The sequence below is a fragment of the Mycobacterium sp. SM1 genome (assembly GCF_018361265.1).
In the GTDB taxonomy this organism is placed as follows: domain Bacteria; phylum Actinomycetota; class Actinomycetes; order Mycobacteriales; family Mycobacteriaceae; genus Mycobacterium.
The window spans coordinates 1,032,382-1,147,724 of sequence record NZ_JAFLNH010000001.1 but is presented as its reverse complement, the minus strand read 5'-3'; the positions used below and the strand labels follow the sequence as shown (position 1 = coordinate 1,147,724).

Below are 115,343 nucleotides of genomic sequence, written 5' to 3'. Positions count from 1 at the left end.
GAAATCATGGTCGCCGGCCTCAACAATCCAGGGCAGCCAGCTCTGACATTGGGCGCAGCGGGGCTTTCCCGACCCGGCGACCGGGACTCTGTTGCGCCGCCCACAGTTCGGGCATTGCACGATGGGTGTTTGCATGGTTGCTGCCTTTCTCACGAGGCCAACGCTGGGTCCGAATAGCGCACCGCCGGTTCGCCAGTGACACAGGGGCGTTGCGTCCAGTTCGGCAATCGCCCATTGAAGCGGCGGTGTTCGGCATGCGCGGCGGTGCCCCTGAACTCACGGCGATGTCCTCTTGCGCGACGCGGACTCGAGTTCTTCGATGCGGTCTAGTAAGTCGAGCACCAGCCCGATTGCCGCGTAGTTCAATCCCAGCCCGACCCGCAATCGCTGAATCCGGCCGGCGAGGGCCACCGCCGAGGGGTCGAACCACAGCTCCCCGCGGGTATCGGGATGGCAGGGCAGCAGCCCCAACGCGACGAATTTATGCACCGTGTCCGGGTGCAGCCCGCAGCGTTGCGCAAAGGTCTCGATATGCAAGCGGGGCGGGCGGGCCAGCGGGTAGCGCCCGCCGGAAACCGGTTCGCTCAACGTGCCCTCCTCGGATCGAAGCGGGATTCGGCGGCCAGTTGTTCGAATAACTCCCGTTCCCGTGGGGTCGGTTTCGCCGGCACCATGATTTTGATCTCGGCGTATAGGTCACCCGGTGACCCACGCGGGTTGGGCATTCCTTCCCCCCGCAATCGCAGTCGCCGGCCGGTCGATGAGCCCGGCGGCACCTTGACCTTTGCCTCCCCGGCGGGGGTGTGCACCGCGACGGTTGCGCCCAAGACCGCCTCCCACGGCGAGATCAGCAAATCGGTGCTGATGTCACGCCCTTCAAGCCGGAATCGGGGGTGCGGCGCGATGTGCACAACCAGGTACAAGTCGCCCGGAGGGGCGTTGCGGCTGCCGCGGGCGCCTTCACCGGGCAGCCTTATCCGCTGGCCCTCGGTTATGCCAGGGGGAATGGTCACGGTGTACGCCCGGCCATCCAATCTGATTCGGCGGCTACCGCCGCGGTAGGCCTCCTCGAGAGTCAGCTCCAGCTCGGCCTCTTGATCGGCGCCGGGGACCGGGCCGAACCCGCCGACACCCCCGAAAATACCGCTCAGCAGGTCATCGATGTCGATGCCCGCGCCGCGAAAGCCGCCCCCGCCCGCGCTGGCGCGCTCGTCGTAGTCCTCCGGAACCCGGCGAAAGTCTTCGCCGAACCGGTCATAGCGTTCGCGGGTCTTCGGATCCGACAGCACGTGGTAGGCCTCGTTGACCTCTTTGAACCGTTCCTCGGCGCCGGGATCCTTGTTGATATCCGGGTGATGTTTGCGGGCCAGCCTGCGATATGCCTGCTGGATCTGCTCGGCGGTTGCGTCCCGGGACACCCCGAGCGTCTGGTAGTAGTCACGCGCCATGGGGTGTGCCCCCCGGGCGACCGGCGGCGCTGTGCGGGCACCCGGGTGGGGTGGGTACGGCCACCCCTCGACGAGGGTTTGCCATGATGCTCAGCCCCAACCGAATTCGGCGTCAACGACACCGTCGTCTCCCGGGCGCTCGATCGGGAGACCCCGGTGGCGCTGTCCCTCGCCGCCACCGGCGGGCGAAGACTCTAGCCCGTAGAGCACCTGCTGCAGGTCCGAGGTCAACGACCGGACCCTGACCACAGGCGTGTGCTCCTCGATGGCGTTTCGGGCGTCGGCTATCAGCATTTCGGCGCGCACCCGGTCATGCGTCGCCACCGAGTCACCCAGCCGAGCCAGGCACCGCTCGACTTGGTAGGCGACCGAATCGAGTTCGTTGCACGCCTCCACCTCGCGGCGGTGCTGCTCGTCTTCGCGGCGGTGCTGCTCGGCTTCGGCGATCATGCGCTCGACTTCACCCTGGTCGAGGCCGGGGCGTTCACTAACGGTGATGTGCTGCTCGACGCCGGTATCCCTGTCGCGGGCGGTGACGTCGAGGATGCCGTTGGCGTCGACATCGAAGGTGACCTCGATCTGCGGTTCACCGCGCGGGGCAGGGCGGATGCCGTGCACGGTGAATCGTCCGAGAACCCGATTGTCTCTGGCCATTTCGCGCTCACCCTCCAGCACCACGACGTCGACGGCGGGCTGATTGTCTTCAGCGGTGGTGAAAACCTCGCTGCGGCGGGCCGGGATGGTGGTGTTGCGCTCGATCACCTTGGTCATCACCCCGCCACGGGTTTCCACTCCCAGCGACAGCGCCGTGACATCCAGCAGCACCACCCTGGAGAGCTCACCCATCAGCACCCCGGCCTGCGCCGCGGCACCCAGCGCCACCACCTCCTCGGGGTTCACGCCCATGGTGGGACCCATACCCGCGGTGAGGCGGCGCACCAGCGCCTGCACCGCCGGGATGCGCGTCGCCCCCCCGACCAGGATGACCTCGTCGATGTCCATGGCGGTCACCTTCGCATCGGCCATCACCTGCCTGACCGGACCCAGGCAGCGCTCCACCAAATCCAAGGTCAGGTTTTCAAACGTCGAGCGCATAATCGGCCTCGCCAAATGTTTGGGCCCGCCTGCATCGGCGGCGATAAACGGGACGTCGATGCGGGTTTGGGCGACCGAGGACAGTTCGACCTTGGCCTGTTCGGCCGCCTCGACCAACCGCCGCAGCGCCTGGGCGTCCTCGCGCAAGTCGATGCCGTTTTCCTGCCGGAACTCGTCGGCGAGGTAATCCACCAAGAGACGGTCGAAATCATCGCCACCCAGATGTGAATCACCGGCAGTGGCACGTACCTCCACCACGCCGTCACCCACCTCCAACAAGCTCACATCAAAGGTGCCACCGCCGAAGTCGAACACCAGAACCGTCTCGTGGCCCTTCTTGTCCAAGCCATAGGCCAGCGCCGCGGCGGTGGGCTCGTTGATGATGCCGAGCAGCTGCAGGCCCGCGATCCTGGCGGCATCCTTGGTGGCATTGCGCTGCGCGTCATCAAAATATGCCGGAACGCTAATGACCGCTTGGCGCACCCGCTCACCGAGAAACTTGCCGGCGTCGTCGGCGAGCTTGCGCAGCACCTGTGCGCTGATTTGCTCGGGAGTGACGCTCTCGCCACGCACGTCGAAACGGGTTTCGCCGTGGGGGCCCGGCACCACATCGAAGCCGACCGCCATGGCCTCGGTGGATACCTCGGCGAAGCGGCGACCGATGAAGCGCTTCGCCGAATAGATGGTGCCCTTGGGATTCACGATCGCCTGCCGACGGGCCGGCTGCCCCACCAGCCGCTCACCGAATTCGGTGAAGGCCACCACTGACGGGGTGATTCGGGAACCCTCGGCGTTAGGGATCACCACCGGCCGGCCACTGCGCCAAGCCGCGATCACCGCGTTGGTGGTCCCCAGATCGATACCGACCGCGGTCGCCATCACATACTCCCTCCCGGGTTTTTCCCGGGTCCTTTCCAGATCCTTTTCAAGTCCCTTGCGGACAGCCATTCGCGTCCTTGTCAGTCCGGCGGCAGGAGGTCTTTGCCGGCCGGAGCACGACGATCATTCCTAACACGTCACACGTCATGTGTGCTGCTCTCTTCCGTCCCGGAGCTGAGACATGCCAAGAATCAACCGTTACGGCCCACGCAAATAGGGGCCAAAGACCCATCAGCGCAGGACCATCGCCCCTCGAGTCAGACGCGCATGAACCCGGTCGCCTTCGGGCCGGCCCCGGTAGTGGCCTGCATCGGCTTTTCCGGTCGACGAGCGGGCCAGCCAAAACAGCGGAAGGACCGGCGCTCCCGCGCGCCACGGGGCCCGAGGGAAAAGCGAACGAAGCGTCGCCCGGGCACAGCACGCTTTTTGGGTGTCGACATCCCGCTGCGGGGGCCTCCACCGCCGGATACTCCGGCAGTGCTATGCCGATCATCCGTCACGTAGCCTGAGTCGGTGGACACGCGCGCTCGGGTGCTGATCACCGCCGCAGAGCTGGCCGGCGTTATCCAGGCTCGCGACCCGGTGACCATACTCGATGTGCGGTGGCGGTTCGATGAGCCGGATCAGTACGCGGCCTACCTGCAGGGCCACGTTCCGGGCGCCGTGTATGTGTCACTTGAGGACGAACTCAGCGATCACACGATCGCCGGCCGTGGCCGTCACCCACTGCCGTCGGGGCGCAGCCTCGAGGCGGCCGCACGCCGGTGGGGGGTCCGTCACGACACGCTGGTTGTGGCGTACGACGACTGGAACCGTGCTGGTTCAGCGCGGGCGTGGTGGGTGTTAACCGCAGCCGGGCTCGACAACGTTCGCATTCTCGACGGCGGCCTCGCTGCGTGGCGGTCGGCCGGAGCCCCCTTGGACACCGGGCCGGTAACCCCGCAGCCCGGGAATGTCACTGTGCTGCAACGTAATTTGTACTCGGGATGCCTGTTAACAGTGACCGCGCAGCAGTGCGTCGACGAAGGGTTGACGCTGATCGATACGCGCGTGCCCGAACGCTTCCGCGGCGACGTTGAGCCGGTCGATCCGGTCGCAGGCCACATCCCCGGTGCCAAGAGCATTCCAAGCACCGCTGTGTTGGCCAGCGACGGCACGTTCCTCGACGAGGGCGCGCTCCGCCGGCTATTGGGGGGCCACAATATCGGACCCGCCGACTACGTCGGTGTCTACTGTGGCTCGGGCATTACGGCGACGGTCATGATTGCCGCGCTCGCTGCGGTGGGTTGGATGGCGCCGCTGTTTCCCGGATCATGGTCGGAGTGGATTTCGGATCCGGCCCGCCCCGTCGCGTGCGGTCTCGAACCCGAATAAGAATAAGCTGCCGACCGGCCATCGCCGGTTAGAGCTACCGCTGGTCGTTCACAGGTACGGGCCGGTCTCGGAAGTCCCGGCTTGGCCGAACTGCGCTGCCGCGGGAGGCAGCGCGCCCTGGCGCATCTGCTCGAGCTGTGTGCGGGCGGCCATCTGCTGGGCGAACAGCGCCGCCTGGATTCCATGGAAGAGCCCTTCCAGCCAGCCGACCAATTGGGCCTGGGCGATGCGCAATTCGGCATCCGAGGGTGCGGTATCTTCGCTGAACGGCAAGGTGAGTTGGTCCAGCTCCGCACGCAGTTCCGGCGCCAGGCCGTCCTCGAGTTCTCGGATACTGATGGCGTGGATCTCGCGCAGCCGGGTACGGGTGGCCTCGTCCAGTGGCGCGGCCCGCACCTCCTCGAGCAGCTGCCTGATCATGGTGCCGATCCGTATCACCTTGGCGGGTTGCTCGACCAGGTTGGTCAGCGACCTTTCCTCCTGGGATCCGGTCTCCACCGCGCCCGCCGCCGACCCGGGATCAACGCCGATGCGTTCGACCTTGTCAGCGCCATTTTCGGCAGTCAATCCAGTCACCATCCCTCGTGCATCCGCTGGCAACCACCGTGGCGTGGTCCAGGCCGTTGGTAGCTGCGGGCCGCACCGTCATGTTGATCGCCGTTCACGACTTCGACTTCCTGGTAACACTAGTTCATCCGGCAGCACCAACCACTGCCGCTGACTGTGTTTGGTGTGCTGGTCAGGCCGAAGCCGTCGCCGTCGAGCATCGAGCCCACATCTACCGTCGCCGTCGAGCATCGAGCCCACATCTACCGTCGCCGGTAACGCCGCCCTGAGTTAAGGATGGCGGCGGTGTCAGTCCAGCCTGTGGGGGAGGTATCGCGGAAGCGGTTGCCGTGCTCAAATCGCATCTGAGTAAATAGAAGTGAGCACACGCCCACCACGCCGAGCGCATAACGCTTGAGATCGGGCCGGTTTTGAATGCCCCCGAACATGGGGTCGATGTTATGAAGGGCCTGGGCAATGCCTTGAGCGAAGACGCGACCACGGCCGGCATAGCGCGAGACAATGCGTGCGCAATCCAAGCTTTTCGCCAAGGCCTTCGACAGGCGAAACCGCCACGCGTAGGTGCTGTCGTCGAGTTTCTTCTGGAAAGCTTTCGAGCGTGGACGACGGAGGTGCAGCGGCCCGACAATGGCTAGGCGAGCAGTGTGCCCAGTACGAGTTCGACCTCGCCGGTGTCTTTCGGCTGAATGGCCACCTCTCGTGGCCGATCGCCGCCGACGACGCGGCCAGCCTGGCGCAGACCCTCGCCGATGGCGGCCACATACTGCCGTTACCGCAGGAGCCCGCCGCGCTTGCCAATGTCCTCGAGGTCAGCCTCGTTGACTTCCTGCTGGAGCGGGCCAAAGCGACCAAGGGCGTGATCGTGCTGCGCGGCAGCGAGCGCGGCTACCCCGACCTCGAACTGTCCGGCCCGCGCTTCGGCGGCGGCTTCCATGCCGTTGACGTCAAGGTGGCCAAGCGCAGGGTCACCAAGACCGGGCGGCCGACGAACCTTACGCAGAGCCGCATCACGCTCTACACCGGAAATACCTATTTCCGGTATCCCCAGCTGCACTGGCCCGGCACCTTTCGGCCCTTCGACGAGTACACGTCACACCTAGACCTCATCGGCATCTACACGCTCAATTACACCAGCCTCGCCCGCATCGAGGATCTGGAGCTGATCGTCCACGAGGCCTGGAGGATCGCGAGCAAGCAACGCTCGTCGACGACCCGCGAGTACATCGGCGCAGTCCAGCACATCGACGCGCTGCGCGAAGGACGGGGCGAGTTCGACTCGCCTGAGGCCTTCTACGCGTACTGGCGGAAGTACAACTTTAGGATCGGCCGCGTCGTCCAGCAGCAGCTCGACAAGCTGCTAAAGGGGTAGGCCGGTCCAGCGCGCCTGGCTCCGACGTCATACCGGCCGTGTAATGCTGACAGCGTGGCGGGCGGCAAGGGTTTAGTGGCAATCTCTCTGTTCTCCGGCGCCGGGGGGTTGGATCTTGGCGCGGAGGCCGCTGGCGTAGACGTGCGTGCCGCCGTCGAGTGGGACCGCGACTCGGCTCTCACGATGGAGAAGAACTTTCCTAAGCTGGCCTCGCCAATCATCCAGAAAGACATCCTTGACACCTCGACAGCAGAAATCCTGCGCGCCGCCGGTCTGCGGAAGGGCCAGCGACCGGACCTGCTCATCGGGGGACCGCCATGCACGCCCTTCTCTAAAAGCGGCTTCTGGCTGGAGTACAAACGGTCGGGTCTGGACCCGGGCGCCTCGCTGCTGCAGGAGTACACGCGTGTGCTGCGTGAGGCGCGACCGAAGGCATTCATCCTGGAGAACGTCTACGCGCTGACGTTCACGAACAAGGCCAGCCGCCCAGCCCTCGAACGCCTGCTCCGCGAGATCGATGAGGCTGGTTATGACTGTGTGGCAAAGGTTCTCAACGCGGCAGACTACGGGGTACCGCAGCTGCGGCCTCGCTTGTTCATCATCGGCGCGCCCAAGGGCAAGCGGCAGCCCAAGCATCCCGACGCCACCCATGGCGGTTCGTGGGAGCGCCGATCCACGGGGAACATCGAGCGGCCGCACGTCACCGCGGGCGAGGCCCTGAGCGGACTGGTCACGGACTCTGAGCCGGGTGAGGAAGTTGGTGGTCGGTATGGCGCGCTGTTGCCCGACATACCCCCGGGCCGCAATTACCTGCACTACACCGAGGAGCTAGGGCACCCGAACCCAATCTTCAAGTGGCGCAGCCGGTACTGGTCATTCCTGCTCAAGCTCGACCCCGGCAAGCCGTCGCCCACTATCCAAGCCCAGCCCGGGCCGAACGTTGGTCCGTTTCACTGGGAGAATCGGCGGCTTCGCGTCGCTGAGATCAAGCGGCTGTTCACCTTCCCCGATGAGTTCGAGCTGGTTGGTTCGCGCCAGAGCGTACAGTCCCAGCTCGGCAACTCCGTGCCGCCGCTGCTCGCCCGCCGGGTGGTGGAGCAGGTCATTCAGGCACTGCGTTAGATAGGAGTGGTGACAGCCGAAGCGAGTGCCGCCGTCCGGAAGGTGATGCAGGGAAACCGGAGTCGGGACACGAAGCCCGAGTTGCTGCTCCGGTCGGAACTCCACAGCCGAGGGCTGCGCTACCGCGTTGCGGCGCGTCCGCTGCCCACCCTGCGTTGGACCGCAGACGTCGTCTTCACGCGCGCCAAAGTCGCGGTGTTCATCGACGGATGCTTTTGGCACCGCTGCCCTCACCACTACCGCCAGCCCAGCAGTAACGTCAATTACTGGATCGCGAAGGTGAACCGCAATGTCGAACGAGACCAAAGGGTGGACTCGCTACTGCACGACGCTGGCTGGACGGTGGTGCGCGTCTGGGAGCACGACGACCCACTGGCCGTTGCCGACTTCGTCGAGCGGCTTGTCGGACGGCGACAAAGTCCTGGGGCAGGCGATCCAGGGGCGGCGGATCACAACCAGATAACGTCAGGCCACAGGATCAAAGTCTAAAGCGCATCTGAGGTGTGAACACTCAAGTGCCCCCGGCAGGATTCGAACCTGCGACACCGGCTTTAGGAGAGCCGTGCTCTATCCCCTGAGCTACGAGGGCGGGGCGTTTTCGAGTACCTGACTCAACCTAGCGCAGCGGCGCGACCAGCGGGGTTTTGCCAGTGTTCCGGGTGTGCTGATACCCTGCGGAGCGAGCCGACACGAAATGCAGCCGTCGGGGTCATGGGGTCCGGATGCCATGCGGGGGTTCAGCCGCCAGACCAAGTGCGCTTCCTCGCGAGCCGCGAGGACGCCTTCGACGCGGCGCAGCTGCATAGGTGGCAACTCTCGCACAGGCGACAAGGTAATTCCCGATCAAGCATCGAACGGAAAGCGTTGGACGGACAAAACCGTGGCACGTGATCTTTTGAGCTGTGACTGCTGAGCTGCTCCCGCTCGACGGTGTGACCGTGGTCGCTCTCGAGCAGGCGGTGGCGGCGCCGCTGGCCACCCGGCACCTGGGCGACCTCGGCGCGCGGGTAATCAAGATCGAGAGAGTCGGCGAGGGCGACTTCGCACGCCATTATGACCACGCCGTGCGCGGGCTCGCCTCGCATTTTGTCTGGCTGAACCGGGGGAAGGAATCGGTGGCGCTAGACCTGAAGTCGGCCGAAGGAAAAGCCTTAGCCCACCGACTCGTCAGCCGGGCCGATGTGTTCGTCCAAAACGCCGCTCCCGGCGCCGCCGAACGGCTGGGGCTCGGCGCTGACGACCTGATTGCCGCCAACCCACGGCTGGTGGTTGTCGGTATCAGCGGGTACGGCACCGGCGGCCCCCTGCGTGACCGCAAGGCCTATGACATGCTCGTGCAGGCCGAGGCGGGCCTTATTTCGGTGACAGGCACCCCGGAAACCCCCACCAAGACCGGGATCCCCTGTGCCGACATCGCAGCCGGCCTGTATGCAAGCCAGGCCGTGTTGGCGGCTCTTTTCCGCCGGGAACGCACCGGACGAGGCGCGGTGGTCGACATTTCGATGTTCGATGCCACGGTGGAATGGCTGGGTCACCCCATGTACATCTGGCTATACGAGGGCCGTCAAATTCCCCGGATGGGCCTTAGCCATGCCGCAATCGCGCCATACAACGCCTATCCGACCGCGGACGGGCAGATACTCATCGGCGTTCAGAACGATCGCGGCTGGCAAGCTTTGGTCCGCGACGTGTTCGACCGGCCCGCCCTGGCCGATTGTCCGGATTTTGGCACCAACCTCCAGCGGGTCGCGCACCGCGCGGAGTGTGACCGGGTGGTTGCCGAAGAAACGCGCCGCTTCAGTACCGCGGAACTTGACGCCCGCCTCGCCGCTGCCGGCGTGCCCGCTGCGCAGATCACCGACATGGCCGGCCTCGCCGCGCACCAGCAGTTGGCCGCACGAGGGCGCTGGCGGCAGGTGGACACACCCGCTGGTCCGGTGGACGCGGTCTTGCCGCCCGTTTCGTTTCGCGATGTCGAGCCCGTGATGGGACCCGTACCCGCGCTTGGCGCCCACACCGAAGCGGTGCTCACCGAGTTGGGTGTCGACCGCGCCAGCATCGATCGTTTGATCGCAGACGGCGTCGCCGGGGTCCCGGCCGAGGTCGGTGTCCCCGATAGCTGAGTAAGGCCTCTGGTGCAACCGGACTGTGACGCCGGTCCCGGCGGGGCGTCGCCACGATCTCTGCCGCATCTTCGACGACTGTCAAGATCAGCGTCGCCGGGTGAGAATTCACCCGGCGGATGCCGCCTGATGCTCGCCGGCTGCCTGCCTCGCAGCCGAGCCGGCGACGTGAAGACAGGAAAACCACTGCCGGTGCGGTCGGGTGCTTTTTAGCATGGAGGTCAGGCTGTGCTCGGCGAACCTCGTACGGGGCCGTACGGTGCCGATGGGTTGGGATGGCGGCGGAAATGGGGACGAACAGATGCGCCGACTAGTGGCCGTAGTCGCCGTTGGCGGTCTCTGCATGCTCAGCGGGGCATGTAGCACCGCCAGCAGCTCCAGTCACAAAAGTCACAAAACGACGACCACCACGTCGACCACCACCAAAAAAACCGCGCCTCCCGTCGCCGAGGGCGCATTGAAGGGGTTTCTGCTCACACCCGAGCAGATCAACACCGCCATGGGGACAACCGACATGACGGTCACGAAAAGCCGCGTCGCGATGCCCGACGACAGCGCGACGATGGCGCCCAGGGAGTGCCTGGCCATCGACGGCGCGGCACAGGCCCAGGTCTACGCCGGCAGCAACTTCATGGCCGTGCGTGATCAGACCCTTCAGGAGGGCGATAACTTCACTCACTTCGCCGAGCAGGCGGTGGTGTTGTTTCCCTCCGCCAAACAAGCCGACAGCTTCTTCAAGGCCTCGGCACAAAAGTGGCAGGCCTGTCACGAGTACACCCACATCCAGTCCAAAACCCAGTGGACCGTGGGGGCGATAGCAAACACCAACGGCATGCTGAGCACCATTGCAACGCTGCAGAACGCCCCGGGCGAGGGTTGGGCCTGTGGGCGGGCGCTGGCAGTCAGAAACAACGTCATTATCGACGTCAACACGTGCAGCGCAGACCCGAAGAACTCGGCCGTGGATATCGCTAACCAGATCGCCGCCAAAGTGCCCGCGTAACTAAATAGGCGTGACGGCGGCCGGGCCGTTGGGCTACATGGTGACTATGTCGATTCCGGCTGGAGGCGGCTTGCGACGAATGCGGCCGCTTGGTTTGTCATCTCGGGAACATACAACAGGTGGGGGACAATGCTGCCGCCCTCGGAGCAGATCATGTCACCGGGAACGCACAAGTCGATGGTCTTAGGGCGGTAGAGCGGGCTGATTGCCGGGAGTCGGCCGCCCGCCAGCGACTTCGCGTAGATGCTCTGCGGATTGCCGAAGAGGGCCACCGCGGCGACGTGATTGGCTACCTGAGGCGGCATCGAATCGGTGGCCAGATCGATCACACCGGCACCCTGAGAGTAGCCACCGAGCACCACCTTGGTGGTGGGGCACTTCGCGGCCATGCTTTCAACGTACGTGCTGACATCGTTGGCACCGGCCGTCGCACTGTTGACGTAATCGCTGCTAGCGGGGTAGTTGACGGGGTAGACGCCAACGGACCGCCCGGGAACTTGCAAACGAAGCGCGTCGACGAATGCTTGGCCGACCCGCCCGACACCAGGGGGTTCGCCGGTGCCGCGGGCGAACACGACTTCGCTGTCCGGACACGGATCAGCCGCGGCGGAAGGATGGTCGCCGGGCGCGACCGGTAGCGCGCACGCCATCAGCGCCGCGACACCCAGGAGGCGAGCCAGATTACGGGCCAGAATGCGGGCACCCATCTTTTGATGCTGACACATCGTTTCGGCACTTGGCGGACGGGCTCAGGGTGGGGGCCAGCCGACGGTTGCGGCTATCCGATGCCGCCGCTGCGCACCGCCGCTCTCCCGCCGGGCGCCCCAAGACGCCGGTCCCGTTCTCGCCCAGGATGACACGGCCTATAGTGACGGTTATGCGCCGATTTCGTTTCAGCACGGTTTTCTATGCAGGCGCGGCAGTGCTCACCCTTGGGATGGCTGCGATAGCCTTACCCGCGACAGCCGCGGCCGACCCCAACGATTCCACCGACGACTTCCCCATTCCCCGGAGGATGATCGAGACCACCTGCACCGCCGAGCAAATATTGGCTGCTGCGCGAGACTTCGCCCCGGTGTACTTCGAGCGGTACATGATCGACTACAACAATCACCCGAACGTTCAGCAGGCCACCCAAGACAAGGCGCACTGGTTTTTCTCGCTGTCACCGGCAGAGCGCCGCGACTATTCCGGACATTTCTATGCACCCGTCGCCGATCCGTTGTGGCTGGCCTGGCCCAACCACATGAAGATTTTCTTCAACAACAAGGGTGTCGTCGCCAAAGAAACCGACAATTGTGCCCGCTACCCCGCGGGTGACATGTCGGTGTGGGGCTGGACCTGATTCGCCGTTCGCTTGAGCCACAACTTTGCGGCGGGCGCCTGCGCAGAGCGTTGACGAAGCCCCGGTACCGGATGCGCCTGGTGGGTGAGCTGGTTAGTCGTCGAGCGCGACTCCGCGGCGAGCGCGGCCTCGACGGCGCTGCGTCGACGCCTTGCCGGCCGGACGGCGGTTGCGCAAACCGCCCCGGGGAGCTTTGGTGGCGACGGCATTGTCGGCAGCCGGCAGTTCTTCCGCTGTCGGCTCGGGGTCACCGGACGACTCGGGCTCGTGAGGGTAGGCACCGACCGCCACCGCCTCCTCACCCGGCTTAGGAGTCTGGCCTTCTTGGGCTTCCGTCGTCTCGGCTTCTGCCGTTTCGGGTGCTTCGGCGGCCCCGCCGACCGCCGCTTCGGCTGCCCGCTCTTTTTGGTGCGCCTCGCCGTCCCCCTTGCGGCGAAGACGGCGAAGACGCCGGAGTATAGACTCCTTCGTCGGTTTGACCCCTTTCGGCGGTGGCGGTGGCAACTCGGCAACAAACGAGAGGTAGAACGCGAAAATCCCGAGCACCGCGACCGCGGCGGCGGCTCCGTAGATCCCGAACAACCACGGTCCGGCGGCGTTGAGGCTAAGCCAGATCTCGCTGATCGCGGTGCCAACGATGAGCACCCCGGCCAGCACATGGGCCGCGATCGATCCGATCCGCAACCACAGTGCTAGCTGCGGGGAGCCGAACTCGGGTTTGCGGGTACGCACCAGGGTGAACGCCACCGGCAACGCGCCCAGTCCGATCAGCGCGCCGGTTACCATCCGAAGCGCCGTGCCCAGCGCGTGTGTCGTGTCGCCCATCAGCTCAGGCCAGCGCGGCAACACGAAAAAGATGTAGAGAACGCCGGCGGCGACCCAAAACAACGCGTGCCACAGCATGGCGATGGTGCGCCCCATAACCCTCCTCATGCTGGTGGGCTCACGTTGGCCTAAAGGCCGACCACCACATCTGGTCGCACCTCGGACCGAGCGCGGAGGATGCGGGATTTGAACCCGCGAGGGCTATTAACCCAACCCGCGTTCCAGGCGAGCGCCATAGGCCACTAGGCGAATCCTCCGTCGGCCATGGTAGCCGAGCCCCATCTGGCCGGCGCCAATTACTCCTGGCAGCGGTACTACACTCGCCATGGACCCCGTGCGGCGTCCATCCTGTGAACTCCCCCAGGGCCGGAAGGCAGCAAGGGTCAACGGGCTCTGGCGGGTGCGCGGGGTCCCCCAAAGTCGGCAGCCCCAGGGTGGCCGGACCCAGTACCCCGCCATTGGCGCCAGGCGTTCACCGGTGAAAGGGCCCGAGGTGTCGTTCGATTCCCTCAGCCGTGAAGAGCTAGCCGCTCTGCACGCGCGCCACCAGCAGCAGTATGCGGAGCTGCAGGCCAGGAGGCTGGCCTTGGACCTCACCCGGGGTAAACCCTCGCCCGAGCAGCTCGACCTGTCCAATGCGCTGCTGAGCCTGCCCGGAGACGACTACCGCGACGAGGAGGGCACCGACACCCGCAACTACGGGGGCGTGCACGGCCTGCCCGGGCTGCGGGCCATATTCGGCGAGCTGCTTTCCATCCCGGTGCCCAACCTGGTCGCGGGCAACAACTCCAGCCTGGAGATGATGCACGACATCGTGGTTTTTTCGATGTTGCACGGCGGGGTGGACTCGCCACGGCCATGGAAGGACGAACCCAGCGTCAAGTTTTTGTGTCCCGTCCCGGGTTATGACCGGCACTTCGCCATCACCGAGTCGATGGGCATCGAGATGATCCCGATCCCGATGCGCGGGGACGGCCCCGACGTTGACCTGATAGAAGAGCTGGTCGCGGTCGATCCCGCCATCAAGGGCATGTGGGCGGTACCGGTGTTCGCCAACCCCACCGGCGTCACCTACTCCTGGGAGACAGTACGCCGGCTGGTCCAAATGCGAACCGCAGCAAGCGATTTTCGGTTGTTCTGGGACAACGCGTATGCACTGCACACGCTGACGATGGAGTTCGCCCCGCAGATCGACGTGCTCGGATTGGCCGCCAAGGCCGGCAACCCCAACCGGCCTTACATCTTCGCGTCGACGTCGAAAATCACCTTCGCCGGCGCCGGGGTCAGCTTCTTCGGCGGATCGCTGGGCAATATCGCCTGGTATCTGCAGTACAGGGGTAAAAAAACGATCGGTCCGGACAAGGTCAACCAGCTGCGGCATCTGAGGTTTTTCGGTGACGCCGACGGTGTGCGCCTGCACATGCTGCGCCACCAACAACTGCTGGCGCCAAAGTTCGCGCTGGTGGCCGAAATCCTGGGCACCCGATTGCGCGACTCCAAGATCGCTACCTGGACGGAACCCAAGGGTGGCTATTTCGTCAGCCTCGACGTGCTGCCCGGCACCGCGCGGCGCACCGTCGCTCTGGCGAAGGATGCCGGTATCGCGGTCACCGAGGCGGGTGCGACGTTTCCGTACCGGCACGACCCGGAGGACAAGAACATCCGCATCGCGCCGACATTCCCGTCGATACCGGACCTGCGCACCGCGATCGACGGGCTGGCGACCTGTGCACTGCTGGCCGCAACCGAGGCACTTCTGGCCCGGCCCGCGCGCGTCGCCGGGGGTTGGTGATGGCCCGGCTCCTCGGCGGGCCCTCCGGGCTCCGCATCGTCGCCGGGGGTTGGTGATGGCCCGGCTCCTCAGCGGGCCCTCCGGGCTCCGCATCGTCGCCGGGGGTTGGTGATGGCCCGGCTCCTCAGCGGGCCCTCCGGGCTCCGCATCGTCGCCGGGCGTAGGTAGCCTGCTGACCGTGGCCCTTTACCGCAAGTACCGACCGGCAACCTTCGCCGAGGTGGTGGGGCAGGAGCACGTCACCGAGCCGCTGTCCACTGCCATAGCGGCTGGCCGGATCAACCACGCTTACCTGTTCTCCGGTCCGCGCGGCTGTGGAAAGACGTCGTCGGCGCGCATCCTGGCCCGGTCGTTGAACTGTGCGCAGGGACCGACGCCCACGCCGTGCGGGGTTTGTGAATCCTGTGTGGCGCTGGCACCCAACGGACCCGGCAACATTGACGTCGTCGAGCTCGATGCGGCCAGCCATGGTGGCGTGGACGACACCCGCGAGCTCCGGGATCGCGCGTTCTACGCGCCCGCGCAATCGCGCTACCGCGTCTTCATCATCGATGAAGCGCACATGGTGACCACTGCGGGATATAACGCCCTGCTCACCATCGTGGAGGAACCGCCCGAACACCTCATCTTCGTGTTCGCCACCACCGAACCAGAGAAGGTGCTGCCGACCATCCGCTCACGCACCCACCACTACCCATTCCGGCTGCTGCCGCCGCGCACCATGCGGGCACTGGTCGAGCGGATCTGTCGCCAAGAAGGTGTCAGTGTCGATGATGCGGTGTATCCGCTTTTGATCCGCGCCGGCGGTGGTTCACCGCGCGACACACTCTCGGTGCTAGACCAGCTGATCGGCGGTTCTGAAGCAGGCCCGGAGGGTATTCGGGTGACTTATCAGCGGGCGCTGGGGCTGCTGGGTGCCACCGACATCGCGCTGATCGATCAGGCCGTCGACGCGCTCGCCGCCGGCGACGCCGCGGCGTTGTTCGGGGCGGTCGAATCGGTGGTCGAGGCCGGTCACGACCCGCGCCGCTTTGCCGCCGATCTGCTGGAGCGCTTCCGCGATCTCCTTGTGCTGCAGGCAGTTCCCGATGCCGCGACCCGTGGTGTGGTGGACGCGCCCGAAGACGTGCTGGAGCGGATGCGCGACCAGGCCACCCGCGTCGGCCCGGCTACGCTGACCCGCTACGCCGAGGTGGTGCAGGCCGGGCTGGGTGAGATGCGTGGCGCGACGGCGCCCCGGCTGCTGCTCGAAGTGATCTGCGCGCGCCTGCTGCTGCCGTCGGCCAGCGACACCGAGTCGGCGCTGCTGCAACGCGTGGAGCGGATCGAAACGCGGCTAGAGATGTCGATTCCGGCTAACGAGGCTTTGGATCGGTCGACCCCGAGCGGTCCGGCGCGCACAACGCCACCCCAAGCCGCGCCCGTACCGACGCTCGAACCGCACACGCCGGTGACCGCACCGCCACGCGGCCAGACGCTGGGTGCCGCCGCAGTCCCCGGTGAACCCGATGCGGCCGCAGTGCGGACCATGTGGCCGGCGGTGCGCGATAGGGTGCGACAACGGAGCCGCACCACCGAGGTGATGCTGGCCGGCGCCACAGTGCGTGCCGTGGAGAACAACACACTGGTACTGACCCATGAATCGGCGCCATTGGCCAGGCGACTGAGCGAACAACGCAACGCCGACGTCATCGCCGAGGCACTGAAAGATGTGCTCGGCGTGGATTGGCGGGTGCGGTGCGAGACAGGCATGCCAGCAACCGCCGAGGCGCCCGGCGCGGACGTCAACCCCGCTGAGCGTGCCGCCGAGGAGGAGCGCATGCTGGCCGAGGCGGGGCGTGACGCCGTCGCGGAAACGCGGCGCGACCCCGAGGAAGTGGCGCTCGAATTACTGCAGAACCATCTCGGCGCCCGGCGCATCGACAATGGCTAGCCGCCGGGTGAAGTCCCGGTGGTGGCGCGACGCTTAGGGCTGCCACCACGGCCGCAGCGGCAGCTCATCATAACCCCGCTTGTCGACGTTGCTTGCCAGCACGTGATGTAGCTGAATCGTGTTCCGCTCGAAGCCTACTCGGGAAGCCGCCATGTAGAGGCCCCACACCTTGGCGGTGGGCAGGCCGACTTCGGCGACCGCCTCGTCCCAGTTCCTGACAAGGTTGTGACACCAGTCGCGCAGCGTCATCGCGTAGTGGTGGCGGAAGTTCTCCTCATGCAGCACCTCAAAGCCCGCTTCTTGGATTTCGGTGATGATGCGCCCTGCCCCGGTCAACTCCCCATCGGGGAAGACATAGCGGTCGGTGAAGCTGCCGGCCCGGAATGCCGACCTGTTGTCGGGGCGGGTGATGCAGTGATTGAGCAGCAGGCCCCCGGGGCGCAGCTTCCGCTTGAGGAAGCCGAAGTAGGACGGGTAGTTCTTGACCCCGATGTGTTCGGTCAAGCCGATCGATGAGACCGCGTCGAACCCGGTCTCGGGAACATCGCGGTAATCGCAGTGGCGTACCTCGGCCAGCTCTGAGAGTCCTTCGTCACAGATCGCCTTTTGCGCCCAGGCGGCCTGCTCTGCGGACAGGGTGGCACCGGTGGCGCGCACACCGCGGCGGGCCGCGTAGCGGACCATGCCGCCCCAGCCGCAGCCGACGTCGAGCAACCGGTTGCCGGGTTTTAGGCGCAGCTTCTCAAAAATCAGCCGGTGCTTGTTTTCCTGGGCCTCCTCCAGCGTGGCGTCCGGGTGCGGGTAGACCGCGCAGGTGTAGGTCATCGACGGGCCGAGCACCATCTCGTAGAAGGCGTTGGAGACGTCGTAATGATGGTGGATGGCTTCGGCGTCGCGGGTTTTGCTGTGCCGCAAGCCCTCGGCGATCCGCCGCCACCGCGGTAGCGCCTCCTGGGGAGGCGGCGCGATCGGCACCAGGTGCTCGAAGCCGACCGAGCGGATGACGGCGGCCAGCACTCGCGGCGACGGCCGCTTGAACTCCAGCCTTTCGGCCAGTGTTTTCAGCAGTTCGTACGGGTCACCGGGGTGCACACCGCGCGGGTCCAGGTCGCCGGCGATGTAGGCGCGGGCCAGCCCGAGCTCGCCGGGCGCGGTGACCAGGTAGGTCAGGCCGCGCGGGCTGCGCAGGTCCAGGCCCAGCACCGCGTCGTCGGGCCCCGTGGAGCTGCCGTCATACGCGGCGAGCTTCAGCGGTTGCGGTCCGCCTCGGGTGAAGAGCGCCAAAATCTCCGCCAGGCTGAGCTTGCCGGCGGTGGTGCGGGTGGGTTCCTTGGTCGTCGTCATCGTCGTTGCACCGCCTTTGCGTAGAGATCGAGCAGACGCGCATCCGGGTCGTAGGTTTTCTTCACGGTTTTGTAGGTTTCTCCGCCGTAGAGTTCGTCAAACTCCTCGCGGGTGTAGTAGGAGTCGGAGTACAGCGACTTGTGGCCGTCGAGCTCGCCGACTTTGGCCTCGATCAACCGGTTCGTCGCGCCCTCGGTCGCGCCCGCCGGAACCGACGACCAGAACCCGATATTGACGTAGGTGCGGTCGGGCCGGATCGGGTACAGCGGCCAGCCGTCACGATCGCGCAGCCGCAGCGGGCACAGCCAGATCGGTGTGATGGGCACGGTTTTTAAGAACCATTCCAGAAACTCGGTGCACCGCTCGATCGGCACCTCGATGTCTTGCACCACGCGCTCGCGCGGCGGGCGGCCCCGGCGTTTCTCGATGCGATTGGCAATCCCAAGGCGCCGGTCTAAGGCCATCAGCTTCCAGTAGACGCTGCTGCGCCGGTAACGGCGCGGCCACAAACGGCGCACCCGCGGGTTCTGGGCGCCGAACGAACGCGAGCACCAAAACCAGTCGGTGTCCCAGCGCCAGAAGTAGTCGTGAATCGTCAACCGGTCTTCTTTGACCCCGGCGTCATGCCGAATCGAACGGTAGTAGATGTTTTGCCCGGTGTAGTCGCTGACCGGGCCGGGGGTGGTGGTCCGCACACCGACGCACAGATAGCTTTCGCCGGCGCTGAACACCACACCATCGAGATAATCCACGGGAACGCCGTCGAAACCCTTTGTGTCGACGATCCGGTCCATCGCCGCGGCCATCTCGGCCAACGAGTGAAACCGCACGTGCCGCAGCGCCACGAACGGCGTGACGGGCTCCAGCTCGATACGCAGTCTCGTCGAATAACCTAGTGTGCCATACGAATTCGGGAAAGCGCGGTATAGGTCGGCGTGTTGGCGGGGCGATACCGTGAGCAGTTCGCCGGCACCGGTGAGAATGTCCATCTCCAGCACGGATTCGTGCGGCAGACCGTTGCGAAACGACGCGGACTCGATACCCAAACCGGTGACCGCACCGCCCAGGGTGATGGTCTTCAGCTGCGGCACCACCAGCGGCGAGAGGCCATAGGGCAGGGTTGCGGCCACCAGGTTCTCGTAGGTGCACATTCCGGCCACATCGGCCGTTCGGGCCTCCGGATCGATGGAAATGACGCTGGTCAGACCGGAGGTGTCCAGACCCGGGGCGGTGCGTTTCGCCCGGGCGCGAAACAGGTTTGACGTGGGCTTGGCAAGCCGGACGGACGCCGTTGCGGGGATGGCTCGATAGCTCGCCAACAACCGCTCGACGCCCGCCGCGTACGCCGCTGATCCGACCGCTGCATCGGGCATCACATATACCCTAGTGCCCAGGGGCGGCTCGTGCACGACGCCGACACCCAGCGTGCCGCTACCGCGACGGAGGACAGGGGAGTCTTGCCATATGGGACAGATCAGCGCAGCCAGCACCGTGGTGATCAACGCTGAGCCGGCAACCGTCCTTGACGCCCTCGCCGACTATCAGACCGTCCGCCCGAAAATCCTGTCCCGGCACTTCAGCGAGTATCAGGTGGTGCAGGGCGGCAAGGGTCCGGGCACGGTTGCCAAATGGAAACTGCACGCCACCAAATCACGTGTCCGTGACGTACAAGCCAGCGTCGACGTCGCCGGGCACACCGTGATCGAAAAGGACGCGAACTCCTCCCTGGTCACCAACTGGACGGTGGCTCCGGCCGGAGCCGGGTGCAGTGTCACCGTGAAGACGTCGTGGACCGGCGCGGGCGGTGTCAAGGGTTTCTTCGAAAAGACCTTTGCGCCGCTGGGACTGAAGAAGATCCAGGCCGAGGTGTTGGCCAACCTGAAGAAGGAGCTCGAAAGCTAGCTCAGCGGGCCTGCGGTTGCGTACCCAGGAAGCCCACAATGCCACGAACCACGGCGTCGGCGTATTTCTGCCGGCCCGTGGGGGTCTCCATCAGTGCCGAGTCGGCAGGGTTTTTCATGTTGCCCAACTCCACCAAGATCGCCGGATACTGCGCCAGGTTGAGTCCGGCCAGGTCAGATCGCCCGTACAGGCCGTTTTGACCGATGTAGTTGGCCGGCGGAATACCCGAGGCGGCCAGCTGGTCGCGCATAATCCGCGCGAACTGCACCGACGGGCCGGCCTGGACCTGGTTGAGCGGGGGGGCCGAGTAGTTGACGTGGAAACCGCGTCCGGTCGGCGGGCCGCCGTCGGCGTGGATGGACACGATCGCGTTGGGGTGCACCGCGTTGGCCATGGCCGCGCGCTCATCGACGCACGGGCCCACTGACGTGTCGTCACCGCGTGACATGGCGGTTCGTGCCCCCAGCGCGTTCAGCTCGGAGCGGATCAGCAGTGTCGTGTCCCAGGCGAACGTGTGCTCCGGATAGCCGCTGCTGGTCGAGGTCCCGCTGGCCTGACAGTCCTTGGTGCCGCCGCGGCCGTTGGGCACCTGGCGGGTGATGGAGGCGTCGTTAGCGCCGTTGTGCCCGGGGTCGAGGAACACGATCATGCCGGCGATCGTTGCGGGCATCGCGGTTGCTGCGGGGATGCTCAGCATCGAGGCACCGAGGAGTACACCGGCGGCCATTGCGACGCCGACACGTGGGCAAACGAGCGCGTGCACTGCGCTACCCTAGCGTGACGCCGGCTACGCTAGATGTCTCGAACCGCGTGAGAACCGCAGGTGACACCAAGTCGAGACCACACTGCAAGGGAACCGTCATGCAACCCGGAGGCCAACCCGATATGGCGGCGTTGCTCACCCAGGCGCAGCAGCTGCAGCAACGGCTGGTCGAAGCCCAGGAGCAGCTGGCCCGCACCGAGGTACACGGTCAAGCCGGCGGGGGCCTGGTGCAGGTCACGGCGAAGGGCAACGGTGAGGTGGTAGCGGTGCAGATCGACCCTAAAGTCGTGGACCCCGAGGACATCGAAACCTTGCAGGACTTGATCGTGGGTGCACTGGCCGACGCGTCCAAACAGGTCACCAGCATGGCGCAGGCCCGGCTGGCACCGCTGGCCGGTGGGATGGGCAGCGCGCTAGGCATCCCGGAGTCCTGAGTTGTTCGAAGGACCGGTCCAGGACCTGATCGACGAGCTCGGCAAGCTGCCGGGTATCGGGCCGAAAAGCGCGCAGCGCATCGCTTTTCACTTGTTATCTGTCGAGCCGCCGGAGATCGACCGGCTGACTGCGGTGCTGGCGAAGGTTCGTGACGGAGTACGGTTCTGCGCGGTGTGTGGCAACGTCTCCGACGCCGAGCGCTGCCGCATCTGCGCCGACCCGCGCCGTGATGGCTCGCAGGTGTGCGTTGTGGAGGAGCCGAAAGACATTCAGGCCATCGAGCGCACCCGCGAATTCCGCGGTCGCTATCACGTGCTCGGCGGTGCGCTGGACCCGCTGTCCGGGGTCGGCCCCGAGCAGCTGCGCATCCGCGAGCTGCTCAACCGGATCGGCGAGCCGGCCGACGGTGCGGAGATCACCGAGGTCATCATCGCCACCGACCCCAATACCGAGGGTGAGGCGACCGCTACTTACCTGCTGCGGGTGCTGCGCGATATTCCGGGGCTGACCGTGACGCGGCTGGCATCCGGACTACCGATGGGTGGCGACTTGGAGTTTGCCGACGAGTTGACGCTAGGCCGCGCGCTCACCGGCCGGCGCGCCATGGTTTAGGCGCCTGCGCCCGCAACCGCTCGCGGCGCAGCAATTCCACCTCCGCGAGCTCCAGCGGCGCCAGCTTGCCAACCACTCGGGTCAGCAGCAGGTCGGCCAGCTCGGGATTGCGGGCCAGGCACGGGCCGTGCATGTAGCTGGCGATGACGCTGCCCTGCACCACGCCGTCGAAGCCATCGCCCAGCCGGTTGCCCGTGCCCTTGCGCACCACGCCCAGCGGCGACGCCCCGGCACCCAGGACCGTCCCGCCGCGGTGGTTTTCGAAACCGGTCAACGGCTGGGTCAAGCCGGCCAGCACGGGCTCGCTGACCAACTCGCCGATGGTGCGTTTCGCCTGCGGTGACGTGGTCACGTCGAGCAGGCCCACCCCCGCGACCCGCTCCCCCGCCGAGGTCTCATACCACTGCCCGAGCACCTGGATCGCCGCGCAAATGGCCAGCACCGGCACATCCCGGGCGGCGGCGCGCTGCAGCCCGGGATGCCTGATGAGGTGCTGGGTGGCCAGTCGCTGCGCATAGTCCTCGGCACCGCCCAGCGTGTAGAGATCCAGCGACTCGGGAACCGGGTCGGCCAGCGTGATCTCGATGATCTCCGCGGCAATGCCCCGCAAAAGCAGTCGCTGCTGCAGGACCACCGCGTTGCCACCATCGCCGTAGGTGCCCATCACGTCCGGCAGCACCAGCCCGATCCGCACCGCCGAGTCGGTCACGCGGGTCATTTGAGCCGCGCCAAGCGCCGTTGGAGCTGCAGAAACGCGGTGTAGTTGGCGACGACCTCCACCCGCCCGGGCGGGCATGACGCGATGGCCGCCACCGGGTCGTGCACCAGGGTGTGCCGCACGCGGGCGTATTCAAGCCGTACCGCCAGGTCGGTGCCCCGTTCGCCGGCGGCTACCACCGGGGGGTGCTCGCGCCGCTTATCCTCGTCGGCTTCGCCTCGGGAGGCGCCAGCGCCTCGTGGCCCGCCGGGCTGATCGGCCAGCCGTTCGAAGCTCACGTCCCACAGCCACGACAGGTCCTCGCCGTCGGCAACTCGCCCGTTCACGGCGATCACCACCCCGTCCGCGTGCGTGTCCACCATCGACAGCGCCTCCTGCCATCCCGCGGGATTTTTGGCCAGCAGCAGCCTGATGACGTGCTCACCGAGGCGCCAAGTCCGGTAGCGTCCGGCGACTTCGTCGACCCTTGACACGGCCGTCACCGCGCTCGCCGGATCCACCCCCAGCGTGACGGCGGCGGCTACCGCCTGGGCGGCGTTGCCGCGATTCACCGAGCCGGGCAGCGCCAGCCGCATCGGCAGCGCCAGCCCGTTGGGCCCATAAAGCGTGTCGTCGTCGAACCACCAGTGCGGGTTGGGCCGCTTGAAATCCGCTCCCGTGGAATACCACTGGCCGTGCTCACGAACGATGACCTGGCCGCTGCGCGGGCAGCTGACCGAGTCGCGTGACCACGCGCCGCCCGCCGCCACCCACACCACCTGCGAGCTGTCGTAGGCCGCCGACGTCATCAACACGTCGTCGCAGTTGGCGACGACGACGGTCCTCGGGTGCCGGGCGAGACCGGCCCGCAGGGTGCGTTCGATGACGGCGATCTCGCCGACGCGGTCCAGCTGGTCGCGCGACAGGTTGAGCAGGACGACGAGGGCGGCTTCCATCGCATCCAAGACGTGCGGCACGTGCATCTCGTCGACTTCCAGCACCGCCAGCTTGGCGTCGCGATCCGCGGCCAGGGCGGCCACCAGGCCGGCGTCCATGTTGGCGCCCTCGGCGTTGGTCGCCACCACGCCCAACGTCCGCAGGGCGGCGGCGGTCATCCGGGTGGTGGTCGACTTGCCATTGGTGCCGGTGACGATGACGGTGCGCCGCCCGGCACCGAGCTGGCGCAGAACCGAGCGGTCCAGTGCGATGGCGACCAGACCACCGATCATCGCTCCGGCGCCGCGCCCGGTGACCCGCGACGCCCATCGCGCGCCCGCCCCTGCGGCGAGGGCGAGACGTGCCCGGGTGGTGATCACCGGCGCAGTCTAAAGCGCGCCGAACACCTGGCTGCGGCAGAGGCGGCGTCGCAGCAGGGCGATTTGGCCGAGGTAGTGGGCCGAAGCGTGCGACACGTCTTACGTTCACGACACGGGTCAGCGTGACCCGGCGACGTCGGTGCGGCGTGCCATCCTCAATTCATGCGGATGCTCCGGTGGAAGGCCCGGGGATGAGCTGGGGTCGGCCGGCCACCGATCCCAGCGGGGGCTGGGCCGTCGTCGACGTCGAGACGTCGGGTTTCCGGCCCGGTCAGGCGCGGATCATCAGCCTGGCCGCGCTCGGCCTGGACGCCGGCGGGCGACTGGAGCGATCCGTCGTCAGCCTGCTCAACCCCGGGGTTGACCCCGGCCCGACCCATGTGCACGGGCTGACCGCCGCGATGCTCGACAACCAGCCACGGTTCGCCGAGATCGTCGATCAGGTGGTCGAATTGCTGCGCGGCCGCACCCTAGTCGCGCACAACGCCGCGTTCGACTACGCGTTCCTGGCCGCCGAGGCCGAGATGGCGGGTGCGGAGTTGCCGGTCGACACCGTCATGTGCACCGTCGAACTGGCCCGCCGGTTGGACCTCGGTGTTGACAATTTGCGGTTGCAGACGATCGCCGCGTATTGGGGCGTAGCGCAGCAGCGACCGCATGACGCGCTCGACGACGCGCTGGTGCTGAGCCGGGTTCTTCCCGCGGCGCTGAGGCGGGCTCGTGAGCGTGGTGTGTGGCTGCCCGTGCGTCCGGTCACCCGTCATTACTGGCCCAATGGCCGGGTCACCCACGAGGAGCTGCGACCACTGAAGATGCTGGCGTCACGGATGCCGTGCCCCTATCTCAACCCGGGCCGGTATGTCCGGGGTAAGCCGCTGATCCAAGGGATGCGAGTGGCGCTGACAGCGCAGGTGACACGGACGCAAGAGGAGCTCATCGAGCGCATCCTGCATGCTGGGTTGGCCTATGCCGATACCGTCGACCCGGACACCTCGCTGGTGATCTGCAACGAGCCCTGTCCCGAGTGTGGCAACGGTCATCTGGCCCGTCAGCTGGGCGTGCCGGTGGTCTCCGATGGGTATTTCATGGCGCACGCCGAGGACGTCGTCGCCGGCACGTGCACACCGCAGATCGCCGACGCGAGGGCCGCAGGGGGACAGGCAGGGGGACAGTACGCATTGTTCTGACCACGGTTCGGCGAAAGCGGCGGCCTTCGACAACCGAACTCAGTGCGGTTCAGCCCCGGCAGGCGCGGTTCACCGCCGAGACCACCGCACGCAGCGACGCGGTGGTGATCGAGGACGCGATGCCCACACCCCACACCGGCTGGCTGCCCGGACTCCCTGGGTGCGGACCCGCTGCGCCCGGCTGCGCCGCGCTGGCGATCCGCACCACGGAAGCCTCGACATAGGCCGCAGCCTGCGCCTCCTCACCGACGGACATCGCATGTTCGGAGTAGTCCAGGATGTGGACGTGGAAGCCGATGTGGCTCAGCGCGTCAACGAACGCGGCCAGCGGGCCGTTGCCGGTGCCGCTGATCTCGGTCTCCACGCCGTCAACCTTCACCACGGCTTCGATACGGTCCGTGCCCCCGTCGACCTGCGACGCGATAACCCGCTGCTTCATCCACTGCAGCGGGCGAACCGGTGCCAGGTACTCCTCGGCGAAGGCCTCCCATATCTCTTTCGGCGAGACTTCACCGCCCTCACCGTCGGCGATCTTCTGGATAACGCGGCTGAACTCGATCTGCAACCGCCGTGGCAGCGCCAGGCCGTGGTCGGTCTTCATGATGTAGGCCACCCCACCCTTGCCCGACTGGGAGTTGACCCGGATCACTGCTTCGTAGGTGCGCCCAACATCGCGCGGATCGATCGGCAGATAGGGCACCTGCCACAGCATGTCATCGACATCGGAGCCGGCCTCATCCGCGGCGCTCTTCATCGCGTCCAGCCCCTTGTTGATGGCGTCCTGATGGCTGCCGGAGAACGCGGTGTAGACCAGGTCACCGCCGTAGGGGTGTCTTTCGTGCACCGGCAGTTGATTGCAGTACTCCACGGTGCGCCGGATCTCATCGATGTTGGAGAAGTCGATTTGCGGATCGATGCCACGGGAGAACAGGTTGAGCCCCAGCGTCACCAGGCAGACGTTGCCGGTGCGCTCCCCGTTGCCGAACAGGCAGCCCTCGATTCGGTCGGCACCCGCCTGGTAGCCCAATTCGGCTGCAGCGACGGCGGTTCCGCGGTCGTTGTGCGGATGTAGGGAAAGGATGGCGGACTCACGCCATTTCAAATTGCGGCTCATCCATTCGATGGAGTCGGCGTAGACGTTGGGGGTCGCCATCTCGACGGTGGCGGGCAGGTTGAAGATAATCGGATTGTCCGGAGTCGGGCCGATAACGTCACCGACGGCGTCGCACACCTGCTTCGCGTACTGCAGCTCGGTGCCGGTGTAGGACTCCGGGGAGTACTCGAATCGCCACTGCGTGCCGGGATATTTGGCCGCTTCTTCGAGGCATTTACGGGCGCCCTGCACCGCGATCTCCTGCACGGCGGCGCGGTCGGCTCGAAACACCACACGCCGCTGCAGGATTGACGTCGAGTTGTAGAAATGCACGATCGCTTTCGGCGCGCCACGACATGCCTGGAAGGTACGCTCGATCAGCTCCGGACGGCACTGGGTGAGCACCTGGATGGTGACGTCCTCGGGTATCGCGTCTTGCTCGATGATCTCGCGGACGAAGTCGAAATCGGTCTGGCTCGCCGACGGGAAGCCGACCTCGATCTCCTTGTAACCCATACGCACCAGCAGGTCGAACATGCGGCGCTTGCGCGCGGGGCTCATCGGGTCGATCAGGGCCTGGTTACCGTCGCGCAGATCCACCGCGCACCACAACGGCGCTTTGTCGATGACGCGGTCGGGCCAGGTGCGGTCGGGCAGGCTGATCGGTTCGACCTCCTCGGCATAACTGCGGTAGCGGTGGATCGGCATACTTGAACCGCGCTGGGTGTTCCAGGCGGGCTGGCCGGGATAAGGCGCCCCCACAGGCTTGGTGATGGTGCGAACCGATGTAAACGTGTCCGCGTCGGCGGCAGAAGTCGGGGAAAAGCTTGTCACAGTGAATTGCTCCAGGGATACGGGAAAGGGACCTCAGACCGGCGCATCGCCAACACCCGCGACGGGAAGCCGGTCCGGATCAGACCCCGCCGCGGCGTCCAAGAAGGAGCACCCGCTGCACAGTGTGTACTCTACCGCGGCGGGTCCCGCTACCGAAACGCCGGTCCGGCCCGGGGGTGCCGGTGCCACCGGCGGCGTTCACCGGCGCGCCGGGTGCCGCGCCTGGCCCGCGTTGTCGCTGGACGGGCCCACGTATCCTGTTGTGGACCTACACCCAGCGATGCTGGTGAATCCGAGAGGGTGACAGTGGCGCTCGTCGTGCAGAAGTACGGTGGTTCGTCGGTGGCCGACGCCGAGCGAATCCGCCGCGTGGCCGAGCGCATCGTAGAGACCAAGAAGCAGGGCAACGACGTGGTGGTGGTGGTGTCGGCCATGGGTGACACCACCGACGCCCTGCTGCAGCTGGCCCAGCGGGTGTGTCCGGTACCGCCTCCCCGCGAACTGGACATGCTGCTGACCGCCGGTGAGCGCATCTCCAACGCGCTGGTGGCTATGGCCATCGAGTCGCTCGGCGCTCAGGCGCGCTCGTTCACCGGTTCGCAGGCCGGTGTCATCACCACCAGCACCCACGGCAACGCGAAAATCATCGACGTCACCCCGAGCCGGCTTCGATCCGCCCTCGACGAGGGCCAGATCGTGCTGGTCGCGGGTTTCCAGGGGGTCAGCCAGGATACCCGGGACATCACCACCCTGGGCCGCGGCGGTTCGGACACCACGGCGGTCGCGCTGGCCGCCGCGCTGGGCGCCGACGTCTGCGAGATCTATACCGATGTGGACGGTATTTTCAGCGCCGATCCCAGGATCGTGCCCAACGCCCGCCGGCTGGACACCGTCACCTTCGAAGAGATGCTGGAGATGGCGGCCTGCGGCGCGAAAGTGTTGATGCTGCGTTGCGTGGAATATGCCCGCCGCTACAACATCCCGGTGCACGTTCGCTCGTCGTATTCGGACAAGCCCGGCACCCTGGTTGCCGGATCGATCGAGGACAAACCCATGGAAGACCCTATCTTGACCGGAGTGGCCCACGACCGCAGCGAGGCCAAGGTGACCGTGGTCGGACTGCCCGACCTTCCGGGCTATGCGGCCAAGGTGTTTCGCGCGGTCGCCGATGCCGACGTGAACATCGACATGGTGCTGCAAAACGTGTCCAAGGCCGAAAACGGCAAGACCGATATCACCTTCACCTGCTCACGCAGCAGCGGGCCCACCGCGGTGGCCAAGCTGAACTCGCTCAAGAATGAGATCGGCTTCACCGAGGTGCTCTACGACGACCACATCGGCAAGGTCTCGCTGATCGGGGCGGGCATGCGCAGCCATCCCGGCGTCACCGCCACGTTCTGCGAAGCGCTTGCGGCCATCGGGGTCAACATCGACCTGATTTCCACCTCGGAGATTCGGATCTCGGTGCTGATCAAGGACACCGAACTGGACAAGGCGGTGCGCGCGCTGCACGAGGCGTTCGGCCTTGGCGGCACCGAGCAGGCGACCGTGTATGCCGGGACGGGACGGTAATGGTCGCGCTCGGGATCGTCGGCGCCACCGGTCAGGTAGGCCAGGTGATGCGCACCCTGCTTGAGGCGCGCGACTTTCCCGCCACGACCGTGCGGTTTTTCGCCTCCGCTCGCTCACGGGGCCGCAAGCTTGCCTTCCGCGGCCAGGAGATCGAGGTTGAGGACGCCGCCACCGCCGACCCGAGCGGGCTAGACATCGCTTTGTTCTCCGCCGGGGCGGCGGTGTCGCGGGTGCAGGCGCCGCGCTTCGCCGCCGCCGGGGTGACGGTGATCGACAACTCCTCGGCATGGCGGAAGGATCCCGATGTCCCGCTGGTGGTCTCCGAGGTGAACTTCGACAGGGACGTGCGGCACGCCCGCGCCCTCCCGAAAGGCATCATCGCCAACCCCAACTGCACCACGATGGCCGCGATGCCGGTGCTCAAGGTGCTGCACGATGAGGCCCGCCTGGTGCGCATGGTGGCCGCCACCTATCAAGCGGTCTCCGGCAGCGGTGTGGCCGGGGTGGCCGAACTGGCCGAGCAGAGCCGCGCGGTTATCGACCACGCCGAGCAGCTGGTACACGACGGCAGCGCCGTGCAGTTTCCGGAGCCGAGCACCTACGCCGCGCCGATCGCGTTCAACGTGGTTCCATTGGCCGGCGCCCTGGTCGATGACGGCTCCGGCGAGACCATCGAGGACCAGAAGCTGCGTGACGAAAGCCGCAAGATCCTCGCCATTCCGGATCTGCTGGTCAGCGCGACCTGCGTGCGGGTTCCGGTGTTCACCGGCCACTCGCTGTCGATCAACGCCGAGTTCGCCCGGCCGCTTTCCCCCCGACGAGCCCGCGAACTTCTCGACAGCGCCCCCGGTGTGAAGGTGGTCGAGGTGCCGACGCCGTTGGCTGCCGCCGGTGTCGACGAGTCGCTGGTCGGGCGGATCCGACAGGATCCCGGCGTGCCCGACGGGCGCGGTCTGGCGCTATTTGTCTGCAGTGACAACCTGCGCAAAGGGGCGGCACTCAATACCATCCAGATCGCCGAGCTGCTGCTCGCCGACTTGTGACCCGCGGGTGAGCTCGGCCCACGCCCGCCGGGTCACACGGTCATCGCTGATGGCCGCGTCGATGGCGTGTTTCCTTGTACCCCAAGGAGTATGGGCGGCAAATGCCGATCCTCCCGCACCCAGGCCCGAGCCGATCTTGCAGCCGTTGGCGCCCGGTGAGGTATTGCGCATCGGCCCGGCAGCCGGCACCGGAACCCCCACCCGTGACTATGGCATCGGCGCCACCGACCTGTGCGCCTTCATGGAATTCCCCGCCGGAGTGTTGCAAATCTGCGGCGACAGCTTCCCGGGGCAGGGGGTTGGCTTCGGCCGGGGATACGCACCGATCGCGCTGCGTGTCGAGACCGGCTCCGTCGACAACCCGGCTGGGGTGCGCTACTTCGGCGTCATGGGCGTCGATAAGCCTCTGCTGGCCGACCCCACGCCACCGGGCGCATCTCAGCTGCCCGCCGGTGTGGTGCAAATCAACCGCCAGAGCTACCTGCTGGTGACCACCGCCGTCAACCTGGTGCCGCAGAATTCGCGGCTGGTGAAAGCCAACCCCGCGGAGGGTAATTGGCCGACAGTTCCCGGATCCATCCGGGAGGCGTCCTACCAGGATGGCCGGCAGACGCAGATCAGCGGATATTACGACCCGATCCCGACCGCCGACTCTCCGAGCGGCTGGGTGTACATCGTGGCCGACAGCTTTGAGCGCACCCAGCCCGTGGTGCTGTACCGCGCCACGCCGGAGGCGTTCACCGACCGCTCCCGCTGGCAGGGCTGGGCGTCCGACGGCGGCTGGAACAAGCCGCCCACGCCGTTGTGGGGTGACAAGGTCGGGGAGATGAGCTTCAAGCAGATCGACGGCAAGGCGGTGCTGTCGTATTTCAACGCCAGCACCGGCGACATGGAAATCCGAGTGGCCGATGACCCGACGGCGCTGGGCACCGCGCCGGTGACCACGGTGGTGCGGCACGACGAGTGGCCTGAACCCGCCGACAGCCTGCCGCCACCCTACGACAACCGGCTCGCGCAGCCCTATGGCGGCTACATCTCGCCGGGCTCGACACTCGACGAAGTGCGGGTATTTGTCAGCCAGTGGAACAACACCGATCCGCGCGCCCGTGCGCCCTACCGGGTCATCCAGTTTGCCGTCAACCCGTATAAGCCCGAGCAAAGCTAGGCGAGCTTGCCCATAGCAATTGCCTCATAGCAATTGCATAGCCAGCACATAGTCACCGCTATGGTTTGCCGGACAGTGTGTGAGACATGACCGAAACACCAGAACCCATCACCGGGCGAACCCCGCCCGTCACTACTGCACCGCACCAACCCAATCGGCTCTACCAGGCTGCGGCCTGGGTGGCGATCGTCGCCGGCACCGTGTTCGTCGTCGCGGTCGTGTTCTTTAGCGGCTTCGTCCTGGGCAGGCACGCTGGGCCACACCACTTCCTTCCCCGTCACCAGCACCACAACGCCGTGTTTCACCCGCGCCATGCGCACCGGGGGCCAGGGCCGGTGACACCGGGAGGCCCGGCCCGTGGGCCGGGCGGCCAGATTCCCGGCCCCGGCCAGCCGCCGGCCTCCATCGCACCGTCGGCCCCTTAACCCGAACGTCAGGCAATCGGATGCGGCCCGGCGCTCTCCAGAGGGCGCCGGGCCGCGCCCGTCCGACGGCGTGTCGGGAGTGGGCGCCGTGACGGCAATTCTGCTCGACACACACCTCCTGCTAGGGCTGGTCGCAGCGCCCGAGCGCATCCCGTCGTCTGTTCGCGACCAACTGGCCGACCACAACAACGACCTGCTCGTCTCCGCGGCCTCAGCCTGGGAAATCGCCATCAAGACCGGATCGGCCGGCTTGGTTGCATGGCGATAGTATTCGATATATCGTTACATATCGGAATGATGTGCCGTCTCCTGTGGGAAAGCGACCTACGACCATGAGCCAACCACCAGCACCGAGCGGATGGCAGCGCGGACGCACCAAGACAGAACAGCAGACAGGGAAAGCGGAGGCGCTGACCGATCCTCTTACCCGCGGCGAGCCAGCAAGCAGCGGTGACGACGTACCGGTCGAGCTTGAGGCGATGGCCGAGCCCCCTCGTGCGCAACAACAAGCACGGCCGCAAGCCAGCGCGGAGCTTTATGAAGAGCTTCATGAAGACGTAGATGAAGACGTAGATATTTCTGATATTTCTGATATTTCTGACGTTTATGCCGGTTATGCGGGCGATGGTCCGGTCGAGTGGGAATCCGATGACCGCGAGGAGCCCGATGATGTTGAGGAACCGGACTACGACGAGGAGCCCGACTACGACGAGGAGTCCGAATTCAAGCCCGGCTATGACGAAGAGCCCGATTTCGGCCCTGGCTTCGGCCCCTTCGACCGCGATGCAGGGCCCGGCCACCATCCCGGCCCGGGCCGCGGCCTCGAACCTAAGCTCGCCCCAGGCCCCAAACATGGTCCTGGCCGCCATCCAGGACCGCCCCACGAACACGGTCCCGGCTTCAAGAAACTCCCCGGAAAGAAGGCTCCCGGAAAGAAGGCTCCCGGAAAGAAGGCTCCCGGAAAGAAGGCTCCCGGAAAGAAGGCCCTTGGCAAGAAGGTGCCAGGGCCGAAGGGGCACGTTGGCCACCCTCCGCGACCACCGCATGAGGCCGGCTCTGGGCATCCCCCGCCACCGCCGCACGAGCACGGACCTGAGCGTGCCGGGGAAGCGGGTTTCGACCTCAGGCGCGGCCCCGGTTTTGGTTTCAGCTTCGGCTTGGGCGGCACTGGCGCTCGCCAGCGCAGCTTCGGCTCCAGCCGCCGTGGCCGTCGCGGCGATGTTCGCGCGGCCATCTTGACTCTGCTCGCCGAGCGCCCCATGCATGGTTATGAGATGATCCAGGAGATTACCCAACGCAGTCAGGACCTGTGGCGGCCCAGCCCGGGCTCGGTTTACCCGACGCTGCAGCTATTGGATGACGAAGGACTAATCACCGGCTCCGACAGTGAGGGCAGCAAAAAGCTTTTTGAGTTGACCGATGAAGGTCGTGCCGCCGCTGAGAAGATCAGGAGGCCCCCGTGGGAGGAAATCACCGAGGGCGTCGACTCAGGTCAGGTCGACCTGCGCACGGCGCTGGGTCAATTGTTCGGGGCGGTGGCGCAATCCGCGGATGGGGCCAGTCCGCAACAGCAGCAGCGCATTCTGGCCATTCTCAAGAACGCCCGCCGCGAGATCTACACGTTGCTCGCTGAATCCGAATAGCTGTGGTGACGAGCACCCCGAACGCCGCGAAGAGCGAGGCAATCTTCCGGGGGCTGTCAACTGTTGCGGCGTGGGTGGTCGGTAGTTGTCGGTGGTGTGCTGTAGGAACAGGGGTGTGAATCTGGCGGTGTGGGCTGAGCGCAACGGTGTTGCGCGGGTGGCCGCGTATCGCTGGTTCCACGCCGGGCTGTTGCCGGTGCCCGCCCGGCGAGTGGGTCGGCTGATTGTGGTGGATGAGCCGATCGGCGCGGCTGGCCGAAGATCACGCACGACCGTGTACGCGCGCGTCTCCTGGGCTGATCAGAAGGCTGATTTGGATCGGCTGGTGGCGCGGGTGACCGCGTGGGCCACGGCAAAACAGATCCCGGTCGACACGGTGGTGACCGGGGTTGGTTTTGCGCTCAACGGGCACCGCCGGAAGTTTCTCGCCGTACTGGGTGACCCGACGGTGAGTCGGATCGTGGTGGAGCGCCGGGATCGGTTCTGCCGGTTCGGCTCGGAGTACGTGCAGGCGGCGCTGGGCGCCCAGGGCCGTGAGCTGGTGGTGGTCGATTCCGCTGCAGTCGATGACGACCTGGTGGGCGATATGAGCGAGATCCTCACCAGTATGTGCGCTCGGTTGTATGGCAAACGCGCTGCGCAAACGGGGCCAAGCGCGCGCTTGCGGCCGCGGCGTCCGACGAGGTGGGGGTGGCCTGAGATGCCGCGTTTCGAGGTGCCCGACGGCTGGTGTGTGCAGGCGTTCTGTTTCACGCTGGACCCGACCGGGGACCAGGCCCGCGCGCTGGCGCGCCATTTCGGGGCCCGCCGCAAGGCCTACAACTGGGCCGTCGCCACGCTGAAAGCCGATATCCGGGCGTGGCACGCCACCGGTGTCAAGACCGCGAGGCCATCGCTGCGGGTGTTGCGGAAACGCTGGAATCAGGTCAAAGACGAGGTGTGCGTCAACAGCCAGACCGGCGCGGTGTGGTGGCCCGAATGCTCGAAAGAGGCCTACGCGGGCGGGATCGCCGCCGCGGTGGACGCCTACTGGAACTGGCAGAGCTCCCGATCGGGCAAACGCGAGGGCAAGCCGATGGGCTTCCCCCGGTTGAAGAAGAAAAGACGCGCCGCCGAGCGGGTGACGTTCACCACCGAGGCGATGCGCGTCGAACCGGATCGCCGGCATGTCGCCTTGCCGGTGATCGGCACCGCCCGCACTCATGAGAGCACCCGCCGCATCGAGCGACTCATCGCCAAGGGCCGCGCGCGGGTGCTGGCGATCAGCGCGCGGCGCGACGGCGCCCGACTCGACGCGAGCGTGCGGGTGCTGGTGCAGCGGCCGATTCAGCCCGGCGTGGCGCTGCCCGAGTCGCGGGTCGGTGTCGACGTCGGGGTGCGCCGGCTGGCGAGCGTGGCCAGCGCCGGCGGCGGCGTGATCGAACAGGTGGCTAACCCGCGCCCGCTGGGCGCGGCGCTGCGCGAATTACGGCGGGTGTCGCGGGCCCGTTCACGCTGTGTGAAAGGCTCCCGCCAATATCGTGAGCGCACCACGCAGATGTCTCGGCTGTATCGCCGGGCCAACGATGTCCGCACCCATCAGCTGCACGCTCTGACAACACGATTGGCCAAAACCCACGGCCGGGTCGTGGTGGAAGGATTAGACGCCGCCGGGATGCTGCGGCAAAAGGGCCTGCCGTGGGCTCGCGCCAGACGGCGCGGACTCTCCGATGCCGCCCTGGGCACCCCGCGGCGGCACCTGGCCTACAAAACGGGCTGGTACGGGTCACGGCTGGTGGTCGCTGACCGCTGGTTCCCGTCGTCGAAAAAATGCCATGCCTGCGGGCATGTCCAGGACATCGGATGGGACGAAAAGTGGCAATGTGCCACGTGTTGGCGGTCCATCAGCGCGATGACAACGCCGCGATCAACCTCGCGCGCTACGAAGAAACCATTAGCGTCGTCGGCCCAGTTGGGGCCGCCGTCAAGCGTGGAGCCGACCGTAAGACCCGGCCTGGCCGGGCAGGTGGCCGTGAAGCGCGGAAGGGACGCGGCCGCAAGGCCGCCGAACAACCCCGAGACGGGGTGCAAGTCGCGTGACCGCTAAAGATCACTCACTTGCAACGGCTTCTTATTCGGTCCACAAAATCAGGTTCCATGGCGGAAACCGTTTGAGCGGTCCCGCACATGGACCATGATTCAAGGCATGAGTGAAACACCTGAAACCCCGACCCAACAGAAGCCGACTTCTGCCGCCCCGCAGGTACCGCCAGCGGGTGGCCCACCAGGGGCCGCGGCGCCATGGCAGCCGGCACGGCCGAGCGGGCTTTACAAAGTTGCGGCGTGGGTCGCAATTGTCGCCGGTGTTGTCTTCATCGTCACGGTGATCTTTTTTAGCGGCTTTACGCTCGGTAGGCACTCCCACGGGTACTGGTATCAGCATCCTCGCCACGGCATGTTTATGCCCGGCGGCCCATCGGGCGGATCCCCGATGGGCCCAATGGGCCCGGGACAGTGGCTGTTCGTCTTTCCCGGCGGACCGGCGGGTCCCATGGGCCCGGGTATGGGCCCGGGCATGGGGCCGGGAGGTCCGGGTATGGGCCCGGGCATGGGGCCGGGAGGTCCTGGTATGGGGCCGGGTATGGGCCCGGGAGGGGCTGGAACCACCAGTCCGTCGACTCCCGCACCACGTCCCTGATCCTGAATTTCTGGATGGGCCGGTGACTTGACCGGCGCGTAAATGCTCGTAACTGCCGGTGTCCGGCCGGCACGCGCGACACGGGTGGCCCGGCGCTCGACACCTCGATAGCAACGGTTCACCGACCGGCTCCCACACCGGGCTGATCCGGCTGGTTACGCTGGAAAGCACGGACTGGCGGTTCCAGCTTCTGTTTGGTCGCCGGGGTTGGCATGATCAACCCATGAGCATCGAAGTCGTTTACACGGCAGAATCCACGGCGACCGGCGGCGGCCGCGACGGTCATGTCAGGTCAGCGGACGGCCGCATCGACTTTGACACGACACCGCCGAAAGCGATGGGCGGCAGCGGCGAGGGCATCAACCCCGAGCAGCTCTTCTCGGCCGGATACGCGGCCTGCTTCCTTGGCGCGTTGCGGCTGGTCGCCCGAAACGCCAACGTCAAGCTTGACGACGCGACCTCCGTCACCGTGCGGGTGGGTTTCGGCAAGGATTCCGAGGGCGGATTCGGATTGACCGGAAACATCGTCGGCTACCTGCCCGGCCTGCAGCAGAGCGTCGCCGACGATCTGATGCGCCAGGCCCACCAGGTGTGCCCGTATTCCAAGGCCACCAATGGGAACGTGGACGCAACGATCTCCGCGCAGGTCTAGTGGTGGTCGCCCCGGGTTTTCGCGCCGTGGCCGCTGCCGCCGTGGCGGCGGGGTGGCTGACGGGCTTGGCGGCGGGGCCGGTGGTGTCCGCGGCGGCCGGCCTATCGGAGCCGGGTGTGGTGAACTACGCGGTGCTGGGCAAGGGGTCGGTGGGCAACATCGTTGGCGCCCCAATGCGGTGGGAATCGGTGTCGACCGAGCCGTACCAGGCGTATTGGGTCGATGATCCGGTCTGCAATAACTGGGCCGATATCGGGCTGCCCGAGGTGTACAACGACCCGGACCTGGCGTCGTTCAACAGCGCGGTCACGCAGACGTCGGCGACCGACCAGGCACACTACGTCAAGCAGGCTGTCGGGGTCTTTGCCACCATTGACGCGGCGAACCGGGCCTTCCATCGGGTGGTTGACCGGACCATCGGCTGCTCCGGGCAGACGACGGCGATGCATCTGGACAACGGCACCACCCAGGTGTGGTCCTTTGAGGGCGGGCCGGCGACCGCCACCGACGAGGCGTGGACCAAACAGGAAGCCGGTACCGACCGTCGCTGCTTTACCCAAACCCGGCTGCGGGAAAATGTGCTGTTACAGGCCAAAGTTTGCCAGTCGGGCAACGGCGGTCCGGCGGTCAACGCGCTGGCCGGAGCCATGCAGAACACCCTCGGCCAGTAATGCGGCGCCGAGTTGAGAATCCGCTGTGCGGCACGTCCCGACGTTCTCGGCAGGTGTCGGTGCCCGCTGACAGAGGGACCGGGTGGGTATTGTGCGGCTAACCGCGCAACAGTGCAGCACGCACGCGGCGCGGACTCGAAGGGATCAAGGACATGGCGTTGGTGCCGCAGCTGGATAGCGCCCGCGTGGGGGCGAACGAGTTGGCCGGCTCGCAGGCCGCCGCGGACTACATCGCCGAGACGTGTTTGGCCGATGCCCCGCTTGGACGGGTCGGTTTGGAGGTGGAAGCCCACTGTTATGACCCGGACGATCCGCATCGCCGGCCGGGCTGGGACGAAATAACCGACGTTCTTGGGGGGCTTCCGGTGCTGCCGGGCGGCAGCGCGGTCAGCGTTGAGCCCGGCGGCGCCGTGGAGCTATCCGGTCCGCCCGTCGCGGGGGTTGCGGCGGCGATCGACAACATGACCCGCGATCAGGCGGTGCTGCGGACGGCTTTCAGCGAGGCCGGCCTGGGACTGGTGCTGTTGGGCAGCGACCCGCTGCGACCGCCGCAGCGGGTCAACCCCGGCGCACGCTACCGCGCCATGGAGCAGTTTTTCGCTGCCACCGGCACCGGGGCGGCCGGCGCGGCGATGATGACGTCGACCGCGTCGATCCAAGTGAATCTCGATGCCGGTCCGCAGGCCGGGTGGGCGGCCCGGGTACGGCTGGCGCACGCACTGGGGCCGATGATGATCGCCGTAACCGCCAACTCACCGCTGCTCAACGGGCGGTACTCCGGTTGGCTGTCAACCCGCCAACGGGTGTGGGGGGAGCTGGACTCCGCGCGCTGCGGACCCGTCCTGAGCGTCGGCGAAGAAGATCCCGCAACCGACTGGGCGCGCTACGCGCTCAAGGCGCCCGTGATGCTGGTGCGCAACCCCTCGGGTGGTGTCGCCGTGCCGGTGACGGCGTATGTGCCGTTCGCTGACTGGGCCGATGGGCGGGTCCCGCTGGGCGGGCGCCGGCCCACTGCAGCCGATTTGGACTATCACTTGACCACCCTGTTCCCGCCGGTGCGTCCGCGAGGCTGGCTGGAGATCCGTTACCTCGACGCCGTTCCCGATGCCCTGTGGCCGGCGGTGGTGTGCATGCTGGTGGTGTTGCTTGACGACCCGGCAGCCGCCGGCGTCGCCGCCGAGGCGGTCGAACCGGTCGCGACCGCCTGGGATACGGCGGCGCGCATCGGCCTGCGTGACCCGCGGCTGTATGAGGCGGCCAACCGATGCGTGGCGACCGCTGCCGAGCGGGCACCGGCAGAACTCAGCGAGACGATGCAACGGTTGATCTGCGCCGTCGAGCGGGGCCGCTGCCCGGCCGACGACTTCTCCGAGCGAGTGCTCAACCACGGCGTCGCGCCCGTGGTCGCACAATTGGCGCGGGGGCGCCCATGAGCCTGCGGGAAGGGCTGGCCCGTGATCTGACACGGGCTCGCGAGCGGACGCTGCGGCTGGTCGATTTCGATGACGCTGAACTGCGCCGGCAATATGACCCGCTGATGAGCCCGCTGGTGTGGGATCTTGCGCACATCGGTCAGCAGGAAGAACTGTGGCTGTTGCGCGGCGGCGACCTCAACCGGCCCGGGATGTTGCCGCCGGGGATCGACGGCCTCTACGACGCATTTGCCCACCCACGGGCCAGCCGCGCGAACCTCCCGCTGTTGCCCCCGGGCCAGGCCCGAGCGTACTGCCGGACGGTGCGAGCCGCCGCCCTGGACGCCCTGGATGCCCTGCCCGAGGACAGCGCGGCCGGGGATGCGGGCTTTGCGTTCGGGATGGTGATCAGCCACGAGCACCAGCACGACGAGACCATGCTGCAGGCGTTAAACCTGCGTCCAGGGGCACCGCTGCTCCAGTCGACGGCCACGCTGCCGGCTGGACGTCCCGGGCTGGCCGGGACGTCGGTGCTGGTATCGGGGGGGCTGTTCGTGCTCGGCGTCGACGCCGGGAGCGAGCCGTTCTCGCTGGACAACGAACGCCCCGCTCACGTGGTTCACGTGCCGAGCTTCCGGATCGGCCGGGTGCCGGTCACCAATAGCGAATGGCAGCACTTCATCGACGACGGCGGCTACCACCAGCCGCGGTGGTGGTCGGAGCGCGGGTGGGAGCACCGTCGGCGGGCCGGTTTGACCGCGCCGCAGTTCTGGAACGACGACGGCACCCGCACCAGGTTCGGCTGCGTGGAGGAGATTCCCCCCGACGAACCGGTCCAGCATGTCAGCTATTTCGAGGCCGAGGCCTACGCCGCCTGGGCGGGCGCCCGGCTACCCACCGAAATCGAATGGGAGAAGGCGTGTGCCTGGGATCCCGCCACCAACATCCGCCGCCGCTACCCGTGGGGATCGGAGGAACCTTCCGCACAACGCGCCAACCTCGGTGGCGCAGCGCTGCGCCCCGCACCCGTCGGCGCCTACCCGGCCGGTGCCTCCGCGTACGGAGCCGAGCAGATGTTAGGTGACGTCTGGGAATGGACCAGCTCACCGCTGCGACCCTGGCCGGGATTCGTCCCGATGATCTACCAGCGTTATTCGCAACCATTCTTCGGCGGCGACTACCGGGTGCTGCGCGGCGGCTCGTGGGCGGTGGAACCGGGCATCCTGCGGCCCAGCTTTCGCAACTGGGATCACCCGTATCGCCGGCAGATCTTCTGCGGAGTCCGGTTGGCGTGGGACGTCCCCGATGCCGGGGACACCGGCTGATGTGTCGGCATTTGGGGTGGCTTGGCCGGGAGGTCAGCATCTCCTCGCTGGTCTTGGATCCGCCACAGGGTCTGCTGGTGCAGTCCTATGCGCCGCGCCGGCAAAAGCACGGCATGCTCAACGCCGACGGGTGGGGAGTGGGGTTTTTCGACGGGAGCACGCCGCGGCGCTGGCGCAGCACCGCACCGCTGTGGGGTGACGCGTCGTTCGCCTCGGTTGCACCCGCGTTGCGCAGCCGGTGCGTGGTCGCGTCGGTGCGCTCGGCGAGCGCAGGGATGCCGATCGAGCCCAGCGCCACCGCGCCGTTCACCGACGGTGTTTGGCTACTGGCACACAACGGAATCGTCGACCGGGCAGTGCTGCGGACTACGACGATGCCCGAATCTATATGCGACAGTGCGCTATTAGCGGCTCTGATCTTCTCACGCGGTCTGGACGAGCTAGCGGAAACCATTCGGCAAGTCGGGGCTGCTGATCGAAATTCTCGGTTAAACATATTGGCAGCAAATGGTTCTCGGATGCTGGCAACCACGTGGGGAGACACGCTGTCGATTCTGCGTCGCGACGACGGCGTGGTGCTTGCCAGCGAGCCCTACGATGATGACGCCGAATGGGAGGACGTGCCGGACCGTTGCCTCGTCGAGGTCACCACGCAACGCGTCACGGTGACCACGTTGGACGGGAGAGGATCCCGATGACGCTGTCGCTGTCGAATCATCTGGGCGCCGACTCGGCGTATCGCGCACTGTGCCGCGACGTGTCCGAAGGTCTGCTTAAAACACCGAAGTCGCTCCCGCCCAAATGGTTTTACGATTCCGTCGGCAGCGAGCTGTTCAACCAGATAACTCGGTTGCCGGAGTATTACCCGACACGCACGGAGGCCGAAATCCTGCGTGCCCGTTCAGCGGAAGTCGCCGCCATCAGCGGAGCCGACACCCTGGTCGAGCTGGGCAGCGGCACGTCGGAGAAAACCCGCATACTGCTGAACGCGCTGCTCGAGTGTGGATCGCTGCGGCGCTTTGTGCCGTTCGATGTCGACGCGCGTATGCTTGAGGCCACCGCGACCGCCATCGCACGCGACTACCCGAATATCGAAATCGACGCCGTCTGTGGGGATTTTGAGAAACATCTGGAAAAGATTCCCGGCGGTGGCCGCCGGCTGTTCGTGTTTTTAGGTTCCACGATCGGCAACCTCACGCCGGGACCCCGTGCGGACTTCCTGGCGACGCTGACCGCTGTATTGCGCCCCGGGGACAGCCTGCTGCTCGGCACCGACCTGGTCAAGGACGCCAACCGGCTGCTGCGGGCCTATGACGACGCCGCGGGGGTGACCGCCCGGTTCAACCGCAACGTGCTTGCCGTCATAAACCGCGAACTTGACGCCGATTTTGACATCGGCGCCTATCAACATGTCGCACGCTGGAACGCCACCGAAGAGCGCGTCGAGATGTGGCTGCGCACAGACACGCCGCAGCAAGTTCGGGTGAGGGCTTTGAACCTCACCGTCGAGTTCGCCGTGGGTGAGGAGATGCTCACCGAGGTGTCGTGTAAGTTCCGGCCCGAGGCGGTGTCCGCAGAGCTGGCCGCGGCGGGACTGCGTCAGACTCGCTGGTGGACCGATGCCGCCGGCGACTTCGGGGTGTCACTGGCGGTCAAATGAGCTCCTGTGGCCGTGTCTCGCTCGGCCCTCGCCGCGGCCTTAATGGCCGCGGTGCCGGTGCGCATGACGTTTTGGGGCCCGCCTACGCCGCCACCTCCCAGGTATGTACCGGCTCGTTGGTGTGCATGCGCTCGCAGTACCGTCGCAGCATCTCGGCCAGCGCTGCGAGCCGCGTCATCCCGCGCTCTTGCAGGGCGCCCACGGTGGACACCTGCCAGTCGGCGCCGGTGCGGCCGGTCCTTGCGCGGCCCTCGATGACACCGAGGAAACGGTCTCGCATCTCGACGGCAACACCCCACCGTCGCAGGCCCTCGTCGGCCATCGGCAGCAACTGCCGCAGCACCAACTCCTTTGCCGCCATCTCCCCAAGACCCGGCCAGTACAGCCGGGCACCCAGACCGCGGCGCGCGGATTCGAGGAAATTAGCCTGGGCGGCTCCGAAACTCATCGTGGCCCACAGCGGGCGCTCCTCCTCGGACAGGGCGCGCAGCATGCCGTAGTAGAAGGCCGAATTCGCCAGCATGTCGATGACGGTAGGTCCGGCGGGCAGCACCCGGTTTTCCACCCGCAGATGCGGACGCCCATCGACGACGTCGTATACCGGGCGGTTCCACCGGTAGACGGTGCCGTTGTGCAGGCGCAGCTCCGGTAGTTGCGGGGCGCGTCCGGCGGCCAGCTCGGCGACCGGATCCTCGTCGGACATCTCGGGCAGCAGCGACGGGAAGTACCGGATGTTCTCGTCAAACAGGTCGAGGATGGAGGTAATCCAGCGCTCACCGAACCACACCCGCGGTCGCACGCCTTGCGCCTTCAGCACCTCCGGGCGGGTGTCGGTGGCCTGGGTAAACAGTTCGACGCGGGTTTCGGCCCATAGCCGGTGTCCGAAGAAGTACGGCGAGTTTGCGGCCAACGCCAGCTGCGGCCCAGCCAGCGCTTGCGCGGCGTTCCACTTGCCGGCGAAATCATCAGGAGACACCTGAAGATGTAATTGCATGCTGGTGCAAGCGGATTCAGGAGCGATGGACGTGGAGTGCAAACTTAGGGGCTCCGGGCCGCCGATGTCGATGTGGATGTCCTCCCCGCGGGCGGCGAACACGGCGTCGTTGAGTGCCCGGTAGCGTGCCGACTCGCTCATCCACTCCCCGGTCAGGTGTTCGGGCATCAGTGTGGGCAGGATGCCGATCAGCACGGTATGGGCTCCGCCGGCATTGGCCTTGGCCTCGGCGGCATTCAGGCTGGCACGGATGTCGGCTTCCAGTTCCAGGCTGGCATGTCCATCAAGGGGCCGGGGTGGCACATTGAATTCGATGTTGTAGGCGCCTAATTCGGTCTGGTAGGCCGGGTCGGCGATAGCGGCCAGCACCCGTTGATTCGACATGGCGGGCTGATAGTGGGCGTCAACGAGGTGGCATTCGATTTCCATGCCGGTAAGCGGGCGATCGACCTCGAAGCTGGATTGCGAGAGCATGGTCTCGAAGACGTCCACACACAGCTGCAGCTTGCGCCGGTATTCCTCGCGGTGCGCGTCGTTGTAGCTGGTGCGCTTGACTTTCTCGCCCACACCGTCGATGCAACAGCTTCACCGGCGGCTACGCAACCGGGGTGCCACCTTTGACCTCACCGTTGCGATGGACGCAACGCGTCACGGCCGGCGCCAACCCTTCGGGTGGTTCACGCCACCACCTGGGCCATGATGGACGATTGCATGCAGTGAGCCCCGTCACCCGAAGGAGAGGAACAGTTGGCCGAGTTCGTCGCCTCCATCGACCAGGGCACCACCAGCACCCGCTGCATGATCTTCGATCACAGTGGCACCGAAGTGGCCCGCCATCAGCTCGAGCACCAGCAGATCCTGCCGCGCGCGGGCTGGGTCGAGCACAGCCCCGTCGAGATCTGGGAGCGCACCGGGTCAGCGGTGATGTCGGTGCTGAATTCCGGTAATTTATCGGCTAAAGATATTGCTGCACTGGGCATTACGAACCAACGTGAGACTACGCTGGTGTGGGACAGGCACACCGGACGGCCTTATTGCAATGCGATCGTTTGGCAGGACACCCGCACCGACCGCATTGCGGCAGCTCTGGATCGCGACGGCCGCGGAGAAGTGATCCGCCGCAAGGCGGGCCTGCCGCCGGCGACCTATTTCTCGGGCGGGAAATTGCAGTGGATTCTGGAGAACGTCGATGGGGTGCGTCAGGCTGCCGAACGCGGTGACGCCCTGTTCGGCACCGCCGACACCTGGGTGCTGTGGAACCTGACGGGTGGTCCGCGCGGCGGGGTACATGTCACCGATGTCACCAACGCTAGCAGGACCATGCTGATGAACCTGGAAACCCTGGACTGGGACGATGAACTGCTGTCGTTTTTCGGTGTTCCCCGGCAGATGCTGCCGGCGATCGCGCCGTCGTCGCCGCGGCAACCCTACGGGATTACGCTGAAATCCGGGCCTGTTGGCGGCGAGGTGCCAATCAGTGGAATCGTTGGCGACCAGCACGCGGCGATGGTTGGCCAGGTATGTCTGGCCCCGGGAGACGCGAAAAATACCTACGGAACCGGTAATTTCCTGCTGCTCAACACCGGCGAGAAGATCGTGCGGTCACGCAATGGACTGCTGACCACCGTCTGCTACCAATTCGGTGACGCGAAACCCGTTTATGCTCTGGAAGGTTCGATAGCGGTAACCGGATCTGCGGTGCAGTGGCTTCGTGATCAGCTCGGAATCATCAGCAGTGCGGCTCAAAGCGAAATGTTGGCCAGTCAGGTCGAGGACAACGGTGGAATATATTTTGTTCCCGCATTTTCCGGTTTGTTTGCTCCGTACTGGCGATCCGATGCCCGTGGTGCGATCGTGGGCCTTTCGCGCTACAACACGAATGCGCACCTGGCGCGCGCGACGCTGGAGGCGATCTGCTACCAAAGTCGTGATGTAGCCGACGCGATGGAAGCAGATTCTGGTGTTCGCCTTGAGGTTTTGAAGGTCGACGGCGGCGTCACCGCCAACGACTTGTGCATGCAGATTCAGGCCGATGTGCTCGGGGTGCAGGTGGTGCGACCGAGGGTCACCGAGACCACCGCTCTGGGCGCCGCCTACGCGGCGGGCCTTGCGGTCGGGTTCTGGGCGGACCCGGACGACCTGCGGGCTAACTGGCAGGAGGGCAAGCGGTGGAGGCCGACGTGGACCGCCGAGCAGCGCGCCGCCGGATACACGGGCTGGCGCAAAGCGGTGCAACGCACACTGAACTGGGTCGACGTGTCCTGATGCGGTGCGCCGCCATTACGTGCAGCGCGATGGCGATGCTGGCGGCGCAGCGGCCTCGACATCCTCGCTGCCACGGCGAGGATGTGACATTGTCTATTCGTCTGTTCCCGTGACTGTTCCCGTCTCTGTTCCCGCGGCTTAACGACGCGGGAAGGCCCCACCACCGCTGGGCGGTGGAGCGTGCTGCGGCTGCATTGGCGGGGGTTGCGCGGGGGGTGGCAACTGCGCCGGCGAAGGCCAAGCAACGGGTGCGCTGGACGGTGGCCACGGCGCCTGCGGGGCAGGTGGCCAAGCGGCGGGCCCGGTAGGTGGCGGCCGCAGGCGCGCCAGCTCGCGGCGGTGCCGCTCGGCGAGTACGGCGGCCAGCATCAGTTGCGGTGGAGTACCCGGCGGTGGCGGTGGCGCGATGCGGGCCAGTACATCGCCGGCGATCCGATAGGCCATTTGCTCGCGCAACTTTGGGTCGAGTTGTGGTGCCCGCGAAAGGAACTGGCGCGCAACCTCGGCTTGGCGCGCGCTCAGGCCGGACAACTGCAGCGAGGATGCCCACCATGCCAGCGACGGCGGCATCTCCGGGGCCGGGCCCAACCGTGGACCGCGTTCGTTGATCACCACCGTGCCGGCGAAGATGTCGCCGATACGTTTGGCTTTCGGCGACAATAGACTGCAGATCACCGCCGGACTCCCCGCTAACATCCAGATCTCCACCACCGACGCCAGCGCGCGAAACAGCGCCTGCCGGAAGCGTTCCGGACCCCCATCGTCGGACACGACTCGCAAGCCCATCACGATTTTGCCGATCGAGCGACCCCGGGTTGCCGTTTCGAAAATCAGCGGGTATCCAACCAGCGCCACTGCCGTGTAGATGATCAGAACGGCGGCGGTAAGCGCGTCGTCAAACCGGGTCAGGGTAGCCGCCCACAGCATCAAACCGAGCAGGTAGCCCACGATCATTACCGCGATGTCGATCAGCGCGCCCAGCGCGCGCACCGGCAGCTGCGCAATGCGCACGTCAAGCACGACGGCGTCGCCGGTCACCACCTCCGACATACAGCAAACGCTACCTGGTTTGTCGCGTGGCGACCCGCCGCCCTCGGCTGCGCCGAGTTTGCGATCGCCACGGGTTTGTCGCGTGGCGACCCGCCGCCCTCGGCTGCGCCGAGTTTGCGATCGCCACGGGTTTGTCGCGTGGCGACCCGCCGCCCTCGGCTGCGCCGAGTTTGCGATCGCCACGGGTTTGTCGCGTGGCGACCCGCCGCCCTCGGCTGCGCCGAGTTTGCGACCGCCACGGTAGGCTGCGCAGGGTGGATGTCGACGCGTTCGTGCTGGCCCACCGCGCCGTGTGGGATCGGCTCGAGCGGTTGATCGATAACCGTCGGCGGCTCAGCGGCGCCGAAGTCGACGAACTGGTCGAGCTCTACCAACGGGTATCCACTCACCTGTCGATGCTGCGCTCGGCATCGTCGGATCCGGTGTTGATTGGGCGGCTCTCGACACTGGTTGCGCGTGCCCGAGCGGTGGTCACGGGTGCGCACGCCCCGCTGGCCGCTTCGTTCACCCGCTTCTGGACGGTGGCCTTCCCGGTGGTGGCCTATCGCGCGTGGCGGTGGTGGCTGGCCACGGCAGTGGCGTTTTTTACCGTTGTATTGCTCATCGCCGTGTGGGTGGCCGGCAGCCCGGAGGTGCAGTCCACTATCGGAGCACCCAGCGACATAGACGAATTGGTCAACCACGACTTTGCCTCCTACTACCATGAGAATCCCGCCGGGTCGTTCGCCCTGCAGGTTTGGGTCAACAACTCCTGGGTGGCCGCCAAGTGCATCGCGTTCGCCGTCCTGCTGGGCGTGCCGATCCCGTTCGTGCTGTTGCAAAACGCCGCCAATCTGGGAGTCATCGCCGGTTTGATGGTTCAGGCCGGCAAGGGTGCCATCTTGCTCGGCCTGCTCACGCCGCACGGGCTGCTCGAGCTGACAGCGGTGTTCTTGGCGGCGGCCGCCGGAATGCGGTTGGGATGGTTGGTGATCTCTCCCGGTTACCGCCCGCGCGGGCAGGTGCTCGCCGAGCAGGGGCGTGCCGTGATCGCAGTCGCTGTGGGGCTGGTGGCCGTATTGCTGGTATCGGGGTTGATCGAGGCGCTGGTGACTCCGTCACCGCTACCGACGGTCCTTCGGGTCGCCATCGGCGTCATCGCGGAGGTGGCCTTTTTGTCCTACGTTGTCTACTTCGGGGGCCGGGCGGCGCGCGCCGGCAGAACCGGCGATATCGAGGACGCGCCCGATGTCATCCCGACGAGCTAAACACCGTGCCGGAGGCGACGGTATGCATACCAGGCCACGCAAAATGTGTGAGCCTTTGGCGGTGGAACCTCAAAGCCGCCCAGCGGCTTTCATCGCCAGGTAGCGGTCGGCCAGCGCCGGCGCGAGTGCCGTGGGCGCAGCATCGACCACCGCCACCCCGCCGAGATGCAGCCGCGACGCGATCACCTGCCGGTCAATGCGGGTCCGTTCGGCTGCCGCCGCGTCGTACACCGCGGCGGCGTCGGCTCGCCCACCGGCCAGTTCATCGACACGTGGGTCGGCCACCGCGGCCAGCAGAACGTGATGCCTGGCCGTCAATTGCGGCAACACCGGTAGCAGACCTTCCTCGAGTGCGGTCGCGTTGAGGTCGGTCAGCACCACCACCAGCGCACGCCTGCGGGCACGCCGGATTATGGTGGCCACCATTGCACGCCAATCCGGTTCGACGAGAGCCGGTTGGAGCGTGGCCATCGCCTCGACGAGTTGGGGGAGAACGTCGGCGCGTGACGCGCCGAATACACCGGCGCGAGCGACCCGATCGTAGGCCAGAAAGTCGACATGGTCGCCGGCTCGTGACGCGAGGGCGGCCAGCAGCAGCGCCGCGTCCATTGACCAGTCCAGGCGGGGCCAGCCGGCAGGATCGTCGGCGGTGGGGTCGACACCTACGCGGCCCGCCGCCGTGCGACCGGTGTCGAGCACGATGACAACGCGCCGGTCTCGTTCGGGCCGCCAGGTGCGGACCATGACGTCGGCGCGACGTGCGGTGGCGCGCCAGTCGATCGAGCGGACGTCATCGCCGACGACATACTGCCGCAGTGAATCGAATTCGGTGCCCTGCCCGCGGGTCAGCGTAGGCAACAGGCCGTCGATCTCGCGCAGTTTGGCCATCCGCGACGGCAGGTGCTTGCGGGACAAGAACGGCGGCAGCACCCGGAGCTGGGCGGGTACGAGTTGCGAGCGTTGCCGCCCGGCCATCCCCAGTGGGCCGATTGAGCGCGCAGTGACTGCGGCCGAACGCTGGTCGCCACGGCGAGCCGGCCGCAGCTGGGTGTCGACGCGTAGGCTGTGCCCAGCGGGGATGTCTACGGCGTGGATGTGCGGATGGGCGCGCGCGCTGGGTGTCCAAGCGTCACGAACCTGGCCGCGGAACCTGCGCCGGCCGCCGTTGTGGATTATCAGGCCGGCGCGCACCGGCTCGCCAAGCCGGGCCATAGCAGGGCCTGTCCTGGTGAACCGTAACTCGCGGGTGCTGGCCGCTAATCCGGCGTCGAGGGTTACCGCGGCCGCCAACGCTATCAGCAGGGCAGCGAAAGACGTTGCTGGCCAAGGTGACAAAGCTATCGGAAGGACGCCGATCAGCGCCGCAAGTCCGGTGCGCCCGGTGATGATCACTAGCGCGGCACGGGAACTGAGGCCAGGATTCCCTCGAGAATCCCGTCGGCCGTGGCACCTTCGAGCTCGGCTTCCGGGCGCAGCACCACCCGGTGTCGCAGCGCTGGCCGCGCCATGGCCTTCACGTCGTCCGGGGTGACATAATTACGCCCAGACAGCCATGCCCACGAGCGGGCCGAGGCCAGCACGGCGGTAGCGCCGCGCGGTGAAACACCCAGGCGCAGGGCGGGGGAGCCGCGAGTGGCCGCGACAATGTCGACGATGTAACCTAGCACCTCGTCGGCGACCAGCACCTGTGCCACCGCATCACGGCCGGCGGCCAGCTCCGCGGGCCCGGCCACCGGGTTGATCGCGGAGAGGTCGCGCGGGTCGAAGCCGCGGGCATGCCGGCCCAGGATTGCGATCTCCGAGTCTCGCGGTGGCAGCGGCACGGTCAGTTTGAGCAGGAACCGGTCGAGTTGGGCCTCGGGCAATTGATAGGTGCCCTCGTATTCGATCGGGTTCTGGGTGGCCGCGACGATGAACGGGTCGGGCAGCGCTTTGGGTTCACCGTCAACGCTGACCTGACGCTCTTCCATGGCTTCCAGCAGCGCGGCCTGAGTCTTGGGGGGTGTGCGGTTGATCTCATCGGCCAGCATCAGATTGGTGAACACCGGACCGGCCCGGAACACGAACGCGGCGCTGCGTGCGTCGTAGACCAGCGAACCGGTGACATCGCCGGGCATCAGGTCCGGGGTGAATTGCACCCGTTTGAACTCCAGCCGCAAGGCCGCGGCCAGGGCACGAACCAGTAGTGTTTTCGCCACTCCGGGAACGCCTTCCAGCAGGACGTGGCCCCGGCATAACAGCGCTATCACCAGGCCGCTGACCACGGCATCCTGCCCGACAACGGCCTTGGCGATCTCGGCGCGCAACGCCAGCAATGCTTTTCGCGCCGATTCTGCCGTCGCGCCGAGTGCCGATGCGGAAGCGGGTTGTGTCACAAGCGGGTGACCTGCCTTTCGATCTCGTCGAGTACGCGGGCAAGCTGCAGAAGATCGGTGTCGGTGGCCGGCGGTGGGCCGAACAGGTGGTGCGCCAACCAGTCCGAGCTTATCCCGGTGCGTTGCGCGACGGCGGCTACCACCACCGAAGCGGGTGTGCCGGCACCCAGCCCGAGCCGGGGTAGTAGCCGCCGCAGGGACGCGGTGCGCAGTGCTTGCGCGGCACGGTCGCGGGCGCGTCTGGATCGGTATAGCCGGCCACGCCCTTCGACCGTTTCCGATGCCCGCACGACGACGGGTAAGTCCTCGGCAACCAGCGGGCCGATCCGCCGGCCCTGCCACAGTGCGAGCAGTGCCACCACCAGCCATAGCTGCCAGAAAACCCAACTAACATTGTCCGGAATGACATCGAAAATTGTTCTTGAAGAAGGTGTTTCACTCTCAGCTCGTTGGGGGGCGAACCAGACGAGGCGAGGGTGGGCACCGGCGAGGTTCATCGCCAGCGCCGCATTGCCCGCACGCGGCAGCCCTTTGTTGGTCATGAAATCGCTGTTGCCGATCGCGGTGATGGTGCGCTCGCCGTCGCGGTAGCGGACCAGCACCCCGCCGTAACAGCTGGTCAACGCGGTGCCGTTGGCGGCGACATAGGTGGCACTCGGCCCAAATTGCACCGACCCAGCCCGATCCGCCTCCCGCAGAGAGCAATTCGGCATACCATCGACAACACTGATGCCGCCGCTGCGTAGCTCTGGCGCCAGCGCCGCTCGAGCGTGTGACGTGGGTTGCACCAGCAGCACATCGCCGGGGGCGCTCGCCAGCCGGCCTAGCAGTGCGTCGCTGGTCAGGTGCTGAGTCTGGGCCACCAGCAGCAGTGCGCCGGGGCGCGCAGCGCGCTCGACATCGGCGACAGTTGTGGCCACGACCACCTCGACGCCGTGGTCGCGCAGCAGCGCTGCCAGGGCGTGAGCGCCGTCGGGTCCGGTGGCCGCCGCGTCCATCCGGCCGCCGGGCCGCGGCGCGGCCAAAAAGGTGCCCAGCGCCGCGACGGCGACGATGGCGATCAGCGCTGCCGCCGGCCCCCGCCAGGTACGCCACCGTCGCAGCACGCGGTGGGCGGTGGGTTGGGACCGCGGTCCGGCGACCGTCATCGGATCGGTGTCCACGAGGTCAACGCTTCCGCCCGGGCGCCACCGGACGGCCCCGTGGATGAACGGGACCGGAGCTGATCGTCGAGGTCGACGATCAATCGGTATGCGGCCAGGGTTCCCGGGCATTCGCCGTAGGCAGCGTCATTGAAAATCGTCGCTGCCTGGTATAGCTCGTGAGCAAGGTGCGGCAAGGAAGCCGCGGCATCCTGGGCAAGCTCGATGGCTGTTCGGCCGGCGGCCGGGTTGATCACGCCGCTTTCCTCCAGCTGGCGAGCGACGGCGCGCATCCGGTGCCGGATCGCAGTGGCCCAATTTCCTGTCGCCGCATAGTTTTCAGCGGCAATACGATGTTGGTCGGCGCTGAGCTGGGTGGTGTCGAGCAGCTGGCGGTCGGGGGTGGTGCGCATGCTGCGGCGGATGGCGTGTAGGGCGACCATGACCGCGATCACCAGCATGACAACCAGTACGGTGATCGCGAACCATCCGCCGGGTATCGAGGCCCCCTTTTGTATCAGGCGGTACAGCAGCTCATCACCCCAGTCGTGGAATCGTTGGACCGGTGACTGTTTGGGATAGATCGCCTTGGCCAGTTCCTGCTGTGCGGCCTTGCGGGCGGTGTCGCGGTCAATGTCGATAGTGGGCATCCTCAGCCGGTCCTCATGCCGGCCGGCTCAGCCAGAGGTAGTCGGTGGAGGCCGTCGCGAACGGACCTCTGGCGGCGCCTGTTTGCAACACCAGATCGAACGCCTCGGCGCGCATCCGGCGGTCGGTGTACAACAGGACGACGACGCCCGCGCTAAAGGGAGCGGTGACAATCTGGCCGATGGCCAATCCGAGGTGATTCAACGTGGTGCCGATGAGAAGCGGACCGGTGGCCGACGCCCCGGCGAGCAGCACTTGGCCGGCGAGGCTGAGCGGCGCCGCGATCGCAAAGCTGACCACGGCGACCACGACCGCAGCCAGCAGCCGGATGCCGAGTACCCGCCAGAAGCTGTGGCGCACCAGCGCGATCGATCTGATTATCGCGTCGGCAAGCGGCAGCCTTTCCAGCACGATGAGCACCGGCGCAAACAACAGCAAGGTGAAGAGGTAGGCCATCGTCGCAAGCAGAGCGAGTGTCAGCGGCAAGCCGACCAGAACGGCGGCGGCGCCGCCGCCGGTCGCGGCAATGGCGGCGATGATTGTCGCCACCAGCGCGATGAGTGAGACCGTCCCGGCGGCTTCCAGCGCCACCAGGCCGATCAATGCCGGCACCCGCCCGCGGACCTTGGACCATGCCTCACCGACGGTAATCGACGAGCCGAAAACGGCCCGCCCGACGACAACGGTGAGCACCCCGTTGAGCAGAATGCTAATTATCCAGGTGGCGAGGCCGGTGACACCGGTTGACAGCATCCACGTGCCGACGTCCCCCCATGTCGGCTGGTACGACGGCTCTGTCCGCATCCGACGGGTAACGGCCAGCGGCCCGGTCTCGGCGATCAGGGCGATGACCTGCATGATCAGCACCACGGCGGTGGTCAGTCCCAGCGTCGCCCTGGGATTGGCCCGGATGTAGCCGACCGCGCCGTTGAAGATATCGGCGAGGCTCAATGGCCGTAACGGGATGATTCCGGGTGTGAATGCTCCCGGGGGCAGCGGCGGGCCACCGTAGCCCAGTGGCGGATAGCCCGGTGGTGGGCCGTAGCCCGGTGGGGAATAGCCCGGTGGGGAATAGCCCGGTGACGGACCGTAGCCCGGTGGCGGACCGTAGCTCGGTGGCGGATAGCCCGGCGGGCCACCATAGCCCGGTGGCAGCTGGCCCGGCGGCGGATAGCCCGCGGCATCGTGGTTGAGAGGCTGATCACCGGGTTCCGGATAGCCCGGGTAACCAGGCGGCAGCATGCCCACTAAAAGCCGCCGCCGTCGTCGTCGATCATGGCTCCCATCCTGTCGGCCATCGGGGCAATTCTCAACGTTGCGGTCCGTACGTGCGTCCGGTTGTTCATCACACCTCCCGGTGCCGGGCGGGTAGCGTTCGAGTCATGGCCGAACTGAAATCGCGGCTCCGGTCGGATCTGACCGAGGCGATGAAGACGCGGGACAAGTTGCGCATCGCGACCCTGCGCCTGCTGCTGGCGGCGATCCGGACCGAGGAGGTCTCCGGTAAGCAGGCCCGCGAGCTTTCCGATGACGAGGTGCTCAAGGTATTGGCCAGGGAAGCCCGGAAACGCGGTGAAGCGGCCGAGGTCTACACCCAGAACGGGCGTGGTGAACTGGCCGCCGAGGAGCACGCCGAGGCGCGGATCATCGAGGAGTATCTCCCGCCGCCGCTGACCGAGGGCGAGCTGGCCGACATCGTCGACACCGCCATCGCCCAGGTGGCCGAAGAACTCGGCGAACGGCCCGGCAGGAAGCAGATGAGCCTGGTGATGAAGGCGGCCACTGCGATGGCGGCCGGCAAAGCGGACGGCGCACGCCTGGCAGCGGCGGTGCGAGAACGTCTGTAGCAGCTGTTCGTTCGCGCCCCGTCGGCTCACGCTCGGGTCCGGGTGGCCGGGACCGGCCGACGGGCAACCGAGGGCTCGCCTTAAGGTGGGCAAGGCAAATCTACTGGCTCAATGGTTTTCGGGTGCTGCGGGTGCGAGCGAATGATGCGCAGATCGAGGCATCCGGTGCCAGCGAAGGTTTCGTCAACCGGGTCGCTCGAGGGCGCGATTCTTCGAACCGCCAGCCGCTGACCGGCCACAGCGGTCGTCTCGATACGCGCCGCTACCGCCCGGTGGTGACTTTGGTCCCCGCAGGCAGGGCGAAAGGTCGTCCCTGGTGCACCGCCTCGGCATCGCGATACTGATGGCATGGCGTTAACGAGCACACCGCTAGACCCAGGTTTTACACCTAGCGGTTGCAACCTCAAGGCCAAGGCTGGTTCAGCGGGCGATCCATCGGCGATTCGTAGGGTTCGCGGCCCGAGCCGCGCCGGCCAGTAATCGGCTCGGAACCGAATGGGCGCACGGAAGTGGTGCTGCTGTCGAGCCTGTCACCGACCGGACTTGTCCCCGCGCAGAGAGGGAGACCGTTTGATGGGTACAACGCCTCCCGGAACCGGGTTTGGGGCGGGCCTGGGGCAGTTCAACCGGCGCACCTTTATTACGGCGATCGCTGGGGGGGTGGCGCTGGCCGCATGCACCCGCTCCCCGAAGAGCATGCCGAGCGCGGGGATACCCACCGCTGCGATCGCCGCGGGCGAGGCTGCGCGCCCGCACACCGGACGCACTGTGAGCGCCACGTTGGCGCCGGCGCGGGCCGACATTGACCTGGGTGGCATTATCGCGCGCACGCTCGCCTACAACAGCACGGTACCCGGCCCACTGATCCGGGCCAATGTCGGCGACGAGCTGGCCGTCACCGTGAAAAACGGTCTTGATCACCCGACTTCGGTGCACTGGCACGGTGTCACGCTGCGTTGTGACATGGACGGTGCTGCCCCCGTCACCCCCGACATCGATGCGGGCCGGGTTTTCACCTACCGGTTCACGGTGCCGCGCCCCGGTACGTATTGGGCCCACCCGCACACCCACGATTTCGATCTCGATGCCGGGTTGTATCTGCCGCTGCTTGTCGATGACCCAGCCGAGCCCGCTGCGTATGACGCCGAATGGATCGTCATGCTGGACGACTGGACCGACGGCGTCGGGCCCAGCCCACGGCAGATCTTCGATGGGCTGCGCGCAATGTCCGACGAGCGCATGAGCGATATGCCCACGATGAGCGGCATGGCGGGTTCCTCCGGCATGGGTGGTGTCGGCTCGAGCGACCTGTTGGGCGGGGACGGCGGAGACGTCGCTTACCCCTACTACCTGATCAACGGTCGTGTTCCGTTATCGCCCAGCACGTTTAGCGCCAAACCGGGCCAGCGAGTACGGATTCGGCTCATCAACGCCGGCTCGGACACTGCGTTCCGGGTCGCGCTGGCCGGGCACCGGATGACGGTGACCCACACAGATGGCAACCCGGTGACTCCGACCGAGGTCGATGCGGTGCTGCTGGGCATGGGCGAGCGCTACGACGTGATCATCACCGCCGGCGACGGGGTTTTTCCGCTGGTGGCCGCTGCCGAAGGCAAAGACGGGCTCGCGCGGGCACTGCTGTCCACGGGCGCCGGCAACGCACCCGATGCGGCCTTTCGGCCGCCGGAGTTGAAGCGGCGAGTCGGTACCGTCGAGATGTTCAGCCCGTCACCGGCTGCCGCCTCACCGCGGACGGCCGATGTCGATCTTCACGTTCGGTTGTCGGGCCAGATGATGCCCTACGATTGGCTGATCAACGGCCATCACTTCGATGACACGCGGCCACTGCGAGTTCGCCAGGGACAGCAAGCCACCATCACGTTCGACAACACCTCGACGATGTGGCATCCCATGCATCTGCACGGCCACGTTTTCCAGGTGATGAAACCCGACGGCGGCGCGGGACCATGCAAGGACACCGTGATCGTGTTACCGAGGCAGAAACTCACCGTCGTCCTGGCGGCCGATAACCCGGGTGTCTGGATGCTGCACTGCCACAACACCTACCACATCGCGGCCGGGATGATGACCACGCTCGACTACATAACCTGACCAGCGATGCCCTCGTAAGCCGCGTTCTCGTAAGTCGGGGTGGCGGGATTTGAACCCACGGCCTCTTCGTCCCGAACGAAGCGCGCTACCAAGCTGCGCCACACCCCGCGCAAGCCACGACAGCTTATCGCACCGGTTCGCCGACTGGCCAAACCCATCGCCGCGAGCGCATCAACCCACCGTTGCGAGCGCGTCACCCCCGAATACCCGGCCGAGGGCCCAACATGAGCGTTAACCCCTCTCATCAGACGCCCGCGTAGGAAAGCGAGACGGCCCATGACGGCCTTGGGTGTGGCGGTGTTTCCACGGGCTTTTCGGCCTGGCGGTGCTGTGGCTGGTGCTGACCGGCCCGTACGATGATGGGACCGCGGCGCGAAAGCCGCGGTCGCGGACGGGGGATTACTCCCAGCGGCCGGAGCGCTCAAACTCGGCCAGCGTCTCAGCCGGCGCCGCGATGTCCAGCCCCTGGGCGGCGACCCACTCGTCGCAGAAGTAGGTGTCGGCGTAGCGGTCGCCGCTGTCGGCGAGAAGAGTGACCACCGAACCCTGGCGACCGGCGGCGAGCATCTCGGCGATCAACCCGAACGCTCCCCACAGGTTGGTGCCTGTCGACGCCCCCACGCGACGGCCCAGGACGGTGCTGGCATGGCGAGCGGCGGCGATTGACGCGGCGTCGGGCACCGAGACCATGCGGTCGACGACATCGGGCAGAAAAGACGGCTCCACCCGCGGTCGGCCGATACCCTCGATGCGCGACGACGCGTTGATGACGATGTCGTAGCGGCCTTCGGAGTAGGCGGGGTAGAACGCGGAGTTTTCGGGGTCGACCACGCACAACCGGGTGGCGTGCCGCCGGTAGCGGATGTAGCGGCCGATCGTCGCGCTGGTGCCGCCGGTGCCGGCGCCGACCACAATCCATTCGGGAACGGGGTGCTTTTCTTCGCGCATTTGCACATAGATCGACTCGGCGATGTTGTTGTTGCCGCGCCAGTCGGTGGCCCGCTCAGCGTTGGTGAACTGATCGAGGTAGTGCCCGCCGGTCTCCTTGGCGATGCGCTCGGCCTCGGTGTAAAGCTGACTCGAGTGTTGCACGAAATGGCAACGTCCGCCTTGCGATTCAATCAAAGCTATCTTTGAGGCGCTGGTGGATGCGGGCATCACCGCGATGAATGGCAGACCCAGCAGTGCGGCGAAGTACGCCTCGGACACCGCGGTTGAGCCCGATGACGCCTCAACCACCGTGGTGCCCTCGCCGATCCAGCCGTTGCACAGCGCGTAGAGAAACAGCGACCGCGCCAACCGGTGTTTGAGGCTGCCGGTGATGTGTGTCGTCTCGTCTTTGAGGTAGAGCTCAACGTCAGCGTCTGCGCACCACGCCGACGGCAGCGGATAGCGCAACAGGTGGGTGTCGGCGCTACGACGGGCGTCGGCCTCGATCAGCCGGATCGCGTTGTCTGTCCAGTCGCGGGGACGGCAGCGCAGCGCAACTTGGGTGCGTTGGCTCAACGCACCGACGCTATGGGTTGCGACCGTCCCCGGGTGGTGCGCGAGTCACGGCCTCCGATCGGCGCGGCGATCAACGTCAGCAACGTGGCTTCGGGACGGCAGCAAAACCGCAGCGGCGCGAACGGCGAGGTGCCGATGCCGGCCGAGACGTGCAATCGCATGCTGGCACCCCAGCGCGACGCCCCCTTCACCCGGGACCGGTCCAGACCGCAGTTGGTCACCACGGGCCCGTAAAACGGCAAGCACAGCTGCCCGCCGTGGGTGTGGCCGGCCATAACCAGTTGGTAGCCGTCCGCGGCGAAACGATCCAGCACTTGCGGCTCCGGCGTATGGGTCAGCCCCAACCGCAGGTTGGCAGCCGGATTCGCCGGCCCGGCGATGGTGTCGTAGCGATCCCGGCCGATGTGCGGGTCGTCCACGCCGGCGGCGGCAATGAGCGAGCCGGCCACTTCGAACTCGCGACGAGTGTGGGTCAGGTCCAGCCAGCCGCGCTCGGTGAACGCCGCCCGTAAATCCTGCCACGGCAGCGGCCGACCGTGCGCGCGGTGGGACGGGTTGACCACGTAGTTCAGCGGGTTCTTCACCCGCGGCCCGAAGTAGTCATTGCTGCCGAACACGAAAACGCCGGGCAGTGAGAGCAGGTCACCGAGCGCCTGCACGACCGCGGGCACCGCTTTTGGGTGCGCCAGGTTGTCGCCGGTGTTCACCACCAGATCGGGCTCCCAGCTCGCCAGCTCCCGCAGCCAGGCCTGTTTGCGACGCTGGCCGGGTCGCATGTGGATGTCGCTGATGTGCAGCACCCGCAGCGGTGACGAACCAGGGGTCAGCACGGGAAGGGTCAGCTCACGCACCACGAACGCATTACGCTCGATAAGCGCGGCGTAACCGATGCCGGCAATGGCCGAGCCGAGCACGACGGCGCCGGCGCGTTTCAGGGCGACAGGGTCTGAGACGACAGCCATGATCGCCAGCCTACTGCCGCTCGCGGTATGGCACCGCAGCGCGTTCCTGCAGTTTTATGGTGGCGATGGCGCCAGGGGCGGGGGTGGCGGCAATAGCGGAATCGTGATCGGCGGCAGGCCGGGGATCTCCACGACTTGCGAGCCCGGCGGCGAGGACAGGCCTTCCGGCGGTGGCGGCGGGGCCGGCGGGATGCCGTTACTGGTCTGGATGGTGATCACCGCACCCGGGATGGTTTGGCCGCTCGGTGACGTGCCGACCACCTCGCCGTATTTCGCGCTGCTGTTGACTGGTGTGGGTTGGTCGGCGACCTGGAAACCGGCGTCCTTCAGGCGCTGCCGCGCCGCGTTCAGGTCGAGGCCGGCAACGCTTGGGACCCGCGAGTTGGCGTTGCCGTCGACGTAGCGCGGGTCCGTCGGGGGCAGGTGAACTTCACCGAAGTTGTTGGCAATCGGCTTCATCGCGGTGAACCAGGTGCGCGCCGGCTCGTTGCCGCCGAACAGATCGCCGTCACTGCAGCGGCGCAGCGGATTGGAACACAGATCCGACGGTGTGCTCGAGTCATCGAAGATGTAATTGGCGGCCGCGTATTGATTGGTAAAACCGACGAATCCGGAGGATCGGTGCGCCTCGGTGGTGCCGGTCTTGCCGGACATCGGCAGGTTCCAGCCCGCTGCCGCCGCCGACACCGATGCGGTGCCGCCGGCCTGAGAGTCCTTACTCAGCGCGTTGGCCAGCGTGTTGGCCAGCCCTTCGGGGACCACCTGCTCACAGGGCTCGGTGGTGACGGCAAGTTCTTTGCCGTCTCGATCCACCAGCTTGTCGATCGGGCTCGGTGGGCACCACACGCCGCCGGATGCCAGGGTCGCCGCCACGTTGGACAGCTCCAGGGCGTTGAGCTCGAACGGCCCCAAGGTGAACGACCCGATGTTCTGCCGTTTGATGAAATCCGCCAGGCTCTCATCGCTGTCGGGGTCATAGTCGCGAGCGGTCCCGGGCTCGGCGTAGGACCTCAGGCCGAGCTTGACGGCCATGTCGACCGCGCGCGGCACCCCAACCAGCGAGATCAGTTTGGCGAAGGCGGTGTTGGGCGAGGTGGCCAGCGCGTCGGTCACGCTCATCGGCGAGCGGTAGCTGCCCGCGTTGACCACGCACCAGGTTTCCTTAGGGCACCCCTTGGCGCCACCGCTTCCCATCCCTTTGGCCTGGAACTGGCCCGGAACCTCGAGTTGGGCATTAATGCCCATCCCCATGTCCAGCGCGGCGGCGGTGGTGAAAATCTTGAAGATGGACCCTGCGCCGTCGCCGACGAGGGAGAACGGCTGTGGCCGCATGGTCTCACCGGCGTCGCCGTCCAGTCCGTATCTGCGGTTGCTGGCCATCGCCAGCACCTTGTGGGAGCGTTTACCCGGTTTGATCACGCTCATCACGCTGGCGATCCCCGGCAGGTCGGGGCTGGCGAACTTGTCGATCGCCTGCTTGACCGGGGCCTGCACGTCGGGGTCGAGCGTGGTGTGGATCGTATAGCCACCCCGCGCCAGTTGCTCTTTGCTGATCCCGGCGCGCGCTAGATACTCCTGCACGTAGTCGCAGAAGAATGCGCGGTCACCTGCGGCAATGCAGCCACGCGGGAGCTCCTTGGGCCGCGGCAGGATCCCCAACGGCTCCGCCTTGGCCGCCCGCAACGCGTCGGCTTCTTTGGGCAGGTTCTCGATCATGGTGTCCAGCACGAGGTTTCGCCGGGCCAGCGCGCCTTCAGGATTGGTGTAGGGGTTAAGCGCGCTGGTCGATTGCACCAGCCCGGCCAGCAGCGCCGCCTGCTGCCAGTTCAGGTCGGACGCGTTCACGCCGAAGTAGGTTTGCGCGGCGTCTTGCACGCCGAACGAGTTGTTGCCGAAGGACACCAGATTCAGGTATCGGGTCAGGATCTCCGGCTTGCTGAACGTCTTGTCGAGGGTAAGGGCCATCCGGATTTCGCGCAGCTTGCGTGCCGGAGTCGTTTCGATGGCCGCCCGTTTTTCCGCGTCGGTCTGCGCGGTTACCAGCAGCAGGTAGTTCTTCACGTACTGCTGCTCGATGGTCGAACCGCCTCGGGTGTCAAGGTTGCCGGATGCGTAGCCGGCCAGCCCGGTCAGCGTTCCCTTCCAGTCCACCCCGTTGTGTTCGGCGAATCTTTTGTCCTCGATCGACACGATCGCCAGCTTCATGGTGTTGGCGATTTTGTTGCTGGGCACCTCGAACCTGCGCTGCGAGTACAGCCAGGCGATGGTGTTTCCCTTGGCGTCGACCATCGTCGTGACCGCCGGCACGTCGCCCCGTAACAGTTGAGCGGAGCCGTTGGCAACGACCTCTGAGGCCCGGTTGGACAGCAGACCGATTCCGCCGGCCACAGGGAACATGAGCGCGGCGGCAATGACCCCAGCGAGCAGGCAGCATCCGGCGATCTTGAGGACCGTGATCGTGGTCCCGGAGCGCTCCGACATGGCTCCCACAGTAGCGAGACTCGGGGGCGGCCTCTACGAACCAGTCAGCATGATTCGCCAGGATTGGCGTGCAGTGATCGGTGGTCCTCGGGCGATAGCCGGGCCGATATTATCGCCAGCGTCACTGGTCAGCGCCTTGTCTAGCGGCCTGATCGAGCCGACCAGGCCCGTGCGTCCATCTCGGACGGCACGCTTGTCCCAAAAAAGCCTGTATCGGACTGTTGCGCAATTGCCACCTGAGCACCTAACTTAGACACACACTGAGACATAGGTAACACCGACGTCGGGATGATGTGGCGTAGATCGCATCGTGGTCTGCACGCCAGGATGATGCCGTTACGCAGTAGCGGCCGGAGGCGAAGGGGAACGCTGGTGTCAGGTACACGAACCGCGGCGCGCAAGACCAACACCGCGTCCGCTCACACTACACTACGTCGCATTGATGCCGAGTCCCGCATCGCCTGGGTGTCTAAGGCGCTGTGCCGCACCGCCGACCCTGACCAACTTTTCGTCCGCGGAGCCGCGCAACGTAAGGCCGCGGTGATCTGCCGGCACTGTCCGGTCATGCTGGAATGCGGTGCCGACGCGCTGGACAACCGGGTGGAGTTCGGTGTCTGGGGCGGCATGACCGAGCGCCAGCGCCGCGCCCTGCTCAAACAGCACCCGGAAGTGGTGTCGTGGGCGGAGTTCTTCGCCGCGCAGCGCAAGCATCGCAACGCTGGCTGAGCCGGGCCGGTTCCTCAGCGGGCCAGTGCCCGGCCCGCATCGTCACCGCCGGGATTCGTGGGGCCGGTTCCTCAGCGGGCCAGTGCCCGGCCCGCATCGTCACCGCCGGGATTCGTGGGGCCGGTTCCTCAGCGGGCCAGTGCCCGGCCCGCATCGTCACCGGCCGAAGTCATCTGGTCGGCGATTGCGCGCAGTGCCTCCAGGTCGGAGACGTCAAACGGCAGTGACGGCACCCCGACAATCGCGACGTGTGGATTTGCTGCGGTGAATCGTGACAGCAGCCGGATTTCCCGTTTGGCGACCTGCGCGCGGTCGGCGTGAATTTTCAACACCGCGGTTGTGAGGGTCGTAGCGGGGTCTTCGGTGTCGCCGGCCTCAGCCTGCAACGTTTCGGCGGCGTCAATCGCGCGCTCCACCGGCAGGGCACACAACATGGGATGGGTACGGTTCAAGATGAGACCCGCCAGCGGCATGCCCTCCTCCGATAACCGGTCGACGAAAAAGGATGCCTCCCGCAGCGCATCCGGCTCGGCCACCGACACCACAACGAACTGGGTACCGTGCCGCTTCAGGAGCGCATAGGTGCGATCCGCCTTCGCCCGGAAGCCACCGAAGGTGGCATCCAGCGACTGTACGAACGTCGCTGCATCGGAAAGCATCTGCGAACCGAGCACCGTCGATAACGCCCTCATTGCCAAGCTCATCGCGCTGGTTACCAGCCGCCGGATTCCCCGCCCCGGGCCCAGCAACAACCGCCACAGTCGGCTATCCATGAAGCTGCCCAACCGTTTTGGTGCGTCCAAAAAGTCCAAAGCATTGCGCGACGGAGGGGTGTCCACCACCACCAGGTCCCAGCGATCCTGGCTGAGCAGCTGGCCCAGTTTCTCCATGGCCATGTACTCCTGCGTCCCGGCAAGTGACGTGGCGACGGTTTGATAAAACTGGTTATCCAGAATCGCCTGCGCGCGTTCCGGGCCGGAATACTGGATTACCATCTCGTCGAACGTGCGGCGCATGTCGAGCATCATCGCGTGCAGCTCGCCCGGAACTTCAGGCTCCAGTGGCACACGCTGCGGTGTGTTGCCGAGGTCGTTGATTCCCAGCGCTTGCGCCAGTCGTCTAGCCGGATCGATCGTCAGCACCACCACGGTGCGGCCGTATTCGGCGGCCCGCAGGGCCATCGCCGCGGCGGTGGTGGTTTTGCCGACGCCGCCGGCGCCGCAGCACACCACCACCCGGGTACCGACGTCGGCCAAGATTGACGCCATGTCCAAAGGCGGTGGTGTGTGCATCGAATGACTCATCGAACACCCTGCTGGATAAGGGATTCGGAGAGTTCGTAGAGGCTTCCGAGGTCAACCCCGTCGGTGATCGTCGGCAGCTCCAGCCTCGGTACGTGCAGCGCATCGAGTTGCTCTGCGGTCTGCGCACGGGCGGTAATCCGGGTCGCGTGCTGGATGGACTCGGTGAGCAGACCGGCGAAGTCGGCGTCGCTCAACGTGATTCCCGCCCTGGCCAGCCCGGTCCGCACCGCGTCGCCATCCACATCACCCTCGGCGGCCTTTGCCAAGTCGTCCGGCCGCAGATAGGCCGGGATGTTGCGGTTGACGATGACACTGCCGATCGGCAGGCTCAGCGCGACGAGCTCGTCGATTGCCTCCATGGTCTCCTGCATCGGCAGCGCCTCCAGCAATGTCACCACATGGATGGCGGTCTGGTCGGAGTGCAACAGCTTGACCACGCCCTCGCTCTGCGCGTGCACCGGCCCGCCCTTCGCCAGCTCGGAAACCGCCTTGGTGACATCGAGGAAGCGCGCGATGCGTCCGGTTGGGGGCGCATCAACGACGACGGCGTCATAGACCGGCAGGCCGTTTTTGTCGACACGCGTGACGACTTCTTTGATCTTGCCGGTGAGCAACACGTCACGCAGACCGGGGGCGATCGTCGTCGCGAATTCGATGGCACCGATGCGTCGCATCGCCCGTCCCGCGATGCCCAGGTTGTAGAACATGTCGAGGTATTCCAGAAATGCCGCCTCGATGTCGATCGCCAGCGCGAGGACATGACCGCCATGTTCTGCGGTCGCGATCTTCACCTCCTGATAAGGCAGCGGCGGAACGTCGAAGAGTTGCGCAATCCCTTGACGCCCTTCGACTTCGACGAGCAAGACCGTGCGGCCGCCCGATGCCAGCGCCAGCGCCAGCGCGGCCGCGACAGTCGACTTGCCGGTACCGCCTTTGCCCGTGACGAAATGCAGGCGGGCCTTCGATAGGCGTGTCGGCCAGCAGGGGGAACCGCCGTCACCGAGCGTGGTTGCCACCAGTGCATGCTAGCCCGAGTTCCGTCCCCGCCCTGGCGAGCGGGGACTCGCCCGACCCCGCGCGCGTTGCCGGGGGGCAGCGGTGCTGCACGGCCGGGCGAATATGCTCGCGTTATGACCCGACCGACCGCCTGGGAGTACGTCACGGTTCCGCTATTGACGCACGCCACCAAACAGATCCTCGACCAGTGGGGCGCCGACGGCTGGGAGCTGGTTGCGGTATTGCCCGGTCCGACCGGTGAGCAGCACGTCGCCTACCTGAAACGCCCGAAGTGAACGCGCCGCGTGCATCGGAGCGGCTCGGGCAGCTCGGTGTCACGCTTCCGGAAGTCGTGACGCCGCTGGCGTCCTACGTGCCGGCGGTGCGCACCGGAAACCTCGTCTACACCGCGGGCCAGCTGCCGATGAAGGCCGGCGAGCTGGTGCGCACCGGCAAGGTCGGCGCGAAGGTCAGCCCCGAAGAAGGCGCTGCGCTGGCACGGGTCTGCGCGCTTAACGCGCTGGCCGCGGTCGATTCTCTGGTCGGTATCGACGCGGTGACCCGGGTGGTCAAGGTGGTCGGGTTCGTCGCTTCGGCGCCGGGTTTCAACGGCCAGTCCAGTGTCGTCAACGGCGCGTCCGATCTGCTCGCCCAGGTGTTCGGGGATCACGGCGCGCATGCCCGTTCGGCGGTCGGTGTGTCCGAGTTGCCGCTGAACGCGCCGGTGGAGATCGAGTTGATCGTAGAGGTCGGTTGACGAGCGTGACCGAGGCCGCCCAGTCGCTGACTCATCCCGCCTATGGCCGGCTGCGGCCGGTCACCGAGACCGCATCGGTGCTGTTGGCCAACAATCCCGGGTTGATGACGCTCGACGGCACCAACACCTGGGTGTTGCGCCGACCCGGCAGCGACGAGGTCCTCGTCGTCGATCCCGGCCCCGACGACGATGACCACATCACCCGCGTCGCCGGTGCCGGCCGCATCGCGCTGGTTCTGATCAGTCACCGCCACGGTGACCACACTGGCGGCATCGACGGGCTGGTCGAACGCACCGGTGCGCCCGTGCGGGCGGCCGGCAGCGCGTTCTTGCGGGGACCGGGGGGGCCGCTAACCGACGGGGAGGTAATCCACGCGGCAGGTCTGACGATCACCGTGCTGGCGACCCCGGGTCACACCGCCGACTCGCTGTCATTCGTCCTCGACGATGCGGTGCTGACCGGTGACACCGTGCTGGGTCGCGGCACCACCGTCATCGACACCGAGGACGGCAGCCTGGCCGACTATCTGGAGTCGCTTCGGCGGCTGCAGGGCCTGGGCCGGCGTGTCGTCCTGCCTGGACACGGGCCCGATTTGCCGGATTTGCACGCTGCGGCGACGGGATATCTGACGCACCGAGAAGAGCGCCTGCAGCAGATTCGTTCGGCGCTGGCCGAACTCGGCGACGACGCCAGCCCCCGTCGGATCGTCGAGCACGTCTACGCCGACGTCGACGAGGAACTCTGGGATGCCGCCGAATGGTCCGTGCGGGCGCAGTTGGACTATCTGCGCCGACGCTGAGCCTGCCCCCGGCGCGCCGGCCGTGGGGCCGGGGCCACGGTCGTGGCTCTGCGTGAACTCACCGCGCCCGGGCTCACCTGGCCCGGCGGGCCAGGCGTTCCGAGTCCGAGATCAGCACACTCTTACCCTCCAAGCGGATCCAGCCGCGGTGGGCAAAATCGGCCAGGGCCTTGTTCACCGTCTCCCGGGACGCCCCCACCAGCTGCGCAATTTCTTCCTGCGTCAGGTCGTGGGTGACCCGCATTGCGCCACCCTCCTGAGTGCCGAAACGCTGGGCCAGCTGCAGCAGCTGCTTGGCGACCCGCCCGGGCACGTCGGTGAAGATGAGGTCGGCCAGGTTGTTGTTGGTGCGGCGCAGTCGGCGGGCCAGCACACGCAGCAGTTGCTCGGCGATTTCGGGACGATCGGCAATCCATGCGCGTAGCGCGTCGCGGTCCATCGACACCGCCCGCACCTCGGTGATCGTCGTAGCGCTGGAGGTCCGTGGCCCTGGGTCGAAGATCGACAACTCGCCGAACATGTCGGACGGCCCCATGATGGCCAGCAGGTTTTCCCGCCCGTCCGGGGAGCGGCGGCCGATCTTGACCTTGCCCGAAATGATGATGTACAGCCGATCGCCGGGTTCCCCTTCAGCGAAAATCGTGTGCCCGCGCGGAAAGTCGACGGGCTGCAGCTGTTTAGTCAGCGCGGCGACGGCGCTGGGTTCCACTCCCTGGAAGATTCCGGCCCTCGCCAGGATCTCGTCCACGTTGCCCCTTATTCATTGCTGGTTGGATGGTTGCGGTACCCGCGAGCCGATCGCCCTGTCATCCTCCGGCGCTGCGCGGTCACCACGTTGGCCGCTCGGCCATCCATCCGCTGGTGAGACTGAGTCTAGAGGTAGGCCATCGGTTCGACGTGCCAACGCTACACATGATCGGCGTGACGAGTCGGCTTAAACTGCGGATTGGGCTGGGAACGCCGATGTCGCCGGGTGGTCGGGGCGGGCCCGAGGGCTATCACGGTGGCGGCGGACAACGGGTCGGCGTGATGTTTGCCCGCGGTGGGGTTGCGCGCCGGGGCGTCGGTGAGTCGCTCAGCCCGGCGCCGATGCAGGTGGTCCAGGGCCTTGGGCATCCCTTCCCGGGCCAGTGTGCTCACGTCGACGGCCTCGGCATGCTCGAGAAACTCTGCGACGTCGCTGGCCGTGACGGCGTCGTGGGCCAGCCACCGTTCCAGCCGCCCCAACCCGAGCGTCACCAGCATCAACAGCCCCGGCACCAGGGTGACCAGCAACCAAGACACAAGGTGCAAGTAAACACGGTCAAGGTCTCAGCGCGATTACGAAACAGTACGCTGTCGAAGGTGACAGCCAAGCCTGCCCGGCGCTCTGCGCCGGCGCTCGCCACATCCGGCACCGACGTGAGTCGCCGCTGGGCATCGGAAACTCGCCTCGCTCTGGTGCGCCGGGCCCGCCGGATGAACCGTGCCCTGGCACGAGCCTTTCCAAACGCCCACATCGAGCTGAATTTCACGACCCCACTCGAGCTGACGGTGGCGACTATCCTCTCGGCGCAAAGCACCGACAAGACGGTCAACCTGATCACGCCGGCCTTGTTCGCCCGCTACCGGACCGCGCTGGACTACGCACGGGCCAATCGCGCCGAACTCGAGGAGCTCATCCGCCCCACCGGCTTCTACCGCAACAAGGCGGCGGCGCTCATCAGCCTCGGGCAGGCCCTGGTCGAGCGGTTCGACGGGGAGGTGCCGGCCACCATGGACGAGCTGGTTTCGCTGCCCGGCATCGGACGCAAGACCGCCAACGTCATCCTCGGAAACGCCTTCGGAATCCCGGGAATCGCCGTCGACACCCACTTCCTGCGCCTGGTCAAGCGGTGGCGCTGGACTGACGAGACCGACCCGGTCAAGGTGGAATACGCGGTGGGCGCGCTCATCGAGCGCCGCGAATGGACCGCGTTGAGCCACCGGGTGATCTTTCACGGCCGTCGGGTGTGCCACGCGCGCAAACCGGCGTGCGGGGTGTGTGTGCTAGCCAAGGACTGCCCGTCCTACGGGATCGGGCCCACCGAGCCGTCGATCGCCGCCGCCCTTGTCAAAGGTCCGGAAGCCGAGCACCTGCTGGCCCTTGCCGGGCTGTAGAGCGCCATGCCACCTCCAGTCACCCCTGCCGCACCGAGGCCGCAATGACCACACGCTGGACCATTGCCATCCTCGCCGTGGTCATCGCCCTGCTCGTCGGGTTGATGATCGAGCTGCGCAGCACCTTTGTGCCCCCGCCGAACCCGCGGATCCCGGCGGAGCCGGCCAGTGCCGGTCGTGAGCACCGCGACGCCGACACTCCGGCGGCGTTGGCAGCGCCCCGAGCGCAGGCAAAGCTGCCGGCGTGCCCTGCGCCCGCAGCCGGGCCCGGTCCGGCGGCGCTGCGCGGCGTGATCGTGGAATGCGCTGCGGACGGCTCGCCCGTCGACGTCGCCCGGGCGCTGGCCGGGCGCCGGGCAGTGCTTAACCTATGGGCATACTGGTGCGCACCGTGCACGGCCGAACTGCCTGCGCTGGCGGAGTATCAACGACGGGCGGGTGCGACGGTGACGGTGGTGACGGTGCATCAGGACGAGAACGAGACCGCGGCGTTGCTGCGGTTGGCGCAGCTTGGGGTGCGGTTGCCAACCCTGCAGGACGGGCGGCGTCGGGTTGCCGCGGCGTTGCGGGTCCCGAACGTGATGCCCCTGACCGTGGCGCTGCGGCCGGACGGTAGCGTGGCGCAGATACTGCCGCGGCCGTTCGCCAGTGCGGATGAGATCGCGGCTGCAGTTGGAGACCAATCGTGACGGCCGGGGGCGATACGTGCGGTACGTGCGGTGGGTGGTCCGGTCGGGGCCTGGCGGTGGCGCGGCCCCAGAGCACCCCTGGCCGCCACGGGGCAGCGCCCGGGCGAGAGGCAGGTGACGGGGCTAAAGGGCGGCGCGCCGGCGCGCGCCCGCGCCGCCCGCTCCCGGAGGGCGGTTTTCTCGCGGGGGACGGTTTTGCTGGCTGCTGACGCTTGCCCGCCCTGGCTGCGTGCGCTCGTCGACAATGTTGGCCGGATCCCCGACGCCTACCGCCGCCGGCTGCCCGCCGATGTGCTGGCGATGGTGACAGCCGCGAAGGCGAGCGCGACGGTGACCCGCCAGGGACGCGACGCCGCCGTGCTGGTGCTGTTCTCCGGCCCGGAGTCGGCACCGGCCGGCGGTGGGGTTCCCGATGAGGCCGACCTGCTGCTAACCGTGCGGGCCTCGACACTGCGCCACCACGCGGGTCAGGCCGCATTCCCCGGGGGCGCGGCCGATCCGGCTGATGACGGACCCGTGGCCACCGCCCTGCGCGAGGCACACGAGGAGACCGGTATCGATCCCCGCCGGCTGCGTCCCCTGGCCACGCTGGAGCGGACCTTCATCGCGCCATCGCGTTTTCACGTCGTGCCGGTGTTGGCGTACTCACCGGACCCCGGACCGGTGACGGTGGTCAATGCGGCGGAAACGGCGGCGGTGGCCCGGGTTCCGGTGCGCGCCTTCATCAACCCGGCCAACCGGCTGATGGTCTACCACCGACCGCACAGCCGCCGCCTCGCCGGGCCGGCGTTCGTGTTGAACGAGATGCTGGTGTGGGGATTCACTGGCCAGGTGATTGCGGCGATGTTGGACGTGGCCGGCTGGGCGCAGCCGTGGGATCTCACCGACGTGCGTGAGTTGGACGAGGCGATGGCGCTGGTCGACGAGCCAGGCGGTGCCCGGTGATGATGGCGATGACCTCGATGACTGCATCGCAGTGGTTGGACATTGCCGTGCTGGCCATCGCATTGATCGCGGCCATCTCGGGTTGGCGCTCGGGGGCGTTGGGCTCGCTGCTGTCGTTTGTCGGCGTGGTGCTGGGGGCCATCGCCGGCGTTTTGCTGGCCCCCCACATTGTCAGCCACATCAGCGCGCCGCGCGCCAAGCTGTTTAGCGCGCTGTTTTTGATCCTGACACTGGTGGTGGTCGGTGAGGTGGCGGGCGTGGTGCTGGGCCGCGCCGTCCGCGGCGCCCTGCGGGGCCGGGCGATCCGGTTTATCGATTCGCTCGTTGGGGTGGGACTGCAGGTGGTGGTGGTGCTGATCGCGGCCTGGCTGCTCGCGACGCCCCTGACACAGTCGCGCGACCAGCCCGCTCTTGCTGCCGCCGTTCGCGGCTCGCGGGTGCTGGCCGAGGTGAACCACTACGCCCCCAGCTGGCTGAAGACCGTGCCAAAGCGGCTGTCTTCGCTGCTGGACACTTCCGGCTTGCCGGCGGTGCTGGAGCCGTTCAGCCGCACCCCGATCGTCGCGGTCGCGCCGCCGGACGCCGCGCTGGCCAACAGCCCGGTGGTGGCTGCCGCCCGGCCGAGTGTGGTCAAGGTTCGCGCGGTAGCGCCCAAATGTCAGAAGGTGTTAGAGGGCAGCGGGTTCGTCGTAGCACCCGAACGGGTGATGACGAACGCCCACGTGGTTGCCGGGTCCAGTGCCGTCACCGTGGCGGCCAGCGGTACCCCCTACGAGGCCACGGTGGTGTCCTATGATCCGGCGGTCGACATCGCCATCCTCGCCGTCCCGAACCTGTCTTCGGGGCCACTGGCGTTCGCCGACGCCACCGCGAGCACGGGTACCGATGCCTTGTTGCTGGGCTATCCCGGTGGCGGTGCCTTCGTGGCAACCCCGGCCCGGATCCGTGACGTCATCGAATTGAACGGGCCCGACATTTACCGCAACGCAACGGTTACCCGCCAGGTCTACACCATCAGGGCCAACGTGGAGCAAGGCAATTCCGGCGGGCCGTTGGTTGACCTGAACGGTCAGGTGCTCGGTGTGGTGTTTGGGGCCGCGGTCGATGAGAACGACACCGGTTTCGTGTTGACGGCCAAGGAGGTGGCCGCTCAGCTGGCCAAGATCGGTGACACCCAGCCGGTGAGCACCGAGGCGTGCGTCACCTGAGCTGCGGTCCGTGCACCTGCTCGAAAAACCGCATCAAGTGGCGGTTGACTTCCTCGGGCATCTCTTCGTGGCTGAAATGCCCTGCCCCGGAGATGGATACGTAGCGCCCGTGCGGGGCGTAGCGCTGGGTCCGTTCGACCGGATCGGCCAGCACGTAAGGGTCCGCGTCGCCGCGCAGATGCAGCAACGGGATTCCGGGTTGCCGGGTTAGCGCCCGCATGAACCGGCGGCCTTCGTCACGCAGCTGGCTGCGCACCGCCCAGCGCTGGTATTCCAAAGCGCAGTGCGCCGCCGAGGGAATCTGTATCGCCTGCCTCAAATAGCCGATTGTTTCGGAGAAGTCTTCGGATACAAGCCATTTGGCACCGGCGCGGCGACGGACCAGACGCTCGATCTCGTCGGCGTTGTTTCGGGTGAGCGAGCGCTCCGGCCAGATCGGCACCTGGTAGCGCAGCAACGACGGCAACAACGCGCGAGCCTGAGCACGCCGGGTCAACGCGGAGCGGCGCAGCGCAGCCGGGTGCGGCGAGCTGATCAGCGCGATCGCGCGCACCAGCCGGGGGTGCAGCACCGAGGTGGCCCAGCAGACCAGCCCGCCGTCGGCGTGACCCACCAGCGTCGCCGACGAATGCCCGAGCGCCCGGATCAGCCCGGCGGTGTCGCCGGCGAGCGTCCAGCCGTCGTAGCCCCGTGGCGGCTTGTCGCTGCCACCGTAGCCGCGCAAGTCGACGGCGATCACCCGGGGTCCGGCGATTCCGCGCAACTGGTGACGCCAGGACCACCAAAAGGAGCCGAAACCATGCAGCAAGATCACCAGCGGCCGCGCTGCGGACGGGGCAGTCGGGCTCTGGCTGGGCGGCACCGCCTCGACCACATGGAACCGGATGCCGTTTGCGTGCACGTCCAGATGGCGCCACGGCCCGCTGATTCGGGTCACCGACGGATCTGGCGGTGCCATCTACCAGCCGGCGGGATCCGCGGGAGCCTTGCCGTCGGGCGTGATCGGCGCACGCTGGCGGACCCGGTCGTGCCCAGGGCTGAGTGCGGTGCGAGCCTCCTTGACCGATTCGATGGTCCGCCGAGGTCCGCGGATTCGGCGCACCTTGAGGAAGCCCACCAGGGCCAGCAGCGCCGTCACCACGAGCATGAGCCCGAACACGATCAGGAAGGACAGCCATTGCCACAGCCAGGTGTGGAGCAGCTCGGCGAGGAAAAAGAAGAAAAAGAAGGTGGAGTAGCACAGCACCACCAGCGCGGCGATGAAAAAAACGCTACCGGCCAGGCCTTTTTTGAGGTCACGGGTGATTTCGGCGCGGGCCAGTTCGACCTCGGCCCGCACCAGTGTCGATACCTGGGCGCTTGCCTCCTTGACCAGATCACCGATCGACGGCTCCCCGGCGGTGGCATGCGGATCTGCCAGCGGGATCGTCGTCAGCCGTGCGGCGTTGCCTGAACCGCTGTCCGCGTTCTTACGATCAGCCTTGCTCACCGACGCTCCTCCCAGTTGGCACTGCCGTCGCGGTTCATGTTGCCATGTCGCCCGGTGCCCGACGAGGCCAGCCGATTGCCGCGACGGACCTGCCCGCGGATGCGCGCCGCCTGAACTAGACTGCCGTTGCGGGCCGTTCACATTGGACTGGCGCGGCCGCTCTGGACTTTCGACCTCGACAGGAACCTTGCTGTGCAGGCGACGCACCATTGGTTGCCGCGTGTCGCGGCGGCGATGGCCGCGGTGCTGCCCGTTCTCGCGGGCCTGGCCGGCGGCACTGCGGCCGCCGACGGCAAGGTTCCCCTGGGGGGTGGTGCGGGCATCGTCATCAACGGCGACACGTTTTGCACCCTGACCACCATCGGCAGCGACAACAAAGGCGAGTTGGTCGGCTTCACGTCCGCGCACTGCGGTGGCCCCGGGGCGCAGGTCGCCGCCGAGGCGGCGCAAGGCCACGGCATCGTGGGCACGATGGTGGCCGGCAACGACACCCTCGACTACGCGGTGATCCGTTTCGATCCGGAAAAGGTGGCACCGGTGGCCAATTACGACGGCTTTCTGATCAACGGCATCGGCCCCGACCCGGCGTTCGGCGAGGTCGCCTGCAAACAGGGCCGCACTACGGGCAACTCCTGCGGCGTCACCTGGGGGCCGGGTCAGGATCCGGGCACCATCGTGATGCAGGTCTGTGGGCAACCGGGTGACTCCGGCGCCCCGGTCACCGTCAACAATCTGCTGGTGGGCCTGCTCCACGGCGCTTTCAGCGAAAACCTGCCGATGTGCGTCATCAAATACATTCCACTGCACACGCCGGCGGTGGTGACGTCGATCAACGCTGTGCTGGCCGACGTCAACCGCAAAAACCGTGCGGGAGCCGGGTTCGTTCCCGTCCCGTCCTGACGCACATGCCCGGATCTCCACGAATTACGTCCCGGCGGAACATCCAGCTCACCGCGGCCGGGCCCCATCCAGCTCGGCGATCCCGCTAAGTTGGCGTCTTGTGAGCGCCGATCCGCTGGCTCCGCTGATGGACTTGCCCGGTGTGGCCGTGGCCAGCGATCGGGCTCGAGAAGCGCTGAGCCGGGCGCACCGGCATCGGGCCAACCTGCGGGGCTGGCCGGTTAGCGCCGCCGAGGCGGCGATGCGGGCGGCGCGGGCTTCGTCGGTTCTCGACGGCGGTTCCTCCTCGAAACCGGAGGACCCATCGGAGGACTCGACCGCCAGCACGGTGCTGGCCGGCGCGCTGCGGGTGGCCCAGGCCCTGGAGGGCGGCGAAACCAGCCTGGTCGGGGTGTGGCGACGGGCGCCGCTGCAGGCGCTGGCACGGCTGCACATGCTGGCGGCCACCGGTCAGGTCGATGAGGACCGGCTGGGCCGGCCGCGGTCCGACGGTCACGTCGCGCCGCGCCTTGAGCTGCTAGCGGACCTGGTGACCGGCGCCACCCGTGCGCCGGCACCGGTGCTGGCGGCCGTCGTGCATGGCGAGCTGCTGACTCTAGCGCCGTTCGGCAGCGCGGACGGGGTGGTGGCCCGTGGGGTGTCGCGGCTGGTGTCGATCGCCTCCGGGCTCGACCCGCACGGGCTGGGGGTACCCGAGGTGGCCTGGATGCGCCGCGCGGCGGACTACCGTGCCGCGGCGCGCGGGTTTGCCACCGGCTCGCCCGAGGGACTGAGAACCTGGCTGCTGCTGTGTTGCCGCGCGATGTACGCCGGCGCGCAGGAGGCGCTGCAGATCGCCGAGTCCTTGCCGAGCCGCTAGTCGTCCCGCAAACCGGCTGACAGATGTAAAGCGGGCGACGATCCGAAGCTTCCGGCCCGTCGCCCGCTAGCACGGTACTCGGTTACCATGCGTGCAACCCGGGCTGCGTGGGTTGGCCTCGGCGATCTTGCGAAGCGACTACCTCCAGCCCCACCCAAAGGGCTATCAGCGCCGGTCACTCTTCGCAATTACGCAGGCCCGCAACACTTTTGCCATTTTCGCGGCTGTAGCTCCGCGTGGGTGCCGGGAACCGTGCTGGGCCGCCCGGATCGGGAGATCGAGCCTTCTCTTCCGGATCGATCTTGGCCTCCCCGGGCTTCCGTGACTCCTTTGTACTACGTGGGCCCCGTCACATCAAGACCCAATCCGCCCGCAACGACTTCGGCGACATCGGCAAACCCGTTTGCGGCGGCCCATCACCGGCCCACTGCCGTCTATTGCGGCGGCCCATTGCCGTCCGTTGCTGTCCGTGGCCGTGGCCCATCACCGGCCCAAGTCGATTCCCCGAGGGGCGATGCGTTATCACCCATCCGGGAATCCCGGGCTGCGTCGTTACCGGCTGCTAAAACGTGAAGCGGCGCAGCAGGGAGTAGGTGATCGCCCCCGCTGCGAGCGCGCTTACCGCGGCGGTGGCAGCAACCGCCGCGCTCGGCGGTGCGGTGAGGCGATCGGGCAGGGACACCGGCCGGGTGAACGTCAGCACCGGCCAGCCCCGCGCGGTCGCCTCCTTGCGTAAGGCGCGATCGGGATTCACCGCGGTGGGGTGCCCGACGGCCTCGAGCATCGGCAGGTCGGTAATCGAATCCGAGTAGGCATAGCAGTGCTCCAGCCGGTAACCCTCACGGGCGGCCAGCTCGCGGATTGCGCGCACCTTGCCCTGGCCGTAGCAATAAAACGCAACCTCTCCGGTGTACCTGCCGCCCTCGACGAGCATGCGGGTCGCCAGCGCATGGCTGGCACCGAGCGCGCGTGCAATCGGGGCCACCACCTCTTCGCCGGATGCCGATACCAGGACAACATCACGGCCGAACAGCCGGTGGCCGGTGATCAGGTCCGCGGCTTCCGCAAAGATCAGCGGAGTGACGACGTCATGCAGGGTCTCATTGACGATCGACTTGACCTGCGCCACATCCCAACCGGCGCACATGTTGGCCATATGGGCGCGCATCCGGTCCATCTGGTCGTGGTCGGCTCCGGAGAGCAGGTAGATGAACTGGGCGTAGCTGGCCTTGAGCACAGCGCGGCGGTTGATCAGTCCTTGATCGAAGAATGGTTTGCTGAACGCCAGCATGCTGGACTTGGCGATGATTGTCTTATCCAGGTCGAAAAAGGCGGCGGTACGGGTCTTGCGAGCGAGGGGTGGCAGGGGGTGCGGTGCGGGGTGTTGCTGTGCGGCCGAGTCGGAAGCGGTCACCGGCCCAGCATAGGGCGGAGCCGTCGCTTGGTCGCGATGGTGCGCCGGAGCCGCAGCTCAAGGAGAGTGCCGACGATGGTGGGGCGGTCTCTCTCGGGTCCGATCAAGCCAACCGGGCTGCGCCTCCCACGGCGCGCAACACTTGCGCCAGCCGGCGCTGTCGTGTGTATAGTAAGAGTTACTCGGCCTGTGCCGAGGTGTATCAGCTCGACCCCCCGGAGCTGATACACGACGACCCTCGCCTCCTCCCCCCCTGGCGGGGGTCGTCCCTTTTATCGGGGCAATTGTCTCTGCTTGGTGTCTTTGCTTCGTGTCTCCGCTTCGCCGGCGCCGTTCGCCGTCGACGGGGTCTCGGCATCCGGCCCGGCGGCCCTTCGTTGCGGAATCGCTTGATCGCCGGCGAGCGTCAACGAGTTTGTGCACAGATCTCGTTTCGTCCCCAGATCCTGCTCTCTGAATGGCGGTCAACCGCCGCGCCCGCGCATCGTGGATGGGTGAGTTCCATCGGCACCGGCGGCGCGGCCGGCACCTCGGGCGTCTTGGCTCTGCTGGCCGACCCCGCCTTGCGCGAGGAAGTGGATCGGATCGCCGCGGCCGTCGGCGTGCGGGTGGTGCACGCCGATGCCGGGTCACCGGGCATGGCGCCGCCGACAAGACGATCCTGGTCGGCCGCGGCGGCCGTGGTGCTCGACGAGGTGGCGATGGAGCGCTGCAGACACAGCGCCTTGCCCCGGCGCGCGCACGTCATCGCGCTGACCCGCGGCGAACCAGCGCCGGCGAGCTGGGCGGCGGCCATCGCGGTGGGCGCCCAACAGGTTCTGCGGCTGCCCGCGCAGGAGGACGAACTGGTGCGCGAGTTGGCGGACGCCGCCGAGTCGGCGCACGGCGGCATCACGCCGCGCGGCGAGGTTCTCGCCGTCATCGGCGGACGCGGCGGGGCCGGCGCGTCACTGTTCGCGGCGGCGCTGGCCCATCTCGCCACCGAAGCATTGCTGGTCGATGTCGATCCCTGGGGCGGCGGCATCGATCTGGTGCTGGGCGGCGAAACCGCACCCGGCCTGCGCTGGCCGGACCTGGCCGTGCAGGGCGGGCGGCTGACCTGGTCGGCGGTGCGCCAAGCGCTGCCGCGTCACCGCGGGATCAGCATGCTCTCCGGCGTCCGGCGCGGATACGAGTTGGAGGCCGGGCCCGTGGAAGCCGTCGTCGATGCTGGGCGCCGCGGCGGCGTGACTGTGATCTGCGATCTCCCCCGGCGGCTGACCGAGGCGGCCCAAGTGGCGCTTTACACGGCGGATCTGGTGGTCTTGATCAGCCCGTGTGATGTGCGGGCATGTGCTGCCACGGCAACCATCGCCCCGGTGTTGTCGGCGATCAATCCCAACGTCGGCCTGGTCGTGCGGGGACCGTCACCGGGCGGACTGCGGGCTGCGGAAATCGCCGAGATCGCCGGTGTGCCGTTGCTGGCGTCGATGCGAGCCGAACCGCGGCTCGCCGAGCAACTAGAGCGCGGTGGCCTTCGTTTGCGCCGGCGATCTGCGCTGGCGATGGCCGCTCGCCGGGTGCTCGCCATGCTGCCGCCACGCCAGTCGATGAGTCAAAGCGGCCGGGCAGCATGACCGACTCACTGATCGAACGGGTGCGTGAGCGCTTGGCGGCCGAACCCGGGCCGCTGCGCCCGAACGTGGTAGCCGCCGCGATCCGGGCCGAGTCCGGTGGGGTGCTCGGCGACACCGAGGTGCTGACCAGTCTTCGGGTGTTGCAGACCGAGCTGAGCGGCGCCGGCATCCTTGACCCGCTGCTGTGCGCGGACGGTACCACCGACGTCCTGGTCACCGCGCCGGATGCCGTCTGGGTTGATGATGGAAACGGATTGCACCGCAGCAGTATTCGCTTCACCGACGAAGCGGCGGTGCGGCGTTTGGCGCAGCGTCTGGCGCTGGCGGCCGGGCGTCGTCTCGATGACGCGCAGCCGTGGGTGGACGGCCAGCTGACGGGGATAGGCACCGGAGAGTTCGCGGTGCGACTGCATGCGGTGCTGCCGCCGGTCGCGCCCGCAGGTACCTGCCTGTCGCTGCGGGTGCTGCGGCCAGCCACTCAGGATCTGGCGGGGCTGATCGCCGCAGGGGCGATTGCGCCGCAGGCCGCCGCGCTGCTCACCGACTTGATCGCCGCCCGGCTGGCATTCTTGGTCTGCGGCGGCACCGGCGCCGGCAAAACCACGCTGCTGGCGGCCATGTTGGGTGCGGTGGCACCGAGCGAGCGGATTGTGTGCGTCGAGGATGCCGCCGAGCTGGCCCCCCGGCATCCCCATCTGGTGAAGCTGGTCGCGCGGCGCGCCAACGTCGAAGGCGTGGGCGAGGTGACCGTGCGTCAACTGGTGCGCCAGGCGCTGCGAATGCGGCCGGACCGCATCGTGGTGGGAGAGGTCAGGGGCGCCGAGGTGGTGGATCTGTTGGCGGCGCTGAACACCGGCCACGAGGGCGGCGCGGGCACCGTACACGCCAACAACCCGGGCGAGGTTCCCGCTCGGCTGGAGGCGCTGGGGGCTCTCGGAGGCCTCGATCGGGCCGCGCTGCATAGCCAACTCGCCGCGGCAGTCCAAGTGGTTCTGCATGTGGCGCGGGACCGAACCGGGCGTCGCAGGCTTTGCGAGATCGCCGTGCTGCGTCAATCGCCCAGCGGGCGGGTCCACACCGTCACGGCGTGGCACGTAAAGCACGGACTAACCAGCGACGCAATGGATCTGCGCCAACTACTGCGGGAACGGCTGTCGGCATGAGGTACGCTATGGCGGCCGCGCTGATGCTGTCACTCGCGCTCGTGGTCTGGCCGACAGCATCGCGGCGCCGGCTCGCCCCGCGCTCACCCGCCCACTCGCGGGTGCCGCCGGTTTTCGCCTGGTGCGCAGCTGGATGCGCCGCGGCGGCCGCCATGGCTTTGGCGCCACCGCCAACGGCTCTCGCCGCCGCGGTCGTGGCGGCGACCGGCACGCTGCGGTACCACCGCCGCCGACGCCGACGACATGCCGCCAACGAGAGCCGGACACTGGAAACCGCGCTTGATGTTCTGGTCGGCGAACTGCGGGCCGGTGCGCATCCCGCGCAAGCGTTTTCGGTGGCCGCCGACGAGGCCGGTGGAGCGGTCGGGGCCCGCTTGCAGGAGGTCGCGGCGCGCGCCAGGCTCGGCGCCGATGTCGGCTCGGGGCTGCGCGGCGTCGCCGCATCGTCGGCACTGCCTGCGCAGTGGGATCGGATCGCCGTGTGCTGGCAACTGGCCTGCGATCACGGGTTGGCGATATCTACCCTGATGCGTGCTGCTCAACGAGATATTGCTGAGCGCCAACGTTTTTCGATGCACGTGTTAGCAAGAATGGCCGGTGCGCGCGCCACTGCGGCGATATTGGCGGCGCTGCCGGTGCCCGGGGTGCTGCTGGGCCAGCTGATCGGGGCACAGCCGCTGCGTTTCCTGTTCGGCGGGAATGCCGGTGGGTGGCTGCTGGTGGCGGGACTCACGTTGGCATGCGGCGGGTTGCTGTGGTCGGACCGGATCACCGAGCGGGTGGCGTGATGGACGCGGCGGGTGACGAGCGACAGCCGGGCGATCGCCCCAGGCCGGGCTACCGGTTGGTGGTTGTGGTCGCGAAGGCTGTACGGCGCCCGCCGATACGGGCAGGGATGGTCCACCGGTGAGCGCCGCGGCGCTGTTGCTGGCCGTTGCTGTGCTCAGTGGTGTCCGCCCGTCGATAGCGAGGGCGCGGGCCGGGGTACCGGCACATCTCAATCGGGCGCGACGCCGGGCTGCGCAAGATCCGGACCCGCTGGCGGTCGCGTCCAGCCTGGATGTGCTGGCGGTCTGCCTGGGAGCGGGCATGGCGGTGTCGGCCGCTGCGGCCGCGACGGCGCACTGCGCACCGCCGCGGCTGGCCCGGGTTTTGCGGCGCGCCGCCGATCTATTAGCGCTGGGCGCCGACCCGGCCGTGGCATGGTCGGCACCCCCGGACCTGCCGCCCGGGTCGATCGACACCCAGACCGCTGCGCTGCTACGGCTGGCGCGGCGGTCGGCCGCATCGGGTGCGGCGCTAGCCGATGGCGTGGCCGCACTTGCTGCTCAGGCTCGCCAGGACGCCACACATGCGGCCGGCGCCGCCGCCGAGCGCGCCGCCGTTCTGATCGCCGGCCCGCTCGGGTTGTGCTTTCTCCCGGCCTTCGTGTGTTTGGGCATTGTTCCGGTGGTGGCCGGGCTGGCCGGCGACGTGCTGAAATCGGGCGTGCTGTGAGCCCGGGTACCGGCGCGGCCCCTACGCTTCGCGGGCTGACCGCGAATGACCCTTGGCGAGACCAGGGTGATAAAGGAGGGAAAAACAGTGCTATTAAACAGGTTTCGGGCCGTGAGCGCGCGATTGGCACTTCTGGCGGTCGACGAGTCGGGGATGTCGACAGTCGAATATGCCATTGGGACCATTGCGGCTGCGGCCTTCGGCGCGATCCTCTATACGGTCGTCACCGGAGACTCCGTCGTCTCGGCGTTGACCAAGATCATCGGCCGCGCGCTGAACACCAAGGTGTAGCCGATGACGCCGGCGCCAGCACCGTCGAGGCGGCGTTGGCGATCGCCGCGCTGGTGGTGGTTCTGGTGTTGTGCCTGGCGGGTATCACCGCGGTATCGATGCAGGTGCGCTGCGTGGACGCGGCCCGAGAGGCCGCCCGGCTGGCAGCGCGGGGCGACGACAGATCGGCGGTCGCTGTGGCGCGCCGCATCGCGCCCGGCGGGGCCGCGGTGCAGGTGCGCCGAAGCGGGGAGTTCATCGTCGCGACGGTTACCGCGCGCTCGAACCTGCTGCCCACGGTGGTCATCGCGGCTCAGGGGGTTTCGGCATCTGAGCTGCCGCGGTGATCGCGGGTCGGCGACCATAGTGGCGGTGGCGATGGCCGGCGTATTGCTGAGCATCACCGGTGCCGGTGCCTACCTGGGTGCGATCGTGGTGGCCCGTCATCGTGCGCAGGCGGCGGCCGACCTGGCCGCATTGGCCGGCGCGGCACAGCTGCCGGGCGGGACCGCGGCCGCCTGTGCCCGGGCGGCGGCGGTGGCCCGCCAGATGCGGTCCGACGGCGCGCACTGCGCGGTGCATGGTCTCGACGTTGTCGTCACCGCCGAGGTAGCTGTCGCCTTCGCCGGCACAGCGCGGGCGACGGCGCGAGCCGGACCCGAATCCGGGGCGTGGCCGAACAAGCGCACCTCGGCATTGTCTGCCGTGGTGGTCGCCGCGCCGGCGCGCCCCGACGGATCGTTGGGGGCGCAGCGCCTCGACGAGCAGCCAACCACGCCCGGGGCAACCCGTGATGGGCGCAAGCGGCCTGACCCGATATTCCCGATGTGGTGCGGCAGCGATCGCTGCCGGCATTCGGCGTCCGGCAGGCCTGCCTTCGGGGTGACCGGCTGAGCCAGCGGGTTGCGCATGCCGCGGCGACGCAGATACCTTCTGCTGCGCCCGCGTTGCCGGGCTCGGGAACGGATCGCGCCGTCCGCCCACCGGTCGTGCCGGATGGCCTGCCCGCCATGTCAGTCACTGCCTGGCGACTCAGCCCGAGCCACGGGCCAGCTCCGCGAGCACCAGGCGCAGCACCCGCACGGCACCCGCCTTGTCCAGCGGGTCGTTGCCGTTGCCGCACTTCGGGGATTGCACACACGACGGGCACCCTTGCGGGCATTCGCACGCCTCGATCGCCGCCGCGGTCGCAGCCAGCCACGCGCTTGCCTGGCGAAAGCCGCGTTCCGCGAAACCGGCCCCGCCCGGATAGCCGTCGTAGACGAAGACGGTGGGCAACCGGGCAAGGGGATCGGGACCCACCGCGGTGGACAGGCCGCCGATGTCGCCGCGATCACAGCTGGCCACCAGGGGCAACAGCCCGATCGCGGCATGCTCGGCCGCGTGCAGCGAGCCGGGAATCCGGGGGGCGTCCACACCGCCGCGCGCTAACGCCTCGGGGGTGACGGTGTACACGACGGCGGTGGTGGCCAAGGTGTGTGCCGGCATATCGAGTTCGATGAAGTCGATCACCTCCCCGCTAAGCCGGCGGCGCAGATAACCGACGACCCTGCTGGTGACCGCAACCGGGACCAGGCCCAGCATGACGGGCCCGAACCGCAGGCGTTCCCCGGCACCGGTCACGGTGATGTCGGTGCGTTCCCGGGCGAACGTCGCGTAACCGGGGTCCTCCGCGCGGACGAAGGCGATCCCGTCGTGCGGATTCAGCGAGTCCACGACGTAGCTGTCGCCTTGGTGCAGATACACCGCTCCGGGATGAACCGTGGCCGGCGCCTGGCTGACGCCGACACTGCCCAGCACGCGCCCGGTGTCCGCCTCCACGATGACGATCTGGCCACCGGTCGGGCCCCGGATGTCCACCCCGGTGTGCGGTTCCACCCCGGGTGCGGGGAAATACTTGCCGGACCGTCGCCGCAGCAACCCGTCGTCGACCAGCGCCGCTGCCACCCCCTCGGCGCCGAGTTCCCGGACTTCGGCGTCCTCGAGCGGCAATTCGGTGGCCGCGCACAGCAACTGGGGCCCGAGGACGTACGGGTTGCCGGGATCGATCACGACACGCTCGATCGGCTTGTCCAAGAGCGCGGCGGGGTGGTGCACCAGATACGTATCCAGCGGATCATCGCGAGCGATCAGCACGACCAGCGCGCCGTGGCCGCCCCGCCCCGAGCGCCCGGCCTGCTGCCAGAACGAGGTGACCGTGCCGGGAAAACCGGCCAGCACCACGGCGTCCAGCCCGGCGATATCCACGCCCAGCTCAAGCGCACTGGTGGTGGCCAGCCCACAAAGCCGGCCCTCGGCCAGGGCCCGCTCCAGCGCGCTGCGGTCCTCGGCCAGATAACCCGCTCGGTAGGACGCCACCCGATCGGCCAGCTGCGGGGCGATATCGGCCAGCCGCTCCCGGGCGCTCAGCGCGGTCAGCTCCGCACCCCGCCGCGAACGGACAAACGTCAGCGTGCGCGCTCCCCTGGCGATCAGGTCGGCCATCACCCGTGCCGCCTCGGCACCGGCGGAGCGTCGCAGCGGCGCCCCATTCTCCCCGGTCAGGTCGGTGCGCAGCGCGGGCTCCCACAACGCCACCGTGCGTGCTCCCTGGGGGGAGCCGTCCTCGGTGACCTCCTCGACCGGCCGGCCGATGAGCTCGGATGCCGTCGCGCCCGGCGAGGCCGTCGTCGCGCTGGCGAAGATCACCGTCGGCGCCGCCGAATAGCGCGCGCACAACCGCAACAGGCGGCGCAGCACCATCGACACGTTCGAGCCGAAAATGCCGCGGTAGTAATGGCATTCGTCGACGACCAGGTAGCGTAGGCCGCGCAGGAAGACGGCCCACCGGGGATGGTTTCGCAGGATCGACACATGAACCATATCGGGGTTGGAAAAAAGCCACCGGGAGCGCTCGCGTGCGAACCGGCGCACCTCGCGGGGGCTGTCCCCGTCATAGGCTGTGGGCGCCACATCGGCCAGCCGCGGGATCGCCGTGGTCAGCGCTATCGCCGCGCGTAACTGGTCGTGGCCGAGCGCTTTCGTCGGCGACAGATACAGCGCCCGGGCTTTCGGGTCGGTGGCCAGCGCAGTGAGGATCGGAAGTTGATAGGCCAGGGATTTCCCCGAGGCGGTGCCGGTGCTCACCACCACATGACGGCCCGCGTACGCCAGCTCGGCGGCATCACGCTGGTGTGACCACGGCGTGCGGATCCCCCGATCGGTGAACGCGCGGACCACGTCGGGCTCGGCCCATCTAGGCCAACTGCGTGGCCGGCCGGTGCGCGGCGGCAGCTCGGTGACATGGCGCAGCGGATGCTCGTTCGGTTGGGTCCCGGCGATCGCCGCGGCGAGCAGTTCCTCACCGAAACTCGCCATCATTCGCCCTCCCCGGCTTGGTGGCTGTCGGTGCCGGCGGAAGCGCAGCATCGGGTGCCGGGCCAGCTCAGCACCCGGCCGGCCCCACGCCATCGCCGGCCGGTACCCGAATTGTTCACCGGCCCGCTGTCGGATCGATCACGTGGGGGCTGTTGCCGACACACCGGACATGGTTGACTAATGACGGCAACAGCTTCTGTGTTCGTGTCAAACTTTCGCAGGATCGACGTTGCGGCCGCGGTTCTTGCGGGGTTGACGCCGGGTGAAGGTCCGGCGGCTCCGCGCGGGATGGCGGTCACGGCGGGCCCGGTGCACCGGAGGGCGGTGCACCGCACCAGAAGAGTAAGGAAAGATCAAGAAATGCCACAGGGAACTGTGAAGTGGTTCAACGCGGAGAAGGGGTTCGGCTTTATTGCCCCCGAGGATGGTTCGGCCGACGTGTTCGTCCACTACACGGAGATCCAGGGAACGGGCTTCCGCACCCTTGAAGAAAACCAGAGGGTCGAGTTCGAAATCGGCCACAGCCCCAAGGGCCCGCAGGCCACGAGCGTCCGTTCTATTTAAACCAGCTATGTAAACCAGCCGGCTCGCTGGTAGCCGGCTGGCTCTGAAACCCCCGGCAAGGGCCCGACAACGGGACCGGCCGGGGGTTTTCGGTCACCGGCCGTTTCACCGGCAGCAACGACGCCCGACGCTTCGCCCGCGCGGCGGCTCGCCCGCATGCACCGGTTATACCCGGTCCGCTTCACCGGCTCGGTCCGCCCGTCCAGCCGCGTCCCGGCCCGGCGGGCGGGTCTCGTCACCGAGCGGGCTTACTGTCAGTCACGTGGGTCAGCTGTCTCTCTTCTCGGCAAACTCGGTGCCGCCCGGCGTCGCCGACCTCACCGGGGTGCTGGCCGCTCCGGGCCAAATCGTGCGGATCGGCCCCGGTGCGCGGCTGTCCGTCGTGGTCGCTCAGCTGTGGCGGGCCCACGCGCTTGCCGAGATGATCGGCGAGGCCGGCTTGGTGGCGGAGATCACCCGCACCGACGAGCACCATCCCCTGGTCCGCACCGCTGTCGATCCCTGCCTGCGCGAGATCCTCACGCAGTGGACCCGGGGAGCGGTTAAGACCGTGCCCCCGCTGTGGCTGCCCGGGCCCCGGGCGCTACGGGCATGGACCTTGGCGGCCGGCGCTGCGGATGCCGGTCGTTACCTGCTGGGCCTGGATCCGCACGCTCCGCAGACCTATTCGCCGCTGGCGTCGGCGTTGATGCGGATCGGGATGGCCCCGACGCTCGTCGGTACCCGCGGCGGTCGCCCGGCGCTGCGGATCAGTGGCCGGCGCAGGTTATCGCGGCTGGTAGAGCACGTGGGGGAATCCCCCGACGACTCCGACGCGTTGTCGCAGTGGCCGCACCTGTAGGGGCTCGGGCGGTGCCCGCGCTCCGGCAGTCGGTTTGCGTTGGCCCGGCCCGGATGCCACATTGTCAGTTGTCCACAGGGCCGAGGGGACCACCGCACTGCACGCCGGGAGTTCACTCTGCCGGACGGACGCAAGAGAAGTGGAGCGTAAGCGCAGTGGCTGACAGCGGCCGCGTCGGCGGCAAGAATAGGCGCGCGCGGCGACTCGTCATCGTCGAGTCGCCGACTAAGGCGCGCAAATTAGCCAGCTACCTGGGGTCCGGGTATGTCGTCGAATCCTCGCGGGGGCATATCCGCGACCTGCCGCGCGCCGCCGCAGACATCCCCGCCCAGTACAAATCGGAGCCGTGGGCACGGCTCGGGGTCAACGTCGATGCCGGCTTCGAGCCGCTCTACATCATCAGCCCCGACAAGAAGCGCACCGTTAGCGAGCTGAAGGGCCTGCTCAAAGACGCCGACGAGCTCTATCTGGCCACCGACGGCGACCGTGAGGGTGAAGCCATCGCCTGGCACCTGCTGGAGACCCTCAAGCCGCGTGTCCCGGTAAAGCGGATGGTCTTCCATGAGATCACCGAGCCGGCGATCCGGGCCGCAGCCGAACATCCGCGCGACCTGGACAACGACCTGGTCGACGCCCAGGAGACCCGGCGCATCCTGGACCGGCTGTACGGTTACGAGGTCAGCCCGGTGCTCTGGAAGAAGGTCGCGCCCAAACTCTCGGCCGGCCGGGTGCAGTCGGTGGCTACCCGCATCATCGTGCAGCGCGAACGCGAGCGCATGGCGTTTCGCAGCGCAAGCTACTGGGACGTGGCAGCCAAACTCGACGCCAGCGTGTCCGACCCGGCCGCGCAGCCGCCCACCTTCGTTGCCCGGCTGACCACGCTCGACGGCCTGCGGGTCGCCACCGGCCGTGATTTCGACTCGCAGGGACTTGTGCGCAAGCTCGACGGGGTTGTGGTGCTCGACGAGGCCGGTGCCGGCGCGTTGGCAGCGGGCTTGCGCGGCGCGCGGCTGACGGTGGTGTCGGCGGAGGAGAAGCCCTACACCCGGCGCCCGTATCCGCCGTTTATGACGTCGACCTTGCAGCAGGAAGCAGGCCGTAAGCTGCGGTTTTCCGCCGAACGGACGATGAGCGTGGCGCAGCGGCTCTACGAGAACGGCTACATCACCTACATGCGCACCGACTCGACCACGCTGTCGGAGGCGGCGATCAACGCCGCGCGCACCCAAGCGCGTCAACTCTACGGTGATGAGTTCGTCTCCCCGTCGCCGCGCCAGTACACCCGAAAAGTGAAGAATGCCCAGGAAGCCCACGAGGCCATCCGCCCCGCCGGTGAGACGTTCGCCACACCGGACGCGGTGCGCCGGGAGCTCAACGACGACGAGTTCCGGCTCTACGAGCTGATCTGGCAGCGCACGGTGGCCTCTCAGATGGCTGATGCCCGCGGCACTACGCTAAGCCTGCGGATCGCCGGTCAATCCGGGGAGCACCCGGTCGTGTTCGCCGCGAGTGGGCGCACCATCACGTTCGCCGGCTTCCTCAAGGCCTATGTGGAAACCGTGGACGAGCTGGCCGGCGGGGAGGCCGACGACGCCGAGCGGCGGCTGCCGCACCTGGTAGCTGGCCAGCAGCTCGAGGTCGTCGAGGTGACCCCGGACGGGCATTCCACCAGCCCGCCGCCCCGCTACACCGAGGCTTCGCTGGTTAAGGCGCTCGAGGACCTGGGCATCGGTCGCCCGTCGACCTACTCATCGATCATCAAGACCATCCAGGACCGCGGCTACGTGCACAAAAAAGGCAGCGCCTTGGTGCCCTCGTGGGTGGCGTTCGCGGTCATCGGTTTGCTCGAGCGGCATTTCGGCAGGCTCGTGGACTACGGATTCACCGCGGCGATGGAAGACGAGCTCGATGAGATCGCGGCCGGGCATGAGCAGCGCACCAGCTTTCTCAACCACTTCTACTTTGGCGGCGAGTACGGCGCGCCAAACTCGGTGGCCCGCTCCGGTGGCCTGAAAAAGCTCGTCGGCGTCAACCTCGAAGGGATAGACGCCCGGGAAGTCAACTCCATCAAAATTTTCGATGATGCACAGGGCCGCCCGGTTTATGTCCGGGTGGGCAAGAACGGGGCCTACCTGGAACGCATGGTGGTCGGAGACGACGGCCAGCTCACCCCGCAGCGGGCCAACCTCGACGGCACGCTCACCCCGGACGAGCTGACGCTGGAGGTGGCCGAAAAGCTTTTCGCCACACCGCAAGAGGGACGAGTCCTTGGTGTGGATCCGCAGACTGGCCATCAGATCGTCGCCAAGGACGGCCGCTACGGGCCGTACGTCACCGAGATCCTGCCGGAGGAACCCGAGGAACCCGAGGAGGGGGCCGCGGCGAGGCGCGGCAGGAAGCCTAAACCGCGTACCGCTTCACTGCTGCGAAGCATGGACGTGCAGACCGTCACGCTCGACGACGCGCTGAAACTGCTGTCGCTGCCGCGGGTGGTCGGCATCGACCCGGCCACGGGCGAGAAGATCACCGCGCAGAACGGTCGTTACGGACCGTATCTCAAGCGCGGCAGTGACTCGCGCTCGCTGGCAACCGAGGAGCAGATCTTCACGATCACGCTCGAGGAAGCGCTGCAGCTCTATGCCGAGCCGAAACGCCGTGGCCGGCAAAGGGCTTCGGCGCCACCGCTGCGTGAGCTGGGGACCGACCCGGAGTCCGGTCACCAGATAGTGATCAAAGAAGGCCGTTTCGGCCCGTACGTCACCGACGGTGAGATCAACGCGAGTTTGCGCGCGGGTGATGACGTATCGGCTATCACCGTCGAGCGTGCCGCAGAGCTGCTGGCCGAACGGCGGGCCCGAGGTCCGGCCAGGGCGCCGGCCAAGAAGGCCGCCCGCAAAGCGCCGGCGAAGAGATCCGGCAACCGCTAACCGGTCTGGGGGGACGCTGGGGCCTCCCGCCACGCCGTGCGGCGCTGCCGGCCAGGACCCACCGTGTCGCCCTGTCGGCTGCCCACGTTCACCGGTGAGCGAAGACTGCCCACGTTCACCGGTGAGCGAGCCCCAGCCTCGTCATCCCGCTAGGTGACCTGGCTGGAGAGCTCTTCGGGGGCGGCAAGACGCACCGGCCGGGCCAGCTGGGTGGGCACGGTTCGCCCGCGTAACTCGACGACTTCCCCGACATTCCAGCACAACGCCTCGGAGTCCAGCGCACGGCTGACGGCGACGGCCGAGGCCAGCACGTGGCCTTCCTCGAGCTTGGCCAGCTCGGTGAGCCGCGCGGCCTCGTTGACCGGGTCACCGATGACGGTGTACTCGAAGCGGGCCTGCGCACCGATGTGGCCGGCGATAGCCCGGCCGGCCGACACCCCGATGCCGAAGTCCGCCGAGCCAATGACCGGGAGCAGGGCGTCGTGCAGCTCACGGGCGGCTGCCAGCGCCGCGCCGGAGGCGTCGGGGTGTTCGATGGGCGCACCGAAAATCGCCAGCGCGGCATCACCCTGGAATTTGTTGACGAAACCACCGTGCCGGCCGACGGTGTCCACCACCACCCGGAAGAACTCGTTGAGCAGATTGACGACCTCGGCTGGAGGCCGGGTCGCGGCCAGCTGGGTGGAGCCCACCAGGTCGACGAACAGCACCGCGACGTCACGCTCGCGTCCGCCCAATTCGGTGCCGCGCTCCAATGCCCGCCGCGCGACGTCTTCCCCGACATAGCGACCGAACAGGTCGCGCAGCCGCTGGCGCTCGGCCAGGTCGCGCACCATGTCGTTGAAGCCGGCCTGCAGCAGGCCCAATTCGCTGGCATCGTAGATCTGCATGTGCGCGTTGTAGTTACCGCGCTGCACCTCGCCGAGCGCCCAGCGCAGCTGGCGCAGCGGGTCGGCGATCGACATGGCCGCCAGCAAGGTGCTGATCAGCCCGATGACCAACGCCGCCAGCGCCATCAGCAAGATCGGGGTGAACAGCTTCTCCGGGGCCGCCCGCAGCAGCGACGCTTTGTCGGCCACCACGGCGAGCACGATCGCCAGCAGCGGCACACCGGTGGATAGCGCCCAGGTCAGCAGTTGCCGCAGAATGACGCCGGGAGCCCTGACATTCTCCGGGACGCCGCCGTGCAGGGCGGCGACGGCCACCGGACGCAGCACGCGCTCGGACTGCAAGTAGCCGATGATCGCGGTAGTGGTGGCGGCTAGGGCGGTCGCGACCGCCACCACCGGCGCGGCGTGCTTGGCGACCGGCCAGCTGGCGATGATGAACGCCACACCGCCGACAAACCAGTACCCCAGGCTGATCAGCGTGCGGTAGAAGGGCATCCGCAGCGCCCGGGTACGGGCCAGCTCGGTTGTGGCGGGGTCGGCGTCATCGAGCATGCCGTCGCGCCGCTGCCAGCGGAAGACCGGCACCAGCAGCCGGACGCTGATCGAAAACCCCGTGGCCCACAGCGCGATCACCACCAGCGCGAAGATCGCCAGATTGGCGTGGGGCAGGTCTTGCAGCTCAACCCGGTCCTCCGGCGGCAGGCCGAAGCGCAGGAACCCGAGCACCAGCAAAGCGCCGATGATGTCGGCCTGCATCATGCTCAGCGAGAACACCGGCCACGGTGTACGCACCAACCACCGGACGAATCCACTGATCCGTCCGGGAAGTGCCGTTACGGTGCCCACCAGCCCACCGTATCGGTCGACCGGGTGGTAGCGGGACGAACCGGCGCCCCAAACGGCGTAGCCGCGTTGCTCATCATCGGTCTCGTATCGGTCTTGTCGGCACAGAAGGCTACTGTTGGCGGTAATGTCCGGGGTCTTTTCGCGGTTGGTCGGTCAGGAACCAGTTGTAGCCGAGCTGGCCGCCGCCGCGCAGTCAGCCCGCGGTGATTCAGCTCACAGCGTGGCCGTCACCGGCGCTATGACACATGCTTGGCTGATCACGGGCCCGCCCGGCTCGGGGCGATCGGTCGCGGCCTTATGCTTCGCCGCCGCGCTGCAATGCACTTCTCCCGGCCTAGCGGGCTGCGGCCGGTGTCACGCGTGCACGACGACGATGGCGGGCACGCACGGCGATGTTCGCCGGGTGATCCCGGAGGGGCTCTCCATCGGCGTGGACGAGATGCGCGCCATCGTGCAGAGCGCGTCGCGACGGCCAACTACCGGACGCTGGCAGATCGTCCTGATCGAGGACGCCGACCGGCTGACCGAGGGCGCGGCGAACACCCTGCTCAAGGTCGTCGAGGAGCCGCCGCCGTCGACGGTGTTCCTGCTGTGCGCGCCGTCGGTGGACCCTGACGACATCGCGATCACGCTGCGGTCCCGGTGTCGCCATGTTGCGCTGGTGACCCCGACCGCAGCGGCGATCGCGCGGGTGCTGGTCGAGGAAGACGGCATGGACGCCGCCACGGCGAACTGGGCGGCGTCGGTCAGCGGGGGCCACGTGGGACGTGCACGACGGCTGGCCACCGACCCGCAGGCCCGGGCGCGACGGGAGCGCGCCCTGGACCTGGTGGGTGAGGCCACGATACCGTCGCGGGCCTACGCGGCGGCCGAAGGGCTGGTGGCCGCCGCCGAGGCCGAAGCGCAGGCGCTGACCGCGGAGCGGGCCGAGGCCGAAACCGAGGAGTTGCGCACGGCGCTGGGGGCCGGAGGCAGCGGCAGGGGCACCGCCGGGATGCTGCGCGGCGCCACCGGTGCGATCCGGGATTTGGAGCGGCGCCAGAAATCTCGCCTGACCCGGGCCTCGCGTGATGCGCTGGACCGCGCGCTGATCGACTTGGCGACCTATTTCCGGGATGCCCTGCTGGTGGCGGCGAACGCCGGCCCGGTGCGGCCCAACCACCCCGATATGACCCAGCGGGTGGCGGCGCTGGCCGCGCACGCTTCCCCCGAGCGGCTGCTGCGCTGCATCGAAGCGGTACTGCAGTGCCGTGAAGCGTTGGCCGCCAACGTCAAACCCAAGTTCGCGGTCGACGCCATGGTCGCCACGCTCGGCCAGGCGCTGCGCGGTTAGCCGCGGTTAGCCGGCTTGGGGAAGCTGCCCGGTCTGCCGTAGACTCGAGTGCCGCCCGGGCGCGCCACCTTAGCTCAGTCGGCAGAGCGGCTCACTCGTAATGAGCAGGTCAACGGTTCGATTCCGTTAGGTGGCTCCGATTTGTGCACGCCGGTGAGAGAGCGCCGCGAGAAATTCACGGCAGCCCGCAACCACGGGACAGCCCCGCAAGCCCGTCCCTTCAGGGACGGGTCCATGACACCGGATGTTGGGCGGTGCTTAGCGCGGCGCTACAAATCCCACCGGTCCGGACGCGAGGCAGAGCGCCAGCGCGGCGGTGTTGGCGCGGACGTCGATCGCATTGCCCGCACCCGGCAGCCGGACATAAACCCGGTTGAGTCCGGGGTGCACCAGAGCTTTCACCGCGGGCCCCTCGGACAGCGACAGCGTCATCGAACCCTCGCTGTTGGCCAGGTAGTTGACCTCGGCGGTCCAATCCGCGGGCAGCAGCGGCCCGTCGAGGGCCAATCGCGCCGGCGTATCGGGCTGGACAAAATATCCGCACCGCGGCATCGGTCCCGGTGTGATGGTTCGCACTTGCGCGATCCTGGCGTCGATGAGCCGGCCGGAACGATCGAACATCCGCAGGTGAGAGGTGGCCGAGGCAAATTCGGGGCGGTCCCGAAGTAGCGCGAACATGTGGCTGGCAAGGTTTTCCGGCCAGGCGATCCGCTGCAGCACCAGCGGGTCGACTTCCTGGTCCAGCAGCGGCGCCCTCGAGGCCGCGTGCATCGCGGCTAAACTGCGCCGCGCGTCCTGCAGATAGGGCTGAGCGGGGTTGTCGCGCCAGGAGGCCAGAAACGTTGCCGTCGAATACAGGCTGCTGGCCACGAACGCCAGCGCCAAACCCGTCGGCACCACGGGGTGCGACGTCAGCGTGTCCAGCCACCGCTTCAGCCGCCCGCCGGACGGGCGGTTGGGTGCGCCGCAGCCGACGGCCGTCAGCAGCGCCAGCACCACCACCAGATCGGGGACATAGCGTAGGGTCTGCGCCAGCTCGAGCGCGGTGAATTTGGAAGATCGCATCAGATAAATCGGCACCTGGCAGGCGATCGCGTAGCCCGCGCCTGCCAGCCACACCGCACCGATGCGCTGTTTACGCACCAGCGAGACCGCCACCGCGGCGCCCAGCACCAGCCAGCCGAGCGCCCGCACCAGGGGCGGCGGCGTGGCCCACGGCGAGGCCGGCGCCCAGCGGGCCCAGGCCCACGGCCCACCGGCCAGCCCGGGGACGATCCCGTGGGTGAGCGAGCGGCGCAGCAGGTTCCATGTCATCGGCAGATCCGAGCTCCACCGCCGCTGGTCCACGACAATGAGGTACACCCCCACCCACGCGGCGGTCAGCGCCAGCGATGCCGTCCATAACCGCGCACCGGACCGCCACGCGGTTCTCAGGGCATCCCGGTCCCCGTGCACATGGCCCAGCAGCCAGGTCACCGTGAACGCGACGAACGGGATCACCGCGGCCTTCTCAAAAAACAGCAGACCAGCGCAATAGACCAGCGCGCCGGTCACCGCGTAGCGCCGATCGCCGGTGCGCACCAGCAGGATCGCGTCGGCGCACACCCAGGACAGCGCCGCCAGCATGGGCAGCGAGTTCAGCGCCGCCGCCCACCACGCGAACCCCGGAACCCCCAGCGGGGTAAACAGCGCGAAGGTCAACGGCACGAGTATCGCCGGGCGCCAGCCCAAGATCACATGCAACGCCCGCAGCAGCGCGAGCGAGGCCAGCAGTGCCAGTACCACCAGGCTGATCGCCGGTGCGGCCCAGTCCAGGGGGGCTATGCGGGTGATGACCCCGGCCAGCAGGTAAGCGCCCGGCATCACGTGGCCGTCGTGGTCATCGAACAGGTACGACGCCGAGAGCAGCCCGTGGGTGCCCGCCCGACCGATAAGGATCAGGTCGTCCCAGTAGAAGTAGCCACCGAAGGCCAGCACCGCACGGATCGCCACCTGCGCCGCGATCAGCGCCGCCGCGGCCACAACGACCCACGACACGCGTGCCGCCGGGGCCGGGCAGGCGGTGCCGTCGCGCGGGGCGCTCGTCGCGATGGTCATAGAGCCTTCTTACCGGTGCCTGCCGCAGCGGCGGGGCCGGCGGGGAACGCCGGTAGGGTGGGCTGGTGCGCGCACTGGTGACCGGGGCAGCCGGATTTATCGGCTCGACGCTGGTCGACCGTCTGCTGGCCGACGGTCATTGGGTGGCGGGCCTGGACAACTTCGCGACCGGTCGCCCCGGTAACCTGACTCATCTTGCCGACCACCCGCGGTTTGCCTTCGTTGAGGCGGACATCGTCACCGCCGATCTGCGGGCGATCCTCGACCAGCACCGACCCGAGGTGGTGTTTCATCTGGCCGCGCAGATCGACGTGCGCCGCTCGGTGGCCGACCCGCAGTTCGACGCCTCGGTCAATGTCGTCGGCACGATCCGGCTCGCCGAAGCCGCGCGGCAGACGAATGTCCGCAAGATCGTGCACACCTCATCGGGGGGATCGATCTACGGCCGGGCACCGAGGTACCCGACCGGCGAGGAGGCACCCACAGACCCGGTATCGCCGTATGCCGCGGGAAAGATCGCGGGCGAAATCTACCTCAACACGTTTCGTCATCTTTACGGTCTGCAATGCTCGCATATCGCACCGGCCAACGTGTATGGCCCACGCCAGGATCCGCACGGGGAGGCCGGGGTGGTGGCGATTTTTGCCCAGGCGCTGCTAGCCGGAAGGCCCACCAGGATCTTCGGCGACGGCTGCAACACCCGCGACTATGTGTACGTCGACGACGTGGTGGAGGCGTTCCTCCGGGCTTCCGGCGCCGTCGGGGACGGGCAGCGTTTCAACATCGGCACCGGCGTGGCAACCTCGGACCGGAAACTGCATTCAGCGGTGGCTGCCGCGGTGGGCGCGCCCGATGAGCCCGAGTTCCATCCACCACGACTGGGTGATTTGCGGCACTCCTGCTTGGATATCACACTGGCGGAACGGGTTTTGGGTTGGCGCCCGCAGGTTCAGCTTGCGGAGGGGATACGGCGGACGGTGGAGTACTTTCGATATCAACGGGACAACCACTTGGCGACGGGTGAGCGTGCCGGTCCGCTGTGGGAAGGGATGAGCGGGTGAATAGCGGCCGGTGGGCGCTCGCACACAACGCCATATTGTGATCCCACAACATTCGGCCAGCTACCGGGGGCTTCGCGGGAAGTAGAGTATGGAAGGCATAACCCATCGAGCCACATGAGCTGACCGAGCTTGAGCTAACCGAGCTAGAGCTAAATGAGCTAAATGAAGCGACTGAAGCGCCGTTGCCTGCGGCACCACCGGCTGATCACCCGCGATGTTGATGCCGGTACGCACTTGCCTGGTTCGCTGTTGCCGGGAGCTGACTTCCGGTGACGCGCATGGCGCAGGTCAGCGATTCATGTTAAGGAGGCCGTGAGATGAGCACACCGCGTCCCGTCAAGACGCGCAGTGAAGGCCAGTGGGCGCTCGGTGAGCGCGAGCCGCTCAATGAAACCGAGCAACTCAAAAGCGATGACGCGCCGCTCAACGTGCGGGATCGTATCCTCAACGTCTACGCCAAGCAGGGATTCGACAGCATCGACAAGACGGATCTGCGTGGCCGATTCCGCTGGGCGGGGCTTTACACCCAGCGTGAGCAGGGCTATGACGGCACCTGGACCGGCGATGAGCACATCGACACGATCGAAGCGAAGTATTTCATGATGCGGGTGCGCTCCGATGGCAAGCCGTTGTCCCGCGAAGCGTTGCGCACATTGGGTCAGATCTCCACCGAGTTCGCCCGCGACACCGCCGATATCGGTGATCGGGAGAATGTGCAATTCCATTGGATCGAGATCGAGAACGTTCCCGAGATCTGGCGGCGGCTGGAAGCCGTGGGCTTACAGACCACGATGGCCTGCGGTGACTGCCCCCGCGGGATCCACGGCTCCCCGCTGGCCGGGGAATCGCTTGACGAGGTGCTTGACCCTACACCGGCGATCGAGGAAATTGTGCGGCGCTTTCTCGGCAATCCCGAGTACGCCAACCTGCCGCGCAAGTACAAGACCGCGATATCGGGCCTGCAGGACGTATCCCATGAGACCCACGATGTCGCGTTCATCGGGGTGAATCATCCCGAGCACGGCCCGGGGATGGACTTGTGGGTGGGTGGCGGCTTGTCCACCAATCCGATGCTGGCCCAGCGGGTCGGGGTGTGGGTGCCGCTGGAGGAGGTGCCCGACGTCTGGGAAGCGGTGACGAAGATCTTCCGTGACTATGGTTACCGGCGGCTGCGCTCCAAGGCCCGGTTGAAATTCCTGATCAAAGACTGGGGCGTGGAAAAGTTCCGGGAGGTGCTGGAAACCGAATACCTCGGCCGCCGGCTCATCGACGGCCCCGCCCCCGAGCCGGTCACGCACCCGATCGACCACGTGGGGGTGCAGCGCCTGAAAAACGGTCTCAACGCCGTGGGGGTCGCGCCCATTGCCGGGCGGGTGTCGGGCACCATCTTGACCCGGGTGGCCGAGCTGATGCAGCGGGCCGGGTCGGATCGGGCGCGGTTCACCCCGTATCAGAAGCTGGTGATCTTGGATGTGCCCGACGACGCGCTAGATGAGCTGGTTGCTGGCCTGGACGCGCTGGGATTGCCGTCGCGGCCGTCGCCGTGGCGCAAAAACCTGATGGCCTGCACCGGTATCGAGTATTGCAAACTGTCGTTCGCCGAAACCCGCGGGCGAGCCCAAGGGCTGGTTCCCGAGCTGGAGCAGCGCCTGGCGGACCTCAACGGCCAGCTGGATGTGCCGATCACGGTCCACATCAACGGCTGCCCGAACTCGTGTGCCCGCATCCAGGTCGCCGACATCGGGTTTAAGGGCCAAATGGTCGATGACGGTCACGGCAATTCGGTGGAGGGCTTTCAGGTGCACCTGGGCGGGGGCCTGGGCCTGGACAGCGGGTTCGGCCGTAAGCTGCGCCAGCACAAGGTGTTCAGCCACGAGCTTGGCGACTACATCGAGCGGGTGGTGCGCAACTTTCTTCACCACCGCGAACCAGGTGAACGCTTCGCGCAGTGGGCGATGCGCGCCGAGGAAGCCCAACTGCGGTGAGCGATCCGGTGACGGCATTCACCGAAACGCAGCTGCGCGAGCTGGCCGCGCGCGGGGCGGCCGAGCTGGATGGCGCCGGCGCCACCGAGCTGCTGCGCTGGACCGATGAGCATTTCGGCGGCGTAACCGGGTCGCCGAACGGGGCATCGTGCGGCTGGGTGGTGGCCTCCAACATGCAAGACGCCGTGCTGGTCGATGTCGCGGCGCGGGTGCGCCCGGGGGTGCCGGTGCTGTTTTTAGACACCGGCTACCATTTCGCGGAAACCCTCGGCACCCGCGATGCGGTCGAGGCGGTGTATGACATCCAGCTACTCAACATCACCGCCGAGCACACCGTGGCCGAGCAGGACGCGTTGCTGGGCAAGGATCTGTTTGCCCGGGATCCCAATGAATGCTGCCGACTGCGCAAAGTCGTGCCGCTGGCTGCGGCGCTGCGCGGCTTCGGGGCGTGGGTGACCGGGATCCGCCGGGTGGAGGCACCCACCCGCGCCGGCGCCCCGCTGATCAGCTTCGACGAGAAGTTCAAGCTGGTCAAGGTCAACCCGCTGGCCGCCTGGAGCGACCAGGACATGGCCCGCTACATAGCCGACCACACGGTACTGGTCAACCCGCTGGTCGAGGAGGGCTACCCGTCCGTCGGCTGCGCCCCCTGCACGGCCAAGCCCGCCGCGGGCGCCGACCCGCGCAGCGGGCGCTGGCAGGGGCGGTCGAAGATCGAATGCGGGCTGCACGCCCCATGAGCACCCTGGTGCTGACCGCGCACGGCAGCAAGGATCTCCGCTCGGCCGCCAACGCGCGCGCGCTGGCCGGCCGGCTGGCCCGGATGCGTCCCGACCTGGAGGTGCGCGTCGCGTTTCTGGAGCAAAACCTGCCCAGCCTGCACAGCGTGCTTAGCGGGCTGGCGGCTAGCCCCGAAACGGTGGTGTCGCCGTTGCTGCTGGCCAGCGCCTACCACGCGCGCATCGACATCCCCAGGCAGATCGTGCGGGCCGGCGCGCCTGGCGTGCGGCAAGCCGACGTGCTCGGTGAGGACGATCGGCTGGTCGCGGTGCTGCGTGAGCGGCTGGGCGGGCTGGGTGTTTCCGAGCGCGACAGCGCATTAGGTGTGCTGGTGGTCGCTATCGGGTCATCGAATGCGGCGGCAAACGCGCGGAGCGCGGCGGTGGCGGCCAAGCTGGCCGCGGACACCCGTTGGGCCGGTGCCGCGCTGGCCTTTGCCACCGGGCCGGAGCCGTCGCTGGCGCAGGCCAGCGAATGGTTGCGTCGCCGGGGCGCCCGTCGGCTGGTGATCGCGCCCTGGTTTTTGGCTCCCGGACGGGTGATCGACCGGATACGGGCCTACGCGCGAGACGCCGGCATCGCGATGGCGCCCCCCTTGGGGGCGCATCGCCTGGTGGCCGAGACCGTGCTCGACCGCTTCGAGCATGCGGTGACCACCCAAGCCGTGGCGTAAGGCCCGTTGAGTGGCGCTGCCACAGCCGCCGGAGCAAGGCCCCTCGCCGCGGGTGATTCTCCCTAGGCGCGGGAATGGCGGGCCGGCGACGCGCAGAGCCGCAGCTGGCTGAGTAGGTTTCGGACGGCACCGGCGGGCGGGGTACGCCCGCCCACCCAGACAGCCCGAAACTGACGCCGCAGGTTCAACTCGGGAACAGCGACGGCGCGCAACCGGCCGGCCGCCAGGTCGTCGGCCACCGCCAGCCGGCTCATGACGGCCGGTCCCGCGCCCGCGAGGACCGCTGCGCGCATGGCCGCGGCGGATGACAATTCGAGCACGGGGGGTGCTTGCTGCATTTCTTCGCCCAGCGCATGACGTAAGGCCGCGGTGAACGTATCGCGTATCCCGGACCGGGGCTCACGGGTCACAAGGGGCGTTTGCGCGAGTTCGAGGGCGCTGACCACTCGCGGGCGCCGGGCCCACTTGTGATTCGGCGGCACGACCACCACCAGTTCGTCGTGTCCCACCACGCAGCTACCTAATCCCCCAGGAGGGCCTGGGTTTTCAACGAATCCGAGATCGGCTGTGCCGTCGCGGACGGCAGCGATTGCCTTGTCGCTGTTGGTGGCGGTCAGAATCACTTCGGGGATGGTCTGGCCGCGCTGCGCCGCGGCGGCTTGCAAGGACACCAGCCACTGCGGCATGAGTTGTTCGGCGATCGTCTGGCTGGCTACCACCTTGATTCGCTGGCGACTTTTGGCTCGCAGCGAGCCCAAGGCCGCATCGACCTCATGGGCGACTTCGATCAAACGGGCCGACCACTCGGCGACGAGGACTCCTGCAGGCGTGAGTGTCGTGCCCCGGGTGCTCCGGGCGGCCAGCACGGCTCCGACCTGGGCCTCCATCGATGCCAGTCGCGCTGATACCGCTTGTTGCGTCAACCCCAGTTCACGGGCGGCGGCACCGAGACTGCCGGTTCTCGCGATTGCCAGAAACATTTCGAATGAGGCAAGTTCGGGCATGCGAGAGCTGAGCATCATGCGTGATCACCCACAAATAAGCGTTGAGTGCTTACCCAAGACTTACCCCCATCATAACGACGAGCGGGCGCAATAGGTGGGCCGCTGGCAGCTTGCCGGCAAGCCGGGCAATCATGCTGCTATTACTTCTACGAATGTCATTGCCAAGGAGGACTGCTGCGACGCAGTCACAACTGCTGCTTGTGTATCCACAATAATACGGGCGCTACCGGCGGAGCCTTAATGAGGGAACCATCAAAACTAGGACACGCCCAATTGACCCAATCGACCCAATTGACGAGGCTGCCCCGGCTCTGCGCCGTCGTCTGGGTATGCGCCGATGAGGAGGAAGTGAGGATGCGCCCATATCACATCGCGATCGTGGGCTCCGGCCCGTCGGGCTTTTTCGCCGCGGCGTCGCTGTTAACGGCCGCCGACACCTCCGATGAGATCGAGGTGGCGGTCGACATGATCGAGATGCTTCCGACGCCATGGGGATTGGTGCGTTCTGGCGTCGCTCCTGACCATCCCAAGATCAAATCAGTCAGCAAGCAATTCGAAAGGACCGCCGAAGATCCTCGTTTCCGCTTCTTCGGAAACATCCGGGTAGGCGAGCACATTCAAGCCACCGATCTTTCCCAGCGCTATGACGCGGTGATCTATGCCGTTGGGGCGCAAGCGGACCGCTCGCTGAACATTCCCGGTGAACATTTGCCGGGCAGCATCTCGGCTGTCGATTGCGTCGGTTGGTATAACGCCCACCCGCACTATGCCCAGCTAAGCCCCGACCTGTCGACGGGGCGCGCCGTCGTCATCGGCAACGGCAACGTCGCACTCGATGTCGCCCGCATGCTGGTGGCCGATCCCGACGTGCTGGCACGCACCGACATCGCCGATCACGCACTGCAGCCGCTGCGTGCGCGCGGTATCGAGGAGGTGCTGATCATCGGCCGGCGCGGACCGTTGCAGACGGCGTTTACCACGCTGGAGTTGCGTGAGCTTGGCGATCTTCACGGTGTCGATGTGGTGGTGGATCCAGCGCAGCTGCAGGGCATCACCGATGAGGACGCCGCCGCGGCCGGCAGGACGGCGAAGCAGAACCTCCACGTGCTGCGCGACTATGCCGGACGCGCCGCCAGACCCGGCAACCGCCGAATCGTATTGCGGTTCTTGACCTCTCCGATAGAAATCAAGGGTAATGGGAAGGTCGAGCGGATCGTTCTCGGGCGCAACGAGTTGGTGAACGATGCCGGCGGGCGGGTGGTGGCCAAGGATACCGGGGACCGTGAGGAGCTACCCGTCCAGTTGGTGGTGCGCTCGGTCGGCTACCGCGGCGTGCCTATCCCTGGGGTGGCGTTCGATGACAAAAGCGGCACCATCCCCAGCGCCCGAGGACGGGTGGTGGGAAGCCGTAACGAGTACGTCGTCGGCTGGATCAAACGGGGGCCCAGCGGGGTGATCGGCACCAACAAAAAAGACTCCCAGGACACCGTCGACACCCTGCTGGCGGATCTGTCGAAAGCCAGCCTCGTCGATCGCGGGAGCGGGTATTCCGGCGAGCTGGAACGGTGGTTGTCGTCGTGTCAGCCGAAGCTTGTCACCGCAGCGCAATGGCGGGCCATCGACCGCTTTGAGCGCGAAGCCGGCGAGCCGTACGGGCGCCCCCGAGTCAAGTTGCCCAGCCTGGCCGGGCTGCTGCGGATCGCGCACGGCTGATTCCGCTTGGGCGCACCCAGGCGAGCATGACGGGCCGCTCTTGATAACGCTTGATAACGGCTGATAACGCTTGATAACGATATGGAAGGACGAAGGACCGTTTCATGACATATGTGATTGCCGAACCCTGCGTCGACGTTAAAGACAAGGCGTGCATCGAAGAATGCCCCGTCGACTGTATCTATGAGGGCGCCCGGATGCTCTACATCCATCCCGACGAGTGCGTCGATTGCGGCGCCTGCGAGCCGGTGTGCCCGGTCGAGGCGATCTACTACGAAGAGGATCTGCCCGATAGCTGGAGCGGGTACCGCCAGATCAACGCGGACTTCTTCGCAGACCTCGGATCCCCCGGTGGCGCGTCGAAAATCGGGATGACCGACAACGACCCGCTTGCGGTCAAAGAGCTGGCCCGCAAGGCAGAAAGTCCCCCGAATCCGTGACGTGGTGATCTGGACGGCGCCGTCGCCGTGGGCGTCGACACCATTTCGACCTGCGCGGGTGTTTTAGTGCTCTTGGGGTGTGCGTGCCTGCGCAAGCGCCACCGCACGGGCGAGTCGCGCGTAGCGTAATTCCAAGTCTTTGAACCGCAGGTAGGTGCTTAGCGTGGTGAAACTGAACGCGATGATCAGCGCATAAAGCATCAGATCGGTACCTCGGGCCACACCGACCCAGTGCGCGACGACCGTGGTGTCATTGGGCCGCAGCACGGCGTACACACCGGCCAGCACGAAGGCAACATAGCCGACCTTGACCCAGGCCCGCGACTGCGCGCTTTTGCGGGAACGCAGCAGGTAGATGAGCAGGGTAATGATCGACCCGATCAGCAGCACCTGGATCCAGTTCATCGTGGCATCCTTCCTCGCAGGAACCCGTCGAAGATGATGTTGACGCCGTTAAGCAGCGGCTGTCCCTTGGACTTCGAGTACTCGGTGTAGCGCACCTCGACCGGCTCTTCGGCGACACGCCAACGGTTTTCGGCGATCAGCATCACAAATTCGGTGGCGTGGCTCATCCCGCTCATGGTGATGTCGAGCCCGTCGGCCACCGTCTTGTTGAACACCCGCAGCCCATTGTTGGTGTCGGTCAGCCCGAGCCGGCGGCCACGCGGGCTCAACCGCACGGCGGTTTGCAGCACGAGCCGTTTCAGCAATGGCGGTCTGCTGACACCGGGGCCGAACCGGGTTCCGATGACAATGTCGACATCGCCGATGGCAAGCCGGTCGATCATGGCGACCACATCCTTGACGCGGTGCTGACCGTCACCGTCGAAGGTGGCGAAAACCTGGGCACCGGGCTGGCGGCGGGCATACTCCACACCGGTCTGGATGGCGGCGCCCTGGCCCAAGTTGACCGGATGGCGCACCAGGTGCGCCCCGGCCCGCAGGGCGATCTCGCCGGTGCCGTCGCTGCTGCCGTCGTCTACGCAGACGACGTGATCGAAAACGGAGCGCAGCTCGGCGATGACGCCGCCGATGACGCTGGCTTCGTTAAAGGCCGGAACGACGATCCAGGTGTTGGGGTAACCCATGTCGATCCCACAAGGTACACCGCGGATCAGCCGGGTTGCCGCGTCAGCGCGGCCAAATGGATGGCGATTCCCACCGGCGGACCGCACAGCAGCGCGATCACGGTGCGTGGCTCCAGCGGCAACGGCAGCAACAGCAACGCCGTCGACGCTACCGTCGCGCCGACCCACCCCAGCGAATACGCCCGGTGCAGCGCGGCGGCGACCACAGCGGCACCGGTGAGTGTCAACATGGCGATCGCGACCGCCGCCGCCGTCAACCACGCCAGCAGCGCCCCGCTGGCGTGATACTCGGCGCCGAATCCGGCACGCAGCAACCAGGGGCCGGTAAGCCCGGCGGCCGCCACGCCGACCGCCCCGATCCCGCCCACCACCGTCGCCGGTGCGATGAGCGCCCGAAGCCGTTCGGAGCGCTCGTCGACGAAATGCGCGATAAGGTTGCCCTGCATTGCGGTCAGCGGCACCAGCAGCGGCGCGCGGGTCAACGTGACGGCCAGGATGACCACGCCGCCGGCGGCCCCCAGCTCTTTCGAGGTCGCCTTGAGCAGCACCGGGAACCCCATCACCAGAATCGCGCTGGCGCCGGAGGCGGTGATCGAATGCGCCACGCCGCGCAGGAACGTCACGGTGCCCCCGGGCGCCAGCAACCGGGCCGCAGCCCGCGCCGTGGGCGAGGCTACTAACATGAGCAGCCACGCCGTCGCGCCCGCGACGGTGGCCCACAAGAATCCCGCCAGCCCCCATCCGATCACGAACGTCGCCACCGCGACCGCCACCCGGATGACGGCGTCGGTCACCATCAGCGCCCCGTAGTGCGCCCAGCGGCTGGCGCCGGCCAGCATGCCCAGCAGGGTGGCGTGCAGGCAAAATCCGGCCAACCCAACGCTGAGCAGCCCTACCGACAGCCCGCGTTCGGCGCTGAACACCTGCGGGCTCCACCACGGCGAACTGATGGCGATCACCACGGCGGCGGCGGCTCCGGCCATGGCGGCCACCCGCAGCGGATGCGTGCCGTGGCAAGCGGCGTCACGGTCCACGTCGCGTGTTGAGCGGACCTCGCGGGTGGTTTCCTGAAGAAGTCCGTTAGCAGCGCCGGTGACCAGCCCGAACGCGCCCCAGAACACCGCGAATACCGAAAAGCCGGCGGGCGCGAGGTCGCGGGCCCCCAGGTAGATCACCGCGTAGCCGCAGATGGCGGTCAGTACGGTTGCCGTGCCGACCCGCGCGACGCTGCCCCGCGCGATTGGCCCGGCGGCGGCTCGCCCTAATCCGGGGGAACCGTGATCACCGCCAACCTCAGCCACCGCGACTGCGCTTCAGTCGTGCCGTCCAAACATCAAACGCCGCAACACAACTCCCAAGCCGAAGCCAGCGGCGGGAAAGCAGCCGCGGTACCCACCGACGTTTCGCCGGTTGCAAACCAATTCGTCTGCGCTTCGTTTCCGAGCGGGAACGGGCCACGCCCGCCGGGTGGTTGCCGCTATGCCGTTGCCGGCTAACGCGGGCCGGGCCGGTGCGTGGAGTGCCAACAGGTGTGCCGCGGTGACCTCAGGGTTAGCCACAGGATGAAAATACTAGGCGTGCGCCGCCAGGCGCGCGTCGCGGGCAAGAGAAGGCGCCGAACAAGGGCCGTGACCGCAGGACGACGCGTGGGCCGCGGTACGAAACCGTGATCGGGCTACCCCGACCGCCAGTTAAGGGGAACCCAAGACCGCGTCACGGATTTTCGGCTTTTGTCCAACGATGCTGTGCGCCAATCTATCCCGAAATGGGTGCCGCAGCCGGCGGGGAACGCCGTGATAGCCATCACCACCACGCACCGACGCCCGAGTTGCCGTCGGGTGATTGGGAAGGAAATGTAACACGGCGATCTCGGCGCCCAACAGAACTCCAATACCTACAACTACTACAACACCTATCATTGCTTACCTATCATTACTTCTTACTTCGCTAATCCATTTCGACTCGTTGCGTTTCCATGTGGCCGCTTCACGGCGTCGACCAATTGGTCGACTACTTGGTTACTTGGCTGGCCGGTCGGTCGATCCAACGTGCCCTGGTGGTTACGCGCACCTCGCGCTGCTGACCGGCCCACCAGGCCTGCAGCCTGCGGACGTCGATACGCCCCGTCGGTTGGTCGTAGGGCGATTGTGCGGTGAACATCGTTTCGTTCTCCTCTCCTGGCTGGCTCCTGGCTGGCTTTTGCCGCCGGCTTGTACCGCCACCCGTTTCCTGTTACCCACCGGTCATCGCCGGCCCTCTGGGCATGTGCCCGGCCGATCCCCCCATTCATCCCCCGGACCGTCCTCATGGCCGCCTCTCGATCGACGCGATTGACGGCCACAGTGGCCGCACGCCGGCCCTGGGTTCGCGGCCGTGCCCGGGTGTGGTGCCGACGGGCGAGTCGCGGTGCACCGGCGGATGCGCCGGTTGAGTAGCCAGCTAGGTGGCGGTAGGCCGATCGCCACCTGGGCGGGGATGTGCGTGCACGTCATACCTCAGTGGTCGCACCATGCACCGGCGAAGTTCCCGGGACCGCTCTGTGGCTAAATCAGCGCGCAAATCTGTGGGTAACTCGGCGGTGTAAATCAGCGGAAATGTCGAAACGGTGCTTACCGAGGTTTCGGGCACCGCCGCGCAACCGAATGCGGGCGCCGAAGGGGTCAGCCCGCGTCCGCGGCGGCGCTGCGGGGGTCAGCCCGCGTCCGCGGCGGCGCTGCGGGCCTCGATCAGCTCCTCGCGGGCCCGGGCGACGCGGGAGCGGATGGTGCCCACCTGGCATCCCATGACGTCGGCGGCCTGCGCGTAGGACATGCCGATCACCTGGGTGAGCACCAGCGCCTCACGCTGCTCCGGGCACAACCCGTCCAGCAGCAGGCCCAACTCGACGATGTCCTCATGGCCGCAGGAGCGGCGGGCTGCCGCCCGGTCGGCGGCGGCGGCCCAGTCGGCCCGCGCCGCGATGCGCGGACGGGCCATTTCCCGGCGGGTGTGATCGATGCTGACCCGGCGTGCGATCGCCAGCAGCCAGGTGCGCGCGCTGGATTGGCCGGCAAACCTGGGCAGGCTGGTGATCGCGCGCAGGTAGGTTTCCTGGGCGAGGTCTTCGGCGGCATCGGCGCCGGACAGATGCGCAAGGAAACGCCACAGGTCATGCTGCGTTGCGCGCACGAATTCCGCCAGCGCGTCCCGGTCGCCACGTCCGGCTGCCAACGCCAGCTCGGTGGTCTGGCAATCGGCGATCTCACGGGTGCTCACAGCAGCAGCGTAAACCCGAATCAGGTCCTGAGATCTCGAATAATCATGAAATACCAGTGGTATTCACGTGGTAGTCGGGATTGTTTTCGATCTGTTAACAAGGCGTGATGTCGACCACCGGGCTGCAATCACCGGGGTTGCATGCCAGATGGTGCCGGTGGATCCACATCCGGTCTGGATCCACCTACGGTCTAAGCGCCGCTACCGGGCCAAGCCTGGCTTTCCTCACCAGTTCCAGTTCCGCGGGCGGGGATCGCCTGGACGGCGCCAAGAACCTCCGCCACCAAATCGGGTGTCTTTACCGCCGGGCGCACTCGCAGTGCCCGGGTCAACGCGATGGCTTCGGCCTGCCAGCGACGACACGCCGGACATTCGCTCAAATGATCATCGACCGCGGCCGACGAGGCGAACTCCTCCTCATTGTCGAGCCGGGCCGAAAGAGCCTCGCGGCAACTTTTACAATCCACACCACCATGCTACAGATCCGTCGTCTGCGGCCAGGGATGACGCGCGGCGTCGGTACCCGCCGATGGCTCGGCCACGCGTGGCCGACGGGGATTCCCGGGGTCAAAGCAACCATCGGCCCGGCGGTCGGTTAGGCGTCCGGCCGGACCTCACGCGTTCAGTATCGGTTGCGCCGCTCGTGGTTATGTGCTAGCAACGGTCTACCATCATTGTGGTGGGCGTCATGCATGCGCGTTGCAGACCACGATGCGGAGGGTGGCCCGTTGTGCGAACAATGGGGGTCGAGTCAGGTGTCCGGTCGAGTACCGGGAAGTTTGGCCTTTCAAGAGGGAAAACAGGGACGAAAAGCGCTACTCCGATCGCCAAGTCGTGGTTGCCGGTTCGGATTCTGGCAGATCTGGCCCGGGAATGCCCCGATCGATCTCCGGCGGGGGCGGGACTCCGACCGGAGATGCGTGTGTTGCGCTAGAGGGACTGGGGTGTGCGGTGGACTGTGAGATGTGCCGGGAGGCGTTGTCGGCTCGGCTCGATGGCGAGGCAGAGCCCGTCGCCCCGGCTGTGGTTGACGAACACCTGAGCAAGTGTCCGGCATGTCGGCGCTGGGAGGCTGAGGCCGCGAGACTGACCCGCGCGTTGCGGGTGCGCCCCGTGGTTGAGACACCCGATTTGGTCGACGCGGTGCTTGCCGCGGCCCAGGAGATGCCGGCCGGCGGCGATGACGAAGAGCGGTCCCAGCGCAGCGGGGGTGCCTAGCCCCAGCGTCCATACCGCCTACCGCCATCGCGGCGACGGCCGGCTTCCGCTCAGCGGCAGGGATGTTTAGCCGCTGTTCATCAACCCGCTCAATGGTGTTGGTCTTCTGAACATTACCGGCCAACATCGTGAACATTGCCAACCTCCGAATTTTCCGGGCTGACTTGTGAATACGCTGCTCATGTGGTGGCGCGAGACGTTACAGATATCCATACCGCCAGGCTGGCGCAAGCGGCCGGCCGTGGCGACCGTACAGCGTTGGCGGCGTTCGTGCGCGCGACGCAAGACGATCTATGGCGCTTTCATGCGCACGTATCCGGCGCAGACTGCGCCGAAGACCTTGCTCAGGAAACGTATCTGCAGGCGCTGAGCAGACTTCCCGGGTTCACCGGCCGCTCCAGCGCGCGCGCCTGGCTGTTGGCGATCGCACGCCAGGTCGGCATCGATCACCTCCATCGCCGCGTGGCGCGCCCGCGCATCTCGGCACGCGTTGACTGGTCGGCGATGGCCGACCGCGCCGCAGAAGACACGCCGTCCGAGCACGACGATTTCGTGGAGTTGAACCTGCTGCTGGGTGCGTTGACCCCAGAGCAGCGCGAGGCGCTGGTGCTCACCCAGGTGATCGGCATGTCCTACGCGCAGGCCGCCGGCGTCATGGGGTGTCGGGTAAGCACCATCCGCACCCGCGTCGCCGCCGCCCGCGAGCAGCTGATCGCCGCGCGCACCGGTGGCGCGCAGACCGGCTGACCCTCGGGCGCCCGGTGGTGGTCGCGCGTCTCCGGATTCGAATAACCGCCGCCCCCTCCGATGATGCAGGCCCACAGGGTCGATCCGGAACTTTGCGTTGCGACCGCGCGACCACTGTGGTATGAGGCAAGCGCATATAACCGTGACCTTGGAGGCGCCGGCTGATAGCTATCACGCCGGCAACTGGGCTTTCCTGCGCTCAGCCATTCCTCACGGGGGCGCCCTGAGATTGACGGCCGCACCTATGCGGAGATAGCCGATGATGTCGATGTGCGGCCGTGACATGCCGTGCACGGCGCAACGACATCGCGCTGACTCTTCCGCTGACAAATGCTGACAGATGCTGACGGACCCTTGCCAACGAATCCGGCGGTGACGATGCGGTTGTGACCACCGATCCGGGCCCCCCACGCAACAGAACACCGTCCGTATTGCCCCGAATTGCCCGGCCAGCGTTGACGCGCGGAACTCTTCGGCACTCGTGTGCGACTAACTAGACACGACCGAATCCCGCGGACCGACACTGTGTCCGCTCAGCAGCAATTGGGGAGGATACGTGATGTCTCTTGTGGTTACTGAGCCGGAAATGCCGACGGCGAAGGCCCGCCGCGTCGATCATGCGGCCGTGGCCGCCCCTGCCACCGGGGTGGCTCCTGCCGCCGCGGACGAGGTCTCGGTGCTGACGGCGGCGCAGTTCACCGCGCACGCAGGGGTGTACCAAGCGGTCAGGGCCCAAACGGGGTTCCAGGAGGTATTCCAGGAGATGTTGCTGGCCAGCCTGGATAGCGGTGCGGGGTGGCACGCAGCTTCCGAGGCCACCGATGCCGCCATACCGCAAACCCAGGGTCAGGGATTGGTCGCCGATTTCGCGGCGGTGCCGCCAGAGATTCATTCCACACGGATGCACACTGGTCCCGGCTCAGGGCCGATGCTCGCCGCAGCCGCAGCCTGGGATGAGCTGGCCAGCGAGTTGAATTGGGCTGCCGCCGGCTGCGATTCGGTGGTGTCGGGACTCAAGGGCGGCCGGTCAGCGCTGGCGACGGCGGCAGCCGCTCCCTACCTGCGGTGGGTGCACGCCACTGCCGCCAAGGCGGAGCAGGCTGCGGCGCAGGCTAAAGCGGCGGCGGCCGCGTTTGAGAGCGCGCTGTCGATGACGGTGCCCCCGGCGGTGATTGCGGCCAATCGCAGCCTGCTGAAGCTGCTTGCCGCGTCGAACTTTCTAGGCCAGCACGCACCGGCGATCGCGACCACCGAGGGCCACTACGGGGAGATGTGGGCTCAGAATGCCGCGGCGATGTACGGCTATGCCGGTGCCGCGGCCGCCGCGTCGGCGCTGGCTCCGTTTACCTTGCCCCCGTCGGGCAGCGACGCCACGCGCGTGCCCGGGGAGCCTGCTGCGCGCACCGCATCTGCCGAAACCGCCGCCCAGGCGGGCACAAGTGCGCACACAGTGCTCTCAGAGCTGATGTCCGCCGTGCCCGAGGCGCTGGGCAGCCTGGCGTCCCCGCTGTCTTCCCCAAGGCGGCAGCTGTCGTCGCTGGCGTCCAGGCTGGACGCCTTGGATGCAGAGTTCGGCGTGCCACCTCACACCCGGTCTACGTCTACTGTGAACAGCAGCCCTGTTGTCGGGGCGATCAAGTTGCTGGCGGCTGCAATCACAGCTCTTGCGCCGGAAGTGAATTCCGCAGCCGGTGGCGCTGATACGGCCGCGCCGGCTGGTGGCAGCGGCGCGGATATGTCGGTGCGCCTGGGTCAGGCCGCGCGTGTCGGCACATTGTCGGTGCCGCGCGTATGGGCGATCTCCGTCCCGGCGGTGAGACCGGCGGCGCCGATGCTACACAGCACCGCTGCAACGTTCGAACCACCGATAACGTTCGTATTTGGGATCGCGTGAGTTTCGGTATCGGGCCGCGGCCGTCTTGCGGTCCTGCCGCACACCTGCGCGGAAGGTCACGGCGTAGACAGTGCATCGTGCAGAAGTGGCGTCCGTAGCCGTAACCTGTTATACGTTGGTATGCCGAGGAATTAGGCTTATCGCTGACTTAGCACCCGCGATAGCAAGCGGATTCGGCATGCACGAACTGGCTCGCTGACACGCTACGTCCTGCGTAGAGCCGACACGTGTGCGCGACTGAGATTTTCGATCCCTGCACGCCCGATGTGGCCTGACGTTGCCGGGTGCCGGGCGCACGCTGGACACTGTTGGGGTGCCCGGCCCCTGGTTAAGGGGCGACGCGCACGATCTCAGCACCCGGCTCACGGTCGTGCAACGCTCGATCCGAAGCACCTAGGCTACCCTGAGCCCATAGGCCAAGCGCTCCTAAGGATTTGCGCGCCGCCGAAGCGTTATGGCAATGCCTGCCCGAGGTGGCCGATGTCCGCCACACCCGCCGTGAGACAGAACACCGCAGACACGACGCGTGAAAGCGCGGCAGACTCTTTCTTGAGCGGCCAGGAGTCCGCCGCGATAAATAGTGTGCCATGCCATTTAATTTGTGTTGTTCTGACGTTCACCTTCGATACCATCTGTTCATAAATTCGCCCGGCTTAGCACAATATTTCGGATGTATGGCTGGATTGTGTAGGTCTTTGAAACCTGTTGTAACTCTGGGCATTTGACGCCTTTTTGTCGAGTGGTTTGCGGGGTGTGGGGGTGGTGGTGTTTGGGTGGGGAACTCTTTGGTGGTGGGGGGCGACTACTTGAATAGCGCAACCGAATTTGGCAGATGGGCGCTGGATGATTAAGGAGAGGAACTGCGATGTCTTTTGTGTTTACCGAGCCGGAGATGATGCTTGGGGCGGCCGGTGATTTGGGTGGTATCGGGTCGGCGGTGGCCGCCGCGAACGGCGCGGCGGCGGGCCCGACGAGCGCGGTGGTGCCGGCGGCCGCCGATGAGGTGTCGGTGTTGACGGCGGCCCAGTTCGTCGCGCACGCGGGCATGTATCAGGCGGTGGCGGCGCAGGCCGCGGCGGTGCATGAGTTGTTCGTGGCCACCTTGGGGGCCAGCGCGGGCTCGTATGCGGCCACCGAGGCCGCCAACACCGCGGCGTTGTGAGGGGGTGTTGGGGATGGATTTCGCGGTGTTGCCCCCAGAGATTAATTCCGGGTTGATGTATGCCGGTCCCGGGGCGGGCCCGCTGATGGCGGCGGCGGCGGCCTGGGATGGGCTGGCCAGTGAGTTGTATTCGGCGGCGGCCGGTTATGGGTCGGTGGTCTCGGGGTTGACCGCTGGGCCCTGGCAGGGTTCGGCGTCGGCGGCGATGGCGGCCGCGGCCGCCCCGTATGTGGGCTGGATGAGCAGCACCGCCGCGCAGGCCGAGCAGAGCGCCGCGCAGGCGCAGGCGGCGGTGGCGGCCTATGAGGCGGCGTTTTTGGGCACGGTGCCCCCGCCGGTGATCGCGGCCAATCGGGCGTTGCTGATGGCGTTGATCGCCACGAATTTCTTGGGGCAAAACACCCCGGCGATCATGGCCACCGAGGCCCAGTATTTGGAGATGTGGGCCCAGGACGCGGCCACGATGTATGCCTATCAGGGGGCCGCGCTGGCCGCGACGTCGGCGTTGCCCACCTTTAGCCCGGCCCCGCAGACCACCACCGGGGCCGCGCTGGCCGCCCCGGCGGCCGCGGCCGGCCAGGCCGCCGGGGCCTCGGGGATCCAGACGCTGTCGGCGGCCCCGGCCACGCTGGGCGCGATGAGCACCCCGCTGGCCACCACGGCCTCGGCCGCGCCGCTGGCGGCCACCACGGCCTCGGCCGCGGCAACTAGCGCCGCCACCACGGCCTCCACGGCGGCCTCCACCGCGTCTAAGACGGCCGCGTCCTCTTCGCTGCTGGGTTCGCTGTTTGGCTCTAATTCGCTGATGAATCAGTTGGGCTTTTCCAGCCCGGCGGCGATGGGCAGCACCCTGATCGGCGATGAGCACAACGTCATCAACGACCTGGGGTGGGAGCTTAGCCAGGGTGAGAGTCTGTTTAAGCCAGCGGCTTCGGCCGCCAAGGCGGCTGCGGCGCTGCCCAGCATCGTCAACAACATGCCCCCGATCACCGGGCTGGGCGGGGTGGCCGGTGGGCTGCCGGTGGCGGCCGGGTTGGGCCGGGCCGGTTCGATCGGGGCGTTGTCGGTGCCGCGCAGTTGGGCCGCGGCGATCCCGGCGGAGGTAAGACCGGCCACGGCGTTGCCGGAGGCCCTCCCCTCGGGGGTGCCGCAGGCCGCGGGTGGGCCGGCCGACATGCTCGGCGGGGTGCCGCTGGTGGGGGGGCTTGGGCGGGGGGTGGCCGGGGGTCCGGCGCCTCGCTACGGGTTCCAGCTGTCGGTGGTTCCGCACCCGCCGGCGGCCGGATGAGGGAAGGGGGTCATCCAGTTCGAGCCAATCCACACGTCGTCACTGTCGAAACTGTCGAAACTGTCGAATCGATTTCTCAACACGATAAGGAGATAAGAAAATGCCGATGCGTTTTATGACCGACCCCGACCAGATGCGCGCGATGGCGGCCCGCTTTGAGGGCCACGCGCAAACCGTTCAGGGGGAGGCCGCCAAGATGTGGGCCTCCACCCAAAGCATCGCCGGGGCGGGCTGGAGCGGGGCCGCCGAGGTGGCCTCCTACGACACCATGGGGCAGATGAACCAGGCGTTTAACAACATCGTCACCATGCTGCACGGGGTGCGTGACGGGTTGATCCGCGACGCCAACAACTACGAGACCCAAGAGCTGGCCTCCCAGCGCCTGCTGAGCAGCTAGTAGCCCACCGAGTAACCCACTAACACGTTAGGAGAACACCCATGACGATCAACTACCAGTTCGGCGATGTGGACGCCCACGGGGCGCTGATTCGCGCCCAGGCCGCCGCCATGGAGGCCGAGCATCAGGCCATCATCCGCGATGTGCTGGCCGCCGGGGATTTTTGGGGCGGCGCGGGCTCGGCGGGCTGCCAGGAGTTCATCACCCAGTTGGGCCGCAACTTTCAGGTGATCTATGACCAGGCCAACGCCCACGGCGCCAAGGTGCAAGCCGCCAGCGCCAACATGGCCAGCACCGACAGCGCGGTGGGCGCCAGCTGGGCCTAACCCCGGCGGGCACCCGAATAGCCCCCAGACGGCCCCGCCGCGGCGAGCGCGCCACCACAGCGCCACACCACCACAATCGCCGCGGCGGGCGCCTCACCATCACCGGGGGCGAAAACCGGGGCCCCACCGCGGGTGAGCACCACCAGCACCCAACCGCGGCACCACGAACACAACAAAAACCAGAAAGCCAAAAAGCAAAAGCCAAAAAGCCAGTAAGCAAGAAAGAAGGAACACCCCCATGTATGTGATCCGGCTGCTTGATGGGTCAGAAATCCAGGAATCCAAAGGCGATGTCTTCGACCTGAACCCGGCCACCGGTGTGGTGACGGTGTCACGTGTGGATGGCTTTGAGGAAACCACCACCCACTACTCACCCAGCGCCTGGCAGTCGGTGGTGCACCGGGTGGAACGCAGCGTCGTGCCGGCCTCGCCCTGGCCCATGCAAACCTTCACCCTTTAACCGTCACAACACCGCCGGCCCGACCCGCAGGCGCCGCACCCACAACCACACACCCAACCGGGCCGATTGATGACACCCATCAATCGGCCCAACCGTCACAACCACCACCGGGTCTACCCGTCATCGGTGCCAAAACCCTTTGTGCCACCGGGAATTCCTGCCTCATCGTCGGGAATTCACGTGACCGTCTTTCAGCGCGGTCAAGACTTCGTGCCGCCTCGCCGGGCCGAAAGACCCACCGAATCGTGAGCATCATCGACGACACACAGCCCGGCGGGGGCGGCTCAGTGTCGGCTGCTCTTGAACCGTTCCTGGGAGCGCAGCACTTCCGCTTCGGCCTCGGCGCGACCGACCCAATCCGCGGCCTTGACGAACTTGCCGGGTTCCAGATCCTTGTAGTGCACGAAGAAGTGTTTGATGGCCTCCAGCTCGAAGGCCGGCACGTCCCCAATGTCATTGACGTGATCCCATCGGTGGTCTCCGGCCGGCACACACAGTATCTTGTCGTCGCCGCCCTTTTCGTCGACCATCTGGAACATGCCCACCGGTCGGGCCTCCACCAGCACGCCCGGCAGCAGCGGCTGCGGCAGCAGCACCAAGGCGTCGAGGGGGTCGCCGTCCTCACCGAGGGTCTCTTCGATGAAGCCGTAGTCGGCCGGGTACTCCATCGAGGTGTAAAGGTAGCGGTCCAGCCGGACCCGTCCCGTCGCGTGATCGATCTCGTATTTGTTTCGCTGCCCTTTCGGGATTTCGATGGTCACGTCGAATTGCACCGTGTCGGCTCCTTCGCAGGGTCGCTGGTCATCGGGTGTCCACCCTAGTGCAAGCGCTGCTTCGGCTGCGGCGACAGCCGTCGACGGTGTCCGGCGTTTCGGCGGGTTGGGCAGAATGGGACCAAGGAGTCAGGAGTGTGATGCGTCCCAGTCGGTGGCGGCGATCTACCCGCGCGGTTCTCGGAGCGGCAGCGCTGGCCTGTGTCGCCACAGTGGTGGCGGCGGCAGCGGTGTTCACCGCGGGTGGTCGCGAAACCAAGACCGTGCGGATCCCGCCGCCTCCGCACCCGGTCACGGCGGCGCCGGGAGTGATTCCCGTCGCGCCCGGCGCCCCCGCGCCCAGCGAAGCCGGGTTGGCGGCGGCACTGGCAGCCCAACTGGCGGATCCGAACCTGGGCAGGCTGGGGGGCCGGGTCACCGACGCGATGACCGGCAAAACGCTCTGGCGTCAGCTTGACGACGTCCCCCTACAGCCCGCGTCGACGAATAAGCTGCTGACCGCGGCCGCGGCGCTGCTGACGCTGGATCGCGAGGCCCAGGTCACCACTCGGGTGGTCGCCGCGGATGAGCCGGGCGTGGTCGTGCTGGTGGGCGGCGGGGACCCGACGCTGTCCGCGGCACCGCCCGGCCAGGACACCTGGTATCGGGGTGCGGCGCGCATCAGTGACCTGGCCGACCAGATCCGCCGCAGCGGTGTCACGCCGACCGCGGTCCGAGTGGATACGACGGCGTTTACCGGCCCGACGACAGCGCCGGGCTGGGATCCTGCCGACATCGATGGCGGTGATGTTGCTCCGATCGAGTCGGTGATGCTTGACGCCGGCCGCATCCAACCGGCGACCGCGGAGTCCACCCGCTCACACACCCCCGCGCTGGACGCCGGTCGCGCGCTTGCCGGCGCGCTCGGGCTTGATCCGGCGGCCGTCAGCATCGCTGCTGCGCCGCCCGGTGCCCGCGAGCTCGCCGCGGTGCGGTCCGCGCCGCTCATCGAGCGGTTGGGCGAGATGATGAGCGTCTCGGATAACGTGCTGGCCGAATGCATCGCCCGTGAGGTCGCGGCGGCCATGCACCGGCCGCGCAGCTTCGCCGGCGCCGTTGATGCCGTGACCGACAGGCTCCGCGCCATACACGTCGACACCGCGGGCGCCGCCCTGGCGGATTCCAGCGGGTTGTCGGCCGATGACCGCCTGACCGCCAAGACCATCGACGACGTGGTGCAAGCGGCGGCGGGACCGGGGGCGCCGCAGCTGCGGGCGCTGCTGGATCTGCTTCCGGTCGCCGGTGGTAGCGGTACCCTGACCAACCGCTTCCACGACCCGAGCACAGACGCCGATGCCGCCGGCTGGTTACGGGCCAAGACGGGCTCGCTGACCGCGACCAATGCGCTGGCCGGCGTGGTGACCGACAGCAGTGGGCGGGTGCTGACATTCGCGCTCATCTCCAATGACGCCGGGCCCACCGGCCGTATCGCGCTCGATGCCCTGGCCGCCCGGTTGCGAACATGTGGGTGCCTAACGTGACGGCATCTTCCGAGCTGGCCATCGGGCGCGCCGTTGATTGGCGGTTCGCGGCTACCGTCGGGGAGTGGCTGGCCCGCCCGGCTCCGCCCTCCACCGAGTACACCCGCCGCAAAGTGATCGACGACCTGGTGGCGGGCGCCAAAGCGGCGGAGTCCCTGGTGCGGGAGGTCACTGGGCTGGACACCGGTGCTGCGGTGCCTGAGGCCTGCATTGTCGACCGTCCGGAGTGGATCCGGGCGGCGGCCGAATCCATGCGGGTGATGACGGGCGGCACCGACAAACCCCGGGGGTTTTTCACCGGCCGGATCACCGGCGCGCAGACCGGTGCGGTGCTGGCTTTTGTTGCCTCCGGAATCCTCGGCCAGTACGACCCGTTCGGAACCGGTGAGCAGGGTCGCCTGCTGCTGGTGTACCCAAATGTCATTGCCGTCGAGCGCGAGCTGCGGGTCGATCCCGCTGATTTCCGGTTGTGGGTGTGCCTGCATGAGGTGACCCATCGCGTGCAGTTCACCGCTAACCCGTGGCTGGCCGGCTATATGTCGCAGGCGCTGGGCGTGTTGACGCAGGAGAGTGGTGAGGACGTCAGGCAGGTGGTGGCCCGGATCGCCGATTTCGTCCGCAGCCGCGCCGAGGCACCGGCCGCTCCGACGGCGCCTAACGCCGGCGCCGCGGGAATCCTCGGGGTATTGCGTGCTGTGCAGTCCGAGCCTCAGCGCCAAGCCCTGGATCGGCTTTTGGTGCTCGGCACGCTGCTTGAGGGGCATGCCGACTATGTGATGGATGCCGTCGGGCCGCGGGTGGTGCCGTCGGTGGCGACCATCCGGCGCCGGTTTGATGAGCGCCGTCACCGCAGGCAACCCCCATTGCAGCGGCTGCTGCGCGGCCTGTTGGGCATCGACGCCAAGATCAACCAGTACACGCGTGGCAAGGCATTCGTCGGCCACGTGGTGGGCCGGGTCGGCATGCAGCGTTTCAACACCATCTGGTCGAGTCCCGCCACGCTGCCGCTGCCCGCCGAGATCGAAGACCCGCAACGATGGATCGATCGGGTGCTCTAGCTCAGCTCCATTCGGCCGTCGCGGCGTTCGCAAAAACGTATGTGGCCACCGCGGGCCGGTGGTGTGTGGCGTTATCCGGTGGCCCGGATTCGCTGGCGCTCACCGCGGTCGCCGCTGCGATGCGGCCCACCACCGCGCTCATCGTGGATCACGGCCTGCAAACCGGCTCAACCGCGGTTGCCGCGACCGCTCGTGAGCAAGCCCTCGCGTTGGGATGCGTTGCTGCCCAGGTGCTTTGCGTACAAGTTGGCGAGCGCGGAGGGCCGGAGGCGGCGGCGCGCATCGCGCGCTATGCGGCGCTGGATGCCGCCCGCGGCAGTGATCCGGTGCTTTTGGCGCACACGCTGGATGACCAAGCGGAAACGGTGCTGCTGGGGCTGGGCCGAGGTTCGGGTGCTCGCTCGATCGCGGGGATGCGCCCCTACGATCCGCCGTGGTGCCGCCCGTTGCTGGGGGTGCGCCGCAGCGTGACCCACGCGGCGTGCGCCCAGCTAGGGGTGGCGGCCTGGCAGGACCCGCACAACACCGATCGCCGCTTCACCCGCGTTCGGCTACGCCGGGAGGTGCTGCCGCTGCTGGAGGAGGTGCTGGGGGGCGGCGTCGCTGAGGCACTGGCGCGGACCGCTACCGCGCTGCGCGAAGACATCGAGCTGATCGACACGCTCGCCGCGCAGGCGCTGGCCACGGCGTCGACCGACGAGGGCCTAGATGCTCGCGCGTTGCGGGCGTTACCCGATCCGGTTCGCCGCCAGGTCATTCGTGCCTGGTTGCTGGCCGGCGGCGCGACCGGGCTGACCGACAAGCAGATCCGTCGGGTGAACACACTGGTCACCGCCTGGCGCGGTCAGGGCGGGGTGGCGGTGGGGTCCGCGCTGCGCGGCGAGCGCTTGATCGCGGGCCGCCGCGACGGCGTGCTCACGCTGCGTCGTCAGCCGATCTGAC

Annotated in this window: 107 protein-coding genes, 4 tRNA genes, 1 other RNA gene and 2 pseudogenes (1 of these 114 running past the window's edge); 71 read left to right on the top strand and 43 right to left on the bottom strand. The window is 67.3% G+C overall.

The features are described from left to right. The 4 genes from trxA to dnaK form a co-directional block, all read right to left on the bottom strand. Positions 1-135 carry the 5' portion of a thioredoxin gene (gene trxA / locus MSM1_RS05390; RefSeq protein WP_213440527.1) on the bottom strand. It extends 306 nt beyond the left edge of the window, so only the first 135 of its 441 coding nucleotides appear in the window; its start codon is at positions 133-135; its stop codon lies off the left edge, out of view. 141 nt (positions 136-276) lie between these two features. Then, the gene (locus MSM1_RS05385) at positions 277-588 is read right to left on the bottom strand and encodes a chaperone modulator CbpM (RefSeq protein ID WP_213440526.1); all 312 of its coding nucleotides are present in this window, start codon (positions 586-588) and stop codon (positions 277-279) included. Continuing rightward, a complete protein-coding gene (locus MSM1_RS05380) occupies positions 585-1,448 on the bottom strand; it encodes a DnaJ C-terminal domain-containing protein (RefSeq protein WP_213440525.1) in 864 nt (287 codons plus the stop codon). The genes MSM1_RS05385 and MSM1_RS05380 overlap by 4 nt, the downstream gene beginning before the upstream one ends. Positions 1,449-1,538: 90 nt before the next feature. Then, the gene (dnaK, locus tag MSM1_RS05375; protein ID WP_213440524.1) at positions 1,539-3,422 is read right to left on the bottom strand and encodes a molecular chaperone DnaK; all 1,884 of its coding nucleotides are present in this window, start codon (positions 3,420-3,422) and stop codon (positions 1,539-1,541) included. 513 nt (positions 3,423-3,935) lie between these two features. Here dnaK and MSM1_RS05370 point away from each other — a divergent pair. After that, a complete protein-coding gene (locus MSM1_RS05370; RefSeq protein WP_213440523.1) occupies positions 3,936-4,796 on the top strand; it encodes a sulfurtransferase in 861 nt (286 codons plus the stop codon). 48 nt (positions 4,797-4,844) lie between these two features. On the opposite strand, the gene MSM1_RS05365 is transcribed toward MSM1_RS05370, so the two are convergent. Then, entirely contained in the window at positions 4,845-5,375 is a 531-nt protein-coding gene (locus MSM1_RS05365) for a bacterial proteasome activator family protein (protein WP_213440522.1), read from the bottom strand. A gap of 586 nt (positions 5,376-5,961) precedes the next feature. Here MSM1_RS05365 and MSM1_RS05360 point away from each other — a divergent pair. The 3 genes from MSM1_RS05360 to MSM1_RS05350 all read left to right on the top strand — a co-directional run bounded on the left by MSM1_RS05360 (position 5,962) and on the right by MSM1_RS05350 (position 8,343). Next, positions 5,962-6,732, top strand: coding sequence for a type II restriction endonuclease (locus MSM1_RS05360; RefSeq protein ID WP_213440521.1), 771 nt, complete (start codon positions 5,962-5,964; stop codon positions 6,730-6,732). A gap of 75 nt (positions 6,733-6,807) precedes the next feature. Continuing rightward, positions 6,808-7,854, top strand: a complete 1,047-nt coding sequence (locus MSM1_RS05355; RefSeq protein ID WP_307857288.1) for a DNA cytosine methyltransferase — start codon at positions 6,808-6,810, stop codon at positions 7,852-7,854. A gap of 9 nt (positions 7,855-7,863) precedes the next feature. Beyond that, a complete protein-coding gene (locus MSM1_RS05350) occupies positions 7,864-8,343 on the top strand; it encodes a very short patch repair endonuclease (RefSeq protein ID WP_307857287.1) in 480 nt (159 codons plus the stop codon). Positions 8,344-8,370: 27 nt separating this feature from the next. Here the strand turns inward: MSM1_RS05350 and MSM1_RS05345 are convergent. Then, a tRNA-Arg gene (locus MSM1_RS05345) sits at positions 8,371-8,443 on the bottom strand. 313 nt (positions 8,444-8,756) lie between these two features. Between MSM1_RS05345 and MSM1_RS05340 the strand changes: the two genes are divergently transcribed. Together MSM1_RS05340 and MSM1_RS05335 are read left to right on the top strand one after the other, a co-directional pair. Continuing rightward, positions 8,757-9,977: a CaiB/BaiF CoA-transferase family protein gene (locus MSM1_RS05340; RefSeq protein ID WP_213440519.1), complete on the top strand. Its 1,221-nt coding sequence runs from the start codon at positions 8,757-8,759 to the stop codon at positions 9,975-9,977. Positions 9,978-10,191: 214 nt separating this feature from the next. Continuing rightward, entirely contained in the window at positions 10,192-10,980 is a 789-nt protein-coding gene (locus tag MSM1_RS05335; protein ID WP_236054753.1) for a sensor domain-containing protein, read from the top strand. A gap of 44 nt (positions 10,981-11,024) precedes the next feature. On the opposite strand, the gene MSM1_RS05330 is transcribed toward MSM1_RS05335, so the two are convergent. Beyond that, on the bottom strand, positions 11,025-11,687 hold the full coding sequence (locus tag MSM1_RS05330; RefSeq protein ID WP_236054752.1) for a cutinase family protein: 663 nt from the start codon (positions 11,685-11,687) through the stop codon (positions 11,025-11,027). A 170-nt stretch (positions 11,688-11,857) separates the two neighbouring features. Here MSM1_RS05330 and MSM1_RS05325 point away from each other — a divergent pair, with 170 nt between their 5' ends. Continuing rightward, positions 11,858-12,325 carry a DUF5078 domain-containing protein gene (locus MSM1_RS05325; protein ID WP_213440518.1) on the top strand — a complete coding sequence of 156 codons (468 nt, stop codon included), beginning with the start codon at positions 11,858-11,860 and terminating at the stop codon, positions 12,323-12,325. Positions 12,326-12,418: 93 nt separating this feature from the next. On the opposite strand, the gene MSM1_RS05320 is transcribed toward MSM1_RS05325, so the two are convergent. Both MSM1_RS05320 and MSM1_RS05315 read right to left on the bottom strand, forming a co-directional pair. Then, a complete protein-coding gene (locus MSM1_RS05320) occupies positions 12,419-13,246 on the bottom strand; it encodes a hypothetical protein (RefSeq protein WP_213440517.1) in 828 nt (275 codons plus the stop codon). Positions 13,247-13,321: 75 nt separating this feature from the next. Continuing rightward, positions 13,322-13,407: transfer RNA gene (locus MSM1_RS05315), tRNA-Ser, on the bottom strand. A 67-nt stretch (positions 13,408-13,474) separates the two neighbouring features. Between MSM1_RS05315 and ffs the strand changes: the two genes are divergently transcribed. From ffs to MSM1_RS05300, 3 genes are all read left to right on the top strand, one after another. Further along, positions 13,475-13,569: signal recognition particle sRNA small type (gene ffs / locus MSM1_RS05310), an RNA gene on the top strand. 74 nt (positions 13,570-13,643) lie between these two features. Further along, positions 13,644-14,942 carry an aminotransferase class I/II-fold pyridoxal phosphate-dependent enzyme gene (locus MSM1_RS05305; RefSeq protein ID WP_213440516.1) on the top strand — a complete coding sequence of 433 codons (1,299 nt, stop codon included), beginning with the start codon at positions 13,644-13,646 and terminating at the stop codon, positions 14,940-14,942. A gap of 178 nt (positions 14,943-15,120) precedes the next feature. After that, positions 15,121-16,875 (top strand): DNA polymerase III subunits gamma/tau, encoded by a 1,755-nt coding sequence (locus tag MSM1_RS05300; RefSeq protein WP_213440515.1) that lies wholly within the window; start codon positions 15,121-15,123, stop codon positions 16,873-16,875. 33 nt (positions 16,876-16,908) lie between these two features. Here MSM1_RS05300 and MSM1_RS05295 read toward each other — a convergent pair whose 3' ends face one another. Together MSM1_RS05295 and MSM1_RS05290 are read right to left on the bottom strand one after the other, a co-directional pair. Then, entirely contained in the window at positions 16,909-18,219 is a 1,311-nt protein-coding gene (locus MSM1_RS05295) for a class I SAM-dependent methyltransferase (RefSeq protein ID WP_213440514.1), read from the bottom strand. Beyond that, the gene (locus MSM1_RS05290) at positions 18,216-19,592 is read right to left on the bottom strand and encodes an FAD-binding oxidoreductase (protein ID WP_213440513.1); all 1,377 of its coding nucleotides are present in this window, start codon (positions 19,590-19,592) and stop codon (positions 18,216-18,218) included. Before MSM1_RS05290 ends, MSM1_RS05295 begins: the two co-directional genes overlap by 4 nt. A gap of 91 nt (positions 19,593-19,683) precedes the next feature. Here MSM1_RS05290 and MSM1_RS05285 point away from each other — a divergent pair, with 91 nt between their 5' ends. After that, positions 19,684-20,121, top strand: a complete 438-nt coding sequence (locus MSM1_RS05285; protein ID WP_213440512.1) for an SRPBCC family protein — start codon at positions 19,684-19,686, stop codon at positions 20,119-20,121. A 1-nt stretch (position 20,122) separates the two neighbouring features. Here the strand turns inward: MSM1_RS05285 and MSM1_RS05280 are convergent, their stop codons facing one another. Beyond that, positions 20,123-20,848: an Rv3717 family N-acetylmuramoyl-L-alanine amidase gene (locus MSM1_RS05280; RefSeq protein WP_213441467.1), complete on the bottom strand. Its 726-nt coding sequence runs from the start codon at positions 20,846-20,848 to the stop codon at positions 20,123-20,125. Between the two features lie 134 nt (positions 20,849-20,982). Here MSM1_RS05280 and MSM1_RS05275 point away from each other — a divergent pair, with 134 nt between their 5' ends. Continuing rightward, positions 20,983-21,318 (top strand): YbaB/EbfC family nucleoid-associated protein, encoded by a 336-nt coding sequence (locus MSM1_RS05275; RefSeq protein WP_213440511.1) that lies wholly within the window; start codon positions 20,983-20,985, stop codon positions 21,316-21,318. A gap of 1 nt (position 21,319) precedes the next feature. Beyond that, positions 21,320-21,931, top strand: coding sequence for a recombination mediator RecR (gene recR, locus MSM1_RS05270; protein WP_213440510.1), 612 nt, complete (start codon positions 21,320-21,322; stop codon positions 21,929-21,931). On the opposite strand, the gene MSM1_RS05265 is transcribed toward recR, so the two are convergent. Together MSM1_RS05265 and MSM1_RS05260 are read right to left on the bottom strand one after the other, a co-directional pair. Continuing rightward, positions 21,906-22,640, bottom strand: a complete 735-nt coding sequence (locus tag MSM1_RS05265) for a type 1 glutamine amidotransferase (protein WP_307857285.1) — start codon at positions 22,638-22,640, stop codon at positions 21,906-21,908. The genes recR and MSM1_RS05265 overlap by 26 nt on opposite strands. A gap of 5 nt (positions 22,641-22,645) precedes the next feature. After that, a complete protein-coding gene (locus MSM1_RS05260; RefSeq protein WP_213440508.1) occupies positions 22,646-23,944 on the bottom strand; it encodes a Mur ligase family protein in 1,299 nt (432 codons plus the stop codon). Between the two features lie 191 nt (positions 23,945-24,135). On the opposite strand from MSM1_RS05260, the gene MSM1_RS05255 reads away from it, so the two are divergent. After that, positions 24,136-25,131, top strand: coding sequence for a DEDDh family exonuclease (locus tag MSM1_RS05255; protein ID WP_213441465.1), 996 nt, complete (start codon positions 24,136-24,138; stop codon positions 25,129-25,131). A gap of 49 nt (positions 25,132-25,180) precedes the next feature. Here MSM1_RS05255 and leuA read toward each other — a convergent pair whose 3' ends face one another. Then, entirely contained in the window at positions 25,181-27,058 is a 1,878-nt protein-coding gene (gene leuA / locus MSM1_RS05250; RefSeq protein ID WP_213440507.1) for a 2-isopropylmalate synthase, read from the bottom strand. Positions 27,059-27,364: 306 nt separating this feature from the next. On the opposite strand from leuA, the gene MSM1_RS05245 reads away from it, so the two are divergent. The 14 genes and pseudogenes from MSM1_RS05245 (at position 27,365) to egtD (ending at position 41,303) form a co-directional block, all read left to right on the top strand. Next, a complete protein-coding gene (locus MSM1_RS05245) occupies positions 27,365-28,630 on the top strand; it encodes an aspartate kinase (RefSeq protein WP_213441463.1) in 1,266 nt (421 codons plus the stop codon). Continuing rightward, complete coding sequence (locus tag MSM1_RS05240) at positions 28,630-29,673, top strand: aspartate-semialdehyde dehydrogenase (protein WP_213440506.1); 1,044 nt, start codon at positions 28,630-28,632, stop codon at positions 29,671-29,673. Before MSM1_RS05245 ends, MSM1_RS05240 begins: the two co-directional genes overlap by 1 nt. Before the next feature lie 49 nt (positions 29,674-29,722). Further along, a complete protein-coding gene (locus MSM1_RS05235) occupies positions 29,723-30,838 on the top strand; it encodes a DUF4185 domain-containing protein (protein ID WP_236054751.1) in 1,116 nt (371 codons plus the stop codon). An 86-nt stretch (positions 30,839-30,924) separates the two neighbouring features. Beyond that, a complete protein-coding gene (locus MSM1_RS05230; RefSeq protein ID WP_213440505.1) occupies positions 30,925-31,263 on the top strand; it encodes a hypothetical protein in 339 nt (112 codons plus the stop codon). A gap of 88 nt (positions 31,264-31,351) precedes the next feature. After that, positions 31,352-31,531 (top strand): hypothetical protein, encoded by a 180-nt coding sequence (locus tag MSM1_RS05225; protein ID WP_213440504.1) that lies wholly within the window; start codon positions 31,352-31,354, stop codon positions 31,529-31,531. A gap of 730 nt (positions 31,532-32,261) precedes the next feature. Then, entirely contained in the window at positions 32,262-32,906 is a 645-nt protein-coding gene (locus MSM1_RS05220; RefSeq protein WP_213441459.1) for a PadR family transcriptional regulator, read from the top strand. 115 nt (positions 32,907-33,021) lie between these two features. Further along, a pseudogene (locus tag MSM1_RS05215) lies at positions 33,022-33,605 on the top strand (IS607 family transposase). A gap of 1 nt (position 33,606) precedes the next feature. Continuing rightward, positions 33,607-34,985 (top strand): annotated as a pseudogene (gene tnpB / locus MSM1_RS05210) (IS607 family element RNA-guided endonuclease TnpB). Positions 34,986-35,806: 821 nt separating this feature from the next. After that, complete coding sequence (locus tag MSM1_RS05205; RefSeq protein WP_213440503.1) at positions 35,807-36,235, top strand: organic hydroperoxide resistance protein; 429 nt, start codon at positions 35,807-35,809, stop codon at positions 36,233-36,235. Between the two features lie 26 nt (positions 36,236-36,261). Beyond that, on the top strand, positions 36,262-36,906 hold the full coding sequence (locus MSM1_RS05200) for a sensor domain-containing protein (RefSeq protein WP_213441457.1): 645 nt from the start codon (positions 36,262-36,264) through the stop codon (positions 36,904-36,906). A gap of 152 nt (positions 36,907-37,058) precedes the next feature. After that, on the top strand, positions 37,059-38,339 hold the full coding sequence (gene egtA / locus MSM1_RS05195; protein ID WP_213440502.1) for an ergothioneine biosynthesis glutamate--cysteine ligase EgtA: 1,281 nt from the start codon (positions 37,059-37,061) through the stop codon (positions 38,337-38,339). Then, positions 38,336-39,643, top strand: coding sequence for an ergothioneine biosynthesis protein EgtB (gene egtB / locus MSM1_RS05190; RefSeq protein ID WP_213440501.1), 1,308 nt, complete (start codon positions 38,336-38,338; stop codon positions 39,641-39,643). Before egtA ends, egtB begins: the two co-directional genes overlap by 4 nt. Beyond that, complete coding sequence (egtC, locus tag MSM1_RS05185; protein WP_213440500.1) at positions 39,643-40,341, top strand: ergothioneine biosynthesis protein EgtC; 699 nt, start codon at positions 39,643-39,645, stop codon at positions 40,339-40,341. The genes egtB and egtC overlap by 1 nt, the downstream gene beginning before the upstream one ends. Further along, a complete protein-coding gene (gene egtD / locus MSM1_RS05180; RefSeq protein WP_213440499.1) occupies positions 40,338-41,303 on the top strand; it encodes an L-histidine N(alpha)-methyltransferase in 966 nt (321 codons plus the stop codon). The genes egtC and egtD overlap by 4 nt, the downstream gene beginning before the upstream one ends. Positions 41,304-41,385: 82 nt before the next feature. Here the strand turns inward: egtD and MSM1_RS05175 are convergent, their stop codons facing one another. Then, the gene (locus MSM1_RS05175) at positions 41,386-42,864 is read right to left on the bottom strand and encodes a glutamate-cysteine ligase family protein (protein ID WP_213440498.1); all 1,479 of its coding nucleotides are present in this window, start codon (positions 42,862-42,864) and stop codon (positions 41,386-41,388) included. A 180-nt stretch (positions 42,865-43,044) separates the two neighbouring features. On the opposite strand from MSM1_RS05175, the gene glpK reads away from it, so the two are divergent. After that, positions 43,045-44,562: a glycerol kinase GlpK gene (gene glpK, locus MSM1_RS05170; protein ID WP_213440497.1), complete on the top strand. Its 1,518-nt coding sequence runs from the start codon at positions 43,045-43,047 to the stop codon at positions 44,560-44,562. 138 nt (positions 44,563-44,700) lie between these two features. Here the strand turns inward: glpK and MSM1_RS05165 are convergent, their stop codons facing one another. After that, positions 44,701-45,612, bottom strand: a complete 912-nt coding sequence (locus MSM1_RS05165) for an RDD family protein (protein WP_213440496.1) — start codon at positions 45,610-45,612, stop codon at positions 44,701-44,703. Positions 45,613-45,866: 254 nt separating this feature from the next. On the opposite strand from MSM1_RS05165, the gene MSM1_RS05160 reads away from it, so the two are divergent. Then, positions 45,867-46,859 carry a stage II sporulation protein M gene (locus MSM1_RS05160; RefSeq protein WP_213440495.1) on the top strand — a complete coding sequence of 331 codons (993 nt, stop codon included), beginning with the start codon at positions 45,867-45,869 and terminating at the stop codon, positions 46,857-46,859. Positions 46,860-46,928: 69 nt separating this feature from the next. Here the strand turns inward: MSM1_RS05160 and MSM1_RS05155 are convergent, their stop codons facing one another. Genes MSM1_RS05155 through MSM1_RS05135 form a run of 5 tightly spaced genes read right to left on the bottom strand, consistent with a single transcriptional unit; the run spans position 46,929 to position 52,272 of the window. After that, entirely contained in the window at positions 46,929-48,251 is a 1,323-nt protein-coding gene (locus tag MSM1_RS05155; RefSeq protein WP_213440494.1) for a DUF58 domain-containing protein, read from the bottom strand. Beyond that, positions 48,251-49,234 carry a MoxR family ATPase gene (locus tag MSM1_RS05150; RefSeq protein WP_213440493.1) on the bottom strand — a complete coding sequence of 328 codons (984 nt, stop codon included), beginning with the start codon at positions 49,232-49,234 and terminating at the stop codon, positions 48,251-48,253. The genes MSM1_RS05155 and MSM1_RS05150 overlap by 1 nt, the downstream gene beginning before the upstream one ends. Beyond that, positions 49,231-50,382 (bottom strand): DUF4350 domain-containing protein, encoded by a 1,152-nt coding sequence (locus MSM1_RS05145; protein WP_213441455.1) that lies wholly within the window; start codon positions 50,380-50,382, stop codon positions 49,231-49,233. Before MSM1_RS05145 ends, MSM1_RS05150 begins: the two co-directional genes overlap by 4 nt. Then, on the bottom strand, positions 50,379-51,026 hold the full coding sequence (locus tag MSM1_RS05140; RefSeq protein WP_213440492.1) for a DUF4129 domain-containing protein: 648 nt from the start codon (positions 51,024-51,026) through the stop codon (positions 50,379-50,381). Before MSM1_RS05140 ends, MSM1_RS05145 begins: the two co-directional genes overlap by 4 nt. A gap of 13 nt (positions 51,027-51,039) precedes the next feature. Beyond that, complete coding sequence (locus MSM1_RS05135; RefSeq protein WP_213440491.1) at positions 51,040-52,272, bottom strand: glycerophosphoryl diester phosphodiesterase membrane domain-containing protein; 1,233 nt, start codon at positions 52,270-52,272, stop codon at positions 51,040-51,042. A gap of 134 nt (positions 52,273-52,406) precedes the next feature. Between MSM1_RS05135 and MSM1_RS05130 the strand changes: the two genes are divergently transcribed. Continuing rightward, the gene (locus tag MSM1_RS05130) at positions 52,407-52,871 is read left to right on the top strand and encodes a GatB/YqeY domain-containing protein (RefSeq protein WP_213440490.1); all 465 of its coding nucleotides are present in this window, start codon (positions 52,407-52,409) and stop codon (positions 52,869-52,871) included. Between the two features lie 573 nt (positions 52,872-53,444). Further along, on the top strand, positions 53,445-54,983 hold the full coding sequence (locus MSM1_RS05125; protein WP_213440489.1) for a multicopper oxidase family protein: 1,539 nt from the start codon (positions 53,445-53,447) through the stop codon (positions 54,981-54,983). A gap of 34 nt (positions 54,984-55,017) precedes the next feature. Here MSM1_RS05125 and MSM1_RS05120 read toward each other — a convergent pair. The 4 genes from MSM1_RS05120 to ponA2 form a co-directional block, all read right to left on the bottom strand. Further along, positions 55,018-55,091, bottom strand: a tRNA-Pro gene (locus MSM1_RS05120). 291 nt (positions 55,092-55,382) lie between these two features. Continuing rightward, complete coding sequence (locus MSM1_RS05115; protein ID WP_213440488.1) at positions 55,383-56,489, bottom strand: PLP-dependent cysteine synthase family protein; 1,107 nt, start codon at positions 56,487-56,489, stop codon at positions 55,383-55,385. Continuing rightward, complete coding sequence (locus MSM1_RS05110; protein ID WP_213440487.1) at positions 56,486-57,451, bottom strand: metallophosphoesterase; 966 nt, start codon at positions 57,449-57,451, stop codon at positions 56,486-56,488. The genes MSM1_RS05115 and MSM1_RS05110 overlap by 4 nt, the downstream gene beginning before the upstream one ends. 54 nt (positions 57,452-57,505) lie before the next feature. Beyond that, on the bottom strand, positions 57,506-59,932 hold the full coding sequence (gene ponA2, locus MSM1_RS05105; RefSeq protein ID WP_213440486.1) for a transglycosylase/D,D-transpeptidase PonA2: 2,427 nt from the start codon (positions 59,930-59,932) through the stop codon (positions 57,506-57,508). A gap of 372 nt (positions 59,933-60,304) precedes the next feature. Between ponA2 and MSM1_RS05100 the strand changes: the two genes are divergently transcribed. Then, positions 60,305-60,658, top strand: coding sequence for a WhiB family transcriptional regulator (locus MSM1_RS05100; RefSeq protein WP_213440485.1), 354 nt, complete (start codon positions 60,305-60,307; stop codon positions 60,656-60,658). 128 nt (positions 60,659-60,786) lie between these two features. Here MSM1_RS05100 and MSM1_RS05095 read toward each other — a convergent pair whose 3' ends face one another. Beyond that, entirely contained in the window at positions 60,787-61,950 is a 1,164-nt protein-coding gene (locus tag MSM1_RS05095) for an ArsA family ATPase (protein ID WP_213440484.1), read from the bottom strand. A gap of 8 nt (positions 61,951-61,958) precedes the next feature. Further along, entirely contained in the window at positions 61,959-62,981 is a 1,023-nt protein-coding gene (locus MSM1_RS05090) for an ArsA family ATPase (protein ID WP_213441453.1), read from the bottom strand. Positions 62,982-63,092: 111 nt separating this feature from the next. Here MSM1_RS05090 and MSM1_RS05085 point away from each other — a divergent pair, with 111 nt between their 5' ends. The 3 genes from MSM1_RS05085 to MSM1_RS05075 are packed head-to-tail and all read left to right on the top strand — an operon-like array spanning position 63,093 to position 64,515. Next, positions 63,093-63,254: a DUF4177 domain-containing protein gene (locus tag MSM1_RS05085; RefSeq protein WP_213440483.1), complete on the top strand. Its 162-nt coding sequence runs from the start codon at positions 63,093-63,095 to the stop codon at positions 63,252-63,254. Further along, on the top strand, positions 63,251-63,715 hold the full coding sequence (locus MSM1_RS05080; RefSeq protein ID WP_213440482.1) for a RidA family protein: 465 nt from the start codon (positions 63,251-63,253) through the stop codon (positions 63,713-63,715). The genes MSM1_RS05085 and MSM1_RS05080 overlap by 4 nt, the downstream gene beginning before the upstream one ends. Positions 63,716-63,720: 5 nt before the next feature. Next, a complete protein-coding gene (locus MSM1_RS05075; RefSeq protein WP_213440481.1) occupies positions 63,721-64,515 on the top strand; it encodes an MBL fold metallo-hydrolase in 795 nt (264 codons plus the stop codon). Positions 64,516-64,588: 73 nt separating this feature from the next. Here MSM1_RS05075 and crp read toward each other — a convergent pair whose 3' ends face one another. Together crp and MSM1_RS05065 are read right to left on the bottom strand one after the other, a co-directional pair. Next, complete coding sequence (gene crp, locus MSM1_RS05070; RefSeq protein WP_213440480.1) at positions 64,589-65,263, bottom strand: cAMP-activated global transcriptional regulator CRP; 675 nt, start codon at positions 65,261-65,263, stop codon at positions 64,589-64,591. Between the two features lie 158 nt (positions 65,264-65,421). Further along, positions 65,422-65,760 carry a hypothetical protein gene (locus MSM1_RS05065; RefSeq protein WP_213441451.1) on the bottom strand — a complete coding sequence of 113 codons (339 nt, stop codon included), beginning with the start codon at positions 65,758-65,760 and terminating at the stop codon, positions 65,422-65,424. Positions 65,761-65,973: 213 nt separating this feature from the next. Between MSM1_RS05065 and nth the strand changes: the two genes are divergently transcribed. From nth to marP, 4 genes are all read left to right on the top strand, one after another. Next, positions 65,974-66,654, top strand: a complete 681-nt coding sequence (gene nth / locus MSM1_RS05060; RefSeq protein ID WP_236055432.1) for an endonuclease III — start codon at positions 65,974-65,976, stop codon at positions 66,652-66,654. A 104-nt stretch (positions 66,655-66,758) separates the two neighbouring features. Continuing rightward, positions 66,759-67,343 carry a TlpA family protein disulfide reductase gene (locus tag MSM1_RS05055; RefSeq protein ID WP_374101692.1) on the top strand — a complete coding sequence of 195 codons (585 nt, stop codon included), beginning with the start codon at positions 66,759-66,761 and terminating at the stop codon, positions 67,341-67,343. Between the two features lie 114 nt (positions 67,344-67,457). Then, positions 67,458-68,288, top strand: coding sequence for a CoA pyrophosphatase (locus tag MSM1_RS05050; protein ID WP_213440478.1), 831 nt, complete (start codon positions 67,458-67,460; stop codon positions 68,286-68,288). A gap of 17 nt (positions 68,289-68,305) precedes the next feature. Continuing rightward, positions 68,306-69,496 carry an acid resistance serine protease MarP gene (gene marP, locus MSM1_RS05045; protein ID WP_213440477.1) on the top strand — a complete coding sequence of 397 codons (1,191 nt, stop codon included), beginning with the start codon at positions 68,306-68,308 and terminating at the stop codon, positions 69,494-69,496. Here the strand turns inward: marP and MSM1_RS05040 are convergent. Continuing rightward, positions 69,489-70,454, bottom strand: coding sequence for an alpha/beta fold hydrolase (locus MSM1_RS05040; protein WP_213440476.1), 966 nt, complete (start codon positions 70,452-70,454; stop codon positions 69,489-69,491). The two genes, marP and MSM1_RS05040, sit on opposite strands and share 8 nt — an antisense overlap. Beyond that, positions 70,455-70,985 carry a phage holin family protein gene (locus tag MSM1_RS05035; protein WP_213440475.1) on the bottom strand — a complete coding sequence of 177 codons (531 nt, stop codon included), beginning with the start codon at positions 70,983-70,985 and terminating at the stop codon, positions 70,455-70,457. It abuts the gene before it with no gap. A 234-nt stretch (positions 70,986-71,219) separates the two neighbouring features. Here MSM1_RS05035 and MSM1_RS05030 point away from each other — a divergent pair, with 234 nt between their 5' ends. Together MSM1_RS05030 and MSM1_RS05025 are read left to right on the top strand one after the other, a co-directional pair. Beyond that, complete coding sequence (locus tag MSM1_RS05030; RefSeq protein WP_213441446.1) at positions 71,220-71,885, top strand: serine protease; 666 nt, start codon at positions 71,220-71,222, stop codon at positions 71,883-71,885. A 100-nt stretch (positions 71,886-71,985) separates the two neighbouring features. Further along, a complete protein-coding gene (locus MSM1_RS05025) occupies positions 71,986-72,744 on the top strand; it encodes an oxidoreductase (protein ID WP_213440474.1) in 759 nt (252 codons plus the stop codon). Positions 72,745-73,306: 562 nt separating this feature from the next. On the opposite strand, the gene MSM1_RS05020 is transcribed toward MSM1_RS05025, so the two are convergent. Beyond that, on the bottom strand, positions 73,307-74,158 hold the full coding sequence (locus tag MSM1_RS05020) for an HAD-IB family hydrolase (RefSeq protein WP_213440473.1): 852 nt from the start codon (positions 74,156-74,158) through the stop codon (positions 73,307-73,309). Positions 74,159-74,703: 545 nt separating this feature from the next. Here MSM1_RS05020 and ssd point away from each other — a divergent pair. From ssd to MSM1_RS04985, 7 genes are all read left to right on the top strand, one after another. Continuing rightward, a complete protein-coding gene (ssd, locus tag MSM1_RS05015; RefSeq protein WP_213441444.1) occupies positions 74,704-75,774 on the top strand; it encodes a septum site-determining protein Ssd in 1,071 nt (356 codons plus the stop codon). Next, positions 75,771-76,937 carry a TadA family conjugal transfer-associated ATPase gene (locus MSM1_RS05010; RefSeq protein WP_213440472.1) on the top strand — a complete coding sequence of 389 codons (1,167 nt, stop codon included), beginning with the start codon at positions 75,771-75,773 and terminating at the stop codon, positions 76,935-76,937. Before ssd ends, MSM1_RS05010 begins: the two co-directional genes overlap by 4 nt. Further along, positions 76,934-77,725, top strand: coding sequence for a type II secretion system F family protein (locus MSM1_RS05005; protein ID WP_213440471.1), 792 nt, complete (start codon positions 76,934-76,936; stop codon positions 77,723-77,725). The genes MSM1_RS05010 and MSM1_RS05005 overlap by 4 nt, the downstream gene beginning before the upstream one ends. Before the next feature lie 118 nt (positions 77,726-77,843). Then, a complete protein-coding gene (locus MSM1_RS05000; RefSeq protein ID WP_213440470.1) occupies positions 77,844-78,434 on the top strand; it encodes a type II secretion system F family protein in 591 nt (196 codons plus the stop codon). 45 nt (positions 78,435-78,479) lie between these two features. Next, complete coding sequence (locus MSM1_RS04995) at positions 78,480-78,725, top strand: DUF4244 domain-containing protein (protein WP_213440469.1); 246 nt, start codon at positions 78,480-78,482, stop codon at positions 78,723-78,725. Positions 78,726-78,760: 35 nt separating this feature from the next. Then, complete coding sequence (locus MSM1_RS04990; RefSeq protein ID WP_213440468.1) at positions 78,761-79,051, top strand: TadE family type IV pilus minor pilin; 291 nt, start codon at positions 78,761-78,763, stop codon at positions 79,049-79,051. Further along, positions 79,035-79,598 (top strand): Rv3654c family TadE-like protein, encoded by a 564-nt coding sequence (locus tag MSM1_RS04985; RefSeq protein WP_282100860.1) that lies wholly within the window; start codon positions 79,035-79,037, stop codon positions 79,596-79,598. Before MSM1_RS04990 ends, MSM1_RS04985 begins: the two co-directional genes overlap by 17 nt. Before the next feature lie 138 nt (positions 79,599-79,736). On the opposite strand, the gene MSM1_RS04980 is transcribed toward MSM1_RS04985, so the two are convergent. Beyond that, the gene (locus tag MSM1_RS04980) at positions 79,737-82,061 is read right to left on the bottom strand and encodes a DEAD/DEAH box helicase (protein ID WP_213441440.1); all 2,325 of its coding nucleotides are present in this window, start codon (positions 82,059-82,061) and stop codon (positions 79,737-79,739) included. 360 nt (positions 82,062-82,421) lie between these two features. Between MSM1_RS04980 and cspA the strand changes: the two genes are divergently transcribed. The 3 genes from cspA (at position 82,422) to topA (ending at position 86,393) form a co-directional block, all read left to right on the top strand. Further along, positions 82,422-82,625 (top strand): cold shock protein CspA, encoded by a 204-nt coding sequence (cspA, locus tag MSM1_RS04975; protein ID WP_213441437.1) that lies wholly within the window; start codon positions 82,422-82,424, stop codon positions 82,623-82,625. Between the two features lie 262 nt (positions 82,626-82,887). Next, the gene (locus MSM1_RS04970) at positions 82,888-83,466 is read left to right on the top strand and encodes a hypothetical protein (protein WP_213440467.1); all 579 of its coding nucleotides are present in this window, start codon (positions 82,888-82,890) and stop codon (positions 83,464-83,466) included. Between the two features lie 155 nt (positions 83,467-83,621). Continuing rightward, on the top strand, positions 83,622-86,393 hold the full coding sequence (topA, locus tag MSM1_RS04965) for a type I DNA topoisomerase (protein ID WP_307857284.1): 2,772 nt from the start codon (positions 83,622-83,624) through the stop codon (positions 86,391-86,393). 149 nt (positions 86,394-86,542) lie between these two features. Here topA and MSM1_RS04960 read toward each other — a convergent pair whose 3' ends face one another. After that, a complete protein-coding gene (locus tag MSM1_RS04960) occupies positions 86,543-88,129 on the bottom strand; it encodes an adenylate/guanylate cyclase domain-containing protein (protein ID WP_213440465.1) in 1,587 nt (528 codons plus the stop codon). 124 nt (positions 88,130-88,253) lie between these two features. On the opposite strand from MSM1_RS04960, the gene MSM1_RS04955 reads away from it, so the two are divergent. Together MSM1_RS04955 and MSM1_RS04950 are read left to right on the top strand one after the other, a co-directional pair. Next, entirely contained in the window at positions 88,254-89,462 is a 1,209-nt protein-coding gene (locus MSM1_RS04955) for a DNA polymerase III subunit delta' (protein WP_213440464.1), read from the top strand. A gap of 63 nt (positions 89,463-89,525) precedes the next feature. Next, positions 89,526-89,598: transfer RNA gene (locus tag MSM1_RS04950), tRNA-Thr, on the top strand. Positions 89,599-89,720: 122 nt separating this feature from the next. Here the strand turns inward: MSM1_RS04950 and MSM1_RS04945 are convergent. Further along, positions 89,721-91,559 (bottom strand): hypothetical protein, encoded by a 1,839-nt coding sequence (locus tag MSM1_RS04945; RefSeq protein ID WP_213440463.1) that lies wholly within the window; start codon positions 91,557-91,559, stop codon positions 89,721-89,723. Between the two features lie 65 nt (positions 91,560-91,624). Here MSM1_RS04945 and MSM1_RS04940 point away from each other — a divergent pair, with 65 nt between their 5' ends. The 4 genes from MSM1_RS04940 to MSM1_RS04925 all read left to right on the top strand — a co-directional run bounded on the left by MSM1_RS04940 (position 91,625) and on the right by MSM1_RS04925 (position 96,058). Next, positions 91,625-92,620, top strand: a complete 996-nt coding sequence (locus MSM1_RS04940; protein WP_213440462.1) for an NAD-dependent epimerase/dehydratase family protein — start codon at positions 91,625-91,627, stop codon at positions 92,618-92,620. Positions 92,621-92,937: 317 nt separating this feature from the next. Continuing rightward, positions 92,938-94,605 (top strand): nitrite/sulfite reductase, encoded by a 1,668-nt coding sequence (locus MSM1_RS04935; protein WP_213440461.1) that lies wholly within the window; start codon positions 92,938-92,940, stop codon positions 94,603-94,605. Then, entirely contained in the window at positions 94,602-95,345 is a 744-nt protein-coding gene (locus MSM1_RS04930; RefSeq protein ID WP_213440460.1) for a phosphoadenylyl-sulfate reductase, read from the top strand. The genes MSM1_RS04935 and MSM1_RS04930 overlap by 4 nt, the downstream gene beginning before the upstream one ends. After that, positions 95,342-96,058, top strand: coding sequence for a sirohydrochlorin chelatase (locus MSM1_RS04925; protein WP_213440459.1), 717 nt, complete (start codon positions 95,342-95,344; stop codon positions 96,056-96,058). The genes MSM1_RS04930 and MSM1_RS04925 overlap by 4 nt, the downstream gene beginning before the upstream one ends. A 62-nt stretch (positions 96,059-96,120) precedes the next feature. Here the strand turns inward: MSM1_RS04925 and MSM1_RS04920 are convergent, their stop codons facing one another. Continuing rightward, positions 96,121-97,080 (bottom strand): LysR family transcriptional regulator, encoded by a 960-nt coding sequence (locus MSM1_RS04920; RefSeq protein ID WP_213440458.1) that lies wholly within the window; start codon positions 97,078-97,080, stop codon positions 96,121-96,123. 336 nt (positions 97,081-97,416) lie between these two features. Here MSM1_RS04920 and MSM1_RS04915 point away from each other — a divergent pair, with 336 nt between their 5' ends. Both MSM1_RS04915 and fdxA read left to right on the top strand, forming a co-directional pair. After that, on the top strand, positions 97,417-98,775 hold the full coding sequence (locus MSM1_RS04915) for an FAD-dependent oxidoreductase (RefSeq protein WP_213440457.1): 1,359 nt from the start codon (positions 97,417-97,419) through the stop codon (positions 98,773-98,775). A gap of 104 nt (positions 98,776-98,879) precedes the next feature. Beyond that, positions 98,880-99,215 carry a ferredoxin gene (gene fdxA / locus MSM1_RS04910; RefSeq protein WP_213440456.1) on the top strand — a complete coding sequence of 112 codons (336 nt, stop codon included), beginning with the start codon at positions 98,880-98,882 and terminating at the stop codon, positions 99,213-99,215. A 63-nt stretch (positions 99,216-99,278) separates the two neighbouring features. Here fdxA and MSM1_RS04905 read toward each other — a convergent pair whose 3' ends face one another. The 5 genes from MSM1_RS04905 to MSM1_RS04885 all read right to left on the bottom strand — a co-directional run bounded on the left by MSM1_RS04905 (position 99,279) and on the right by MSM1_RS04885 (position 104,025). Continuing rightward, positions 99,279-99,620 carry a DUF2304 domain-containing protein gene (locus MSM1_RS04905; protein WP_213440455.1) on the bottom strand — a complete coding sequence of 114 codons (342 nt, stop codon included), beginning with the start codon at positions 99,618-99,620 and terminating at the stop codon, positions 99,279-99,281. After that, positions 99,617-100,303: a glycosyltransferase family 2 protein gene (locus tag MSM1_RS04900; RefSeq protein ID WP_213440454.1), complete on the bottom strand. Its 687-nt coding sequence runs from the start codon at positions 100,301-100,303 to the stop codon at positions 99,617-99,619. Before MSM1_RS04900 ends, MSM1_RS04905 begins: the two co-directional genes overlap by 4 nt. A gap of 26 nt (positions 100,304-100,329) precedes the next feature. Further along, the gene (locus tag MSM1_RS04895) at positions 100,330-101,604 is read right to left on the bottom strand and encodes a hypothetical protein (protein ID WP_213440453.1); all 1,275 of its coding nucleotides are present in this window, start codon (positions 101,602-101,604) and stop codon (positions 100,330-100,332) included. A 1,390-nt stretch (positions 101,605-102,994) separates the two neighbouring features. After that, on the bottom strand, positions 102,995-103,558 hold the full coding sequence (locus MSM1_RS04890; RefSeq protein ID WP_213440452.1) for a sigma-70 family RNA polymerase sigma factor: 564 nt from the start codon (positions 103,556-103,558) through the stop codon (positions 102,995-102,997). Positions 103,559-103,749: 191 nt separating this feature from the next. Next, entirely contained in the window at positions 103,750-104,025 is a 276-nt protein-coding gene (locus tag MSM1_RS04885; RefSeq protein WP_213440451.1) for a zf-HC2 domain-containing protein, read from the bottom strand. Between the two features lie 484 nt (positions 104,026-104,509). Between MSM1_RS04885 and MSM1_RS04880 the strand changes: the two genes are divergently transcribed. The 8 genes from MSM1_RS04880 (at position 104,510) to MSM1_RS04845 (ending at position 111,050) form a co-directional block, all read left to right on the top strand. Then, entirely contained in the window at positions 104,510-104,776 is a 267-nt protein-coding gene (locus MSM1_RS04880; RefSeq protein ID WP_213440450.1) for a zf-HC2 domain-containing protein, read from the top strand. Between the two features lie 183 nt (positions 104,777-104,959). Continuing rightward, the gene (locus MSM1_RS04875; RefSeq protein WP_307857283.1) at positions 104,960-105,523 is read left to right on the top strand and encodes a sigma-70 family RNA polymerase sigma factor; all 564 of its coding nucleotides are present in this window, start codon (positions 104,960-104,962) and stop codon (positions 105,521-105,523) included. Between the two features lie 559 nt (positions 105,524-106,082). Beyond that, complete coding sequence (locus MSM1_RS04870; RefSeq protein ID WP_213440449.1) at positions 106,083-107,417, top strand: PPE domain-containing protein; 1,335 nt, start codon at positions 106,083-106,085, stop codon at positions 107,415-107,417. 865 nt (positions 107,418-108,282) lie between these two features. Then, positions 108,283-108,579, top strand: a complete 297-nt coding sequence (locus MSM1_RS04865; RefSeq protein WP_213440448.1) for a PE family protein — start codon at positions 108,283-108,285, stop codon at positions 108,577-108,579. A 13-nt stretch (positions 108,580-108,592) separates the two neighbouring features. Further along, positions 108,593-109,867: a PPE family protein gene (locus MSM1_RS04860; protein WP_213440447.1), complete on the top strand. Its 1,275-nt coding sequence runs from the start codon at positions 108,593-108,595 to the stop codon at positions 109,865-109,867. Positions 109,868-109,967: 100 nt separating this feature from the next. After that, the gene (locus MSM1_RS04855) at positions 109,968-110,264 is read left to right on the top strand and encodes a WXG100 family type VII secretion target (protein WP_213440446.1); all 297 of its coding nucleotides are present in this window, start codon (positions 109,968-109,970) and stop codon (positions 110,262-110,264) included. A gap of 41 nt (positions 110,265-110,305) precedes the next feature. Continuing rightward, positions 110,306-110,590, top strand: a complete 285-nt coding sequence (locus MSM1_RS04850) for a WXG100 family type VII secretion target (protein ID WP_213440445.1) — start codon at positions 110,306-110,308, stop codon at positions 110,588-110,590. Positions 110,591-110,828: 238 nt separating this feature from the next. Beyond that, a complete protein-coding gene (locus MSM1_RS04845; RefSeq protein WP_213440444.1) occupies positions 110,829-111,050 on the top strand; it encodes a hypothetical protein in 222 nt (73 codons plus the stop codon). A 284-nt stretch (positions 111,051-111,334) separates the two neighbouring features. Here the strand turns inward: MSM1_RS04845 and MSM1_RS04840 are convergent, their stop codons facing one another. Next, positions 111,335-111,823, bottom strand: coding sequence for an inorganic diphosphatase (locus MSM1_RS04840; protein ID WP_213440443.1), 489 nt, complete (start codon positions 111,821-111,823; stop codon positions 111,335-111,337). A 140-nt stretch (positions 111,824-111,963) separates the two neighbouring features. Here MSM1_RS04840 and dacB point away from each other — a divergent pair, with 140 nt between their 5' ends. From dacB to tilS, 3 genes are read left to right on the top strand one after another with little or no spacing between them, the layout of a single operon-like run. Then, positions 111,964-113,343 (top strand): D-alanyl-D-alanine carboxypeptidase/D-alanyl-D-alanine-endopeptidase, encoded by a 1,380-nt coding sequence (dacB, locus tag MSM1_RS04835; protein WP_213441433.1) that lies wholly within the window; start codon positions 111,964-111,966, stop codon positions 113,341-113,343. Continuing rightward, positions 113,325-114,401 (top strand): zinc-dependent metalloprotease, encoded by a 1,077-nt coding sequence (locus tag MSM1_RS04830; protein ID WP_236054749.1) that lies wholly within the window; start codon positions 113,325-113,327, stop codon positions 114,399-114,401. Before dacB ends, MSM1_RS04830 begins: the two co-directional genes overlap by 19 nt. Further along, complete coding sequence (gene tilS / locus MSM1_RS04825) at positions 114,380-115,342, top strand: tRNA lysidine(34) synthetase TilS (protein ID WP_213440441.1); 963 nt, start codon at positions 114,380-114,382, stop codon at positions 115,340-115,342. Before MSM1_RS04830 ends, tilS begins: the two co-directional genes overlap by 22 nt. Position 115,343: the final 1 nt, after the last annotated feature.

Bases quoted from the DNA above. Each gene is read 5' to 3' on its own strand.
- MSM1_RS05380 (WP_213440525.1), bottom strand. From the start codon at position 1,448: ATGGCGCGTGACTACTACCAGACGCTCGGGGTGTCCCGGGACGCAACC.
- dnaK (WP_213440524.1), bottom strand. From the start codon at position 3,422: ATGGCGACCGCGGTCGGTATCGATCTGGGGACCACCAACGCGGTGATC.
- MSM1_RS05365 (WP_213440522.1), bottom strand. From the start codon at position 5,375: ATGGTGACTGGATTGACTGCCGAAAATGGCGCTGACAAGGTCGAACGC.
- MSM1_RS05335 (WP_236054753.1), top strand. From the start codon at position 10,192: ATGGAGGTCAGGCTGTGCTCGGCGAACCTCGTACGGGGCCGTACGGTG.
- MSM1_RS05330 (WP_236054752.1), bottom strand. From the start codon at position 11,687: ATGGGTGCCCGCATTCTGGCCCGTAATCTGGCTCGCCTCCTGGGTGTC.
- MSM1_RS05325 (WP_213440518.1), top strand. From the start codon at position 11,858: ATGCGCCGATTTCGTTTCAGCACGGTTTTCTATGCAGGCGCGGCAGTG.
- MSM1_RS05320 (WP_213440517.1), bottom strand. From the start codon at position 13,246: ATGGGGCGCACCATCGCCATGCTGTGGCACGCGTTGTTTTGGGTCGCC.
- MSM1_RS05295 (WP_213440514.1), bottom strand. From the start codon at position 18,219: ATGACGACGACCAAGGAACCCACCCGCACCACCGCCGGCAAGCTCAGC.
- MSM1_RS05290 (WP_213440513.1), bottom strand. From the start codon at position 19,592: ATGCCCGATGCAGCGGTCGGATCAGCGGCGTACGCGGCGGGCGTCGAG.
- MSM1_RS05285 (WP_213440512.1), top strand. From the start codon at position 19,684: ATGGGACAGATCAGCGCAGCCAGCACCGTGGTGATCAACGCTGAGCCG.
- MSM1_RS05280 (WP_213441467.1), bottom strand. From the start codon at position 20,848: ATGGCCGCCGGTGTACTCCTCGGTGCCTCGATGCTGAGCATCCCCGCA.
- MSM1_RS05275 (WP_213440511.1), top strand. From the start codon at position 20,983: ATGCAACCCGGAGGCCAACCCGATATGGCGGCGTTGCTCACCCAGGCG.
- MSM1_RS05255 (WP_213441465.1), top strand. From the start codon at position 24,136: ATGAGCTGGGGTCGGCCGGCCACCGATCCCAGCGGGGGCTGGGCCGTC.
- MSM1_RS05240 (WP_213440506.1), top strand. From the start codon at position 28,630: ATGGTCGCGCTCGGGATCGTCGGCGCCACCGGTCAGGTAGGCCAGGTG.
- MSM1_RS05235 (WP_236054751.1), top strand. From the start codon at position 29,723: ATGGCCGCGTCGATGGCGTGTTTCCTTGTACCCCAAGGAGTATGGGCG.
- MSM1_RS05230 (WP_213440505.1), top strand. From the start codon at position 30,925: ATGACCGAAACACCAGAACCCATCACCGGGCGAACCCCGCCCGTCACT.
- MSM1_RS05205 (WP_213440503.1), top strand. From the start codon at position 35,807: ATGAGCATCGAAGTCGTTTACACGGCAGAATCCACGGCGACCGGCGGC.
- egtA (WP_213440502.1), top strand. From the start codon at position 37,059: ATGGCGTTGGTGCCGCAGCTGGATAGCGCCCGCGTGGGGGCGAACGAG.
- egtB (WP_213440501.1), top strand. From the start codon at position 38,336: ATGAGCCTGCGGGAAGGGCTGGCCCGTGATCTGACACGGGCTCGCGAG.
- egtC (WP_213440500.1), top strand. From the start codon at position 39,643: ATGTGTCGGCATTTGGGGTGGCTTGGCCGGGAGGTCAGCATCTCCTCG.
- egtD (WP_213440499.1), top strand. From the start codon at position 40,338: ATGACGCTGTCGCTGTCGAATCATCTGGGCGCCGACTCGGCGTATCGC.
- MSM1_RS05165 (WP_213440496.1), bottom strand. From the start codon at position 45,612: ATGTCGGAGGTGGTGACCGGCGACGCCGTCGTGCTTGACGTGCGCATT.
- MSM1_RS05145 (WP_213441455.1), bottom strand. From the start codon at position 50,382: ATGACGGTCGCCGGACCGCGGTCCCAACCCACCGCCCACCGCGTGCTG.
- MSM1_RS05140 (WP_213440492.1), bottom strand. From the start codon at position 51,026: ATGCCCACTATCGACATTGACCGCGACACCGCCCGCAAGGCCGCACAG.
- MSM1_RS05130 (WP_213440490.1), top strand. From the start codon at position 52,407: ATGGCCGAACTGAAATCGCGGCTCCGGTCGGATCTGACCGAGGCGATG.
- MSM1_RS05125 (WP_213440489.1), top strand. From the start codon at position 53,445: ATGGGTACAACGCCTCCCGGAACCGGGTTTGGGGCGGGCCTGGGGCAG.
- MSM1_RS05110 (WP_213440487.1), bottom strand. From the start codon at position 57,451: ATGGCTGTCGTCTCAGACCCTGTCGCCCTGAAACGCGCCGGCGCCGTC.
- ponA2 (WP_213440486.1), bottom strand. From the start codon at position 59,932: ATGTCGGAGCGCTCCGGGACCACGATCACGGTCCTCAAGATCGCCGGA.
- MSM1_RS05095 (WP_213440484.1), bottom strand. From the start codon at position 61,950: ATGCACACACCACCGCCTTTGGACATGGCGTCAATCTTGGCCGACGTC.
- MSM1_RS05085 (WP_213440483.1), top strand. From the start codon at position 63,093: ATGACCCGACCGACCGCCTGGGAGTACGTCACGGTTCCGCTATTGACG.
- MSM1_RS05065 (WP_213441451.1), bottom strand. From the start codon at position 65,760: ATGCTGGTGACGCTCGGGTTGGGGCGGCTGGAACGGTGGCTGGCCCAC.
- nth (WP_236055432.1), top strand. From the start codon at position 65,974: ATGAACCGTGCCCTGGCACGAGCCTTTCCAAACGCCCACATCGAGCTG.
- MSM1_RS05055 (WP_374101692.1), top strand. From the start codon at position 66,759: ATGATCGAGCTGCGCAGCACCTTTGTGCCCCCGCCGAACCCGCGGATC.
- marP (WP_213440477.1), top strand. From the start codon at position 68,306: ATGACTGCATCGCAGTGGTTGGACATTGCCGTGCTGGCCATCGCATTG.
- MSM1_RS05040 (WP_213440476.1), bottom strand. From the start codon at position 70,454: ATGGCACCGCCAGATCCGTCGGTGACCCGAATCAGCGGGCCGTGGCGC.
- MSM1_RS05030 (WP_213441446.1), top strand. From the start codon at position 71,220: ATGGCCGCGGTGCTGCCCGTTCTCGCGGGCCTGGCCGGCGGCACTGCG.
- MSM1_RS05010 (WP_213440472.1), top strand. From the start codon at position 75,771: ATGACCGACTCACTGATCGAACGGGTGCGTGAGCGCTTGGCGGCCGAA.
- MSM1_RS05005 (WP_213440471.1), top strand. From the start codon at position 76,934: ATGAGGTACGCTATGGCGGCCGCGCTGATGCTGTCACTCGCGCTCGTG.
- MSM1_RS04995 (WP_213440469.1), top strand. From the start codon at position 78,480: ATGACCCTTGGCGAGACCAGGGTGATAAAGGAGGGAAAAACAGTGCTA.
- MSM1_RS04980 (WP_213441440.1), bottom strand. From the start codon at position 82,061: ATGGCGAGTTTCGGTGAGGAACTGCTCGCCGCGGCGATCGCCGGGACC.
- cspA (WP_213441437.1), top strand. From the start codon at position 82,422: ATGCCACAGGGAACTGTGAAGTGGTTCAACGCGGAGAAGGGGTTCGGC.
- MSM1_RS04955 (WP_213440464.1), top strand. From the start codon at position 88,254: ATGTCCGGGGTCTTTTCGCGGTTGGTCGGTCAGGAACCAGTTGTAGCC.
- MSM1_RS04945 (WP_213440463.1), bottom strand. From the start codon at position 91,559: ATGACCATCGCGACGAGCGCCCCGCGCGACGGCACCGCCTGCCCGGCC.
- MSM1_RS04935 (WP_213440461.1), top strand. From the start codon at position 92,938: ATGAGCACACCGCGTCCCGTCAAGACGCGCAGTGAAGGCCAGTGGGCG.
- MSM1_RS04925 (WP_213440459.1), top strand. From the start codon at position 95,342: ATGAGCACCCTGGTGCTGACCGCGCACGGCAGCAAGGATCTCCGCTCG.
- MSM1_RS04920 (WP_213440458.1), bottom strand. From the start codon at position 97,080: ATGATGCTCAGCTCTCGCATGCCCGAACTTGCCTCATTCGAAATGTTT.
- MSM1_RS04915 (WP_213440457.1), top strand. From the start codon at position 97,417: ATGCGCCCATATCACATCGCGATCGTGGGCTCCGGCCCGTCGGGCTTT.
- fdxA (WP_213440456.1), top strand. From the start codon at position 98,880: ATGACATATGTGATTGCCGAACCCTGCGTCGACGTTAAAGACAAGGCG.
- MSM1_RS04905 (WP_213440455.1), bottom strand. From the start codon at position 99,620: ATGAACTGGATCCAGGTGCTGCTGATCGGGTCGATCATTACCCTGCTC.
- MSM1_RS04900 (WP_213440454.1), bottom strand. From the start codon at position 100,303: ATGGGTTACCCCAACACCTGGATCGTCGTTCCGGCCTTTAACGAAGCC.
- MSM1_RS04870 (WP_213440449.1), top strand. From the start codon at position 106,083: ATGTCTCTTGTGGTTACTGAGCCGGAAATGCCGACGGCGAAGGCCCGC.
- MSM1_RS04865 (WP_213440448.1), top strand. From the start codon at position 108,283: ATGTCTTTTGTGTTTACCGAGCCGGAGATGATGCTTGGGGCGGCCGGT.
- MSM1_RS04860 (WP_213440447.1), top strand. From the start codon at position 108,593: ATGGATTTCGCGGTGTTGCCCCCAGAGATTAATTCCGGGTTGATGTAT.
- MSM1_RS04855 (WP_213440446.1), top strand. From the start codon at position 109,968: ATGCCGATGCGTTTTATGACCGACCCCGACCAGATGCGCGCGATGGCG.
- MSM1_RS04850 (WP_213440445.1), top strand. From the start codon at position 110,306: ATGACGATCAACTACCAGTTCGGCGATGTGGACGCCCACGGGGCGCTG.
- MSM1_RS04845 (WP_213440444.1), top strand. From the start codon at position 110,829: ATGTATGTGATCCGGCTGCTTGATGGGTCAGAAATCCAGGAATCCAAA.
- dacB (WP_213441433.1), top strand. From the start codon at position 111,964: ATGCGTCCCAGTCGGTGGCGGCGATCTACCCGCGCGGTTCTCGGAGCG.
- MSM1_RS04830 (WP_236054749.1), top strand. From the start codon at position 113,325: ATGTGGGTGCCTAACGTGACGGCATCTTCCGAGCTGGCCATCGGGCGC.
- tilS (WP_213440441.1), top strand. From the start codon at position 114,380: ATGGATCGATCGGGTGCTCTAGCTCAGCTCCATTCGGCCGTCGCGGCG.